Consider the following 86840-nt stretch of genomic DNA (forward strand, 5'->3'; position numbering starts at 1 on the left):
GGTGATGAAAGGTTATCCCAGAAGTGATATGCCCCCTACTATGGTAAGCGGATGAAGTAATAAAATCTGGCTGCTGTAGGGGGCTATCATTTTCCCGGTATATTCAGAAATTATTCAATTTTGTACGTTAATTCGTAGCTTCCCTTGGTATTATTGCCCGTAATTTCAAGCCTGTAAATCCCATCCTTGTCTACTCCAATCTTCTCATTTCCTGACTTGTTGGTACTCAGATCCTTGAGCAGTTGATTGTCGGGATCATAAAGCTTTATCGTCAATTCCCCCTTTTCCACCTTGGACTGATAGTCAATAGCAAGCGTTTGGCCGTTCTTCAGGCTAACCTTTTTCTCATCTGTGCCGGTAAACAGCTTATATGAAGCCTCAATCTTGTTTTTAGTGCTGGAGCTGAAGCCCATAAACACTACTCTTTCATTGCAAGCAGCCAGCAACGTTACAATTATCAGCACCAAAATCCCCAGAAAGATCCATTTCCTCTTCATCTTTTTTAACACTCCTTAGATTGGATTAACTTACTGCAATAAGGACATTAAGAGCAGAATAGACAAACCTCATGTATTGATCATACTCTTATCATGGGGATTTTTTCGCTTTTTGCTTCCAATCGAATACAGTATAAATAATAGAACAAACCATAGAGGAGTAAACAATAAAGCCGGACGAGTCTCAGCAGCGATCAGCATGATGATGAGAATCACCGCAAATAAAATTAAGACCGCATAATTAATAGCCGGCGTGAACGGTGCTTTAAATTTGGATTTAGCCTGTAATTCCGGCCGGGTCTTCTTATACTTGATATGGCATACGAGAATAACGCCCCAAACCCAAATAAAACAAATGGCACTTATGGTTGTGACAATTCCAAAAGCCTGTCCCGGAATGAGCTTACTCAAAAGAGCCCCCACGGATATGACCAGCGTAGAAATGAATAGCGAGTTTCCTGGTACATGGTTTTTATTCAATTTTCCAAAATGAGAGGACGCCTGTCTGTTCTTGCTCAAATTATAAAGAATGCGGCTTGTTGAGAACATCCCGCTGTTGCAAGCGGAAGCAGCTGAAGTTAATACGACGAAATTAATAATCCCTGCGGCAATCGGAATCCCTACTAAAGTAAATGTTTTTACAAAAGGACTTTCCGACGGATTGAGCTGAGTCCATGGATTAATGCATAACAGTACAAAAAGCGCTCCAACATAAAAGAATAGAATTCGTAGTGGAATTTTATTGATAGCTGATGGAATATTTTTTTCCGGATTGGATGTTTCCGCTGCCGATACGCCCACTAATTCCACACCGACATAAGCGAATACAACCATTTGAAAAGAAAATAAAAAACCTGAAAAACCGTTCGGAAATATTCCCCCATGCTCCCAAAGGTTTCGTATCGTCACCGATCCTGCATCTGTCTTAAATCCAATGACCAGCAAAATGAGTCCAATACCAATTAAAGCGAGAATCGTGATTACTTTGATTAAAGCAAACCAGAATTCCAGTTCTCCAAAATTTTTTACAGTTAATAGATTGAGTCCTAACAAAATGATCAGACAAATGATGGCCGGTACCCACTGCGGGATATCAAACCAATATTGTACATATACGCCAACAGCAATAACATCAGCCATAGCCGTCATGATCCAGCAAAACCAATACGTCCAACCGGTGATGAACGCGGCCCGAGACCCGAGATAGTCTTCGGCAATATCCGTAAACGATTGATAACCCGCCTTAGACAACAGCAGTTCTCCCAGCGCTCTCATCACGAAAAATACGGCGATACCCACGATTAGATACGTAATCATGATGGATGGACCTGCCTGCTGGATCGCTTTGCCCGAACCTAAAAATAATCCTGTACCAATAGTGCCGCCAATAGCGATAAGCTGAACATGCCGATTGGCCAGCCCCCTCTTTAATTCTGGTTGTGCCATACCTAGTTCCCCCTTAATGTATACATTACTTTGATGCAAAAACAAAAAGGAGATTGGATGTCATCCAATCTCCCGGTTCATAAGAATATTAAATAATCTTTGCCCTGCTAATGACGATCAGCACGACAAATACATATTCAGTACTCTTCTGTCCTTTTGCCTGAGATTGTGAACCCTTCGGCGCCGCGGAATTCCCGCGGTCTCTCCAGAAGCTGCTCCTGCTATAGTGTGATCCATAGCAATCATAGCTTTTTAACATATTACTTGCGATGTGATAATTTAATCAGTGATAAAAGTCTCTATGCCAAAAAATCTCTTGTATGGCTACCCATAATCCACAATCATGATGTTTTCACCATTTTCCTTATTTCCTGAAATCAATGAACAAGATAAAATATATTTCAAAGCTTCCACGACGCTAAGGTCGAATACGCTACGCATATAGCTTTTATCCAATTTGCAAAAAGGAAGGATTTACTCAATGATCTTTGTTATTCTCCTGTTTATCAGTGCTGTCATCTATTTCCTTTTGATCTTTCCGACTCAATGGCTAAAGGTGGAACGTGTCCGCTGCTCTTGTGGGATTGGAGCCCGAGTTCTTCAAATTAGCGACCTACATGTGGAGAAACTCCGTATCAGTCCGAAAAGATTGACCTGTTTGATTAAAAAGGAAGCTCCAGATTATATTTTTCTCACTGGAGACTTTACTCAAAAATCCCGACATTTATCCAAGGTGCAGCGATATGCTCACGCGATTGTCAAGCCCGGCATTCCTGTTTTTGCCGTATTGGGGAATCATGATCATCGCCTAAACCTCACTGATTTTAATCAGCTTATCCGAATCCTTGAAAGCGCGGGTATAAAAGTCCTTATCAATCAGTCTACATTTGTTGATAACTTTCAAATTGTTGGCATCGATGATTTTGGCAGCAAAAAAAGCAGGGTTGATAACGCCTTCGCAAACATCGATCCAAGCAAACCGATCCTTGTTCTCACTCATAACCCCAATCTTGTGTTTTATATTAAACACAAGTATACCTACCTGATGGCCGGCCATTTCCACGGTATGCAGTTCAACGTGCCGTTTTTGTTCCAATTCATAAATAAAGGCAAGCTGGCAGCCGAGGGTATTTATAAGGGAATGCATTCAGGAACCTATGGCAAATTCTACATCTCTAAAGGGATCGGACAGTCCGGTATAAATGCGCGATTCCTTATTCGCAGTGAAGTTACTTTGCATGAACTCTATTGATTGGTCAAAATTCTGCTGGTATTAGGATACGTCATTTTATTTCCTTCCCGTCTACAGATACCGACTGCCCTATTAACATGAATCGGATCGGATTACTTTGCCGGCATTTTGAGCGGCAATGCGACAATGACGGTCGTTCCCCGCCCTGGCTCGCTTTCCACCCGGATGTCGCCTTGATGAAGAGATACGATCTGTTTAACGATGGCGAGCCCCATACCGCTGCCGCCATATTTTCGACTGTGGGAACGATCGGCTTTAAAAAATCGCTCGAAGATACGCTTCTGGTCCTCGGGGGAAATACCGATGCCAGTATCGGATATTCGGACTATCACGCTTTTAATATCTTGTTTAATGGCGACGTTAACCACGCCGCCGTCCGGGGAAAATTTGATGCTGTTGCCGATGATGTTCGTCCATACCTGATTCAACAGATCATGATCGGCCATTACGCGAATTGCATTCAAATGGAGTTCGAAAGTGATGTTGCGGGCCGACCATTGCGGCTGGATCGCAACGATGACCCGTCTGATCTGCTCATCAAGATTGAACGCAACCAACTGCAACTGCTGCGACTGCGATTCAAGCAAACTCAGCTTTAACAGGCTATCGCTCATCTTGGACATCCGGCCCGCTTCAGCTATGATAATATCGAGATAACGGCTTCGTTCGTTATCCGCGATATTGACTTGCTTGAGCGCTAGCGCATAACCGGATATCGAGGTGAGCGGCGACTGAATTTCGTGAGATACATTTGATACAAAATCCCTGCGCATTTGCTCAAGCTGCTGCAAATCGTGCATCATATCTTCGAAGCTTCGAGCCAAAGTCCCTAGCTCGCCTTTTTGCCTAATATTTAGTTTGACGTTGAAATCTCCGCCTGCTACACGCCTGGTCGCTCTTGTCAGTTTTTTAATCGGCTTGACCAGGAATATGGCGGCAATCAGAGTGAATAGACTCCCCGTCACCAATGCAACGATCGCGAAATTCAAAATCCACGTAGTGATAAAAGGGGCTGACGGCGGGCTGACCGGTTCTACAAACATGGCTCTTGTACCCGTTTCCGTTGTAAACGGCAATCCCAAGAGGGTAGTGGAAACGCCGCTCGGATTGACTTGAACAATTTCTCCATCCAGTACTTTGTTCACCTGTTCCATAGTGACAACAGCCGGATCGTGCCCTTTAATCACGCCGTAAGACTGAACCTGTCCGGTTTCGTCATAAATATGCACATGATAAGAATTGAGCTGATTCATGCCGCTTACGAATGCCTCCGCCTCATCCAACGGAAGCGTTTCGTAAATCCGTGCGATGTCCTGGCCGAAGGAAAGCAAAGGAATTCGCAAATTTTCGTTCAATTGATCTTTAAATACCCAAGTTGCCGCGAAAAAGGAAATGGCCGTTCCCCCGATTACGGAGACTAGAAAGATCAGGACGACTCGCGTATATAAGGATCTGATCATTCGCCAACCTCAAGCCGGTAACCAAGCCCGCGCACCGTCTCGATACGAAAATCGGGCGTAGCCGCGAACCGTTCGCGAAGGCGCTTAATATGCACGTCTATCGTCCGGTTATCTCCGGCATAATCCATTCCCCAAATCTGATCGATCAACTGCTCGCGCGTATAGACTTGTCCGGGTGTTCCGGCAAGCTTATACAGCAATTCAAACTCCTTGAGCGGCAAAGTGAGTGACTCCGCCCCTCTCGTCACCTTGTAGGTCTGCCGGTCAAGGATGACATTGCCGAATTGAATCGTTTGCGTGGAGCCGATCCGGTATCGTTTCAGCAATGACTTGACACGGGCCGTCAACTCCAACGGATCGAACGGTTTCGTCAAATAATCGTCGGTCCCGAGTTCGAACCCCTTCACTTTCTCCCATGTTTCGCCTCTGGCAGTCAGCATAAGCAACGGAAGATCGGGATTGGCTCTCCTGAGCTCCTTGCATAACGTCCAGCCATCCATCACCGGCATCATGATATCGAGCACGACCAGATCGACTTGCGTTGAAGCGAAGACGGCGAGCGCTTCCTTGCCGTCAGCGGCTTCCGCTGTCGTGAATCCGTCGTTGCGGAGAAATAAACAGACAAGTTCGCGAATGTTCGCATCGTCGTCAGCAACCAGTATAGTAGGCATCTCTACCCTCTTTTCCATATAAAATAGTAGCCATCCAACGTTGCCATTCAAGCATGCACCTCATTTGTATGGTCTAAGGATCGTAACCAAAAATACATTCCCATGCCTAGTAAGGTCACCAACCCACCTATGAATTGAAATATGGAGATCGTTTCTCCCAATAATAGATAGGCAAGAATGATTGCCAAAACAGGCTCTCCGATAATACCTACGGAAACAGTAGTCGCGCCTATAGATTTTAACAGCAGATTAAAAATATATTGCCCGAAAATAGTCGGGATTACTGCAAGCAAAAAGAAATACGTCCAGTCCGAAGAGTCATATCCTATTAAAGGGATATTATTTAGCAAACTATAAGCTAACATGACGCTCCCGCCAATAAAAAAGACGATAATGCTGTATACATTTGCATCGATTTTGCGACTTGCTTTCTGTCCCGCTAACATATAGGCCGAAACCAAGATCGTTCCTGATAAAGATAATCCATCTCCTATTAACGCTTCTCTCGAAACCCCGATGTCTCCCCAAGCTATAATAATTGAACCTAGAAGAGCAGCAAGCAAACAAAGAACGGTTAATATGCTGGTTCGTTCTCTAAACATAAAGTATGAACCAACCATTACAAATAAAGGCTGTATCGATAAGATGACCATGGAGCTCGCAACTGAAGTATATACTAAAGATTCCATCCAACATAAGAAGTGTAACCCGAGAAATAGGCCGGCTAAAAAAACGGTACTCCAATCCTTTTTGTTCATCTCTGAGGTCCGGAGCGTCTTCCAGGGTACAAAAGGAAGCATAAGGATTACTGATATATACAATCTGTACATCCCTGCCACAGAGGTTGGTGTATCTGATGATTTTATCATGATGGATGAGACGGAAACAGACAATATGCTGACAAAAAGCAAAATATACGGATGAAACCGTAACGACGATGGATTTATTTTCACGTGTATGCCTCCAAGAGTTCTTATCCAATCGTCTGTGCACAGGATTGTAATGATAAGCCGAAAAGTCTGATATAATAATATCACCATTTTTGTTTCGTTTGTGTAACTATATCCTTCATTTATATTGAAATATCGTCATCAGAAAGGACATCGCTAAAATGGAAAAACAATTGCACGAGACCATTTTATATCCCGATGTTTCATTTCCATACATCATGTACACCCATACTATTCATAGAAGTATTCCTGAGGGCAGAGGATTTAACGATTTGCATTGGCACGAAGAACTACAAATCACTTTGGTTACTAAAGGAAAACTGGTTATACAAGTTAACGGGATTGATCATGAATTAGAAACAGGTCAGGCTATTTTAATTAACAAGGGCGTCCTTCATGTTACTACGGACCTGACACATAACGGTCAATATGTCAGTTTTAATTTTCCCGAGAAGCTGCTGGCCTTCTATGCAGATAGTGCCATGGAAAAAAATTATGTACTGCCTTATACAAACTCTTCCTTAGTGTCACTAGTAATCAAGGGAGAAATTGAATGGGAAAGTCAAGTACTGGAAATGCTCCGGGATATGAAGAAGAAATTTGACATGAAAAAGAACTGGGGATGGGAATATGAGGCTTCTATCAAAACCGTGCAATTATGGTTCATCATAATTTCCAACATTCCGCTTTCGTCCGAGGAAGCACCTAAATATTTAAAGTTGCAGCAAGAAAGACTTCAATTAATGCTCAGCTTCATCCATCAGAACTACTTAAATCATATTACACTCCAAGAGATTGCCAATGTAGCGCATCTAAGTGTTTCGGAATGCACTCGGAGTTTTAAGAAAACCATTCATATGACCCCTTACGATTACTTGATTAAGTACCGGATCAAGAAAAGCAGCGAGTTATTAATTTCAACGGATTATACCATAACCGAAATAGCCCACAGAGTGGGCTTCAATCATGTGAATCACTTTATTCAATCTTTTAAAAAACATCATGAAAAAACACCTAAAGATTTCCGGAAATTTCGACACGAAATACAGGAATAAATATTCCAGTAAATAGAACGGAGACGATTTTTTGAAGCAGAATTTTAAAATTACCGACAACAAATCCCGTTATCCTGTCTAGCTTAAAATGTCTCAATCTTCCTTCTTCAGAAAACGAAGTGTGAGTTCGTTCACGATGTCCGCATGCTCCATTGTTAAGGAATGGCTCGCTCCAGCGATTAAATGGGTCTCCAGATCGGGGATCATGTTTTGGGCGTTTGCTATCGCCTTCCTGGCTGGGTATATGACCTCTTTGTCTCCGATAAGGAGCAATGTAGGAGCCTGAAAGCTGCTGAATTCCTCTCTGGAGAATACGGAGGGCATCACCTGCAAAAGAGGTTTGGCATAGCGATAACCTGCAATGACCTGAGAACGGAATACAGGATGTAATGACTCTCCTTTGCCTGAGAACCATCTAAACGCTTTGTCGATCCATTTCTCTGTATGAAACAATAATGCAGGGTAAATCTTTGTAAAAAATTTTAAACTTATTTTATGAAAAGTACCTGCAGGCGCATAAAGCATCAGCTTCGACAATCGCTCCGGATAGGCAAGTGCAAAATTTAAAGATAGGAATCCGCCCATTGAGTGACCTGCCAGATCCACCTTGTTGAATTGTAGTGCATTCACAACCTCAAGAATCCACTGCCCCGCGTCCTTCCTGTTTTTTATAGCAATTAAAGGCTTGCTTTTACCAAAATCACCCATTATATCAATAGCATACACACAGCGTTCTTGTATCAATTGTTTCATATTGGGATACCACATCGTACTGCTCATTGTCATTCCATGAAGAAGCAATAACGGTTTCTTATTCTTGTCACCAAAACAAAGTATGTGCGTTTCTCCAAATGTTGTCGGGATATTAAGTGACATAAAATCCATTTCAAACATAGCTAAACTTCTGTCATAGCAAAGATAGTATTCCTTTTCGACTGCATCGTTCTTGAAAATGGATACCACTTAACCACCCCTGCCCTTACTATTTTCTTATTATAATATCATAAAAAAACATGCCGCTCCGAAGTCAACACGGAGTCCACGCTTCGCTTCAACATTGTCAGTGCAGGATGAATCGAGCGTTCGCTCGTATTCGTCCCGATCAAAATTTTGGCCACCTGAATACTGGCCTCAACATCCTGCGCATCCAATAAGCGATGACCGTCCCTGCGCCCCATGAACTGGGATTCTGCAAGTACTCCATGTATTGATCGTTGATCATATAAGTCCGGGTGGAAGCAGGGCTCTTCAGCCCGAACTTTTCCCACTCCGCCGGATCATTTGAACCTCCGAGCCTTTCGAGCATATTTGCCGTCTCCCTATTTATTTTAGCCGGAATTTGCTCATAAGCTTGAATAATTTGCTCATGAAATTCGTTGATCGGATAGCGGTTAACAAGGCTCGTCAAATGGATGCTTTCGCGGATGTAAGAAACGTATGCCAGATGGTCCGCCCAGAATTTGTCGATATAATATAGCCGTACCCGTTGTTCCACAGGGCTCATCGACGTCTCGCCTTTCAAAATGCCGAGCCGCTCCTCATATAGGATACGTCTCTGTTTCTCCACCGTATCCGAATAACGGTTCAACTCCAGGCGGATATCGAAGTTTTGGCCCATCATAACGCGCTGAATATGTGCGATTTTGCTGTGGAGCACCGACTCCCCCAGAGCATCATCCTGCCTGAGATCGCGATAGGCGGACGGGATCGCTTTATCCATACCGAACCTATGCATCAACTCGTCCTCCAGGCTTACGAAAAATACGGAAGCTCCCGGGTCGCCTTGGCGGCCGGAGCGCCCGCGCAGTTGGTCGTCGATCCGCACGCTTTCGTGCATATGCGTACCAATTACGTACAACCCGCCCAGCTTGGCGACAACTTCTGCTTGCGTGGGGTTGCCGCCGCCGAGCCGAATGTCGACCCCGCGTCCCGCCATATTTGTAGACACCGTCACGGCGCCGATCTCTCCCGCTTTGGCGATGATTTCGGCTTCTTTTGCGTCGTTTTTCGCATTCAGCACATGGCAAGGTACACCTGCAACTGCAAGCGCCTCCGCAAGCATGTCAGACTCCTCGACGCTTGACGTACCAATGAGAATCGGACGTCCCGCTCTATGGACGGACGAGACTTCTTGTACAAGCGCCTTAAGTTTGGCTTCTTTATGGGTATAAATCCGGTGCGGATGGTCGATCCGTATGTTTGGCCGGTTCGGCGGAATTTGCACGACCTGCAGCACATATATATCTTCGAATTCCACGGCAGAAACGTGCGCGGTAGCCGTCATTCCGCAAATCTTCGGATATAGGCTAAGGAAATGTTGAAGGGTGATCGTACCGAGAATTCTCCCGCCGGCCGAGTGCTGCAGCCCTTCTTTGGCCTCAAGCGCGGCTTGCAGCCCGTCCGGCAAATGCCGGTTCTCCGCTACGCGGCCGGTATATTCGTCGATCAGCTCGATTTTACCTTCCCGGACGATGTAATCGACGTCTTTTTTCAATAACGATTCCGCATGCAGCGCGCAATTTAACGATGATAACAAATGACTATTATGGCTCTCGTATAAATTGCCGCATCCCAGCAGCTCTTCCGCTTTCGCAGCACCCGCTTCATTCAAATAAACATTCCGCTTGAACTCGTCGAAGTCGTAATGCTCATCTTGCTCGAGCTGTCTGGCCACTTCTGCGAAATGAATGCCTTCGCCCTCGGAAGAGCCCGGCTCGCCGGCGATGACCAGCGGCACCCGTGCTTCGTCGAGAAGCAGCGAATCCGCTTCGTCGACGATGACGTAGTGGAAAGGACGATGCACGGTCTCGGCTACGCTCAGTGCGATTGTATCGCGCAAATAATCGAATCCCGCCTCTTTGGCCGTAACATAGGTTATATCCGCGGCGTAAGCTTCCCGTTTCTCGGACAAGCTCATGCCCGCTTGCACCGATTTTACCGTTAACCCGAGGAAACGATAGATCGGGCCCATCCACTCGGCATCTCGGTTTGCCAAATAATCGTTAAAAGTCAGCACATGAACACCTTCGCCGGTTAACGCATTTAGATAAGCAGGCATAACCGCAGAGAGCGTTTTTCCTTCGCCGGTATGCTGTTCGATCAGGAATCTCTCGTGCAGAGCGATAGCAGCCATGACCTGGACCTCGTAAGGCTGTATTCCGAGCGTTCTCTTCGCTGCCTCGCAGACTAGCGCATAAGCATCGACAAGCAGCTCATCCAAAGGCGTACCCGATTTTGCTTCTTTCTTCAGCCGATGAGATTCCGATTGCAGCCGCTGATCGTCCCAAGCTTCTAAATTCCGTTCTCGAATGAGCCGCGCTTTGTCTCGATAGCCTTTCAGCCTAAGCCGGTTATCGCGGTCCTTGAATTCTTGCATCATTTTGACGGCTAAATTCATCGGAATTTGATCCCTCCTCGGTAAAAATACGCATTCTATCCTACTCATCCTTTAACCGTCGTTGATACAAAACAACAGATACAATCGTTAATACAACCGTCCAGACCAAAGTAATAAGGAGGGGTTTTAATAAATCTCCCGTTGTAAAGCCTGTATGGCTTATACCCAGCAAATGCACAAGCTGACTGCTTGGTACGTAATCCAGCACTTTGAAGATTGGATAATCATCCACCAGAAACGCTCCCCATGGCGCCCCAGAGAATACGATCGTCACAGGAATTATAGATAATGACGCATCAAGCAACGTCTTGGAGAATAAACCGCATATCGTCCCGACTGCTGTGTATAGAATAATCGAAAAAATGATTGCTGCCACAAACGCCCATATACTAGCTGGCTCATAGCCAAATAGATACGTAGCAATAGCCAGAACAACAGCAGACATGACAAAAACTAAAGTACTTTTACCGATTAAAACATCCATGGTCGTGGCCGGAGTCATCATTAATGATCGTAAAGTGTTACGCTCCTTTTCTTCCGCAATCAAGCATGCTTGTGCGAAACATGTTAGGAGCACAAACGAAAGATTAAGAACTGTAGCGAAAGATCCAGGCAAAGACGAGCCGGCGCCGGCAGCTCGAAGAAGAAGTGCTAGGATAATTGGGAAAATCAACATAATGGAGAGCGCATAATTGCGTGAAAACTCTTTATAATCCTTCACAAATATCGCCCCGGCACGTTTTAATGAGATACTCATAGTAACTCACTTCCTGTCATTTTAATAAAGATATCACCCAGACTTGGTTCTTTCGTTTCTAATCGATCAATTAACCCTCGTTTCATCCAATCGGCTATTTGATCAGCCGTTCCCTCACCGATCGGGAGCTCGTATGCTTCCCCATTGATTAAGTCAACACAAACTACGTTTTCCCGATGCTGTTTTTTTAGTTCCCTTGGTGAGCCGATGGTTTGGATTTGTCCTTGATACAAAATCGCTACACGGTTGCATATCAATTCTGCCTCAGCCATATCATGCGTAGTTAAAAAAATCGTTGTCCCATTCTCATTTAAGTAGCGTAAGCCTTTATAAATATGTGCTGAATTTACTGGATCTAAAGCCGAAGTAGGTTCATCTAAAAATAATAATTCCGGCTCATGGATAATCGCGCATGCCAACAGGACACGCTGACGCATCCCTTTCGATAAGAGATTGATTTTCTTTTTGCGCTCTCCGCTTAAGTTTACAAACTGCAGCACCTTATCGATCGAAGACTTAGGAAGATCATATAACTTACGATACAGGTTCAGGTTTTCCTCAATCGATAATCTTTCATATAGACCACTGTTATCCGTCAAAATGCCAAAGCGCATCTTCTGTGCAGACTGCAGCATCATATCCGCTGGCTGATTAAATACACTTGCCTGTCCACTTGTCGGATTTAACTGCGCAGTTAAAATCTTGATTAATGTTGTTTTTCCTGAGCCACTCGGACCTAGGAAACCAAAAATTTCACCTTTCGGAATTGAAAAGGACACATCTGCTAATGCATCCTTATTTCCAAATCTCTTTCGAATATGTTCTACTTGGATAACATCCATTAACGCCACTTCCTTAGAGTTAATGGCATAAGTATATAAAGATTGCATGCTCCCAGCCATCAAAACCTTCCGAAGTGTAGCTGTAATTGCCTGAATGGTACTATGGATGCTTGATTGGTTCGATATTACCCCGGAAATGGCACATGCTTACGAAGTTATGTTTGCTTCGCAAACATTTTAAATGTTAAGAAGTGCTTTTAATTCATGCAATTTTGAACGAGATAACGGAACCACGGCATCTTTACCTGTATTTAATCGCAAGCTGTAGCTATTCTTCGTCCATGTAATAATCTCTCTTACTTTTTGCAGATTAACGATGTAGGATCGATGACACCTAAAAAAACCGAAATTTAACAATCTCTGCTCGAGCTCGGTTAGCGTCAAAGCACAGACATAATTTTCTCCACCCACATGAACAAGGATCGAACCATCTATACTTTCTATGTAATCGACTTCAGGCGGATCAAATAAAATCACTTTGTCATTTCTTTTCGTATAAATCTTCTGCAAGGTTATATTGGCCCGATCTTGTTCCTGCACTTCCTGCTTATCCTCTTCTGAGTCCCGAATATCCAATTGATGAAATCCGAGCTTATTCAATCGATAAATGGCATCACAGGAAATTATGGCATCCTCTAAATTCGAAGTTAAAATTAAAAACTGCTTTTCTTTTGAAAGGTCATCTAAAATCCGTTTAAACTGGCGACGATCTTGTTCTTCCAAATAAAAATAGGGCTCCTCCAGTACGAGTGTAGGCTGATGCGCAAAATAGACGCGCAGCAAAGTCACATACATTCTTTTTGATGGGCTTAGATTCTTGATTTTCACCTTCCGTTCTTCTTTTAAAGCAAAATAATCCAACAACAGAGCGGCACGCTCATTCCGCTCTGTTACGTTGATTAGAAAAGTGATTAATTCTTCCACCGTTAAATGCATATACTCATTTTGCCCAGCTCGAAATATGTGATATTGGGAACGATCCAGCAATTGATTCATTAAAAGCTGCTTTCGCTTCAAGTCCGTTATAATGCCAATCGATTGGTTACATGACATATTTAATTCGATCTTCGGTAGGAATAATTCCCCATCATAATATATTGGTTGAAATTGCATGCCGTCCTCCTGGTCAGTGCCACTATAGGCCACAGCGGATAGTGTGATCCATTGCAATCATAGCTTGTAAATTTTAACCTACACAGACTCAAATCTGTGTATTAACGCCCTTGCTTCTTCATGGTCAGGCTCAAGTTTCAATAATTCTCTCATGTATTTCAATGCATCTTCTTCTAACTCTAACTCAAAACAACAAATGGCCAGACAATAATATACGGTGGATACAATCTCCTCTTGGTCTTCATAAATCGATATTTCTAAAAACCGTTTGGACTCCTCGTACATTTCCATCTCAAACAATAATAATCCAGCCTCAAGTGCGATGTCATAACGCTGCTCCATTACGTAGTACGACGACCACAAAAGCTGTATGCCCCGAAGAATATCCTGCTGTTCTTCATCATTAGCATCCTGTAACAGACTGGAGATCCGCTTCGTACTCTGAATGAAAAATTCCGCGTCATATCCACCTAAACGCCAAAAACTTAATATTTGCTGAAGCTCCATGCTATCCAGATTGCGATCCACCCATTCCTTCAGGCTGAAAAATTCGTCCGGACCAAAGCGTTCAATAAATCGACGATAAGCTAATCTGGTTTGGGAGTAGTCCATCGGCGTGTTCATATGGATTATACAACCCACATTTATATTTTTATAATGATGCGGGGGAAATAACGCGAGCGCTCCGTTCTGTTGCAAAACTTGCTGAATCGCATGGTAGTTCGCTGTTAAAGAGAAGCTCCCATGCAGGATCAACTCAGGCGGTTCTGCGAATTTAAAGTTTTCAAGCAAGTGATCACCTTTGTCTGCTGTTATTAATAGAAACCCCTCCTGCGACAACTGATTCAAACGCTCTAAACAAGTTAATGCAGTGACTGGAAATAAAATATGTGAGTCTTCCAAATGTTCCTGATAGGTGGCTATGACATCACGGTAAGGGTACGCTTCTTGCTCGTACTCCGGTGCCCGCCGATGCTCATAGTGTAAGGATATTTGATCAAGTAATTCAGATGGCTTAAGTGAATCACTACGTTCAGGATATTCAACGAATACATCTGCCTCATAAATTTGGCCTTCACTCACATAAAGAAGCTCTTGCGGAATACTATCAAAGAAATAGTTAGCCACAATGACCAAAGGCTGTTTTAAATCTCCTTTACTAAAGGTTGCTTCTGACACAATCAAATTCAAAACCGTGTCATGAACAGCATCAAATCGCGCAAAATCGAGTATTCCCCTAGCGATAAAAGGTTGAAGAGCCGGATGCTTTTTCCAAGCCAAAATATTGTTCATCGCCAAATCCGTCATGATATATCGAAACGGAGGTACCGCTATCCCCACGTAATCTATCAACTGACATAACTCGTGCAACACATGGAAAGCAAAACGCCCCGCCCCTGCTCCTAGCTCCACAATTAGAACAGGCTCAGAGTTGTCCCCCTTGTTGGCCCGATCTTGAAGAAGCGCGAATATCATTTCTGCATACGCCGCAGCGATCAATGGATTGCACGTTATATACTGAGGAACTTGGTCATTGTTCCAAGCCTTTAATCCCTCTTCTTCATAATATTTCCGCTGAATATTCCAAATGGGTGCTTCACTAAAGCGGTAACGTTGTTTATTAGTAACTGTCATCTCAATTTTATCCTGCTCTCTGTAAAAGAGCCTCCTAACGGAGGCTCTCATTTATTTTTCGTTATCGTTTATCCTATTTGTATAATACCTTATCCACATTGTATTTAGCCTTGAGCTCGTTAATAATGTATGTTTCATAAATTTCTCTATGGACGGGATTCTCGACAAGACAAACCTCGATTTTGGCAACTTCGTCCCTGTAATTTTTCATGACGGATACCGTATCTTCGAAATGTTTTTTGATTCGCGGTCTAAGCTTTCGTGCTTTACCGACGAATAGCTGGAATTTTTATTAGTATCATTTACATTCGCTCCTCTTACTGTCCGTCCGTCATTCGAACATCTTTTTAATTATAACAGCCTGTATTCATGATGTCCCGCTGAAAGTGACATGTATACTATAAAGAAAAAACAAAAATTAAATTCAATTGTAACGAACAATAAATTTATCGGATATATAGTCGAAGGGAGTGATAAAGTGGCGAAGGATATAGAAGAAATCTATAAAAATTATGCAAAAAGCGTCTACCGATATTTACTCAGCCTTACTCATGATGAAGATTTGGCCGAGGAATTAACGGAGGAAACATTTTACCGCGCTGTATACTCAATTCATACCTATAACGGCTCCTGTAAAATAAGTGTTTGGCTTTGCCAGATCGCCAAGCACGTGTGGTATCAGGAGCTTGGGAAAAGAAAAAGGCATCCAAACCAAGAGTTGCATGAGGATATCCCTTCGCCGAATATGTCGCCGGAGGAAGTCAACTTGTTCCAGAGCAACAAAATGGACTTGTACCGAGCTATTCACCAATTGAGTGAACCTATGCGAGAAATTGTACATATGCGCATATCCGGTGAATTTTCCTTCGCAGAAATAGGTGAAATACTTGGCAAAAGTGAAAACTGGGCTCGTGTCACTTTCTACCGTGCAAAACAAAAAATTATGGAGGTGTTATAAATGATCAAATGCCATATTGTCCAAGACCTTTTGCCAAGTTATATAGACGGCTTGCTCAGTGCAGAAACCGAACACGACATCCGGCAACACTTGCAGGAATGCGAAGCATGCCGTGCGCTTCATGCTAAGCTTTCCGCTTCAATAGACAACATCTCTTTACACGTAAATAAGAAGGAAATTGATTTTCTGAAAAAAGTAAGAAAAAAAACAACGAAGAAAGTGGTAACGGGATTTACAGTACTCTTGTTGATTTTTGCACTGTTAACTTACTTTTTGGCTATAGGCTCCCCTGTCCGCAAGGCAGATCTCATCTATACAACCAGCGTTGTGGGGGACACGTGGCGAATAAATATGCAGCTTACAAACGGCAAATCCTTACTTGTAAAAACAGAATCGATTTATGGTGAAAAAGACAGCAATGGTGTCAAGCCTGTTGTTGGTGTACTTGTAAAACCACACGAATTGCTGCCTTCACCGATCTTGGAAAGCGACAATACCTCCTTTATGTTTGGAAGCACGATTGACAGCTTCAACAAACGTGACTATAAAGTCATTCTCCGGTTAGGAGACGGTGACATTGTTTTTACGTCAGATAATTATGACAAGCAGCGCCCCTAGTTGCAAAGGAGACTGAAATGGAGGGCTGACGGATAATTTCCGCCAAAAGTTTATTTTTGAGAATCAAGAATAAACATAGATGCATCATGTCCCATGAATATTTTACTTCCATTATAAAAAGTTTTGGATTGAATATTCCTGTACCCTATTTTAGTCATAATGTCAGTTAGCTTTGCTTGATTAAATCCGTTATGAACTATATCTGAAACTACTTTTTCATTTTTATCAAAATCTACGATTAGTAAATGTCCTCCTTCATTTAGAACATCAAATAATTTTGATAATACTAGTTCAACATCACTAATATGGAGTAGAACCTGAGCCATAAAAATATAGTCAGCACGTAAATCCGATAGACCTTCCTTTTCAAAATCAAAGCATAGTGTATCTGCATTCTGAATATTAAAATCAGAAATTTTTTGCTTTATTTGATTAATCATGTTTTGTGAAGTATCCAGAAAAAGCATAGAATTAAAATCGTTTAACAAGTTCATTCCGACAAGACCAGTTCCACACCCAAAATCAATAGCATTCTTACTATTAGCTTCAACTAAATATTCACGAATGGCATCTGATGATGCCTTTGCAATTTGAATTCTTTCAGAAGTGTCATATATATTAGCTATCATTTCAAACTTATCCGTATTTCCCACTAGTATCGCTCCTATCTGCATCGCCCTATTTTATGATACGGCAAACCGTTACGAATTACTTCAACTGTTCATTCAAAACATTCTCTTCTAAAACCGTAAATTTATCGCCATATACTTTCGTAATATGTTGTTCTCCCCATGCGCATAATGAGTCTAAAATACCCTTCAGACTCAATCCATACTCACTAAGCTCATACTCCACTTTTGGGGGAATTTGATTATATACAATTCTATTGATGATTCCATCTTCCTCTAATTCACGTAATTGTTGAGTTAGCATCTTTTGAGTGATATTGGGCAACAGATGCTTCAATTCACTTGTCCGCTTCTTGCCGTGTGTCAGATGGCATAGAATCACGCATTTCCACTTCCCTCCAATCACTTCCAGGGTAGCTTCAACTGATATATTGTATTTCTTTTTCTTCATCTAACTCCTCCTTAATCAATAGGCACTAAAAAGTACCTATATTACTTTAAAGTACGTACTTCTCAATGGTTACGATATATTCCATAATAACATCTGCCGGTTGAAGTGAATTCATTCATTCATTTATATCATGACCTTTAAGGAAGTTCATGCATACAATTCCACAAAATTTAGGAGGGATCATATGTCTATCGATAAAAAACGAAGCACATTTGCACTTCTTGCCTTGGCCATAAGTGCATTCGCTATAGGAACGACAGAATTTATCAGTGTAGGATTATTACCCTTGATAGCTGGCGATTTAAAAGTGCCAATTACTACAGCTGGCCTTACTGTTTCCTTATACGCTTTAGGCGTTACATTCGGGGCGCCCGTCTTGACATCGCTCACTTCCAGGATGTCACGCAAAACTTTATTACTTTGGATTATGGTCATTTTTATTATCGGCAATAGTTTGGCAGCAAGTGCTGCAAGTATTGGTGTATTACTAATCGCTCGTGTGATTTCTGCTTTTTCACATGGTGTCTTCATGTCTATCGCTTCAACGATTGCTGCTGATTTAGTACCTGAAAACCGCCGGGCCAGTGCCATATCCATCATGTTTTCCGGTCTTACGGTAGCGACTGTTACAGGTGTTCCATTAGGGACGTTCATTGGACAGAATTTCGGTTGGAGAGTTGCGTTTATTCTTATTGTAGCCGTAGGTGTCATTGCTCTGATTGCAAACAGCCTCCTCGTTCCATCGGACTTAAAAAAAGGGACTCGCATGGCATTACGCGATCAGTTTAAATTGGTGAAGAATGGGCGTTTGTTGCTTTTATTCATCATTACCGCCTTAGGATATGGAGGAACATTTGTCGTCTTCACTTATTTATCCCCCATCCTGCAGGATATAACAGGCTTTAAAGAAGGTACAGTGGCCGTGATTCTGCTTCTTTATGGACTAGCGATTGCTATTGGAAATATGATCGGCGGAAAGTTATCCAATCATAATCCGCTTAAAGCATTATTTTATATGTTTATTGTTCAGGCAGTTGTTCTTTTTGTTTTCTTTTTCACAGCACCATTTAAACTTGTTGGCCTGATCACCGTTTTCCTTATGGGCCTTCTTGCTTTTATGAATGTTCCGGGATTACAAGTATATGTCGTCATGTTAGCAGAGCGGTTTGTTCCGACTGCGGTTGATGTAGCTTCCGCAATCAATATTGCTGCTTTTAACATCGGCATTGCCTTTGGATCCTACATGGGAGGAGTTATTACAGATTCAGTCGGACTGATTCATACAACTTGGATCGGCGCATTAATGGTGTTAGCAGCTGTTTTCTTGAGTGGCTGGAGCCGGAATCTTGAAAAAAAAGACCAAAAAGCGGTTAGTACGCCAGGATAAAAGTTCTCTAATTTCATTGTGCTCACAACAAAACATTACGGAGGGTTATATTATGATAAACAATTTACAATCTACAACAACACTGAATAACGGAGTCAAAATGCCTTGGTTTGGAATTGGGGTATTTAAAGTGGAGGAAGGTCCTGAATTAGTTGATGCCGTTAAATTTGCCATTAAACATGGTTATCGGAGTATTGATACAGCCGCCATTTATGAAAATGAAGAAAGTGTTGGCCAAGCCATCCTTGCTGGCATGAAAGAAACAGGGGTTTCCAGACAAGACCTTTTTATCACTTCAAAAGTATGGAATGCCGACCTAGGCTACGAATCTACCATCGCCGCATACGAAACAAGCTTAAAGAAGCTTGGACTTGATTACTTGGATTTATATCTGATTCACTGGCCGGTAGAAGGCAAATACAAAGAAGCATGGCGCGCATTAGAAACACTTTATAAAGAAGGAAAAGTAAAAGCGATTGGAGTAAGCAACTTCCAAATCCATCATCTGGAACAATTAATGAAAGAAGCAGAAATCAAACCGATGGTGAACCAAGTAGAATATCATCCACGATTAACACAAAAAAAACTACAGTCTTTTTGTCAAAAACAAGGAATACAGCTGGAAGCTTGGTCGCCGTTAATGCAAGGTCAGCTATTGGATAACCCGGAGCTCTTGAAAATTGCTAATAAATATAACAAGTCGATTGCACAAATCATATTACGCTGGGATTTGCAAAACGGCGTGGTAACCATACCAAAGTCCACGAAGGAACATCGTATTGTTGAAAACTCAGACGTATTTGATTTCGAACTTTCAAAAGAAGTCATGGAACAAATTGACCGGCTTAATCAAGACCATCGAGTTGGACCTGATCCTGATAACTTTGACTTCTAATAAAAGTAAAAAAATAATAGACCAAAAAGGCGCTTCCTAAAATCAGGCAGCGTCTTTTTGGTCTATTTCGTCCAGCCGTTCATGTTCATTAGATTTCTTTCACATAACAAGTATAAGCGATGGAAATAAAGGCCAATTTAAGACTATCTGTTATGCAAGGAGTTCGGCACATGACGTATGGAGAAATTCTATTTCGTACGGCAACATCTTTCGTTGCTCTACTCGTTTTGACGCGTCTGCTCGGTAAAAAACAAGTCGGACATCTAACGTTTTTCAATTATGTTACAGGGATCACCTTCGGCTCCACCACTGCCGAGATTATCGTCAACAGACAAATCACGCTGCTGCAAGGAATATCTAGCTTGGTCTTGTGGTCGCTCTTGGCGTTTATCATCGCATTGACCGGATTGCGCTCCGTCAAAGCACGCGAGATTCTTGACGGCCAGCCTACGATTCTCGTCAAACAAGGAGAGATTCTGGAAAAGGCATTGGCTAAGCAGCACCTCAACATCGACGATTTAAGCATGTTGCTTCGGAACAAGGATGTTTTCTCACCCGAAGAAGTCGAATTTGCAATTCTGGAACCTGACGGTCAACTCAGCGTGTTGAAAAAAGAAGAACTACTGCCTGCAACAAAAAAAGATATCAAGGCAACCCTTACGCCTATTCACAGAATCCCGACTGAGCTTATCATTGATGGTAAAATCGTAGGAAAAAATCTTATAAAAATGGATGTCTCTGTTGTCTGGCTCAACCAACAATTAAAGAAAGCCAACATTCATTCTTTAGATCAAGTATTTTACGCAGAGCTCCAATTGGACGGGACGCTGTATATCGACAAATACCAGGATTCGATCCCATAAATAGACCCGGTAGCGACCACTTGAGTTCGACCCAATCTTTAACAATCATAGAATTAGCCCCATCCACCCAAAAAAACGGAGGAGCCTTTTACCTCTGAAAGCAAAAGCCCCTTCTAGAGAAGGAACTATAAAATACCCAATTTATATTCATATATATCATTATGCAGGCACTAAAATAGACATAGCCATATTTATATCGAAATAACCGGACTAGCTTTTCCGTCCGACGGAACGATCGAGCTGTTCGGCGCCAGCGACGAGCAGGCGTTGACCCAAATTCTTAGACAATTGATTCGTCTACAATACATATTCACTCATTGTAGTCTTGGCCTCCCTCATGTGATAGACCAAGTATAGAAACGAAAACTTAAGAGGAGCAAAAGCTGGACATGCTAGTGTGAACTCTTGATAACTAAGTCCGAATACCTGCTTTATGTCGCGACAATGTGGTAATTCCTGACCATTGATTTTGGAAACGATCATTGTCACAATAGGATACACAGCCAGATATTACGGAGTTGTTACTTTTTGAGGCAGGCAAAGACCTGAGAAGAGTCATGTTGGGCCCATTCTTGAATTGAAGGGACGATGCTTGATTCTATAAAGGTCTATTTTATATGTTTGGCGGTGTGTCGCGCAAAATGATAGCCGCTATATGCACCACGGTTGGGAGGAGCTACAATGCCCCGGGAAAATATTACCCCGAAACAGAATGAACAGACCGAAAGGGAGAACCGCGAGTCAGCAAAAGCATCAGCTATACGTCTGATTGTGCTGGCGGGTGGCGCCGGCAATATATCAGAAGCTATTCACTGCACAACCCGGCTTCGCCTTAGACTCCGGGACAGCTCCCTGGTGGATGAAGCCGGCCTGTCTGGCTTGCCGGAGGTTCAGGGTATATTCTTCCAGCCCGAACAGCTGCAAATCATACTCGGACCGGCCTACGTCTTCAAGGTTCACCGGCAGGTTGTCCGTATCCTTCAAGACAGTGGGCCTGTCCAGCAGCAGGAAGTGGAACTCCCGCCGATACCGTCATTGGAACAACCAAGTCAAAATTACACCGCCGGTTCCGTTAGGACGCCTTTTTCTTTGTTGAGAAAGGCTGTAGATACGCTCAGCTTCTTCTCCGATATTGTAGTGCCCATGATTCCGCTTTTTGTAGGCGTCGGCCTCCTGCTCGGTTTGCTCGGTATGATAGAGGTCTTCGGGTGGGCACCGCAGGATAGTATCTGGTTCAGGACCTTGTCATTGCTGACCCGATCGGCATTTCAGCTGATGGCCGTGATGTTCGGCTACCACACCGCCAAGCGGTTTGGAGGGACCCCACCGCTCGGGGCTGCAATCGGCATTATCATGACCCAACCCGATCTGCTACGGGTTACCGGATTCGGAGGAACGCAGGTAAGCTCGGCTGATCTATTGCTCGCACCACAGTTCGGGTATCAAGGTGTAGTGATTCCTACAATTCTTGCCGTATTGCTGATGACTCTAACCGAGAAGGGGCTTCGCCGGATTCTCCCGTCGTCGACTTCAGTGATGCTAATCCCCTTCCTAAGCCTTGCCACTGGAGGGACCTTTGCTATCCTGATCATTGGACCGCTCACTTCTCAGCTTGGCGGCGCTCTAAGCAGCATGCTGGAACTTGCGTTCAGACAAGGCGGTACCGTTTTCGGGCTGCTGCTTGGCGGAATCTACAGCGCAATCGTCGTGAGCGGGCTGCACCATGGGATTCAGGCTGTTGAAATCGGACTGATTACCAATCCGGATATCAGCGTCAATTTCCTGCTCCCTATCTGGTCTATGGCCAATATCGCACAAGGTGCAGCCGGACTGGCCGTGTATGCCAGAACCCGGGACAAGGCATTGCGGAAAATAGCGTTGCCCGCCTCGATCACTGCCTTTTTCGGGATCACCGAACCGGTTACCTTTGGAGTTAACCTGAAGCTTGGTCGCCCTTTCTTGGGCGCTGCTGCAGGAGGTGCTGCAGGAGGCGCTTATGTAGCTTTTCATCAGGTGGCAGCTGATTCATTCGGTTTGACCGGAATTCCAATGATCGCGTTTATCGTCCAGCTTGGACAGATGAATCTTATCCATTACATGATCGGATTTCTGCTGGCAGCAGTAACAGCTTTTATGGTTACCTGGATTCTTAGTGTTGACGAGCCGTCTGACTTAAGGAACGAAAGAGCATAGGAGAACAACATGAAAATCAAAAAAATTCTGAACAACAATGCGGTTGTGGTGAACGACCTTGGAGAGGAAAAGATTGTCATGGGCTCCGGGATTGCTTTTCAAAAACGGAAAAACGATATTATTGATCCATCCCTGATCGAGAAAGTGTTCATTATGGACGACCCGGAGCAATACGGCCATTTGCAGGAGATGCTGCGAACATTACCTGAAGAGGAGATTGCGGCATCAGAGCTAATTATTTCATTCGCGGAGCATGAGCTGGAAGTGACGTTTAATGAGCGTGTCCATATTGCACTGACGGATCATCTCTCCTTTGCTTTGGATCGGATTAACAAGGGGACGATGATCCAGAACACGCTGCTGGATGAAATTCGCATTTTATATCCGAGAGAGTTCCAGATTGGACTTCATGCCAAGAGCATCATTCGCAAAGCATTGCAGGTCGATATCCCCGAAGATGAGGTGGGATACATCGCCATGCATATCCATACCGCCTGGAAAAACGCTGGTGCTCGCGGGACTGCCGCCGAAATAGCGGCAATGCTGCGGGATATGGCCGAAGCTGTGGAGCGAGCCGCTGGCATTATTCTGGAACGAGGTTCTGCCAACTATGAGCGTCTGGTCACCCAGCTTGAAAATATTCTGCGGTCCGACGAAACCGGCAAGCTGCTTAGCGAGCTGAATCCGGAAATTGTACGAATTGCAAAGGAGCGCTATTCCCAGGAGTACGCCCAAGCCAAAGAGGTTGGGGAGCAGGTGGAAGAAGATTATGACTATGTGCTCATCGACAGCCAGCTGGTATTTATCGCCATGGAAATCAACCGGATCAGCATCCGGTCGAAGGATGGTAATATATTGTAACCGAACATTCCGGGTCCATAGACCCTTGATAATGCTATGAACTAATGAAAAACGTCTCTTTCATCCTAAAAAAACAGGAATTTCAGTCTATAGCAATTATCCGTCATTAAATATTAGAATTAACGCGATAGCAAAATATAGTCGGGATTGTTACTGTTAAGCAGGCAAGACCTAAAAATCCATTTGGGAATCGATACTTTTTTATGTGTCTCCCAATGGTATTTTTAGGTCTTTTTTCTGTTTAAGAGGACATAGCCGAAACAGAACAGGAGACAGGGAATATGAAGATCAAAAAGATTGTAAGACAAACAGCAGCAGTAACCTTTGCAGCAGCATTACTTGCAGGTGGAGGGGCTTCAGCTTTTGCAAAAGGTAGCGACAATAAAGACTACAAAGACAGCTACGGCTTCTCCCATATTACCCGTACTGACATGCTGAAAATACCGCAGCAACAACTGAGCAAGCAATTTCAAGTGCCCCCATTCAATGCTTCCACAATCAAAAACATCTCTTCTGCACAGGGTGCAGACCAGTGGGGCAACCCGATCGACCTTGATGTCTGGGACAGCTGGCCACTCCAAAACGCTGATGGAACGGTTGCTGAGTACAACGGGTACCATATCGTTTTTGCTTTGGCAGGAGATCCGAAAAGAGGATGGGACACATTCATTTACATGTTCTATCAAAAGGTGGGCGACACCTCGCTGGATAGCTGGAAAAATGCCGGCAGAGTATTTAAGGACAGCGATAAATATGTTCCAAATGATCCGATTCTGAACAATCAGGCAGAAGAATGGTCCGGTTCTGCAACCTTGACGAAGGATGGCAAAGTCCGCTTGTTCTATACCAACCGCCAAGGCTGGGATCCGGCGAACGGATTTTTTGGCAAGCAAACCTTGACGACCGCTCAGGTGAATGTATCGAAGCCGGATGCGGATACACTGAAGGTGGATGGTGTGGAAGATCTCAAATCGATCTTTGACGGAGACGGAAAGACCTATCAGAATGTGGATCAAGCCTTCGGTGGAGACGATTATGCGGATAACCATACATTAAGAGATCCTCACTACGTTGAAGATAACGGTCATAAATACCTTGTTTTCGAATCCAATACCGGAACGGAAACGGGTTACCAGGGAGAAGTATCGTTGTATAACAGAACTTACTACGAAGGAAACAAACCCTTCTTCGAAGCTGAAAAAAATAAATTGTTGTTCGGTCCCAAAAAATCTCTGGCGACATTAGCGAACGGCTCACTGGGTATTATTGAGTTGAATGATGATTACACACTGAAAAAGGTTATGAAGCCGCTCATCGCCTCCAATACCGTAACGGATGAAATTGAACGCGCGAACGTCTTTAAAATGAATAACAAATGGTATTTGTTCACGGACTCCCGAGGCGCCAAAATGACTATTGATGGAATTGGCGACAACGATGTATACATGCTGGGCTATGTATCAAGTTCATTGACAGGTCCTTACAAGCCACTGAACGACAGCGGACTTGTTCTGCACATGGACCTTGATCCGAATGATCTTACCTGGACTTACTCTCACTTCGCAATCCCGCAAGCGAAAGGAAATAATGTAGTCATCACCAGTTATATGACTAACCGGGGCTTGTATGCTGACCAGCATTCCACCTTCGCGCCAAGCTTCCTGGTGAACATCAACGGCTCGAAAACCTCGGTTGTCCAAGACGGCATCCTTGAACAAGGACAATTGACGGTGAACTGATCCCTTGAACAAAGATAAGCGTGCTTTTAAGCGCCACTCTCTGATCTGTCACATTTGCTTGGCCTTTATACTCACTATTGGAATAGCGGCTAATTATTCCGGAAGTAACGCGACACCGGAGGAATCCTCCTCTTCCCAACCACATCAGACCTATCGGGCCAATTATCATTTTACAACACCCGACAAATGGAAAAATGATCCGCAAAGGCCGGTCTATCTCGATGGAGTATACCACTACTATTATCTGTATAATCGAGACTATCCCACCGGGAACGGCACCGAATGGCGGCATGCGACCTCCACAGATCTGGTTCACTGGAAAGACGAGGGGATCGCGATCCCCAAGTATACCAATCCAAATGGCGATCCCTGGTCAGGGTCGGTCGTTGTAGATGAGGCAGGTACGGCTGGATTTGGAAAAGGGGCTCTCATCGCGATTGTAACGGAGCCGTCCGCTGATGGCGGACAGCAGGAGCAATATTTATGGTATAGTACCGACCATGGATACACATTTAGCGCTTACGGTAATGCCCCCGTTCTGCAGAACCCGGGAACAACCGATTTTAGAGATCCCAAAATCATACGGGATGACTTGTCCAGCAAATGGGTCATGGTCTTGGCTGAAGGCACAAAAGTAGGCTTTTATGAGTCTAGGGATCTGAAAACCTGGCACTATGCCAGCAGCTTCGCAACGGATAAAATCGGAATTGTAGAATGTCCTGATCTTTACCTGATGCAAGCGGAAGACGGGATCTATAAATGGGTGCTTGGCGTCAGCGCCAATGGCACCGCATCCGGTAAACCTAACACCTATGCCTATTGGATAGGAGCCTTTGACGGCAAGACATTTTCCGCCGATCAGAAGAAACCGCAGTGGCTGGATTACGGTTATGACTGGTACGGCGCCGTAACCTTTGAAGATGGTACAAGCAGCGACAAAGCACATCACCGTTATGCTTTAGCCTGGATGAATAATTGGGAGTATCCCCATAATACACCCACGCTGCGGGAAGGGTTCAACGGAATGGACTCGATTGTTCGCCGAATTGAGCTGAAACAGGCGGGCGAGGGTAGCTACCAGCTTGTTTCGGAACCGCTGGAGGCCTTAAGTCAAGCATCAAATGCTGCTGCCGCCTATGGGCCAATCGTTGTGAATGGTTCCAAAACGCTGCCCTTCACGGGAGATGCATATGAGCTTACCGCCGATATCACTTGGTCAGCACTCAGCAATGTTGGGCTCAGGCTTCGGGAATCAGCCGATAAAAGTCGTCATGTGGACATCGGAGTTTATGCAGATGGCGGGTACAGCTATGTCAATCGGGCTTACACAGGGAACCCTGACAAGAGCGGCAAATATTTGGAGAGCAAGGCTCTCTTCGATGTAAGCAACAAGAAGGTTCACCTGAGGGTTTTTGTCGATAAAACAAGCGTGGAGGTATTTATAGATGAGGGGGACATTGTTTTTTCCAATGTCGTTTTCCCTGAATTATATGATCAGGGAATTACCCTGTTTTCGGACGGCGGCACAGCGGTTTTTAGTAATATTATGATCAAGCCGTTCAAATAAATTTCCTTGCCATTCACCCGATTCCACATCAATTTGGAATCGGGTGTTTTCTGCGGCTCATCTTTAATTCTACTCCCTGCTTTACCAGCACTTATGATACGGTTCACCGTATCATAAATAGGGCGAATATCAAAGAATCCCTTTGGGAGCCAGACTTTTGGCGAAGCCCCGTTTTTTTCAGAGCTTTCCCGTGTGAAAAGAAGAAGATCGCTCCTCATCCAGCCCTCTTGGCCAGGATATTGGCGACCTTCTTTATATTTTGGCAGGAAGCGGTCATCAATGTTTGTTGCTCCACCTTTTGGCGTCCGCGGAAACGACAATAGCGAAGCCCGTGGAGTTCTTTGGCAGCCTCTATGGTCTGGCACCTCATTCGGTACAGGTACTTGCCGGATTTACTTCTGCCGCCCGCCATAACCCCATTCCTTGCTCTTGTGCTAAACATGCCTTGTTAACACTTTCGTTTTGTTCTGCGACTTAGTGCATTCCTCTCGAGTTAATCAACCGCATCAATGGATTCCACGATACTGCTGCTCCTGGCGATCTGACGCAGCGGGAGGCATGTGGCCACTATACATGCGATGACAGAGGCAAGCGCCGCTATCGAAACGGACTCGATGGGGAACGCCGAGAACGCCAGTTGGTCCGTTGCGACCGCCTGGACAAAGATGGTGCATACATACCCGGCCACGCCGCCGACTGCAGCCGCAATGATGCCGTAATAAGCACCCTCCCAAAGGAATGTCCGGTACAGGCTCGCCCTACTCATCCCAATGGCTCGCTGCATCCCGATTTCACCTTTGCGCGTATGAATGTTGGTATACGTCGTGTTCACGATGTTGAGTAGCCCGATCCCTCCAATGAATACAATCAATCCCCATGCCAGCAGCTTGATTTGCTGATAGCTTTCCTCCAGCTGCTTGTCCGTATGGCGATAGGAAATGATTCGGCTGTCGGCGATTTGGTCGGAGGCTGACTCCAGATATTGCTCGAACGCTTGGACATCCGCCCCTTCGGTAAGCTTCGGGTACACTTCCGTGTATGAACTTCCTCCGATAATTTCGTCGTAAACCTTATCGTATACGATCACCTGAACGCCGTTAATGAACTCGGCATTCGACGATGTTACAGCAGGACTGTTGCCCAGTACATCGAAGGAACGGTCGCCTATGGATAGACGATCCCCCGGTGCGAAAGAGGTCCCTTCCAAGGTCTTGCCTTCAAACGTCATCGGAATCGTGTTCTTGATCAAGGTGGATTTGCCGTCCAGAAACGATTTTCGTTGCTTCTCGGTCATTCCGGGAAACAAGGCGTTCAACCGCTCGGCATCGATTCCGACGATTTGCAATGTTTCGAATGGCTGCTTCAAGATGATATCGGTACGAAGATCCAACTTGCCCTGCTCGTCTTGACTGTATAACTTATACTTCAGCGTGAATAGTTCCGCCACGTCTTCCCGGTTCCGCAGCTCCTCCATAACGGAAGACGGAATGCCTATCTTCTCGCTGGCAAACGCATAATCGCCCAAATGGAGCTTTTCCACGTCTTTCGAAGCATCCAGCAAGCCCGAGAACGATTGCACCGCTACGAAGACCGTGATGCTCATCACGAGAGAGAGAATCGTAATGACCGTTCGGCCTATGTTTCTTCTCAAGTTAAGTCTTGCGTAGTAAGCTTCAAAATGGCGAATGCGCTTGGATTTGCGGTTGTTCCGCTTGATTCTGACGGCAGCCGCGGTCATCGCGACGGTCGGAGACACCTTCGCAGCATATCGAGCGGCCGGCATCGCGGCAATGAGAGCGAATAGCAGCGTAATCGAGGCGCTGACCAGCAGCGGCAGCCATTTCAACCCGCTATTGTGCGATATTAACGAGCTCAACTCCTCCGTGCTTTGGGCCATGAACAAATCGGGCGAGAACAGGCGAGTGGCCGCATCCGTAATCCCGCCCGCAAACAGCACGCCCAATGCCGCGCCTGCCGGGATGCCAATGCCGCACAGCAGCAGAAGCTGCTCCGTCACCAACAGATAGAGCTGTCCCCGCTTCGCACCGGTCGCCCGCAAGGTGCCGTATTCCCGGATGCGTTTGCTTACTGCGATCCTAAGAATATTGTAGATGACCAATCCGGCAGCGAGCAGCACCAACAAACCGATAATCCCGCTCGTTACGGCCATCATCGAGAAGCCGCCACTCTTGCCTTCTGGAGAATTATTCTCCTCGTCGAACGGAATGCCAAGCGCGTTCAAATAGAGCCAATTGTATTGGATTTGATATTCTTCTAGCCCCAGCTTGTTGGCGAGATCGTCCACCGTATGCTGGAAGCCCGACTTATGCGCCGTCCGGAAATCGCTCGAGTAAACCCCATATTTGTCCGGAAGCAGCCGCTTCCCGCTTCCTTGGCCCGCAATACCGACGACGACACCGGAGCTATAGCCGAGATAGTTGTTCTCCAATATGCCGCTCAAGACAAAATCGCCTTTGTATTCGTAAGCCGTCTCTTCGTCCCGAAGCAGCGACACGCTTAAATCGAGCGTGATCGGATCGCCGATACCGCCTGGATGACCAAGAAGTTTGAGCGTTTCCTCCGACAACGCGATTTCATTCGCGGTCTGGGGAAGCTTGCCCTCCTTCAGTCTAGATATGGCCGGATAGGCGGTCAGCGCATCGCCTTCATATTCCGTAAGCCCCAAGGAGATGCCACTGTCACGCAAATCTGTGCTGCCAAGAGCCTGTGTATCGCCCGTCCATGAGATCCGCGTGTCGCTAGCTAACAATTGCGTCTGACTCTCGGTAAGATTATGGAAAGTAGCGTAACGATAACCGTTCAGCATACCGGCCTGCTGCTCGCGCAGCGATTGAAGGATACCGAGCGACTGACCGACGACGGTCGTCATCATCGTAGACATGACGACTGCGATCAAGATCAGCAAGGACGTCAGTTTCTGCCCCTTCAGTTGTTTCCAGGCAAGCGCGTGATAAGATTTCATCCTGCCTGCACCTCCGATAGAGCCCCATCCACGATTACGAATCGTCGGTCCGCCATTTGCGCAATACGGGAGTCATGGGTAATGACGACCAGCGCTTTGCCGAGCTCTTTCCATATGCTGCTCAACAATGCCATCACTTCGCCGCCGCTCTTGCTATCCAAGTTCCCCGTCGGCTCATCGGCAAATATAATATCTGGCTTGGCAATGAGCGCCCGGGCGATCGCAACGCGTTGCTGCTGTCCGCCCGACAGCTCGCCGGGCAGATGAGACAGCCGATGGGTGATGCCTAACAGGTCCGTGATATGCTTCAAATAAGCTTCATCCGGCTGACGCTTGTCCAGCAGCAGGGGCATGATGATATTCTCCTTTGCGGTCAGGACCGGCAACAGGTTAAACTGCTGAAAGATAAAGCCAATCTTGCGTCGGCGGAATGCGGCAAGCTCCCGGTCTCCTGTCTCATAGATGTTCACTCCGTCAAAGGTGACGGCTCCCGACGTCGGCGTATCCAATCCGCTGATGAGATGGAGCAGCGTGCTTTTTCCGCTGCCGGATGGCCCCATAATGGAAATAAAATCGGCTTGCGTGATTTCGAGATTGGCCTTATTCAAGGCGATAATGCTGTTCTCGCCGCTCCCGTAAGCTTTGGACAGATCTTTCGCTGTAATCAACATAAAAACACTCTCCCTCTAATCAATAAGGAGAGTGTAATCTTCAAATCTCAAGATTCGCTCAAGGCTTGGATATGCGAAATCGCGCTTCGGCGAAAGCCCCCGCTTCTTCATTCCACAACGTCAGCGATCCGCCATGCTTCTCGCACAGCAGCTTGCATACATAAAGCCCCATCCCGAAATGGACGGACGGCTCCGCGCCCCCCTCACCCCTCAGGAACGGCTGCGCCCCCTTGTCCAGAATTGCTTGCGAATAACCGCCTCCGTCGTCGCGCACTGAAAAAATCAATTCATCCTGCCATACCGTCGCCTCCACTTCAATCCTCTTCTTCGCGTATCTGCCTGCGTTGGCTATCAGATTTTCCGCTACGTTGAAAAGATAGGACTTGTCGATCCACACCGATTGCCGATGATGTTCGAACCGGCTCTCTACAATGTATCCGGCATCCTGCGTAAGCAATCGGATGCTCTCCTTCATTTCCTTGGCCACTTCCCCCCAGTCCGTAAGCCGCGGCGCGCACGACAACTGCTCCAACCGCTGCACGCTGCTCATCGCTTCGACATAGGATTCGATCCTTCCCGCGTATTCCTCGATCAAGGAAATGGCGTCCTGCGCTTGATGCGAAGACAACGCTCCTGTGGATAGCCCCTTCTTTAGCATTTTCGCAGAGCCTTTTACGACTGTAACCGGATTGCGAAGATTATGGGAGAAAGCAGCGTTCAGCCTCTTACGTTGCTCCATCTGCCGCCACAGCTTCTTGTTGTTGTTCGCAAGCTCTTGTCGCATCGCCTCGAACGCATCACATAGTTGTCCCAGTTCATCTTTGCTGCCGGAAGGCATCGTAAAATCCAGATCATGACGCATGATCCGTTCCGCCCCGGATTGCAGAATGGCGAGCGGCCGCTTCAGCTTCAGGCGGTAGAACAACAAATCAGCCGCCAGAATCGCCGTCAGAACGAACAGGGTGGGAAACAGCAGCTGCAGCAGACTTAAGACTCGATACCAGGAAGGGGGAACTGCCGGCTCCAAGGCCGGCGCTACGGTTACACCGGTCCCGTCCTCGATCCTAATAGAAGTGCCGTATGTCCCCATCAGTTCGCCGATTCCCCAGACAGACAGCGCACTAAGGAAAAAAGCGATGAGCAGAAACGGCAGCGTTAAGCTGAAGAACGCTTTTTTCAGACTCATCTGCCTGATCCGTTCCATCTGTAGCCCACCCCCCACACCGTATCGATATAGCCGTGAAGTGTATGAGCCGCCAGCTTGGCCCGGATTTTGCGAATATGCTCAATCACCGTATTGTCGCTTCCCTCGCTATCCAGTCCCCATATCGTCTCATAAATGCGTTCCCGGTCGAACACTTGTCCCGCATTCATCGATAATAGTTCCACGATGTCGAACTCTCGCTTGGATAGTTGAATAGGAACGCCGTCATAGGTCGCTTCCCGCTTCGTGTAATCGAGAACTAGCGGTCCAAAAATACGGATAGCCGACTGTCGGTCCAGCGCCCGCTGGTCCCGGCGCAAATGCGCTTCTACCCGGGCGGCCAGCTCATCCAGATCGAACGGCTTCACAATATAATCGTCAGCTCCGGCTCGAAACCCTCTGATTTTGTCCTGGCTCTCGACCCGCGCCGTCAAAAACAGAATCGGAACGGAAATATGCCCGCGAATACGCTCGCAGACGGCGAGCCCGTCCATCTCCGGCATATTGATATCCAGCACGATGAGATCCGGGTTACAATCGATTCGTTCAAGCGCTTCTTTGCCGTTACTTGCCGTGTACACCACGTAGCCGGCCATTTCAAAATAATTTTTCATCATCGCAACGATGCCTCTCTCATCGTCGACAAGCAATAACCTCACGCTCATTGCGACACCTCCTCCTACCATTTCTCCTATCTATTATGTTGCGCAATCCTCAACTTTATCTCAAGATGGCGGTTTATCGTTATAAGCAACCTAGGTAAGTTCGCTGCCCTACTTATAAACCAAACTAAATCATTTGGAATTTTAGTTTCTAAGAACGGCATTACTGGATCCAATTGGTCTGGTGCTTATAGATTTACAAAAAAGTTGTTTCTAAGATGTAATATTCTTATTACCAGCTTTACAATAAATGATTTTAGAGAGCTTATCAGTAATAAATCTTTCTTCGAAATTATAGAACAAAAAAAGATGGATATCATAAACGATACAGATATTAAGGAACATCTAAAAAACATCCAGCAATGAAATAATCCCCTTTACAATGCATTACATCCTATTGTGAAGGGGATTATTCTATTTCCAAATATCATAAAATATAGTCTACTAATTCAATTGTCCCAATGGGAATTCTCTAACCACTCTTAAATAATTCGCCCTACTTGTGATAAGGTTCACCCCGATTAATCTTCACCGCACGATAAATCTGCTCGGTGAGCACAAGGCGCATGAGCTGATGGGGCAGCGTCATGCGCCCGAACGACAGCCGCTGCTGCGCGCGGCTGATTACACTATCGGCGAGCCCATGGCTCCCGCCGATCACAAACACGACATGGCTCGTCCCATAAGTGCCGAGCTTGTCCAATGCGGCAGCGAGCTCCTCCGAGCTCCATAGCTCGCCGCCCACCTCCAGGGCGATGACATGGGCATCGCCCTTCACATGCGCCAGAACTCGCTCACCTTCGCGCGCCCGCACCTGTGCTACCTCCGCCTCACTCATCGTCTCCGGCGCTTTCTCGTCGGGTACCTCCACGACTTGAAATTTCACGTATGGCGTAAGCCGCTTCGCATACTCAGCGATTCCCTGTACCAAATATTTTTCCTTCAGCTTGCCAACGGCAATAATTTGAACAAACATCTCTGCACATCCTTTTCATTGCAACTAATCATGATATAGATGAACGGCCAAACATCCAACACCATGCTTGCTTCTTTGTTCCTATCCAGTGGACAAACCACAAAAATGTCCATCTAAAAGTGGACACAAGGATAATATCTACCCGCACATTAAATTATCAATATATTGCGCCATAATAAACTAACTCATACAATATGTAGGCACTTAGTAATTTGATAAAGTCCACCCCCGACACTGTATTGTGTCCACTATTTGAAAGACATTATTTTAATTTTTCCACCACACAAGGACAATCACAACCTATAATCTACAATCACTCTTCAATCCATGTATAATTAGTCCTACTCCCATCCCTATTCAACGCAAAAGAGCTGCACTCCCCCCATAAGGTTGAAGGCGCAGCCCTAACTCACATAGACCCATCACATCACAATCACACAATCAAAAATTTCGCCTCACACTTGCACTCCTCGCAGGTAATCGGCGGCTCCCAGTCGATAAACTTCGTATGCTCCAAATCTACAATATCCGGCGCTTCTTCAAATTCATCCACGAATTTATCAATCGCCAGTTCAACATGATCCTTACATACTACGTACATTGCTCCAAGCATCCTTTCTCTACCGCTCCTGTGACGGCGCGACTATGACACCACATGATGTTCTCAATGGTCTTGTTATGATCATTGTGTTCATAATCAGTTCTACCATACTCTTGAACAAAAATAAATCCATTGCATTATTTCTTTATTACATTATAGTTCTATTTATTTAGACCAGATTCAATTTCACTGTCTGAGGGCTTATCAGTCAAAGTAACAGTCACCGTCTCTAGATTACCATTTCGGTAAAGGGTGACTTCCATGCTATCGCCAATTTTCTTATGTCCATATAAATACCTGCGTAATTCCTTAGTCGAGTCGACAGGTTGTTTATCTAATTGCGTGATAACATCATTCAGACGCAGTCCTGCTTTCTTCGCCGGACCATGAGCTTCAAGCACAATCAAGCCTTCTTGCACATGATTCGGTAAATTCAGTTCCTTGCGTTGGTCATCATCAATTTCAGCATAAGGATTATTCAGATCCAGCGTATACACACCTAGATATGGGCGAACAACTTTGCCATGAAGCATCAGATCATCCACCGTCTTCATAACATCATTGACAGGGATAGCAAAGCCGAGTCCCTCAACTCCTGTATCTGAAATTTTCATCGTATTAATCCCGATTAAATCCCCGTTAAGATCAACAAGTGCACCGCCGCTATTCCCTTCGTTAATAGCTGCATCGAATTGTATGACCTCTTGCTCCCAATCGTACACTCCGTCCTGATTCAGTGAGATAGGGATCAAGCGATTGATATAGCTTACGATTCCTGAAGTCAACGTCCCGCCAAGGCCAAGCGGATTGCCCACCGCAATCACAGTCTGCCCAGCCCGCAGCTTCGTAGAATCGCCCATATTGATCACAGAACTTATACCATTGTCATCCACTTCAAGTACAGCTATATCATTAATTGAATCCTGGCCCACTATATTAGCTTTGCGGGATTCACCATCATTCGTAACAACTTGCAAACTATCAGTACCGCTAATTACATGGGAGTTCGTAATAATGTATGCCTTACCTTTATCTTTCTTGAAAACGACGCCCGATCCTAACGCTTCACCCTGCTCCGATTCACTCTCAGATGCAGAGCTTTGATTCAAGATACTAACGACCGATGGCGCTACTTTATCAGCTGCAAGACTAATTCGTTCAAAAGGATTGCCACTAGCTGAAAGGTCTGATGATCCCGAACCATTCCGACTAGATGAAGCCGGCAGACCTGTAATCAAACTGAACAAGAGAACGGCTACTACTGCACTTAATATGGAGGAAAACATCGAAATTTGAAGAGTAGACCACCCCTTCTTACCTCTGCGTTCCTTCCACTCTGGATTGTTTACTGAAGACATTCGTACGTGTCTTCTTGATAGCTTTGTTGAATAAAAATCGTCGTCAAACAATCCCATCCGAACTCTCTCCCTCCATGGCTCTGCCTCGGGTTTTCTATATGATTATCTACCTCTGTCCCTCAACACCCGCAAGCACGGTTTCCCTTCACTCTATGCCGATAAGGCAAAGCCATATTCCCGTTCGTATTTCACTATAATTTTAACGTAAGGAATGGGCTCAATGTTGCCTTACCGTGGAGTTTTTTGATGTTTTTCATTCAATTAGGAATGTTTGGCAAATTTACGGACTACACTAATCTTAACAAGCGATAGATTGATAGATTTATTTTACCATATGCAGGCGAAATTGGAGCATTTCTAAAGAGGGAAATTGCGGTAAATTTCCATTCCAATTATTTCCCTTTTCATTACAAAATACAGGAGGATTACTCATGAATTCCTTTTTCTCTACACCGCAAAACGAAGTCAACATTCTTGCCAAACTTGCAGATATAAAAGAAGAGCATTACCATCAGTTGGTAACACTCAGCGCTATGATGGAGCTATGCATTGAAAAAGGTATCCTCACCCGGGAGGAGATCCAGAAAAAGGTCGAAGAACTTGATGCTATTATAGATCTGCCACCCTATCCCATGGCGTAGGTCGATCGTAATACGTATCGCACAGCTTAAATTCACTATCCTTGTAGAAGCAACCGCGATCTTCCATCGCACTGCGGACCGACATTCTCGCGAGATCAGGCATATTGTGCTCACGACTGAGATGCGCTAAATACGTCCGTTTCATTCGTCCGTTCATTAGCTCGCTCATCAGATCACCAGTCGCTTCGTTGGACAAATGCCCTAAATCTCCGAGAATTCGGCGTTTGATATTCCATGGATATCTTCCCATGCGAAGCATCTCAATATCATGATTGGCTTCGAGCACAAGTACGTCTGAATCGGCAATCGCCATCTTCACCTTGTCACTTGCATACCCCAGGTCAGTGCAGACGCTAAGCTTGTCCTTTCCGTCATAGAAGGAATACGCGACCGGTTCAGCAGCATCGTGGGAAATTGCAAAAGACTCTACCCTCATTGAACCGAAATCTCGCGTCTCGCCTGTACCGAGCAGGCAACGATTCTCTTCCGATATTTTCCCGATGGATTTCTCCATTGCGCTCCATGTTTTCTCGTTGGCGTATATCGGAAGATTGTATTTTCTCGCCACTGCTCCCAAACCCTTAATATGATCCGAATGCTCGTGCGTGATTAGAATACCATTAATGTCATTTCCGGTGACGCCCCGTTCCTGCAGCAGCTCGTCAATACGGCGGGCGCTAAAGCCTGCGTCGATCATTAACGTCACTTCACCGTTTGCAACAAGCGTCGCATTCCCCGTAGACCCACTCGACAGCACCGTAAATCGTAATCCCATTTCCCCATTACTCCTTTGTTTTCTCTGTGTTAGGACTAATTACGTCCCCACTGATGCCTTGTACATAATACTCTTTGCCGCTCTCCAGAAGAAATCTCCAAGCCGGTGCCGCTGGCAAATGTGCATCCGAATTAAATACTTCGCCATAGTAGCCAAGCTCTATTTGTGTTACCACAGCGCCTTCAGGCAAGAAATTTTCTATCAGATTCCCTAGTGCCTTTGAGGCGGACAATACGCGCTGCGCTTTATCTTCATCACCACTACTTATTTCAATCATCTGACGCTGATAGGACACAATTTTTTGATTGCTAGAATAAAGTTTCAGCTCGATTTTGAATAGAGGCCACTCCCCATTCACCAGCGGATGCAGTATGAATTCTTCCGCCCGGCTCGCTGGTTCATCATATCTGTAATCCCCGATTTCAGGAATGCTTGTTTTAAGTGCATTGGCTAGATCCCGTGGAGTGTAGATTAGCTTGCTGTCTATAGGCTGTTCCAGCTCAATCACCTTGTTATCCTGCTCGTCTTCTACTAAACGATATGAAATTTTCGAAAGCTGCGGCGTTTCCGTCGGGATTTTGGCAAGCACCTTAATCCGTTTATCGTCCATCGTCTGCTGAATATTACTCTCCAAAGAGGTGAAGTCCAAATTGGAGTCAGCCTGTTCCTGCAAATCATTCCACAGCTGATATCCAAGCACCATATTTAGTAACAAAAAAGCATAGATCAGCACATTTTTGGCTCGGCCCCAATCCATCCTTCGGCCCCCTTTCTTATAGCGTAATCCTGACTATTTATTGGAGAACTCGAGCAGCTCCATTTTCAAGCTCGGCCACCCACATCGGCTTCAATAATAATCCTTCCTTCGTCAGCGAAGGAACATATGCCGGATATAGTTGCACGATTCGAGACTCCTGCTTGAGCCCGGCAATCTGCTCTCTAAGCTTATCGCCGCCCTCCAGTTGAACGACCCTTTTCTTAAAAGCTTCGCCCTTCGGATAGATTAACGAACGCTCATATCCAGTAATCGTACCCTGCCGCATCTCTAGTGTAATTTCACCATAATGGAAAGTTGAGAGATCAATAATCGGAAAAGCTCCATACTGTCCAAGTCCATAATACTGTTTAAAAACAACAGTATGCCTTTCAGTATCCACGCCCTCTGTTCGCTCCAAACGATACTGCCCGTTCCAGCCGCCATGCTGATTTACGAAATCAACAGCGGACAGTGCATTTTTGCCTGGATTGTTCTCACCTGTTGCAGGGGCTGCCGGATCGGTATAATTGATCCAATTGCGATCCTGCTTCACCTGTAAGCTCCGTTTACTGTCGGTGTATATTTCAGAACCATCTTTTTCTCGAATATATCTTGTGATACTTGCATCAAAGAACAGGCTTCGCTGCATTTGCTCTGTCGTATACAAACCGATAGTCATGCCTGTCTCGATCATATCAATCGGCTTTTCCGGAATATAGTATCCATTCTCAAGCGTATACGGGATCCAGTCCTTGCCGAAATCAACCTGCTGCCTAACGTCCTGAATCGTCAAATCCGCCTTTGTTGCCTCATAAACTACATCACCTTGGGAACTGAAGAAAAAGACGCGCACCTGATCTTCATTCTCCGTATTATAGATAAGCAATCGGCTAATGCTCTCGCCTTCAAACAACGGGTCAGAAGCGATCTGCATTACCTTCTGCAGCAGCGCAACAGGTATTCCACGTCCAAAATCCAGCTCTACACCTATACGGCTGCGTATATCCTTCCAATCGACATTCTCTACCGCATAACGTTGGAATCCGTCAAACTGACGTCCTTTCAGACGCGAATATATCAAATTATAGAACGTGGATTCCGGATAAAATACCGTATGGCGATTGTCACCCAAATGAAGGGCAATTTGCGAAGGATAAAGCATTCCTTCAACCTGCAGCTCTTCACCCATATCCTCCGTCCGAATATAGTCATTCTCGGTTTTGACAACAGGGTCACTGCCCGGCAGCCGATAAATCATAAAATAACTCTGTATTAGACTGCACACAACCAGCAGAGCGAGCAACAGTGATTTTAAATTCTCTTTCACGGCGACTCGCCTCCTTGTCTCTGCTGAGGCAGTGTAAAGGTAACCTTCGTTCCCTTGCCCAGCTCCGATTGCAACGAAATCGTACCGCCATGCGCCTTCACAATTTCCCGGGCAATGGACAAACCAAGCCCCGTACCTCCCATATTTCGTGATCGCGCCTTATCAACACGATAGAATCGCTCAAAAATCCGGTCCAAATCCCTCTTTGGAATACCAATTCCGTTATCCTGTACTGAAATGGCGAGCAGCCCATCCTCCATACTGCGGGCTTCAATGGCAATCGTCCCGCCTTCAGGCGTATATTTCATCGCATTGGAAATCAAATTATCCAGCACCTGGTCAATCTGATCACGATCAATCCAGGCTGTACTTACTCCGCTGCTGATAAATAACGTGGGCTTGATTCCTTTTTCCTGCATTTGAAAAGAAAACCGATCCGTCACTTCCTCCAGCATCTCCATCACACCGGTTGGCTGCTTGCGAAGCATAGCCTCCTTGGAATCCAGCCGCGACAAATGCAGTAGATCCGTAACTAGACGGATCATCCGCTCGGTCTGGATCTGAATCACAGAGGTGAACTTCGGCCCAAGCTCCGGATCGCTAAGCGCTCCATCCTCCAGAGCCTCCGTATAGCTCTTGATCGTCGTCAGTGGTGTACGCAGCTCATGGGATACATTCGCTACAAATTCCCGCCGCGATTCTTCCAGCTTCTCCTGTTCAGTGACATCCTGGAGTACCGCAATCGTTCCGATGATGCCAAATTCCCGCCGATGAATCGGTGTAAAGGTGACTCGAATAACAAACGAATCACCCTCTTCGACCTCATCCTCCAGAAGCGTAGAATGCATCGTGCCCTGCTGAAGAATGTCCTGTTCCTCAGGTGTCAGATGAAGCAACTCCGCGATATTCATATCGCCTACCTGATCCTCACCCACCTTGAGCATTTCACTAGCGCGACGATTCATCAAAATGACCGTGCCTGTCCCATCCGTCGCAATTACACCGTCGCTCATATTCGTCAAAATCGAAGCCAGCTTCTCTTTCTCTTCCTCGTTCTGTGCCAGTGCATTGCGAAGCCGACTAGTCATATAGTTAAATGCTTTGCTGAGCTGTCCGATCTCGTCATTTCCGCGCACAGGCATCTTCTGATGGAACTCTCCTTCCGCTACAGCCGTTGCCCTGCGGGTCAATTCCTTAATCGGGGAAGTGATCGTATGGGCGAGAATCACGCCCAGCACTGCGGTTAAACCAAGCGCCAGCAAAATACCGGAAATAAAAATATTGTTAATCCGTTCCATCGTATCGTACAGATCATTCATTGAGGCCGCGATGTAGATTGCACCCACAATTTTACCCTCGCTCATGACAGGCTTCGCCACTACTTTTTTGCGGATATTATCATCATCGATAATGTATTCCTCGTTGTCGCGAATGCCTTGTAACGCCCTATTCACTACGGTTTGCGTATTTTTAGTGCCTACATAATCCGCATGAGAAGGCTTGGAGGTAGTCAGAACCTTTCCGCTTGCATCAAGTACTTGAATTTCTGCGCCGTTGATATTGAACAGATTGTTCACCAGTACACGCAGATTTTCCAGCGACTCCTCCGCCGCTTCCCCGGTCACTCCCAGGTTTTGCGCTGCTAGTACAGAGAGCAATTCTGCACGTTCTTGCAATTCTTTAGTAAAATTGCTCGTCAGCGATGTCTTCATAGCACTCACAAAATAAACCCCGATGAGCTGCATCGCAATCAGAATCAGCAACACATAGACGATAATTAACTTAGCCTGGAGAGTGCGGAAGAAAGAGGGCAGATTCATGCTAGAATCCACCCGCCTTGGAGCTGCGCATCATATAACCGAGTCCTCGACGCGTCAAAATATACTCCGGCTTGCTCGGGTCTTTCTCAATCTTCTCCCGAAGGCGCCGAATGGTCACATCCACCGTACGCACATCACCGAAATATTCAAATCCCCATACCGCTTGCAGCAGGTGCTCCCGAGTCATAACCTTTCCGGAGTTCTTCACCATATAATGTACAAGCTCAAACTCCCGATGAGTCAGATCGAGCGGCTCCTCATTCTTATACACGGTATATGTATCCGTATCGATGAATAGCTCAAACAGACTAATTCCTTGTCTGTCCTCAGCGTCCTCCAGCGTAGAGGCTGGCTTCTGCTGCCTCCGCATTTGCGCCTTCACTCTGGCAAGAAGCTCTCTGGTACTGAACGGCTTGGTCACATAATCATCAGCGCCAAGCTCCAGCCCCAACACCTTATCTATTTCTCCGTCTTTTGCCGTCAGCATAATAATCGGCGTCTGCAGCTTAGCACGTACTTCCCTGCATACGTCCATACCATCTTTTCCTGGCAGCATTAAATCAAGCAGAATCAAATCCGGCTGCTCCGAAAAAGCAAGCTCCACCGCTTCAATTCCATCAAAGGCGAGAACTACCTCATACCCCTCTTTTTCCAAATTAAACTTTAATATATCTGCAATCGGTCTTTCGTCATCTACCACTAATATTTTACCTTGCATCGTGCGACTTCACCCCAGACATTCAGGCCTTGGCCAATCTTACTCTATTTTAACATACCTGAAGCGTCCCTTTCATTACAACCAATTGTTATAGATAAACTTCTGAAATCACAGTAAAATAAATCAATTCGAGCGCGGACATAAAAATCAACTTATTATGAGCTATGGAGGATATCATGGGATTTTCGATAATAGGAACTATAATAGCCGTAGTTATTCTATTGCCCAGCATTATTTTCTTTATAAAATTCCCGCCCAGGCATGCTGCAGAAGAAAAGAGTAAACTTCCAAAAATCTTCGAACTCCTGGAAAAAATAGGACAGATGGGTTGCATAGTATCTCTGGTTATTTCTAAAGACTTCTTCCTCATTGAAAAAGCAAACTACTTTACAATGTTAATGGTCATATGCATTGCCTTGTATTATGCCTTATGGATTGCTTATGCGATAAAAGATGGAGAGTTCTCAGTTATGCTCAAGCCACTTCTATTCATCCCGATTCCGGGCGCAGTGCTGCCTGTATGTGCATTTGTTTTTGCCGCCTTGTGGGGCCAATGTATATGGTTGGGGGCATCAGCTATTATATTGGCTGTTGGGCATTGTACAATTAGCTGGGAAAGCTATAGACGCATAAAGTAAAGCAACCATCAAAAAAACCTGGCAGTTAGCCAGGTTTTTTGGGTTTAGATCCTACTCTTCTATTTCTATATTTTTATCTCTACAGAATCTTATAAATATTTCATTGGATTTTGGATTGAACCGTTCTTATGAATTTCAAAATGAAGATGAGTGCCTGTGGACCGACCCGTATTACCCATAACTCCGATCTTCGAACCCTTTTCTATGATTTCTCCCTCTTTCACGCTAATCTTGCTCAAATGTCCATACAGTGTTTGGTATCCATTATTATGATCAATAATAATACAATTACCATAACCGGATTTCGTACCAGCAAAAGTAACTACGCCATCATCAGAAGCAAGGATACTGCGGTTAGAAGAGACAAGGTCGATACCTTTATGCGTTCTTCCCCAACGTTGCCCATAGCTGCTCGACATCGCAGCTCCCGATACCGGCCAAGCAAAATCACCTGAACCCTCACCAAGTACTACTTTTGTACCCTTAAGAACAATTTTCGGCCGCGATGCCTTCGTTACTTCCTGACCAAGCCATTCCTCGGCAACAACCTCACCGTTCTCTTTAGTTAAGCGATATTCCATCGTTTTAAGACCGCTTTGTCCTTGAGCAATAACTTTAGCCTCTCCGGCACGCATGGATTCACTTTTACGAATAATCACCTGCGGCTCTGTAACAATCTCTTCGGTTACACGTTCTACCGTTCTTACCGTAATTGACGGCTGCACTGCCTTAACACTGATTAAGGTTCCGATCTGCAGCGTCAGTTCCTTAACTTCGGGATTGTTCGCGTACAGCTCTTTCTGTGTAATGCTAAACCGCTTCGCAATCGAGGAGATCGTATCTCCTTCTCTAACCTCGTAAGTGATGGCCGCTTCATCTCCAGCCAAAATCCGTTCTACAGCAGCGTCAACATCCATCACCTTATTAGGATCCGTATCTACTCCAACCTTTGCAATCTCCTCGTTAAACTTTACAGATTCCAGTTCAACGTTATTTCCTGTTCCTGAGGTGCCTGAAGAATTTTTACCCAGGCCTCCGGTTCGCTTGATTTTGGATACAATGCCTTTTGATGCCGTAGTGGCAGGCGTATATTTGTTTTTTAATTGCTCCAAAACAGCATCTGCAGTAGCCTGATCCTTCACAATTCCGATCACTTTGCCGTCTACATGCAGCTCAACGCCTTTGGCGTAACCCGTAAGCATGCTATATACCTTATCCAAAGTTTCCTCAGAATTAATCTCTGCCTTGTATTTCTTTTCTTGAACAGTAGTAACGCCCTCAGTGTGTACTGCCATTTCTACGTCAGGATATTTTTGTTTATATTCCTGCTCTTTCTTGGTGTACAAGGCATTAAGATCATTTAAGTTCTTAATACTGCCTATTTCCTGATCACCTATGAACACCCGATAATAGGGCATCGTATTCGCATCCACATAATGACGCCCTGTCAAATACGCCGACCCCACAATAAATAGGCCTGCTATTGAACCGATTACGATTCTTTTCGTTCTAGTCAAGCTAGACCTGCTTATGCTCTCTCTAACCTTTTTCATTATGTTAAGCTTGGACACCTGTTGATCGTTCTCCGGACGGTCGTGGTTTTCCTGTGCTCGGTAGTACCCGCCCCTGCGCAACAGATTCCATCTCTCCTTGAAACCCTTCATGCTGATCTCCTTCACCATACATCAATTCGACAAAAGGTTTCAAAATTTTAACCTTTTTCCGCTATTGATTACTTTACCATAGCCTATCCATAGATTTCAACTTACGCAAAAAACGGCATAAACCCAGTTGTGATGCGGGTTTATGCCGTTTAGAAAACCTTTCTTGCACTAGTATTTTGTTTACAAATATGTGAATGTTACCGCTATCATGCCTGCCATTTCAACAGATATCATCATTCTTTTAACAATTTTATCATTTTAGCATACTCTGATTTATCGAGATATTTCGACAATATCTGTTCAATTTCTATCATTTCTGTCTCCGTTAACCCATCCTCCATCGCCTCGGTTAGCTTCTGCATCTCCTCCTGAGGCAATTTAGACATAAGGATCTTGAATACCTCTTCTTTATCCGTATCCGCCAATTCATCCTTTTTCGCAACCAACTCGTCTGGTGTGACCAGTACCTGATCCTGCTGCCCTATCTGACCCTGCTGCTGATTCTGCTCATTTCCTGTCCCCGCCGCCCCTAAAGATGACCCTGAAGATATACCTCCCATCACTGGAAGAGCATCCTCCCCAGCGTTCTGCTCAGTCACACTCTGCCCCTGCTTCCCCTTGTCGGATTTCGTCTGATCTGCATCTGAAAATCCGAGCATACCTTTTACCATTCCACCAAGGCTTGGAGCCTGTCCACTTATGGGCAAATTATAACTGCTAAGCAATGACTGAATATACGAGTTTACTACGTAGCCCGTAGTCATAATTGTAAGTACGCTAACCATAACGATCGTTAATGACAGTCTCAGTAACCATCCAATCCATTTCATCTGTAAAATCCTCCTCTGCCTCCTACTCTTCTATTTTCAGTATGGACGGCAAAGGGACAATTCAACCTTACCCACTCTAACAAGATACTTGTTTTTTGAAACTAGGGGGACTAGGTGGCTTATTTCGTTTTTTATTTGACTATTTCAATTCTAGTAGCAGCCGTACGTATTATTCTGCTTTCTTCATATTTTCCGTTTGTCCATACATTAACACAGTCGCCAATCTTGGGGTTTTCTGTAATTTCCCCTGTGTTAACTTCAAATACTTTCGTTTGGTACTGAGAAATAATTTCTCTTGTTGTTTTATCTTTTACCTCTTCTTCTGTTAAGTCAGTTGCGATAATGATACTTGTACTATTCTTTTCAATTACAATTCCTTGAATGTCCATTTCTTCACCTACTTGTTGGGTTTGTTCAATTGTTGAGTTATTTATAAAAAATTTATCGTTAACATTACAGCCAATTAAGTTAGCTGCGAAAAGTAAGGTAAAAAAATTTTTTTTCATATGCTTCCTCCATATCGTTTCTTTAACGAGAAGACGTATGCAACTCTGGAAATGTTTCAAGTAGTATGGAAAAAAAGACCTTTCCGAGAGTAAATGATCAGGAAAGGTCTTACTATATTAATTATTTAACCATGTTACAGGCGTTATGCCTAGTCGACTCTGCACATGAGTTACATGACTATATACCCGATAGGTTACCCCACTTGATGTGTAGCTGCCTTTGTGTACACCTTTGAGCTCCCCATTATTATTATTCCAAATCGTACCGCCACTGTCACCTCCTGCAGAAATATAATTGGCAACCCGCATTGAGTTATGCCAAACACTTCCATATACTGGATCATTCCAATACTGGCTATTATTCTTACTAAGTAGTGTGCCACAACTATTTCCATTCATTCCAGATTTACAGCATTATTGAGGTATCGATAAAAATCGGGATTCTTTTGACATTTATATATTCGAACAGAAGAGGAAAAAAACGCCATCTAGTGGGAGAAAACGAGGTACCTGACGAACAGGATATGTATATAATTCCTATATGTTAAGACATGAAAAAAAAATTTATAAGTTACTAGTCTTAATTTATATCGAGGTGGAAATTTATTTACTAATTATCCACCTCGAATACTCATCACTGAAGTTTCTATGCAATACGTTATTTTAATAGATCGGCAATACTTGATTTGTTTGGCTGCGGTTACGACCTACGGAGAAGATCGCAATCGGAATACCTGTCAGCTCGGATACGCGTTTTACATAATTGCGAGTTGTCTCAGGCAAGTCTTCGAGTGTCTTTGCACCGCTAATATCCTCACTCCAGCCTGGGAGCTCTTCATACACTGCTTCACATTCTGCCAGCATTTTGAGACTAGCTGGGTAGTAAGTAATAATTTCACCGCGATATTTGTAGCCAGTACAAATTTTAACTGTCTCAAGTCCAGTAAGTACATCCAATGAGTTCAATGAAAGACCGGTCAAGCCGCTAACACGACGAGCATGACGGACAACAACACTATCGAACCAGCCCACCCGGCGAGGGCGACCTGTTACTGTACCGTACTCATGACCAGTTTCACGGATGAAATCACCGATTTCATCTTTAAGTTCCGTAGGGAATGGGCCATCACCGACACGAGTAGTGTAGGATTTAGCTACCCCAATCACTTGACTGATCTTGGAAGGACCCACGCCAGAGCCGATGCAGACACCGCCTGCAGACGGATTCGAGGACGTTACAAACGGATATGTTCCTTGGTCAATGTCCAGCATAACGCCTTGAGCGCCTTCAAACAGTACCTTTCTATTATCATCAATCGCATCGTTCAATACGACTGAAGTATCTGTAACATAAGGACGAATCAATTCTGCATATTCCAGATATTGTTTCAATATTTCTTCAACATCAAGCGGCTCAGCACCGTATACCTGCTCAATGATATGATTCTTCTCTTTCATCATATGGCGCAGCTTGAGCTCGAACTCCTCAGCATCAAGCAGGTCTGCAATCCGAATACCATTACGAGCTGCTTTATCCATATAAGCCGGGCCGATCCCTTTACGAGTCGTACCGATCTTGTTATCACCTTTACGGTCTTCTTCAAGTCCATCAAGAACTAAATGATATGGCATAATGACATGCGCACGATCACTAATAACCAGATTCTTCGTGCTGAAGCCATTCTCATGAATATAACCAATTTCCTCAAGCAAGGCTGCAGGGTTCACGACCATACCATTACCGATTACACACTTCTTATCTTCATAGAACACACCCGACGGAATCAGACTAAGTTTGTATTTCTTACCGTCGATGAGGATGGTATGACCGGCGTTGTTGCCACCTTGATAACGGGCCACCACATCTGCGCTCTCTGCGAGATAATCCGTGATTTTACCTTTACCTTCGTCCCCCCATTGGGTCCCTACAACGACTACTGTTGACATGTTCATTCCTCCGCCTGGTGCCACCGCACCTGTATTTGCATTGTTAAATATAAGAACTCAATTAATAACATTACACGTCATTTTACTGCCTTAGGCAGCAATATTAGTTTAACAGTCTCCATTTTCAAAGTCAAATCAAAGACGAACAATTAAGGGCTCAATTCCTCAATTGTTCGTAAAAGGATCAAGTATAGGTCTTTATATGTACACTATCTTTTCTCATCCGCCCAGTTCGACGACGGTGGTCGCTAAACAATGCTAGAGGCCGCCCTAACATCAACAACTTCAGAGAATACAAAACGCACCTCATACAAAAAACGGGCTGACTTATTTCGTCAGCCCGCAAATGCATCTGTATGCGCTCGTTCATAATTTGCAAATTTATTAAAATTTTTCAAGAATACGAGCTCAACTGTTCCTACCGGACCATTCCGCTGTTTAGCAATAATAATCTCGATAATATTCTTCTTCTCCGTCTCTTGATTATAGTAATCATCACGATAGAGGAACGCTACAATATCAGCATCCTGCTCTATAGAACCAGACTCCCGTAAGTCAGACATCATCGGTCGCTTATCCTGCCGTTGCTCTACACCCCGGCTAAGCTGCGATAACGCAATTACAGGCACTTCTAATTCCCGAGCAATCTGCTTGAGTGTACGGGAAATTTCCGACACTTCCTGTTGACGGTTCTCGCCCGGCTTGCCGCGGCCGTGAATAAGCTGCAAATAGTCAATGAGGATCATGCCGAGCCCCTTCTCCTTCTTCAGCCGCCGGCATTTCGCCCGAATATCGGCCACAGTAATACCTGGTGTATCATCGATATAAATCTCCGCTTCCGACAGGGCTGCAATTCCCATTGTCAGCTTGGACCAATCATCATCGCCCTTAAAATCACCTGTACGCATCACACCTGCATCAAGGTTCGCCTCCGCACAAATCATACGCTGAACAAGCTGAGGAGCTGACATTTCCAGACTAAAGATCGCAACCGTCTCTCTGGCCCGCACTGCCACATTCTGCGCAATATTAAGTGCAAATGCAGTTTTACCTACGGAAGGCCGCGCCGCTACAATAATAAGATCGTTGCGCTGAAAACCGGAGGTCATCTTGTCCAAATCAACAAAACCTGACGGTATCCCCGTCGTATTTCCCCGGTTTTGATGCAATACTTCAACCCGCTCGAACACATCCATCAGGACATCGCGTATCGCAATAAATCCGCTGCCTGAACGGCGATTGGAAATTTCCAGTATATTACGCTCGGCCTCGCTGAGCATTCCAGCAACATCTTCTCCACCTGTATAGCCGTCGCTGACTATTTGTGTCGCTGTACGGATCAATCTACGCAGCATCGATTTTTCTTCGATAATACGTGCGTAATAATCCACATTAGCTGCCGTTGGTACAGCATGAGCCAGCTTGGCCAAATAGCTTACACCGCCGACATCATCCAGCTCACCCCGGTCCTGAAGACGTGCTGTCAATGTAACGAGGTCGATCGGCTGACCTTCCTCGCCAAGCTGCACCATCGCCTCGTAGATCAGCTGATGAGGCTTGTCATAGAAATCTTCCGTTCTTACCCGCTCCATCGCGGTAATGAGCGCCTCGGACTGGAGCAATATGGCTCCAAGCACCGCCTGTTCCGCCTCCAGATTTTGCGGGGGAATCCGGTCGTAAAACAGATCTCCGCTCATCCTGCTACTCCTCCGTAACTTGAACCTTCAGTGTTGCTTTCACTTCGTGGTGAAGCTTCACTGGCACCTGGGTTACACCCAAAGTACGAATTGGATCATGCATTTCTATTTTACGTTTATCAATTTTCACGCCGGCTTTCTCCAGTGCTTCAGCCACTTGCTTGCTCGTAATTGCACCGAACAGTCGTCCACCTTCACCAGCCTTAGCTTTCAGACTAATCGTCATTTCCTCCAGCTTCTTGCCCAGGTTAATAGCTTCTTGCTTCTCATTTTCCTTACGTTTTACCTCAGCGGCTGTCTGATTCTCCAATGTTTTTACATTACCATCTGTAGCCAGACGTACAAGACCACGCGGAATCAGAAAATTTTGTGCATACCCTTCAGATACTTCTTTAATTTCACCTTTTTTACCTTGTCCTTTTACATCTTTCAAAAAGATTACCTTCATTCGAATAACCCCTCTTCCTTCTCTATTTGCTCCAGCACGGCCAGCAGCTTCTTCTCCGCTTCCGCCTGGGTTCCTTCAAGCTGTACTGCAGCATTGGTCAAATGACCGCCACCGCCCAAACGTTCCATCACAACCTGTACATTCATGCTGCCTAAAGAACGAGCACTAATTCCAATCAATCCGTCAGGCCGTTCACTAATTACAAACGAAGCTCTTACGTTGGTCATATTCAACAGCGTATCTGCCACCTGAGCAATCAATAGCTGCGGAATTTTACGATTAGGCTCCGTTACCGCGAGAGCAATATGTCCATGAATCATACGGGCATGCTTGATAATATCCGCCTTGGCGATGTACTCCTGCAGGTCTTCCTTCAGCAAGCGTTGTACCAGCACCGTATCCGCTCCAATTCGGCGGAGGAATGCCGCCGCTTCAAAGGTACGAGAGCCGGTATGCAGTGCAAAATGCTTCGTGTCAATCGTAATACCCGCAAGCAGTGTAGTTGCCTCTAACGAGCTAAGCTCTACCTTCTCATGAATGTACTGCAATAGCTCAGTCACGAGCTCGCATGCCGATGACGCATATGGCTCAAGGTAGACGAGTACCGCATCATTGACAAATTCCTCACCTCTACGGTGATGATCAACCACCACAACCCTGCTGGCCGCCTCAACCAGCCTAGGCTCCATCGTGATTGAGGCTTTATGCGTATCTACAAGGACAAGCAGCGTATGAGGCGTCATCATGGCCATCGCCTGATCCGGCGATACAAATCTCTTCACCAATGCCTCATCCTTCTCAACCCGCTCCATCAGTCTCTGGATACCCGGATTCGGACCATCCAGCACGATATGGGCTTCTACCTTATACATATCTGCCGCCTTCAGCACACCGATGGAAGCACCTATTACATCAAGGTCAGGCATGCGGTGCCCCATAATGATCACCCGGTCGCTCTCCTGCATCAAATCGCGCAGAGCATGTGCGATAACCCGGGCGCGGACTCGCGTCCGCTTCTCTACGGCGCCTGTCTTACCGCCGTAGAATGAAAGTCGCTGACCGGCCTTCACAGCGGCTTGGTCACCGCCCCGCCCGAGCGCCATATCCAGACTCGACTGGGCCAATTCGCCCAGCTCGCTGAAGCGCTCGGTGCCAAACGCCAAGCCGATGCTCAGCGTCATCGGCACCTTGAGGTCCGCGGTCATCTCGCGGACCTCGTCCAGAATCACGAACCGGCTGTGCTCCAGTTCGTTCAGTGACTTCTGATTCAGCATCATCAGATACCGTTCCGACGACAAGCGTCTCAAGTATACCTGATATTGCTTAGCCCACTCCGTAATAGCTGAAGCAACCCGGGCAATCAGAGCTGTACGCTGCTGATCATCCATTCCCTGTGATGCTTCATCCAAATTATCCAGCATTATAATTCCAAGCGCTGCCTTCTCATCCTCATACCGCTCACGCAGCACAGCCAGCTCTGTAATATCATGAGCATAAATGAGGCGCTCGTTGTTATCGACAATAAGCTCATAGTGACGCCCGCCCACAATAGCCTCTGTTGTTATTCTTGCGTTGGCTCCATCCTTGCCCGCAGCAGCATCCTTCTTATTATCCTTGACTGGCTGTGGCAAAGGAGGCAGTAGTTCGGACAGCGGTATACCTACAACAGTCTCCCGATTGAACATCCCACTAACAAATTGATTGTGCCATTCTACAACCCGATCCTCACTATATAGCAAAATGCCAAAAGGCAGGCGACTAACCGCCTCTCCTTCTACTCGCTTAATCCGGTACGTTAAATCGGATACATAATTAACCAGTTCCTTACGGAAACGCCGCTCCGACTGAAGCATGAAGTAAGTCAAAATAGCGACCAAACAGAGACTTACAAGCCCCAGAATCCAGTTGAAATACGAAACGAAAATAACGAGCACCAGCTCAAGCATAAATACCCATACAGTCTGGTATCCATGCCAACGTTTTTGCAGTAAATTAGGCATGCCTTCTCACCCTATCGTCCTGATCTTGTAATTCTCTCGCGCAGCGGATAGGCAATATCCATGATTCCGATGATCCACAATGGCAATATTGGAATCAATACGACTGGAATCACAAGTAATATCGGAATAACCGGGTTCCATTTCCGGTGATAAGCTGCGAAGAAGAAAAAGCTGACCGTCTGAATCATAAAGAAAAACTGCAAAAGCGGGATCATGTTCAGCAGTATCGTACCCAGAAAACCTTCCTGAGCAGACGGGCCTACAAACAATTGAATCAGAATGCCGATCAGGTAATACCAGATCAAGGAGCGCGGCAAGCGCCAATCTCGAAATGGCGGCAGCTTTGGAACAGCTTGCCCCATGCTCGCCAATGTAGGCCGAACAATCGCATGTGCAATCAATGCAATAGTCAACGAGCTGACAATGATGGTGTATGGAATCAACTGTACCATGACAGAGAATTGCTGACTTAATTCCGGAGATAATATAGCTCCTTCAGACATAGATGTGTCCGACACATTCTGCAACAATGCAACTACTAAATTGGCTAAATCCTCAATACTTTCTGCCAGGTTAAAGTTAAAAAAGACGGTGCTAATCAATAAAATCAGCAGGAACTCTACTAAAATTGCCCCCGCTCCCGACATCACCGTTCGAAGTGCAGATACCCTTTTCTTGTACATATGCCCCATCACGATCGCGGGGATCAAAAAATACACGGCTTGCAAAAGAATCAACGGACCATACACCCATGCAGCTATTACCCAGACCGGTAAGATATGCAAACTAAATGATTTAGTCGATAAGGTTGCGTACAGTAATACGCCTGGTACGATGAGGAAAAAGGCCGTGACGACGGTAAGCGGAGTAGCAAGTGACAGCAGGAGCAGCAAATAGACGACGCTCCAAGCCACCGATGTCCAGCGCAATTTCAAATGAATTCACCTCTTACGCATATGTTCTTCAAGTGTTGAAATATCCTGATACCAATCCTCAAGCTGGTGACCTTCCTGTCTATGTTTTTTTAATTTGTCCAAAATAGTATCGTCCAGTTCCTGATATGAAACCCCTAGCCTTCTGCCCAAAATATAACTGCTTACGATCAAGCTGGCTAAGCTATCCGTTACCCTTGTCGTGCTGCCTTCCCATAATGCTTTGAATAAACGGGATATGTGATCGACTACTTCCGTTTTGAGCCATTCAATCACCTTGGCGCGTTTGGCCACATCCAATTCCCTTTGCATGGCAGACAGCTTCCATCCTCTCCATAAAAGCATTATTCTCCATTATAGCATAAAGTAATTGAGGCAAGGGATGCAAACCTATGGACAGGTTGTTATCCGTTATCTCTTTGGAACTGATGCATCCCGCGTAACGAATTTCTCACAATATTCAATAATTTGGCTACGACGAACGATGCCAATAAATCTTCCTATATCATCTACCACGGGAACGAAGTTTTGAACCTTCGCCAAATTAATCAAATCTGCCATATCGGCGTCAATGGATACCGGCTTTATATTCATTTTAAGTGGAACATCGCTAAGTGGAAATTTTGAAGCGGTCTCAAAAGTTACCTTGCCTCCGGAATTTTTCATATACCATAACAAGTCACCCTCAGTTACCGTTCCTACATACTCGCCATCTTCACCGATTATCGGCACTGCCGTATACCTATGAAACTCCATTCTTTCTAGTGTCTGCCGCAAAGTTGAATCCAGCGTAACCGCCACTACATCATTCTTCGGCAGTAAAAAAAACGCAATATTCATATAAATGAATCCTCCTTCTAACTAAATAAACCAAATCAACACCTTGTTGCAGTTGTTTAATTACGTTCCATAAATATTTGTTCCGCCACTTGAGTGAAATCGGCAGCCGGATCACCGGACTGCCGAACTATCTACTTATCTCTTATCCTTAAGTTATGACGACTAATGAGTACTCATTCTTTGCTTACTGCTTGATTATTTGATGACTCGGTCGTTGATGCCTTGGCATCCCGAGATTCCGGCATTAACAATTGGCTTGATTCCGTCTCAGCATCAGACCAGCTTTTGATCATTTCCTTAGCGTACTGGACATCCTCTTCATTTGCGGCATCATAAAATATTCCGTTTTTACGGAAGCCTTCACCCATAATGGTAAATCCACTAATAGATGGACTATCTCCTAATAACACTTGCTTAGACAAATCAATAATATAGCTTGGCAGCATATCTGTCTTGAAGTTCTCACCCAGCATATCCATTAATTCAGGAATTTTAGAGACCTGATCCAGCTTCAGCATTCGATCCACAATCGCATTCAAAAATATTTGATGTCGTTTGGTTCGATTAAAGTCACTATCCTCACGATAACGTACAAAGTTCAACGCTTCCTGGCCATCGTAAAGAGGCTTACCTGCCTTAATCGTAAATTTCTCATGATCCTTCTGCTTGTTCACAATATCTTTGGTGATCGGAAGCTCAACACCACCGAGCGCATCAACCACTTGCTTTAAGCCCTCAAAGTTAATGGCAGCATAATAATCAACCGGACTGCTTAAGAAGTTCTCTACAGTATCCTTAGCCATCTTCTCCCCGCCAAAAACATAAGCATGGTTAATCTTGTCGTCCTTGTCTCTGCCAACAATCTCGGTATACGTATCCCGTGGAATGGATATAAGTAGAACCTTAGATTCCTCTGGCCGAACTACTGCGTAAATCATCGTGTCAGAACGGGCTGGTTCGCTCTTCCTCTGGTCCACCCCTAATAAAAGTATACTAAATGGCTTCATTTTTTGCTCGGGTGCCACACTCTTCTGTTCCTCGCCCTCAAGCGGGGAATATGATTTCTCCAACTTCTGTTCTACCTGACCTGAGAGAAATAGATCAAACGCCATGACTGCGAGAGATTTGCGAAAGGTATAAGCACCTGCACCAACGATTACTATAATTAAAAGCGTTATGAGCGCTACTTTACCGCGATTTCGTTTGTTTTTCTTGCTTTTATTTCGTTCTATCATTACATACCTCCATCTTATTTTATTTCTTTTGTAACTCTAGTTATTCTCTAATCATTAAGTGTAAACGTAAACTTTCGGAGAAAAGATACAATATCTTCATGTTTCTCTATCGATTCGTACTATAACATATAGGATAATTTCCATTCAACTCAAAGAAGCCCCCACTAATGTGGACTTCCAGAAAAATGACTATTTTTTTACAAATTTACTACGAAAATTTGAATTTATTTGTATTTATTCCCCCATTTTCGAATATAACAAAAAATCCCCTTGTTTCAACAAGAGGATAATCTCTTGTCTACTACAAGGGGATTTATACCGAAATCGGTTAGATTACTCAGTAGTGTACGGAAGCAATGCGATTTGACGGGAGCGTTTGATTGCAATCGTCAAAAGGCGTTGATACTTCGCACTTGTACCAGTTACACGACGTGGCAAAATTTTACCGCGTTCGCTAATGAATTTCTTAAGGAGTTCAGTATCTTTATAATCAATGTGAGTAATTTTGTTCACAGTGAAGAAACATACTTTACGACGTTTGTTACGTCCGCCACGGCGAGCCGGTCTTTTGTCGTCTCCGCCTTCTCTTTGCTTGAAGCTCATACTGTTCAGTCCTTTCCCTTATTAAAATGGCAAATCGTCATCCGAAATATCGATCGGTTTCCCGTCATCGGAGAATGGATCATTCTGATTGCTACGAGGAGAATTGCTGCGACTAGCATTGCCAGCGCCGCCTCCAAATGGAGCCTCTTCTCGTTGTCCGCCGCCACCTGATCCGCCTTCGCGGTTGGATTCCAAGAAACGAACATTATCAGCAATAACTTCAGTTACGTATACACGCTTACCTTCGTTATTCTCGTAATTCCGCACTTGAATTCGTCCTTCCACAGCCGTTAGACGACCTTTACGCAAATAATTTGCACAAGTCTCAGCAAGCTGTCTCCAGGTTACTACTGGAATAAAATCCGCTTCACGTTCTCCACCCTGCGATGTAAACGGTCTGTCCACAGCAATTGTGAACTGAGTAACTGCAACACCAGACGGCGTATAACGTAATTCCGGATCTTTGGTAAGACGTCCTATAAGAATGACACGGTTCAACAATCAAATCCCCTCCTTCGGGCTAATGCATACTAAACTTAATCTTAGGCAACGTCTTTAGTAATGAGATAACGGATAACCTCGTCGGAAATCTTCAGAATCCGCTCAAGCTCAGCAACAACTTCTGGAGTTGCAGTGAAGTTCACAAGTACGTAAACTCCATCACGGATTTTGTTAATCTCATACGCAAGCCGGCGTTTGCCCATCACGTCATGCTTAGTAATTTCACCGCCGTTTTGGATGATGCCTTGGAATTTTTCGACTACAGCTTGAACAGCTTCTTGCTCAAGATCAGGACGAACAATGTACATCACTTCATATTTGCGCATATATTTCACCTCCTCTTGGACTATGGCCCCCAATTTGTTAGCCTTGGGAGCAAGGAACGAGCATCAACTCGCACCATAATAATATACCAAATTGGCTTCATCACTGCAAGTACGACTATTCCAGTTTTACATGAAATATCGCCTGACAACACACAATATATATGTTTCCCGGACATATATGTCCGCGATCTTCCAATAGATCGTCATCACGAAAGGAGAATCATTATGGGTGAAAAGACAGAATTTGAACCAGGCGACAAGGCGCCAAATCCCGGTGTATATACTGAGGTTGGAGAGGCGCGAAGCTTCCACACTCAAATTAAAGATCCCAAGCGCATAACCATGGAACGCGGCGAAACATTTCCTGATACATCTAATAAGGACCGCAAATGGAAAAAGGCCGAAAAAGCCCGTGTACACTAATTTAAATTTTTTTGAATAAAAAGATCCGGCCTGAGCATAATACACTTAGACGGCGATGCATTAGAGAGGTGTGGTTCCGTTGGAGCATTCCGCGAAACAAACCGTTCGGAGTTCTTATTCACTACCCTGTAGAAGCCAAGATCATGAATTAACGAAGACCCCTCTTCTTTAGTTCATGTGCTGATGCACAAATCGAAAGTTTCTTAAAGTAGTAAGAAAAAATTCCAAATTTGCACGCCGTCAACCAAGGAAGAACCCTTTTGGGGTTCTTCCTTTTTCGTAATACACATCTAACATAAAAAACCTCCTACGCAACAAACGCAGAAGGTTATACATTTCAACTTATTATGGATTAATTTAATGTGGCGGAGAGGGTGGGATTCGAACCCACGCACGCCTTGCGACGCCTAATTGATTTCGAGTCAACCCCCTTGGGCCTCTTGGGTACCTCTCCACAGTAAGATTAATTGTATCATGATTTTCATTGATTTGCAATAGTCTTGAAAATCGGAAACAATATCCTGCTGTACACTACTATTGAGTACGATTCTTCCGTTTACTCCTCTATATTACTAGGTCCACCTTCACTATCTAACGCACTCATGTTATTTGCTGAACGCAATACTTTTCTCATGTTTTTCTCAAACTTTGCCCTGGGTACAAGCACACTATGTTTGCAGCCTACACATTTTATTCGAATATCCATACCCATCCGGATAATTTCCATTTCATTGCTCCCACATGGATGATTCTTCTTCATTAATACAACATCACCCAATTGGAATACCTTTCGTTCCATGTTCTTCCCCCTCTTTCCTCTTAATTCTTCGTTACAGATGTCAGCCGTAAAGTTTCCATTTCCTCCAGAGCTTCCTTTGCATACATCTGTATTTGACGTTCTACGCTCGTTCTTACACTTGGGGAACACTCCACAGCAATCCGTATCACATATTCACTCGTTGTAAGCGATTGAACACCGAGTACATTAGGCGCCTGAGCAACTTCCTCACTATTCTCATTAAGCCTCATCATAGCCTTCTTTAACAGATCAAGACTATCCTCAAGCTTTTCTGTATTACTAAATGGCAAATCTACAACCGCCAATGCAGTGCCTATTGAAAAGTTGGTTACATTCGTGATCATTCCATTCGGAATGATATGCACCTCTCCTGTCCAGCTTACAAGCCGCGTGGAGCGCAGTCCGATAATTTCTACTGTACCCTTCAGATTTCCTGTCTGGATGACGTCACCAACTGCAAATTGATCCTCTAAAATAATGAAAAACCCTGTTATAACATCCTTTACTAAGCTCTGGGCGCCAAAACCAATCGCTAGACCTAGTACACCAGCCCCTGCCAGCAGTGGTGCAAGCTCAAATCCAACCTCACCCAAAATCAGCATCCCCATAATCAAATTACTTGCGATCCACGTTATATTTTTAAGTAACTCACCAACAGTAACTAATCTGCGAGGATTCATTTGAAGACGACTTTTTTCTCTCCGATCTAGAGATCGATCTATAACTTTATAAATCACTCGCACAAAAATACGTGTTATCAAAAAGATCAGAATAATTTTTATACTTGCAAATAAAACATGCTGCCACATTTCTGCATCCGTAAACCAATTCCAGATTCGATCCTTCCAGGTTATAGCCTCTTCCAATACTTCACCTACTTTCTCAGTAACTTGCTCAGTAACCTGCTCCGTAAGTAATAATCCTGTTATCATTAAATCCCCTCATTTATATCGTGATGTTATCGTATCCTGTGTCGGTTAGGATGAATATCCCCCTAATTTCTACAGACTCGTTCTTGATGATCTCTTTCACGAGGGACAGAGAACTCTCCGCAAATTGTATAGACAATGCACATCCCGCAGTGATCTCCTTCGGTGTTGGAAATAAATCAATATCTACCTCTGCAAATTCAAGCAGCATTTCAGCACGTAAAGCCTGCTGAGTAGAATCAAACGCCATTACAAGCATCTCATGCATATTGTTCCCTCTTTCCCCTGAACGCTACTTCACCTTTCCTTAAACACAACTTTAGTCGGAGTATACAATTCACTTATTTTCCATATACTATCTACTAATCTTTAAAGCACCTTCTGAAACTTTCAATGTATCCGTAAACATATCTAAGCTTACAACATTTCTAATTATAAAGGAAAGGAAGATAATATGTCACAGATGCAGCCGTCGACGTCAGGACAAGAAATTCCTTATTTAAAAATACCACATACCGAGCCAGGCATTCACTCTGCACTCATTCATCGTCTGCTCCTGCATTTTGCACAAGTCGTTCCCGGACAGGAAATGGTTATTGTATGTATCGGTACAGATCGATCAACTGGTGATTGTCTAGGCCCTCTTGTAGGTACTGCGCTTTCCAAATTCGGACTAGAACATTTCCATCTTTTCGGAACCTTGGAAGAGCCTGTACATGCCATGAATTTAAAAGACACTCTTCTTCACATCAATCAGACATTCCAAAATCCCTATGTTATAGGCATTGACGCCTGTCTAGGTCAAACATCAAGTGTAGGCTCTATTCAAGTCGTTCAAGGTCCTCTACGTCCCGGTGCAGGCGTAAATAAAGAATTACCGCCGGTTGGCGATATCCATGTTACAGGAATCGTCAATGTCGGCGGCTTTATGGAATACTTCGTATTGCAAAATACACGTCTCAGTCTAGTTGTGCGACTATCCGAAATTATAGCCAGCAGTATTTATTCTGCAATTAAAGAATGGAATAGGAATATCATTCCTCTTGCCCGGCGAGATCAATAGCTTCTCTCTCTTCTGGGGAGAGCACATGCGACGACTCTCCCTTGGTTAACGGTTTGGCATATACGTAGGAACCATCCCGGTTGTATAGTCCTGTAAGAACAACCCCATCTCTCTCATCATTTATAAAAGCGATTGAGAAGCTGAGGTCGTTCCCACGTTCTCCAAAGGCATTATATCTCGTTATCCCAATTTTTGCCTTTTTCTTCGGCAACAGTTTATTTAACTTGTTAAGCTGCTGTTTCTGCTCTTCTTGAACTACCTCAATTTTTTCTTGCTGTATTTTTAAATCAATGAGTAAACTTTCCAAATCCTCAATACCTGTATCTTTCATCATCATTTGATACTTCTTACGCATCTTCCGCAGCTTACTACCTTGTGCTATATTCCAAATCAGCAGCCATAAACAAATTATGATTAGTCCACCCACGATCCAGACCAACTGATCCAGAATTAGCTCATTCCATTCCCGCATGTTATTTCTCCCCTATGTTGAATATCACTTTACAATCAACCGTACTGCTGTAATTAATGCTTCAATTTCCTCTTCTGTCGTAGTATGCCCCACACTTGCTCGAACTGCTCCACCCGATGATGTACCCGCAGTCTTATGTCCTAGAGGAGTACAATGATACCCTGCTCTTACTGCAATTCCAAAATCCCTGTCTAGATTAAATGCCATTTCAGCCGCGTCATGCCCTTGAGCATTAAAGGAAACAAGTCCCGTTCTTGGTTGTCCAATATTGGGACCTAACAATGATATGCCTGGTATCCCTTTCAATTCTCTCATTATCGTTTGAGTTAAATTCCATTCATGCTCATAAATCCGTTCAACACCTTGCTCCATCACATATTTTACTGCCGCCCCTAATCCTGCGACACCTACCGTATTCGATGTTCCTGCTTCATAACGATCAGGTCTAACTAACGGCTGTTCCGGTTCTTCTGACTGACTTCCAGTTCCCCCATGCAATAGCGGCTCCAAATCAAGCTTAGGACTAATATATAATCCCCCTGTTCCTTGAGGACCAAGTAAACCTTTATGTCCAGGAAAGGCTAACATATCAATGCCCATACTTCCTACATCAATAGGATATATCCCTGCTGTTTGTGCTGCGTCCAACAACACAACTACTCCATGATCATGTGCCAGCTTACTTATTTCAGCTATCGGAAGTATACTTCCCAATAAATTAGAGCTATGGCTGCAAACCACCAATTTGGTTTGTGGACGAAACGTCTTTTCCAGTTCCTCCAGATTTATATCACCCTGTTCACTTATGGGTAAATAATCGACGGATATTCCATTTGTTCGTTTCAGAAACTCTAACGGTCTTCTAACAGAATTATGCTCCACCATCGTCGCTATCACATGATCGCCAGGCTTCACATATCCTTTAATCGCCAAATTTAGAGCTTCTGTCGTATTCGAAGTGAACGCAATATCGTTTGGATTTGAAATCTGAAATAGTTTAGCTAGCCTTGTTCGAGTAGTAAACATGGTTCTACCTGCCTGCAAGGCCATCCCATGATTTCCTCTCCCCGCACTAGCTGAAGGTCCATTTAGTATTTTCACCATAGCGTCTGCTACTCCAGGAGCTTTGGGCCACGACGTTGCTGCATGATCCAAATAAATCACGTCACGTTTCTCCAAACGACCACCCCACTTCAAGAAAATCTTACCATTTACACCAACAATGACATACTCTTCCCTCTTGCTGATCAATACTCGCAAAAGGGGGAATATGTCATCGTGTCGTCAACTTAACAAATCCAAAAGCCGTTGCAAGTCTTGCTGACTGTAATAATTAATTTCGATTTTTCCTTTATCTTTACTAGCTTTAATTTTGACAGTAGTTTTATAGCGCTCACGCAAACTTTCTTCTACTTCATCTATATATGGGTCCCGTTTTTTATTTGTTGGTTTCGCCTTCTCCAGCTTTTTACGATCGAGCTGTTGAACTGCATTTTCTAAATCACGTACACTCCATTCGTGATCTATACATTGTTTTGCTAACTGCTTGATTGTATCAGCATTTTTCAACCCAACAAGTGCTCTCGCATGTCCCATAGATAATGTTCCACGTGAAACATATTCCTTAACTTCTTCAGGTAATGATAATAGTCGTAAAAAGTTAGCAATATGAGAACGAGACTTGCCAACCTTTAATGACAGTTCTTCTTGTGTTAATTTGAATTGATCCATTAAACCTTGGTATGCAACAGCTACTTCCATCGCATTCAAATTTTCCCGTTGCAGATTCTCAATAAGAGCAATTTCCATTACTTGTTGATCCGAGAAAGATCTTACCACCGCGGGAATAGATGAATTCCCACAATATTGAGATGCACGGAAACGCCGTTCACCAGCAATAATCTCATAACCTTTAAGAACACTACGTACAATGATTGGTTGAATAACACCATGCTGACGGATTGATTCAGCTAATTCTTTTATAGCTTCTTCATCAAAAGTTTTCCGTGGCTGATATGGATTCGCACGCAGCTGACTAAGTGGAATTTCAACCACTTTATCATCTTCCTGTACATCAAGTGATGTAAAAAGTGCATCCAATCCTTTGCCCAAGCGTTTACTCATAAGAGACCACTTCCTTCGCCAACTCTAAGTATACTTCCGCACCTTTAGATTTAGGATCATACGTAATAATAGATTGACCATGTGAAGGAGCTTCACTCAGTCGCACATTACGCGGAATAACTGTCTTGTATACTTTTTGTTGGAAATATTTCTTGACCTCTTCAATGACTTGAATACCTAAGTTCGTTCTTGCATCAAACATCGTTAACAACACACCTTCAATTTGAAGTGTTGTGTTTAAATGCTTCTGAACCAGTCGAACTGTATTTAGTAACTGACTCAATCCTTCCAGTGCGTAATACTCACACTGAATCGGTATAAGCACGGAATCTGCAGCAGTTAATGAGTTGATTGTCAATAATCCCAAGGATGGTGGACAATCAATGAGAATGTAATCATATAAGTGTTTAACTTGTTGAAGAGACTTTTTAAGACGCACCTCACGAGAAATTGTTGATACTAGTTCAATTTCTGCACCGGCCAATTGAATCGTAGCTGGAATAATATCCAAGCCTTCAATCTCGGTATGTGCAATAGCTTCACTTGGATGAACTTCATTTATAAGCACATCATAAATACAGTTCGGCACATCCGCTTTGTTTATACCTACACCACTTGTTGTATTCCCTTGCGGATCAATGTCAATGAGAAGTACTTTTTTACCAATAGAAGCCAGTCCTGCTCCCAAATTCACCGAAGTCGTCGTCTTTCCGACGCCACCTTTTTGGTTGGCAATTGCAATAATCTTAGACAATCCATTCACCTCATAATATAGAAGAATCTTTTTGTAGAATTGAACAATGTGAGTATGACGAAGCTGCAGCTACAAAAAGACCAAACACTGCTGGTGATTTTTAACGCTACGGCTTATCTTCTCCCCAAGTGCAGCGTAAAAGGATTGGATAGGGATCAGTATCATTTCATGCCGAAAATTAGCTGACCTCTCTTACCTCGCGGTTATGGTCAACGGGTAGTAGCCGTACTTTCAGTTATCTCTTAGGAATCTGAATCACGATTTCATAATGATCATCAAGATCTTTCTCAGCTGTCTTAATATTAAGACCTGACCCTGAAACCATATCAATAGATTGGCGTATCGTATTCAGAGCTAATCGAACGTCCTTTGTAAACGAAATTCTTTTCGTTTTACTCTTGTTTTTGGATACTTCTTTGTAGAAAGCAATTCTAGCTTCCGTCTGTTTAACATTTAATTCCTTACTAATAATCTCTTCCAACACTTTATGCTGCAATTCTTCTGAATCAAGAGATAATAATGCACGAGCGTGTCGTTCAGTTATTTTACGCTCCATTAATGCATTTTTGGCTTTCTCTGGAAGATTAAGCAATCTGATTTTGTTGGCAATAGTCGATTGACTCTTTCCTAATCTTTGAGCGAGACTTTCTTGAGTTAATTCATGAAGCTCAATTAAATTTTGATAAGCTATTGCTTCTTCAATAGCCGTTAAGCCTTCCCTTTGAAGGTTTTCAATTAGAGCGATAGAAGCAGCCTGGGAATCATTGAATTCGCGCAAAATGGCTGGAATTGTCTCCATACCAAGTTTTTTAACCGCACGCCAACGTCTTTCACCAGCAATGATTTCATACTTATCATTACGGTAACGCACAACAATCGGTTGAATTACACCATGAGTACGAATCGTTTGGCATAATTCATCAATTTTTTCATCGTCAAAAATGGTCCGGGGCTGATATGGACTGCCGACGATTTCCCCTACCGGAATTTGTTTTACTTCGTCACCGCTGCTTCGCTCAGTTAAACCAAACAATTTGGAAAATTGTTCTCTCATCCCGTAGATTACCACCTAATTTCATAGTGACATAAGGACATACCTATGTATCAAATATAGGCTGATCCCCTATGTAAAAAATCGTTCCTGTGCATCCCATAATGGATGACGGACGAATAAGGTACAAACGCACGCCCCGTCAGTGATTAGCGATAACTCTATTCTACCACTTTTTTCACTATAATCCTATTCTCTTATTTAATGTATTTTAAAAGAATATCCCCCTTAACAACATGTTCCACGTGGAACAAATTGTTAAGAGGGATACTATAGAGTTGTTATTATAAGGAAATTAAACTAATGGAGACTTAAGAGGTGTTCCCGCTTTACGAGGATACTTCTTAGGAGTATTTCCTGTTTTACTAACAATAACGATATGCCGATCCGAATTTTCCAAAGGAAGAGAAAAATGATGAGTATCACGAAGTTTACCCTTAAGCTCATTCATACTTCGAACAGACTCTTTAATTTCTTCCCCAGGGTCGCTCCCCTTCATTGCAGCAAATAACCCGCCATTTTTCACAAAAGGAAGACAAAATTCATTTAATACCGCCATACGTGCTACTGCTCTAGCTGTTACAAGGTCAAAAGCATCGCGTAAATGCTCTTTACGAGCCATATCTTCAGCACGACCATGAAGCAGCTCTACATCACACAAACCAAGCTTATCCACTACATTTTGCAAAAAACCTATTCTTTTGTTTAAAGAATCAATGATCGTTAATTTGAGCTCAGGAAAGCAAATTTTTAATGGTATGCCTGGAAATCCTGCACCCGAACCTATATCTGCGACATTCGATACATTAGATATATCAAGATAGAAAGAGAGAGACACGGAATCGTAAAAATGCTTAATATACACTTGCTCACGTTCCGTAATCCCTGTTAAATTCATTTTCTCATTCCAGGTGACCAGCTCTTCATAATAAGTTTCAAACTGCTCAAGTTGTGTAGAGGTCAGGTCGATTCCATGTTCCAATAACAATGCATGAAATTTAGATTGTATAGGGTCCAAACCATTATCCTCCCGCAGCCGTAACCCGATTATAGTGTTCCAAATAAACCAATAAAATGGAAATGTCAGCAGGCGTTACACCGGAAATACGAGAAGCTTGACCAATCGACAACGGACGTATTTTATCCAGCTTTTGTCGTGCTTCAATCGCCAATCCATGAATATCATCATAGGTGATGCTCTCAGGTATTTTCTTCTTTTCCATTTTTTGTAATCTTTCAACATGCAGCAGCTGTTTTTCTATATATCCAGCATACTTAATTTGAATTTCCACTTGCTCCTTCATTTCAGCATCCAGTTCTATTTCTGATGGATATAAAGATTCAATATGGGCATATTCTACTTCAGGACGACGCAAAATAGTTAACAGATTGCTTCCATCCTGAATTACCGTTGAACCAATGGATTCCAACAAAGGGTTTATGACAGACGGTTTTACCTTTGTTTCGCGAAGGCGTTCGATTTCTGCCTCCACCTTGCTCTTCTTATCGAGGAACATTTCATATCGCTCTGGAGTGATCAAGCCGATCTCATACCCAATCGGAGTAAGACGCAAATCTGCATTATCATGACGCAAAAGAAGACGATACTCAGCACGCGAAGTAAGCAAACGATAAGGCTCATTTGTTCCTTTAGTCACCAAATCATCAATCAATACTCCAATGTAGCCTTGGGAACGATCCAAAATGACCGGATCTTTACCTTGAACTTTGCGAGCAGCGTTAATGCCGGCCATAATACCTTGTCCCGCTGCTTCCTCATAACCTGAAGTACCATTGATTTGTCCTGCTGTAAAAAGACCGGGAACTGCTTTTGTTTCCAGTGATGGCCACAATTGAGTTGGAACCATCGCATCGTATTCAATAGCGTAACCATTGCGCATCATTTTTACATTTTGCAATCCTGGAACCGAACGCAGCATTTGTAGCTGTACGTCCTCTGGCATACTTGTAGAGAAGCCTTGGACATAATACTCCGAAGTATTTTTCCCCTCCGGCTCCAAAAAGATTTGATGCTTCGGCTTATCGCTAAAACGAACAATTTTATCCTCAATAGAAGGACAATAACGCGGACCAGTTCCTTCAATAATGCCTGAGAACATTGGCGCACGATCCAGGTTAGCATTAATAATCTCATGTGTCTCTGCAGACGTATAAGTTAACCAGCAGGGAAGCTGTTCATTGTCCGAGCTCTTTGTCTCATAAGAAAAAAACTTCGGATTCTCATCACCCGGTTGGATTTCCGTTTGTGAGAAATCAATCGTATCCTTATGCACACGCGGAGGTGTACCGGTCTTAAAACGAACCAAATCAAACCCGAGATCCTTCAGGTTTTGAGACAATTTAACGGCAGGCTGCTGATTGTTTGGTCCACTCTCATAAGTCAGCTCACCCATAATAATTTTCCCGCGCAAATACGTTCCTGTCGTCAAAACAACCGCTTTGGCACGATATTCCGCTCCGGTCATCGTTACGACACCAACACATTGCCCATCTTCCACGATCAGCTCTTCAACCAAGCCTTGACGCATCGTCAAGTTAGATTCTAGTTCCATCGTTTCTTTCATTGTATGTTGGTACAAGAACTTATCTGCTTGTGCACGAAGTGCATGAACTGCAGGGCCTTTACCTGTGTTCAGCATCCGCATTTGAATGAACGTCTTATCAATGTTTCGGCCCATTTCACCGCCAAGCGCATCGATTTCACGTACCACGTGACCTTTTGCTGGACCACCGATTGACGGATTACATGGCATAAAAGCGACCATATCCAAATTGATCGTAATCATCAATGTACTGCATCCCATACGCGCTGCTGCCAAAGCCGATTCACAGCCCGCATGACCTGCACCGACGACAATAACATCGTAATTTCCGGCTGCAAAACCCATTCTGCTCTACCTCCTTATAAATAAATATCTATAGATAAATCTTAAATTCAAGTTAATTTAATAACTAATACATCATACCACGAACTAGACATCATGATATCATTCACCTTTATTTACCGAGACAAAATTGTGAAAAAATTTGATCAATCAATGCATCCGGCGCTGAATCACCGATCACTTCACCTAACTGTTCCCAAGCCAGACGTACATCAATTTGTAAAATATCGATCGGAATGCCGCTATCTGCCGCTTCATAAGCATCTGCTAACGATTGCTGTGCCTTCTTAAGAAGTGCAATATGCCGCACATTACTTACATATGTCAAATCCCCCGACTCCAGCTTCCCGCCAAAAAATAACGAGGAGATCGCATCTTCCAGATGATCCAGTCCTTCTTCCGTTTTAGCCGACAGCTCTACAATCGCACTTTCCGGAAAATATTGCGTTACCTTCTCCCTCTTTAATTGCTGAGGCAAATCAATCTTGTTAAGCAGCACGAGTACAGATCTCCCTTGTAACTGCTCCATCAAAATTATCTCATCCTCATGCAATTCCTCGGCGCTGTTAAGCACAAGCAGAATCAAATCTGCTTCATTTACTGCTGCCTTGGAGCGCTCTACCCCCATTTTCTCTACGATATCCATCGTTTCACGAATACCCGCCGTATCGAGCAGCTTAAGCGGTATATTGTTAATTGTCACATATTCCTCAATCACATCACGTGTTGTCCCTGGAATATCAGTAACAATTGCTTTGTTCTCCCTCGCTAATGTATTCATCAACGATGATTTCCCTACATTCGGACGTCCAACAATCGCTGTCGTAATCCCTTCGCGCAAAATTTTCCCTTGACTCGCGTGCTTCAACAGCTCATCAATCCCACTCGACACTTCCGTACATTTACGCTTAATAAAGTCCATCGTCATCGATTCCACATCATGCTCTGGATAATCAATATTAACCTCGATATGCGCCAGCGTCTCGACCAACGAATGTCTCAGCTCATTGATCTTACGAGACAGCTTCCCCTCCACCTGCTTCAATGCAAGCGAAAAAGCACGGTCCGATTTTGACCGAATCAAATCAATTACCGCCTCTGCTTGAGACAAGTCGATCCGTCCATTCAGAAAAGCTCGCTTTGTGAACTCTCCCGGCTCCGCAAGACGAATGTTCGGCTGCAGCAGCAGCAGATCCATTACCCGTTTAACCGAGATAATCCCCCCGTGAGTACTGATCTCTACCACATCCTCCGTAGTAAATGAACGTGGAGCACGGAATAGTGACACTAGAACCTCTTCTAATTTTTCGTCATTTTTGGGATCAATAATAAACCCGTAATGAACTGTATGACTATCGGCTTCCGTCAGCGTCGTCTTGGAGCGAAACATTCGCTCAACCTCTGCGATTGCATCCGGTCCGCTCACGCGGATCACCGCAATCCCGCTCTCCCCGACCGCTGTCGAAATAGCCGCTATTGTATCACTAAGCATTGTATCTTTCACCTCTTTAAGTTTACTGTTGTGTTGTGAGTGTGAAATCGAAGAAGTTTGTTTGTGAAGCTAGGACGCTCCGCATTCCATTTGATCTTCCGATCGCTGTTGCCATTGAATTGTCTTCATTCATAACACCTGATTAGGTTACAATTCAATGGCAAAGGCGACCACTACCGTTTCTCCAGATTCAAATGGACTGCCTCCGCTACCGCTTCACAAAAAAAACTACAGTTCGTTCCACCTTCCCGAACTAACTTTCACTCCTTACTCCTGACTGACGTAAGCGAATCCCGTAGGGACAGCGTCCTCCTTGCACACAATACAGATCGATCCACGCGTTTCCTCATTAGGCAATTCTTCCTCGAATTAGCCTCCAACTCTCTGCTCATAAGCTAACGTATCCCGTCAGGGACAGCGCTCTCCTTGCACAATATCCTGCAAAACCCGTGCCAAAGCATCTCCATCCCCTCAATCGCAGGAGCTCGAAAAGTAGAGCGTACCCCGCAGGGGTGACAAGCGCCTCTCATCGCAAGTAGTACCTCAGGTGCGTCGAAAGCAGAGACGAATCCAGCCTGTTTTATCAGGTTGCCCGGGAGCACCAAAAGTAAGACGTACCCGAAGGGGGAAAAGCGTTCAATTGCACGCAGCCAAAGCGCATTCCCGAAGGGAACAGCGAGCAGGAGCGCCTCTATATCTCCCACGTTAGTTCAGTTTGCGGGAGTCCCGAGGGCAGCGGGCCCTCGGGGGCCCTCCCTTACGGTAAGGGAGGGTTTGGGAGGGTTGAGACACAAAAAAGAACGCAACAACATCGCCATAATTCCATAGCAACGTCATTGCGTCTCATTCATTTGCTTTGCTTCAGTGTAATAACGACCCGCCGGTTAGGTTCTTCACCCTTACTATAAGTTTTAACCTCCGAATGATCCTGAAGTTTGGAATGAATCACTTTGCGCTCCTGCGGCGACATCGGTTCAAGAGCCACTTCCTTACGTGTACGAATGACACGACCAGCCAATCTCTCTGCCAAATCCTCCAGCGTTTTTCTCCGACGTTCACGGAAGTTCTCCGCATCAAGAACAATACGGATAAAGCTGTCTGAGTACCGGTTGGCAATAATGTTCGTCAAATATTGAAGCGCGTCGAGAGTTTGTCCTCTTCTTCCAATCAATAGGCCCAGATCGCTACCCGAAATGTTGAGCACGGTGTTATCCTTCTTATGGACAATATCCACTTCAACTTGAAGTCCCATATTAACACTGACGTCTCTAATAAATGACGCCGCCTCTTCATAAGGGTCTCGTTCATCATCTCCCTCGTTTTTCAAACGAGAAACGAGCATTTCTTCAGAACGATTCCCGATCGGCAGGGTTGAAGACGTATCTGTAGATAAAGCCAATTCAACCTTGGCTTCCTTAACGCCTATCAATCCCAGGAATCCTTTTGATGGCTGCTCTAACACTTTTATGGTGACTTGATCCTCGGTAGCGCCGAGCTTAGCCAATCCTTGTTTTACAGCTTCTTCAATGGTTTTTCCTGACGTCACAATTTTGTTCATTTCGACTTTTTGGCCTCCTTGGCACCCTTACCGGGATGACCAGCTTTTAAATTCGAACCGCCCCGCTTTTTGTTTGAAGAAGAACTGGAACTACTTCCTGTTCCTGCGTTAACTACTGCTGCAGCGGGTTGTCCGTCTTTGTTGCGATATATAAAGAAGTTTTGAGCAATAGTGTAGAGATTACTAAATATCCAGTAAAGCGGAAGTGCAGCTGCAAAATTATAAGCCATGATGAAGATCAATACAGGATAAATAAACATCATGAACTTCATCGGCCCTTGCATACCACTTGGATTTATATTCGACATCATCTTAGTCTGAATAAAAGTTGTTAGAGCTGCAAGCAACGGTAAAATAAATAATTTATCCGGTTCTCCAAGCTGCAACCACAAGAAAGAGTGATCCCGAATCGCTGAGTTGTAGTAAATCGAATTATACAAAGCGATGAACACTGGCATTTGAATGATCAATGGAAAACAGCCAGCCATCGGATTAACCTTATTTTCCTGAAACAGCTTCATTGTCTCCTGCTGCTGCTGCTCAGGGTTGTCCTTATACATTTCACGAATTTTTTGTATTTCAGGCTGAATCGCCTGCATGGCTTTTGAGCTCTTGACCTGCTTCAAAGTAAGCGGCAAAATCAACGTACGTACAATCAACACCATAATCAGAATTGCGATTCCGTAGGCTCCGTCGAACCACTTCGCAAACGTATCCAAAGCTAACGAGAAATAGTAAACAACATTTGCTGTCCACCATGATCCACTTTCACGCATACTTTCAGTGGTAGTTGCTAAATTGACATTTTGTGTTCCACAACCCGCCAAGATAGCAATGAGTCCGATTGCAAGGATGAGAAGAACCCATTTCCTCTTGTTAGTCATCATTCGTGACACTTCAAAACCCCTCTCTTAACCTGTCCATTCATCGTAAATCATACCATATTTAAAAGGACAAAGAAACAAGCATGCTTAACGTCTGGAAGGCTTGAGCAGCGTGGCTTTGCGCAGCACATGCAGCACACTTTTTTCGAGTTCCTTATACTCCAATCCAACGGCGCCATTACGGACAATAATAATGATGTCCACGTGATCACGAATTTCCGCTTCATGCAGTCTGACAATTTCCTTTAACATTCTACGCATACGATTGCGTACTACAGCATTGCCTATTTTTTTACTTGCGGATACACCAAGACGAAAACGATCAATATCGTATTTGTTTGACCAATAGACGACGAGTTGACGGTTGGCGAAAGACTTTCCATGCCGGTAGATCCGGCTAAAATCCGCCCGATTTCTTAATCTAAGCTTCCTATGCACGAGCTATCTCCTCATGGTCAATTCCAATTTCAATTGAAATTAATACTCATAAATCATACATACAAAAAAAGACCACCGCAGTGGTCTTCATGCACGCATTACGCACTCAATACTTTTCTGCCTTTTTGACGACGAGCAGCGAGAACCTTGCGGCCGTTTTTCGTGCTCATTCTTTTACGGAAACCATGAACCTTACTACGTTTGCTCACATTCGGTTTAAAAGTCGGTTTCATTTATTGCACCCCCTTAAAGAGATCAATCACTGTCATATTCACCATTTTCGTTACTCATACCCACAGAAAATGCCTTTTTCCATTTAATCATAAGCATTCTGAAAAGTCAACCGAGCCCCGCATTTCTTTTTTTTCAATTTTTATATAAGTTGTCCACAATTCTATAATTATTTGTCGTTGAATAAAAGTTATACACATGTGGAAAAGTATTTTTACACAAAAAAAGTTATTCTAATGTAATTTACAGAACAAAAAAGAGCGAGTATTATGTTATTGTTTAGAGTTGTATACAAGTATACCCTATTTGAAAGGTGTGGAATTTTATGAAACTTGGCATGATCGGACTTGGTAAAATGGGTTACAATCTTGCGCTAAATCTGCTGAAGCATAATCATGAAGTAGTTGCCTACGATATGGATCATCGTTCAATAGAAAAGGCAGCGGAAAAAGGAGCTCTCCCCGCTCCCAGCTTGGAAGAACTAGTGTCCTCTCTCAGCACGCCACGTATCATATGGATTATGGTACCAGCAGGCCGTGCTCTTCATTCGGTGATTGATACTTTATCTCCATTATTAGATGAGGGCGATATCATTATTGATGGTGGTAATTCTCACTATAAAGATTCGCTTTCTCTTGCTGATCAATTGAACAAGCAGGGAGTTTATTTCTTTGATATTGGAACTTCAGGAGGCATAGAAGGTGCTGGTCATGGAGGCTGCTTCATGATTGGCGGCGATGAAACTGTGTTTCGCAGCATTGAACCCCTCTTTAAAGATATCGCGGTGGACAAAGGCTATCTATATGCCGGTAAAAATGGTAGCGGACATTTTCTGAAGATGGTCCATAACGGTATTGAATACGGGATGATGCAGGCTATTGCCGAAGGATTTGAAATTTTAGATAAAAGTCCATTTAATTTTGACTATGAAGAGGTTGCCAGGGTATGGTCCAATGGTTCAGTTATTCGTGGCTGGTTAATGGAACTGACTGAAAGTGCTTTTTCCAAAGATGCAAAATTAAATAACATTCGTGGTGTTATGAATTCATCAGGTGAGGGCAAATGGACAGTTGAAACAGCTCTTGATTTGCAGGCTAATGCTCCCATCATCGCAATGTCACTGTTTATGCGTTATCGCTCACTTGATACCGATACATTCCATGGGAAAGTCGTTGCAGCACTACGCAATGAATTTGGTGGGCATGCTGTAGAATCCACTAAATAAGCTTAGCTGGCTTACTAAGTTGAATGGATCATGTTATGATTTGATTAATTGTTATAATATGAAATCAAACTACCTTTTCTTTTAAAATAGGAGTCATTAATATGAAGTATCCAACAACTTGGTTACAGGGAAGTTCTCTTGGCGAGGCCATCGCCTGTGAGCTTCGTCTTCAAATTATCGATGGCAGCATTAAGCCTGGAGAGGTTCTGTCCGAGAATAGCATCGCTGCTAAATTCGGAACTAGCCGCTCCCCTGTACGTGAGGCATTAAAAACGTTATCCAGCGAAGGGCTAATTTCATTAAAACGGATGGGTGTCGAAGTTATAGGACTAAAGCTTAAAGATGTAGATGAATTGTACGATGTAAGATATCTTATCGAGAGCTTTGCCTGGAGACATCTGGCCCAGAATGACCCAGCGAAAATAATCTCCCAGCTTCATCAAATCGTCGACAAAATGCAGCTTGCTGCAAAACATCACGATGTTGTGGAGTTTGCATTTCAGGATATAGCCTTCCATGAACTGATTATTGCCGAAGCTAAACATTCGAGAATTTGGCACTTGTGGAGCAGCATTCGCCAGATTGTCATGACGGTCTTGCTAATTACGACGAAAAAAATATTTTCCCAAGGGGAAGATAAAATCAATCTCGTTATAAACAAGCATCGAACATTGCTACACGGACTGGAGAGCCGCGATCCTGCTGTAATTTCTGCACGAATTGAGGAATATTTTGCGGACTCACATCAAACGATTCATTCAAGTATTCACTAAAAGGTCAATAATGAAAGGAAATTTATTTTCCTTCTTCTTTAATTGTAGTTGTCGACAAGTATACACTAATGATTTTTGGACTCTTGCTTCATACTAAAGATCAAAACTGGTTAAAGATATTTAAAAAGGAATACTTAACTACTTAATTTAGAAAAAAGGTGAGCTCGGATGGATAAACTATCGTACATGATCGGTATAGATATAGGAACAACAAGTACTAAAGCTGTATTATTTGAGGAAAATGGTAAAGTTACAGCTACTGCCAACGAAGGATATCCACTCTATACACCTACCGCAGATGTTGCTGAACAGGATCCGGAAGAAATTTTTGCTGCTGTTATCAGTTGTGTTAGACAAGTCATGAATAAAAGTCAGGTTTCACCAAAAAATATTATTCTCGTCTCCTTCAGTACAGCTATGCATAGTGTTATTCCGGTTGATGTAGATGGCAAACCTTTAATGCGCTGCCTGACTTGGGCTGATAATCGCAGTGTTGAATGGTCTGAACGATTAAAGAATGATATGGGCGGACATGCTATTTATCTACGCACCGGAACACCAATTCATCCAATGTCCCCATTAACCAAAATGCTATGGCTCCGCCATGATCAACCGGACATTTTCAGTAAAACAAACAAGTTTATTTCTATTAAAGAATATGTATTTGCCAAGTTATTCGGTAAATATGTTATCGACTACTCCATCGCTTCCTGCACAGGATTAATGAATCTGGAGAAACTGGATTGGGATCAAGAAGCTCTGCAAATAGCTGGCTTATCCCCCGATCAATTGTCTACTCTTGTGCCAACAACCCATGTAATGAAAGGTTTATCGCAAGAGTATGCAGAGCAAATGGGGCTGGACACCTCTACCCCATTTGTAATCGGAGCAAGTGACGGCGTTTTATCTAATCTGGGTGTAGACGCTATAAAACCAGGTGTTGTTGCCGTAACCATTGGAACAAGCGGTGCAATTCGAACGGTTGTTGATCGTCCAAAAACGGATCCAAAGGGGCGAATTTTTTGTTATGCTCTGACAGATAAACATTGGGTGATCGGAGGTCCGGTCAATAATGGCGGCGGTATATTCAGGTGGGTACGTGATGAAATCGCTGCTTCTGAGGTGGAAACTGCCAACCGACTCGGAATCAGTCCGTATGACGTACTTACGAAAATCGGCTCAAGAGTACGACCAGGCTCTGATGGATTGTTATTCCATCCTTATTTGGCTGGCGAACGTGCACCTCTTTGGAATCCAAATGCCAGAGGCTCCTTTTTTGGCCTTACATTGCAACATAAGAAAGAGCATATGATTCGAGCTGTTCTTGAAGGCGTAATTTTTAACCTATACACTGTATTACTCGCTATGGAGGAGCAGATAGGACAGCCGCACAAAATTCAGGCTACCGGCGGCTTTGCCCGTTCCCCATTATGGCGTCAAATGATGGCTGACATTTTTAATCAAAAGGTCGTTATTCCCGAGGATTTCGAGAGCTCTTGTCTTGGAGCGGTAGTATTAGGATTGTTAGCACTAGGAAAAATAGATTCCTTCGACGTTGTATCCAGCATGGTTGGCAGTACGATCGAACATAATCCAATCAAAGAACATTCGGCGATTTATAATGAATTACTACCTATATACATTCGTATCTCCCGCCAACTGACAGAAGAGTACGACGCAATTGCCAAATTTCAGCGCAACATGAATAAAATCGATCACAAATAAAAAAAGATAATTTGTACATAATAAGGGCTGCTTTCCAAATGAGGAAGGCAGCTCTTATTTTTGTTCTAAAAATTATGCACAGGCCTTGCTAACATATTTTTTTTAGAATCGGAACAACCTGTGAATAATTAAAATTGGACTTTCACGTATTCTGTCGAATTTTAAACATGTTATAAACAATATCTAGTGGTGTTGATGAAAATTATGCACAAGTTATTGAATTTGTGGATAAAAGCCATCATTTCATTGAAAAATAAGGTCTCTTTTGCTATGATTATATTGCTTTTGTTGTGAATATCTATTTTTTACTACAATTTTATCAACAGCCTGTGGATAAAATTGTGAACAATTTTAAATTGTGCTTGTTTATAATCATTCCATTTTTCTGACTAATGGGGATACCTTTCCCCTTTATTTATGTTTTTCGACTCTTTTTGCATGGCTCATGCCACAATTGGAAGATTTAAAAGGAGTGACCGCCTGTGGATAGCCATACCTCCGATATATGGCAGCATATTTTATCCATCATCAATACAAAACTAAGTAAACCCAGCTTTGACACCTGGTTTAAAGCGACCAAAGTAGTCTCACTCTCTGATCGCTCTATTGTTATTTCTGCGCCGACTACATTTGCTGTGGAATGGCTGGAAAGCCGATACACCAAACTCGTTGCCACTACTGTTCTCGAGTATCTTGGCAAACAGGTTGATGTATCCTTTGTTATCGAGGAATCGGCTGTTCCTGAGCAGACGCAGGTATTTAAAGAGCCCCCTGTAACCATCCAAGCGGAGGAAAGCGTTTCCAATATGCTTAATCCTAAATATACATTTGACACCTTCGTCATTGGATCCGGGAATCGTTTTGCTCATGCTGCGTCTTTGGCTGTAGCTGAAGCCCCTGCTCGTGCCTATAACCCGCTATTTTTGTATGGTGGCGTAGGACTAGGCAAGACACATTTAATGCATGCGATTGGACACTATATTCTGGAACATAGTCCAAGCAGCAAAGTCGTTTATATTTCCTCCGAGAAATTTACTAACGAATTTATTAACTCCATCCGTGACAATCGGGCTGAGAGTTTCCGTAACAAATACAGAAATATCGATATTCTGTTGATTGACGATATCCAGTTTATCGCTGGTAAAGAATCTACGCAGGAGGAATTTTTCCATACCTTCAATGCATTGCATGAAGAGCGTAAACAAATCATCATTTCAAGTGACCGGCCGCCAAAAGAAATTCCTACTCTGGAAGAACGGCTTAGATCCAGGTTTGAATGGGGTCTGATTACCGATATCCAACCTCCCGATCTGGAGACGCGGATTGCAATTCTTCGCAAAAAGGCCCGGGCCGAGAACCTTGATATACCAAACGAGGCCATGATGTATATTGCCAATCAAATCGATACGAACATTCGGGAACTTGAGGGAGCTCTTATCCGGGTCGTTGCCTATTCATCCTTGATCAATCAAGACATTACAACACATCTCGCAGCTGAGGCACTAAAGGACATTATCCCTTCCAGCAGACCGAAGATGATCACGATTCAGGACATTCAGCAAAGAGTTGGCGAATATTACAATCTCAAGCTGGAGGATTTCAAGGCACGCAAACGAACCAAGGCTATCGCTTTTCCTCGGCAAATCGCTATGTATTTATCAAGAGAGCTAACCGATTTCTCACTGCCTAAGATCGGGGATGCTTTTGGAGGGCGAGATCATACGACAGTCATACATGCCCATGAGAAAATATCGCAGCAGTTAAAAACCGATCAGGATCTATTCAAAGTTATCAACAACATCACAGAAAAAATAAAAAATTCTACCTGAATAAGGCACAAGCCTATGCACATGATATTCACATGTGGATAGGCTTCATTTCATATAGTCTAGGTTAGTTATCCACATATTCAGGGCCCCTACTACTTCTTCTATTAATTAAAAGATATACTTCATCATATTTGGCGATGGTGTTAAATTACACCACACGTCATAACGTTGTAGCTTACAATGAATCTAATTGCTAACTAATGAACAAAATGAATTTTAGGAGTTGAATTTATGAAAATCCGTGTTTTAAAGCATGAATTAAATGAATCTATCCAGCATGTAGCCAAGGCTATTTCTAGTCGAACTACTATTCCTATTTTGACTGGGATTAAACTTGAGGTTAATTTCCAAGGGATGACGTTAACTGCTAGCGACACGGATATTTCCATCCAGGCATTTATTCCTGCTGAGGACAATGAGAAGAAGATCGTGCAGGTAGAGCGTCCTGGTAGCGTCGTATTGCCAGCTAAATTTTTTGTAGAGATTATTAAAAAGCTGCCTTCACAAGAGGTAGAGATGGAAGTGAAAGAAAGCTTCCAGACGATGATTCGTTCGGGATCTACAGATATCCAAATGGTAGGTATGGACCCAGAGGAATTCCCTGTATTGCCTAATATCGAAGAGAATCAAGTCATCTCCATTCCAGGTGATCTACTTAAAAATATGGTTAAACAAACGGTATTTTCTATTTCCTCAAATGAAACTTCGCCTATTTTAACTGGGGTATTATGGAACTTAAGCGATGATCAATTCAAATTTGTAGCGACAGACCGTCATCGTCTCGCATGTCGCACTGCGAAGCTAGATGATGCTGATGGCGTGCGCTTTAGCAATATCGTCATTTCAGGTAAAACGCTGAACGAGCTCAGCAAAATTATTCCTGAACAAAATACGCGTGTCGATATCGTCGTAGCAGACAATCAGGTGCTGTTCAAAATCGACAGAGTATTGTTCTATACCCGTATTCTGGATGGAACCTATCCTGATACTTCTAAGATTATTCCAACAAACTACAAAACAGAACTTGTATTGGATACAAAAAAATTAAGCGACTCTATCGACCGTGCATATTTGTTGTCTCGCGAAGAAAAAACAAATATCGTACGCTTGCAGACTCTTGAGGACGGAACGATTGAAATCTCTTCTAGTTCATCCGAACTCGGAAAGGTTACCGAACAGCTTGAAGTGTCTCAATTTACCGGGGATGCGCTTCGGATTTCTTTTAACTCCAAATATATGCTCGATGTGTTGAAAGTAGTAGAGAGCGAGCAACTGCGTATCTGTTTTACAGGCGCTATGAGCCCGATTATTATTAAACCGATGGATGACAGCCAAAGCTTGTATCTGATTTTGCCATACCGGACTACGAATTAATCAGATCTGTAAGTGATGAAAGGAAGAACTAGGCAATGAAAACGATTAGTATTTCCAGTGAATATATTAAGCTTGATCAATTCTTGAAGCTTGCCGATTGTGTTTCGACTGGAGGCATGGCCAAGGCGCTGTTACAAGAAGGCGATGTAAAGGTGAATGGCGAGGTTGAAGAGCGCCGGGGACGGAAATTATATCCGAATGACATCGTTGAAGTGACGGATTGTGGTTCCTTCAAGGTAACTGGAGGCAATCAAGAGTAAGGCTCCCTGAACCTGAATGAGCGGAGGGGAAGTAAGGAGGGCCTGAGTAATCGTGTTTGTTAAAACATTATCTCTGCAGCATTATCGTAATTACGAGACACTGTCTCTTGATTCATTCGGGAATGTAAACTTAATGATTGGGCGCAATGCACAGGGCAAGACCAATCTGCTGGAAGCATTGCTCGTTCTGGCATTAACCAAATCGCATCGTACAGCAAAGGATAAGGAACTGATTTCTTTTGGCAGCAATAATGCTGCCGTTTCTGCTGAAATAGAGAAGAAATACGGGACCGTAAATTTGGAGCTGCAATTTTCGAACCAAGGTAAGAAGGCTAAGCTGAACGGTCTTGAGCAGCGGAAATTGAGTGATTTTGTAGGGGCGCTTAATGCGGTTATGTTTGCACCAGAGGATTTGGAAATTGTAAAGGGAACTCCTGGAATAAGGCGGCGTTTTCTTGATATGGAGATTGGGCAGGTTCAGCCTAGCTATCTGTTCCATTTACAGCAGTATCAGAAGGTGCTGTTGCAGCGTAACAATTTACTTAAGCAAGCTTTCGGAAAAGGCCCGGAAATAACAGTAATGCTGGATGTCTGGAATGAACAGCTCGTAGAGCATGGTGTTAAAATCATTAAGAAAAGGAAACAATTTATAAGAAAACTGCAGAAATGGGCTCAGGGCATTCACGAAGGCATAACTGGAGGCGGAGAAAAGCTCCAATTATCTTACATTCCATCCTTTGGAGAAGCTGATGAGGAAGATGAAGCTGTCTTATTGCAGCAATTTATGATAAAGTTATCACAAATGAGAGATCAGGAAATTCGCCGCGGGATGACTCTCTGCGGACCACATCGAGACGATCTGGCTTTTCATATTAACGGTAATGAAGCCCAGGTGTATGGATCTCAGGGACAGCAGCGAACGACGGCGTTATCACTTAAATTGGCGGAAATCGAGCTCATTCACGAAGAGATTGGAGAGTATCCAATTCTACTGCTTGATGACGTATTGTCCGAGCTGGACCCATACCGACAAACTCAATTGATTGAGACATTTCAGAGCAAAGTGCAGACGTTCATAACGGCTACGGGAATCGAAAGCATTAACGCAAGCCGTCTTCAGGACGCCAGCATTTTTCATGTCCAAGAGGGACAAGTCATTAGGTAGTATGGAGGAGGCAGGCGATTGTACATTCATTTGGGTGGAGAAAAAGTAATCCAATCTTCAGAATTGATAGCGATTTTTGATATATCGATCGAGAAATCATCCAAGATTTCCAAGCAATTCGTAAGTCATGCTATTAAGGACAAGAACGTATTGAGGATCGGTGAGGAAGAAGCCAAGTCTATTGTTGTGACCAAAAACATGGTGTATTTTTCGCCAATTTCCTCTGCTACGCTCAAGAAGAAGACCAGCATTAATTTTCTATCATAATTCCATTGGCATATAAGTTGAATTTAGAGAAGTAGGTGAAGGCATGTCTATGAACGAACAACAATCGTATGATGAGAGTCAGATACAGGTACTGGAAGGGCTTGAGGCCGTTCGTAAGCGTCCTGGTATGTATATTGGATCTACCAGTGGACGCGGCTTGCACCATTTGGTCTGGGAAGTTGTCGACAATAGTATTGACGAAGCTTTAGCCGGTTTTGCGAATAAAATTGATGTCATTGTTCACCAGGATAACAGCGTAACGGTCGTTGATAACGGACGGGGTATCCCGGTAGGTGAACATCCGAAGCTCAAAAAATCAACACTTGAAGTCGTTATGACGGTTCTCCATGCCGGTGGTAAATTTGGTGGAGGCGGATATAAAGTTTCAGGCGGTCTTCATGGTGTAGGTGTATCCGTTGTGAATGCCCTATCTGAGAAGGTAGTTGTACAAGTAAGCCGTGACGGGGAAATATATCAGCAAGAATACCGCCGCGGTGTGCCCCAATATGATGTGAAGGTAGTTGGTAAATCAGATATTACTGGAACAAGAACTACGTTCCATCCGGATCCGGAAGTGTTTACTGAGACTACTGTTTATGATTACAATATTTTGCTGTCACGGATTCGTGAGCTAGCCTTTTTGAATAAGGGCATTAACATTTCTATAACTGATGAGCGCACAGGTGATTCTGATTCATTTCACTATGAAGGCGGCATCATGGAATATGTTAAATTCCTGAATGGGAACAAGGAAGTTCTGCATGAACAGCCGATCTATGTTGAAGGCGCTCGTGATATGATTCAGGTTGAAGTTGCTCTGCAATACAATGAGAGCTATACAGAAAATATCCTTTCTTTTGCGAACAATATCCATACCCATGAAGGAGGGACTCATGAGTCTGGTTTCAAGAGTGCGCTGACCCGGATCATTAATGATTATGCTCGCAAGAACAATATCATTAAGGATAACAGCTCCAACTTGACCGGTGATGATGTACGTGAGGGATTGACGGCAATTATTTCTGTTAAAATCCCGGAGCCGCAATTCGAGGGTCAAACAAAGACAAAACTTGGAAATAGTGAAGTTCGCGGTATTGTTGAATCTCTGTTTGCTGAGAAGCTGCAGGAATTTATGGAAGAGAACCCTGCGGTATCACGAAAGGTTCTTGAAAAATCACTTCAAGCTTCCCGTGCTCGTGAAGCAGCTCGTAAGGCGCGTGAACTGACACGTCGCAAGAGTGCGCTTGAGGTTAGTGCTCTTCCTGGCAAACTGGCGGACTGTTCTTCCAAAGATGCATCTATTTGTGAGCTGTATATCGTCGAAGGTGACTCTGCAGGTGGATCTGCTAAGCAAGGCCGGGATCGTCACTTTCAAGCGATTTTGCCTCTGCGTGGTAAAATTCTGAACGTTGAAAAAGCTCGCTTGGATCGTATTCTCGGAAATGCGGAAATTCGTACGATCATTACGGCCCTCGGTACTGGTATTGGTGATGAATTTGATATTGAAAAAGCTCGTTATCATAAAGTCATTATCATGACGGATGCCGATGTCGATGGAGCGCATATTCGTACTTTGCTGTTGACGTTCTTCTTTCGTTACATGCGTAAAATTATTGATGCTGGATATGTATATATCGCTCAACCACCACTCTTCAAAATTGAGCGTAACAAAGTAATACGTTACGCAGGCTCTGAGAAGGAACGCGATGAGATCATTGCTGAATTTGGTGATAACGCGAAATTTAATATTCAGCGATATAAAGGTCTCGGAGAGATGAATGCAGCACAGCTCTGGGAGACAACGATGGACCCTGAGAGCCGTACGATGCAGCAGGTATCTATCTCTGATGCAATCAAGGCAGATGCTATTTTTGATACGTTGATGGGTGATGACGTAGAACCACGCCGTGACTTTATTCACGAACATGCAAAATATGTTAAGAACCTTGATATTTAATTTATTAAGTGACATAACATGTAGATAAACCATTTCAAAAAATACCGTCATTCGCTGACGGTATTTTTTGATACTTTTGAATATAGACTAGGCTTTCAAACGTCCATAAGCAACGGCGTAGCGACGTATTTTTTTATAAATATCCTTGTTCTGCAAGGTTTTGAAAGGGAATAAGGCAGGGAGGGTATTTACTTCGAGAATCCAGATTTTGAATCCTTGATCGATTGCTATATCAAGTCCGATTTCTTTTAAATTGCGATACTTACGGGCCAGAGTTGCTGCAGTATGGACACCTACGTTTTTCATTTCTTTGTACAGAGAGGCAAATTCTTTTGGTGTAAGGTAGGGACCCAGCAAATCCTCTATCGTCATAATTGAGCCACCGCCATGATGGTTGGTAATTATTTTTTGAGGTGCGGCAAGACGTCCAATAAATCCTGTGGTTTCCCAGGTACGTTGTGGAGTCAGTTGGACAAGTGCACGAAGATCAAATTTACGGCGCCTATAGGTAAGCATGTCGATTCCTTGTTGGATGAGGTTTAGCTTCTGTCCTATTTTTGCAGATATAGATGCATGAAGCTCTTCAAGGGTTGGAAATAGTTCACTCTCGATTCCATATCTAAGCTTATATTGTCTGATAGGTGCGGGATCTAGTTCATCAGTCCAGTATTCCGCACTCATTACTCCTATACCATAAGTCCCGAGATCCGGTTTAACATAAACGGTCCCATATAGTTCAAGCATCTCCTTTAGATGTTCTAAACTATATTTTCGAGTGTCGGGAATGTAGGGACGAAGGTATTCTCTATGCTTAAGGATTATTGTCTTTTTCCATTTGCTCGCAACTCTTTGAATTGGCAACTAAAGCTCCTTCCTTTCTGAACCCCCGGGTGCTTTCATATGATGCTGAAAAACATAGGACAGAAGAGATAAACAATGGTATAATAAAAAGATATGGGGATTTTATAAGTTTTTTGAGAATTTCATACACAATTTTGTTTCTATTCAAGTTCAAGAACTCCAAAACGACTATAAAAATGCCTATATGGTAGTGTATGAAGGAATGCATGAATGTGAATGGACACATCCCCATTTTGTAAATGCTTTGGGATTAAAGTAGGATAACGTCACGTTTAATTACACTAGTTTTGTGAAAGTAATATAATGACAAGTGGCGGTTTTCCTGCCCAAACAAGGGTTCATGGATAGATATTGAAGGAGGTCCAGCATGGCGGAAGAAAATTTCTCGCAAATTGTAGATCGGGACATTAATGTGGAAATGCGCGAGTCCTTTATGGATTATGCGATGAGCATTATTGTCAGCCGTGCTTTGCCGGATGTTAGGGATGGTCTGAAACCGGTACATCGACGCATTCTTTATGCAATGTCCGAGCTCGGTATGTATCCCGATAAGCCGTACAAAAAATCGGCTAGAATCGTCGGTGAAGTTATTGGTAAATATCATCCTCATGGGGATTCCGCGGTTTATGAAACAATGGTGCGGATGGCTCAGGATTTCTCTATGCGGTACATGCTTGTTGACGGTCACGGTAACTTTGGTTCAGTAGACGGTGACGGCGCAGCGGCAATGCGTTATACAGAGGCACGTCTTTCCAAGATAGCAATGGAAATGTTGCGTGATATTAATAAAGAGACGATCGACTTTATGCCGAACTATGACGGGGAAGAGCGAGAGCCGGTTGTACTTCCTGCTAGATACCCTAACCTGCTTGTTAATGGTGTGTCAGGGATAGCTGTTGGTATGGCGACTAACATTCCACCTCATAATTTGGGTGAAGTTATTGATGGTGTACAGGCCATCATTGAAAATCCTGAGATTGATTCACTTGATTTGATGGATTATATCAAAGGTCCTGATTTTCCTACTGGCGGTTATATTATTGGCAGAACAGGTGTCCGTCAAGCATATACAACTGGTCGCGGCTCGATTACAATGCGTGCGAAGACAACGATTGAAGAGAATAATAACAAAGCCCGCATTATAGTAGACGAGCTTCCTTATCAAGTTAACAAGGCACGACTCGTTGAGAAAATTGCCGAGTTGGTTAGAGAGAAAAAAATCGATGGTATTACCGATTTGCGCGACGAGTCAGACCGTAATGGTATGCGCGTTGTTATCGAACTGCGTAGAGATGTAAATCCAAATGTTGTCTTAAACAACCTGTACAAGCATACAGCGTTGCAAAGCACATTCGGAATTAACATGCTTGCTATCGTGAGCAATGAGCCGAGGATCCTTACGCTGAAGGAAGTTCTACAACATTATTTAGACCATCAAATGGTAGTTATTCGTCGCCGGACGGAATTTGAGCTGAAGAAAGCAGAAGCACGCGCTCATATTCTGGAAGGCTTGCGTATTGCTCTGGATCATTTGGATGAAGTGATCGCACTCATTCGTGGTTCACAGACCACAGAAATCGCCCGTAACGGGTTGATGGAACGTTTTGGACTTAGCCTTGAGCAAGCTCAGGCGATTCTGGATATGCGTCTGCAACGTCTGACAGGACTCGAACGTGAGAAGATCGAGAGCGAGTATCAAGAACTGCTTCAAAAAATAGCAGAATACCGTGAAATTTTGGCTAATGAATCACTCATTCTTCAAATTATTAGCGATGAGTTAAATGAGATTCGTGAAAAATTCTCAGATGATCGCCTTACTGAAATTACAGTGGGTGAAGAGAGTATTCTGGACGAAGACTTGATTCCACAAGAAGAAGTTGTTATTACGATTACTCATACTGGTTATATCAAACGTCTGCCAGTTACTACTTACCGTAGTCAAAAGCGTGGTGGCCGTGGTGTAGTTGGTATGGATACCAAGGATAATGACTTTGTGGAGCATCTATTCGTGACGAACTCTCACCATTACCTGATGTTCTTTACGGATCGAGGCAAGGCTTATCGCCTGAAAGCATATGAGATCCCAGAACTCGGCAGAACGGCTAGGGGGACTCCGATTATTAATCTGATTCAAATCGAGCAAGGGGAAACCGTAAATGCGGTAATTCCAGTAGAACGGTTTGATGAAGATAAATACCTCTTCTTTGCAACACGTCATGGTATCGTGAAAAAGACACCTATCGAGGATTATATTAACATCCGTAAAGGCGGTCTTATCGCTGTAAATCTGCGTGAGGATGATACACTGATTGATGTGAAGCTCACAGATGGCCAGCAAGAGGTTATTATGGGTACATCTCAAGGGATGTCGATCCGATTCTCTGAGAGCGATGTACGCTCCATGGGAAGAGCAGCAACAGGAGTAAAAGGTATTACTTTAGATAAAAATGACCAGCTGATTGGAATGGATGTAGTCGTTCCTGAGCAGGATATTCTAATTGTAACTACTAAAGGTTACGGTAAACGGACGCCAGTATCTGATTACCGGATTCAAAGCCGTGGTGGTAAAGGGATCAAGACGATTAATGTAACAGATAAGAATGGTCCTGTTATTGGCCTTAAAGTTGTTAAAGACGATGAGGATCTGATGATTATTACAAGCAGCGGAACCTTGATTAGAACGAGCATGGAAGGTATTTCGACTATGGGTCGTTATACGCAGGGTGTGAAGCTGATTAATATTCGTGAGGACGATTCAGTTGCTACAGTGTGTCGGTCCGACAAGAGTGAAGAGGAGCCAGAGGATCAGGAATTAACAGATTTAACTGGTGAAGAAAAACTGTCAACTGATTCACTAAATAACGGAAATACGGATGAAGAGGACTCTGCAGAGGGTTCTGAAGGTACAGAAGAGTAATTTATGTGTTATAGTGATTGCGGGCTTCCTATACGGAAGTCCGTTTTACTATTTTTATACATAGGGTTTAAAAAGAAGGATTGTTGGTCAATGGGTCTCGTAATATAATGGAAATAGTTAGTAGTGCTTTATCACTATTAGGGAGCTTACCCTAAAGTTGGACGATTGAGGAGAGAGTGAATATGGCAAGTATCTCAGTAATCGATGTGAAACCTGGAGTAACTATTGCAAACAATGTATATACCCTGATGGGTGGACTTTTGCTTAGAAAAGGAAAGGTACTGTTACCCAGAGATCTGGATATTTTGCGTGCCTTCATGGTTGAAGAAGTGGAAATAGAGGATTACCAGATACATAGTGAGAGTGAAGCGGCAGCCTCTCAGGAATCGGTTAATTCTTCTGCCACGGCTACAGCTGATCTTTCTCGAACGGGTCAATTTCAAAAAGAATATGACCGCATGCTCCATTTGATAAAGAGCGCTTTTCAATCTGTGCTTGCATCTGATTTGCCTATTTATGAATTACGGCATCAGTTGGAGAATCTAATCAAGCAATTGAAGCATTATAATGTCCTGACATTTGTACCACGCAATATGAATGAATACGATTATTTGTATCATCATGCCATTTTATCGTCATTAACCTCATATATCCTTGCTCAGTGGCATGGACTTCCTAAGCGGGACTGGATGCAGGTAGCCTTTGCCGGGTTGCTGCATGATATCGGAAATACAAAAATAGATCCACAAATATTATACACACCAAGACCGTTAACTGAATCAGAAGTAGAAGAAATGCGTATGCATACTACTTACGGTTACCAGCAATTACGCAAGACTGCAGCGATTAACGAAGGAGTGCGTTTAGCGGCATTGCAGCATCATGAAAAAATGGATGGCTCGGGTTATCCTTTTCGTCTCACAGGTGAAAAAATACATATCTATGCAAGGATCGTTGCTATTGCAGATATCTTCCATGCAATGACTTTAAACCGTAGATATCGTAAAGCGCAATCTCCTTATTTGGTATTAGAACAAATAAAGCTTGAAGCATTCGGTAAGCTCGATCCAAACGTTGTACAGACATTCGTCGATAAAGTTACTCAGTTCCATAATGGTATGAGAGTGCGTCTCAGCAATGATAAGATAGGAGAGATTGTATTCTCAGATCGCAATCACCCGACTCGGCCTATGGTGTCGATTCAAGGTGAGATTATCAACTTAATGCAGGAAACCCAGTTGCATATTGAGGAAGTTATTTCCTAAGGGTTGTATTATAAAGAGTATTGGGGTATAATATTAATCACTGCTGCGGAGGCAAGTAAAGTGAAACAAAAGAGTTTTAAAAATATTTTTAAAAAACTCTTGCATTATACCGCAGTACGTGATATATTATAAGAGTTGCTGCTGAACACGGTGGTCAACAAAAACGAAGTTGATCTTTGAAAACTGAACAACGAGTGAGTAT

The 86840-nt window shown here is 43.9% G+C and carries 82 protein-coding genes, 1 tRNA gene, 2 pseudogenes and 1 riboswitch; of the genes and pseudogenes, 26 read left to right on the top strand and 59 right to left on the bottom strand.

Annotated features, from left to right (window positions below; genetic code table 11):
• Window positions 1–110: 110 nt before the first annotated feature.
• Together BLS49_RS11090 and BLS49_RS11095 are read right to left on the bottom strand one after the other, a co-directional pair.
• Entirely contained in the window at window positions 111–497 is a 387-nt protein-coding gene (locus tag BLS49_RS11090; RefSeq protein ID WP_091229854.1) for a hypothetical protein, read from the bottom strand.
• Between the two features lie 69 nt (window positions 498–566).
• Window positions 567–1943, bottom strand: coding sequence for an amino acid permease (locus BLS49_RS11095; protein ID WP_091229857.1), 1377 nt, complete (start codon window positions 1941–1943; stop codon window positions 567–569).
• Window positions 1944–2081: 138 nt separating this feature from the next.
• Window positions 2082–2162: riboswitch (glycine riboswitch) on the bottom strand.
• A 262-nt stretch (window positions 2163–2424) separates the two neighbouring features.
• Here BLS49_RS11095 and BLS49_RS11100 point away from each other — a divergent pair.
• Window positions 2425–3195 (top strand): metallophosphoesterase, encoded by a 771-nt coding sequence (locus BLS49_RS11100; RefSeq protein ID WP_091229860.1) that lies wholly within the window; start codon window positions 2425–2427, stop codon window positions 3193–3195.
• A gap of 92 nt (window positions 3196–3287) precedes the next feature.
• Here BLS49_RS11100 and BLS49_RS11105 read toward each other — a convergent pair whose 3' ends face one another.
• Genes BLS49_RS11105 through BLS49_RS11115 form a run of 3 tightly spaced genes read right to left on the bottom strand, consistent with a single transcriptional unit; the run spans window position 3288 to window position 6279 of the window.
• Window positions 3288–4655, bottom strand: coding sequence for a sensor histidine kinase (locus tag BLS49_RS11105; RefSeq protein WP_091229862.1), 1368 nt, complete (start codon window positions 4653–4655; stop codon window positions 3288–3290).
• Window positions 4652–5326 (bottom strand): response regulator transcription factor, encoded by a 675-nt coding sequence (locus BLS49_RS11110; protein ID WP_091230068.1) that lies wholly within the window; start codon window positions 5324–5326, stop codon window positions 4652–4654. Before BLS49_RS11110 ends, BLS49_RS11105 begins: the two co-directional genes overlap by 4 nt.
• Window positions 5327–5373: 47 nt before the next feature.
• The gene (locus BLS49_RS11115) at window positions 5374–6279 is read right to left on the bottom strand and encodes a DMT family transporter (RefSeq protein ID WP_091229865.1); all 906 of its coding nucleotides are present in this window, start codon (window positions 6277–6279) and stop codon (window positions 5374–5376) included.
• A gap of 158 nt (window positions 6280–6437) precedes the next feature.
• On the opposite strand from BLS49_RS11115, the gene BLS49_RS11120 reads away from it, so the two are divergent.
• Window positions 6438–7331: an AraC family transcriptional regulator gene (locus tag BLS49_RS11120; RefSeq protein ID WP_091229868.1), complete on the top strand. Its 894-nt coding sequence runs from the start codon at window positions 6438–6440 to the stop codon at window positions 7329–7331.
• A gap of 93 nt (window positions 7332–7424) precedes the next feature.
• Here the strand turns inward: BLS49_RS11120 and BLS49_RS11125 are convergent, their stop codons facing one another.
• The 7 genes and pseudogenes from BLS49_RS11125 to BLS49_RS11155 form a co-directional block, all read right to left on the bottom strand.
• Window positions 7425–8294, bottom strand: coding sequence for an alpha/beta fold hydrolase (locus BLS49_RS11125; protein ID WP_091229871.1), 870 nt, complete (start codon window positions 8292–8294; stop codon window positions 7425–7427).
• A gap of 139 nt (window positions 8295–8433) precedes the next feature.
• A complete protein-coding gene (locus tag BLS49_RS11130) occupies window positions 8434–10728 on the bottom strand; it encodes a preprotein translocase subunit SecA (protein ID WP_091229874.1) in 2295 nt (764 codons plus the stop codon).
• Between the two features lie 40 nt (window positions 10729–10768).
• Entirely contained in the window at window positions 10769–11485 is a 717-nt protein-coding gene (locus BLS49_RS11135; RefSeq protein ID WP_091229876.1) for an ABC transporter permease, read from the bottom strand.
• Entirely contained in the window at window positions 11482–12327 is an 846-nt protein-coding gene (locus BLS49_RS11140) for an ABC transporter ATP-binding protein (protein ID WP_091230071.1), read from the bottom strand. The genes BLS49_RS11135 and BLS49_RS11140 overlap by 4 nt, the downstream gene beginning before the upstream one ends.
• Window positions 12328–12504: 177 nt before the next feature.
• Window positions 12505–13440 (bottom strand): LytTR family transcriptional regulator DNA-binding domain-containing protein, encoded by a 936-nt coding sequence (locus BLS49_RS11145; protein WP_091229879.1) that lies wholly within the window; start codon window positions 13438–13440, stop codon window positions 12505–12507.
• A 78-nt stretch (window positions 13441–13518) separates the two neighbouring features.
• Window positions 13519–15075, bottom strand: a complete 1557-nt coding sequence (locus BLS49_RS11150) for an SAM-dependent methyltransferase (protein ID WP_091229881.1) — start codon at window positions 15073–15075, stop codon at window positions 13519–13521.
• Window positions 15076–15148: 73 nt separating this feature from the next.
• A pseudogene (locus BLS49_RS11155) lies at window positions 15149–15355 on the bottom strand (GIY-YIG nuclease family protein); the annotation flags it as partial.
• 198 nt (window positions 15356–15553) lie between these two features.
• Here BLS49_RS11155 and BLS49_RS11160 point away from each other — a divergent pair.
• Both BLS49_RS11160 and BLS49_RS11165 read left to right on the top strand, forming a co-directional pair.
• Entirely contained in the window at window positions 15554–16033 is a 480-nt protein-coding gene (locus tag BLS49_RS11160) for an RNA polymerase sigma factor (RefSeq protein ID WP_091229883.1), read from the top strand.
• Entirely contained in the window at window positions 16034–16651 is a 618-nt protein-coding gene (locus BLS49_RS11165; RefSeq protein ID WP_091229885.1) for a zf-HC2 domain-containing protein, read from the top strand.
• Window positions 16652–16701: 50 nt separating this feature from the next.
• Here BLS49_RS11165 and BLS49_RS11170 read toward each other — a convergent pair whose 3' ends face one another.
• Both BLS49_RS11170 and BLS49_RS11175 read right to left on the bottom strand, forming a co-directional pair.
• Window positions 16702–17304, bottom strand: coding sequence for a class I SAM-dependent methyltransferase (locus tag BLS49_RS11170; RefSeq protein WP_091229887.1), 603 nt, complete (start codon window positions 17302–17304; stop codon window positions 16702–16704).
• 55 nt (window positions 17305–17359) lie between these two features.
• Window positions 17360–17731: a winged helix-turn-helix transcriptional regulator gene (locus tag BLS49_RS11175; RefSeq protein ID WP_091229889.1), complete on the bottom strand. Its 372-nt coding sequence runs from the start codon at window positions 17729–17731 to the stop codon at window positions 17360–17362.
• Between the two features lie 184 nt (window positions 17732–17915).
• Between BLS49_RS11175 and BLS49_RS11180 the strand changes: the two genes are divergently transcribed.
• From BLS49_RS11180 to BLS49_RS11210, 7 genes are all read left to right on the top strand, one after another.
• Complete coding sequence (locus BLS49_RS11180; protein ID WP_091229891.1) at window positions 17916–19118, top strand: MFS transporter; 1203 nt, start codon at window positions 17916–17918, stop codon at window positions 19116–19118.
• 52 nt (window positions 19119–19170) lie between these two features.
• Window positions 19171–20013 carry an aldo/keto reductase gene (locus BLS49_RS11185; RefSeq protein WP_091229893.1) on the top strand — a complete coding sequence of 281 codons (843 nt, stop codon included), beginning with the start codon at window positions 19171–19173 and terminating at the stop codon, window positions 20011–20013.
• Between the two features lie 170 nt (window positions 20014–20183).
• Complete coding sequence (locus BLS49_RS11190; RefSeq protein WP_091229895.1) at window positions 20184–20876, top strand: DUF421 domain-containing protein; 693 nt, start codon at window positions 20184–20186, stop codon at window positions 20874–20876.
• 681 nt (window positions 20877–21557) lie between these two features.
• Complete coding sequence (locus tag BLS49_RS11195; protein WP_091229898.1) at window positions 21558–23069, top strand: PTS transporter subunit EIIC; 1512 nt, start codon at window positions 21558–21560, stop codon at window positions 23067–23069.
• 9 nt (window positions 23070–23078) lie between these two features.
• Window positions 23079–23930 (top strand): PRD domain-containing protein, encoded by an 852-nt coding sequence (locus BLS49_RS11200; RefSeq protein ID WP_091229901.1) that lies wholly within the window; start codon window positions 23079–23081, stop codon window positions 23928–23930.
• A 281-nt stretch (window positions 23931–24211) separates the two neighbouring features.
• Window positions 24212–25669: a glycoside hydrolase family 68 protein gene (locus tag BLS49_RS11205; protein ID WP_091229904.1), complete on the top strand. Its 1458-nt coding sequence runs from the start codon at window positions 24212–24214 to the stop codon at window positions 25667–25669.
• Window positions 25670–25673: 4 nt separating this feature from the next.
• Window positions 25674–27236: a glycoside hydrolase family 32 protein gene (locus BLS49_RS11210; RefSeq protein ID WP_425432143.1), complete on the top strand. Its 1563-nt coding sequence runs from the start codon at window positions 25674–25676 to the stop codon at window positions 27234–27236.
• A gap of 214 nt (window positions 27237–27450) precedes the next feature.
• Here BLS49_RS11210 and BLS49_RS11215 read toward each other — a convergent pair.
• From BLS49_RS11215 to BLS49_RS11250, 8 genes and pseudogenes are all read right to left on the bottom strand, one after another.
• Window positions 27451–27721, bottom strand: a pseudogene (locus BLS49_RS11215) (transposase); the annotation flags it as partial.
• A gap of 8 nt (window positions 27722–27729) precedes the next feature.
• On the bottom strand, window positions 27730–30219 hold the full coding sequence (locus BLS49_RS11220; RefSeq protein ID WP_091229909.1) for an ABC transporter permease: 2490 nt from the start codon (window positions 30217–30219) through the stop codon (window positions 27730–27732).
• Window positions 30216–30890 carry an ABC transporter ATP-binding protein gene (locus BLS49_RS11225; RefSeq protein ID WP_091229911.1) on the bottom strand — a complete coding sequence of 225 codons (675 nt, stop codon included), beginning with the start codon at window positions 30888–30890 and terminating at the stop codon, window positions 30216–30218. Before BLS49_RS11225 ends, BLS49_RS11220 begins: the two co-directional genes overlap by 4 nt.
• Before the next feature lie 58 nt (window positions 30891–30948).
• Entirely contained in the window at window positions 30949–32094 is a 1146-nt protein-coding gene (locus BLS49_RS11230) for a HAMP domain-containing sensor histidine kinase (protein ID WP_091229913.1), read from the bottom strand.
• On the bottom strand, window positions 32073–32759 hold the full coding sequence (locus BLS49_RS11235; RefSeq protein ID WP_091229915.1) for a response regulator transcription factor: 687 nt from the start codon (window positions 32757–32759) through the stop codon (window positions 32073–32075). The genes BLS49_RS11230 and BLS49_RS11235 overlap by 22 nt, the downstream gene beginning before the upstream one ends.
• A gap of 493 nt (window positions 32760–33252) precedes the next feature.
• Complete coding sequence (gene rlmH / locus BLS49_RS11240; RefSeq protein ID WP_091229917.1) at window positions 33253–33732, bottom strand: 23S rRNA (pseudouridine(1915)-N(3))-methyltransferase RlmH; 480 nt, start codon at window positions 33730–33732, stop codon at window positions 33253–33255.
• A gap of 433 nt (window positions 33733–34165) precedes the next feature.
• Window positions 34166–34333, bottom strand: coding sequence for a CxxH/CxxC protein (locus tag BLS49_RS11245; protein ID WP_091230078.1), 168 nt, complete (start codon window positions 34331–34333; stop codon window positions 34166–34168).
• Between the two features lie 161 nt (window positions 34334–34494).
• Complete coding sequence (locus BLS49_RS11250; protein WP_091229920.1) at window positions 34495–35748, bottom strand: S1C family serine protease; 1254 nt, start codon at window positions 35746–35748, stop codon at window positions 34495–34497.
• A 374-nt stretch (window positions 35749–36122) separates the two neighbouring features.
• On the opposite strand from BLS49_RS11250, the gene BLS49_RS11255 reads away from it, so the two are divergent.
• On the top strand, window positions 36123–36332 hold the full coding sequence (locus BLS49_RS11255) for a hypothetical protein (RefSeq protein WP_091229924.1): 210 nt from the start codon (window positions 36123–36125) through the stop codon (window positions 36330–36332).
• Here the strand turns inward: BLS49_RS11255 and BLS49_RS11260 are convergent.
• From BLS49_RS11260 to yycF, 5 genes are read right to left on the bottom strand one after another with little or no spacing between them, the layout of a single operon-like run.
• Window positions 36301–37107 (bottom strand): MBL fold metallo-hydrolase, encoded by an 807-nt coding sequence (locus tag BLS49_RS11260; RefSeq protein ID WP_091229928.1) that lies wholly within the window; start codon window positions 37105–37107, stop codon window positions 36301–36303. The two genes, BLS49_RS11255 and BLS49_RS11260, sit on opposite strands and share 32 nt — an antisense overlap.
• A gap of 7 nt (window positions 37108–37114) precedes the next feature.
• On the bottom strand, window positions 37115–37864 hold the full coding sequence (gene yycI / locus BLS49_RS11265; RefSeq protein WP_091229932.1) for a two-component system regulatory protein YycI: 750 nt from the start codon (window positions 37862–37864) through the stop codon (window positions 37115–37117).
• A gap of 37 nt (window positions 37865–37901) precedes the next feature.
• Complete coding sequence (locus tag BLS49_RS11270) at window positions 37902–39191, bottom strand: YycH family regulatory protein (protein WP_091229937.1); 1290 nt, start codon at window positions 39189–39191, stop codon at window positions 37902–37904.
• Window positions 39188–41011 (bottom strand): cell wall metabolism sensor histidine kinase WalK, encoded by a 1824-nt coding sequence (walK, locus tag BLS49_RS11275; RefSeq protein ID WP_091229940.1) that lies wholly within the window; start codon window positions 41009–41011, stop codon window positions 39188–39190. Before walK ends, BLS49_RS11270 begins: the two co-directional genes overlap by 4 nt.
• A 1-nt stretch (window position 41012) precedes the next feature.
• Entirely contained in the window at window positions 41013–41729 is a 717-nt protein-coding gene (gene yycF / locus BLS49_RS11280; protein WP_091229944.1) for a response regulator YycF, read from the bottom strand.
• A gap of 176 nt (window positions 41730–41905) precedes the next feature.
• Here yycF and BLS49_RS11285 point away from each other — a divergent pair, with 176 nt between their 5' ends.
• On the top strand, window positions 41906–42367 hold the full coding sequence (locus tag BLS49_RS11285; protein WP_091229947.1) for a hypothetical protein: 462 nt from the start codon (window positions 41906–41908) through the stop codon (window positions 42365–42367).
• Between the two features lie 89 nt (window positions 42368–42456).
• Here the strand turns inward: BLS49_RS11285 and BLS49_RS11290 are convergent, their stop codons facing one another.
• The 15 genes from BLS49_RS11290 to rpsF all read right to left on the bottom strand — a co-directional run bounded on the left by BLS49_RS11290 (window position 42457) and on the right by rpsF (window position 55896).
• Window positions 42457–44031, bottom strand: coding sequence for a peptidoglycan DD-metalloendopeptidase family protein (locus BLS49_RS11290; RefSeq protein WP_091229951.1), 1575 nt, complete (start codon window positions 44029–44031; stop codon window positions 42457–42459).
• Window positions 44032–44264: 233 nt separating this feature from the next.
• Window positions 44265–44861: a hypothetical protein gene (locus BLS49_RS11295; RefSeq protein ID WP_091229954.1), complete on the bottom strand. Its 597-nt coding sequence runs from the start codon at window positions 44859–44861 to the stop codon at window positions 44265–44267.
• Window positions 44862–44992: 131 nt separating this feature from the next.
• Window positions 44993–45367 carry a DUF3221 domain-containing protein gene (locus BLS49_RS11300; protein WP_091229956.1) on the bottom strand — a complete coding sequence of 125 codons (375 nt, stop codon included), beginning with the start codon at window positions 45365–45367 and terminating at the stop codon, window positions 44993–44995.
• 117 nt (window positions 45368–45484) lie between these two features.
• Complete coding sequence (locus BLS49_RS24550) at window positions 45485–45766, bottom strand: chymotrypsin family serine protease (RefSeq protein WP_139173130.1); 282 nt, start codon at window positions 45764–45766, stop codon at window positions 45485–45487.
• Window positions 45767–46030: 264 nt separating this feature from the next.
• Window positions 46031–47314 (bottom strand): adenylosuccinate synthase, encoded by a 1284-nt coding sequence (locus tag BLS49_RS11305; protein WP_091229958.1) that lies wholly within the window; start codon window positions 47312–47314, stop codon window positions 46031–46033.
• Between the two features lie 335 nt (window positions 47315–47649).
• On the bottom strand, window positions 47650–49011 hold the full coding sequence (dnaB, locus tag BLS49_RS11310; RefSeq protein WP_091229960.1) for a replicative DNA helicase: 1362 nt from the start codon (window positions 49009–49011) through the stop codon (window positions 47650–47652).
• Window positions 49012–49015: 4 nt separating this feature from the next.
• Window positions 49016–49459, bottom strand: a complete 444-nt coding sequence (gene rplI / locus BLS49_RS11315; protein WP_091229963.1) for a 50S ribosomal protein L9 — start codon at window positions 49457–49459, stop codon at window positions 49016–49018.
• Complete coding sequence (locus BLS49_RS11320; protein WP_091229967.1) at window positions 49456–51459, bottom strand: DHH family phosphoesterase; 2004 nt, start codon at window positions 51457–51459, stop codon at window positions 49456–49458. The genes rplI and BLS49_RS11320 overlap by 4 nt, the downstream gene beginning before the upstream one ends.
• A gap of 11 nt (window positions 51460–51470) precedes the next feature.
• Entirely contained in the window at window positions 51471–52394 is a 924-nt protein-coding gene (locus tag BLS49_RS11325) for a DUF2232 domain-containing protein (RefSeq protein ID WP_091229970.1), read from the bottom strand.
• A 6-nt stretch (window positions 52395–52400) separates the two neighbouring features.
• On the bottom strand, window positions 52401–52703 hold the full coding sequence (locus BLS49_RS11330) for a MazG-like family protein (RefSeq protein ID WP_175471382.1): 303 nt from the start codon (window positions 52701–52703) through the stop codon (window positions 52401–52403).
• A 99-nt stretch (window positions 52704–52802) separates the two neighbouring features.
• Entirely contained in the window at window positions 52803–53231 is a 429-nt protein-coding gene (locus BLS49_RS11335; RefSeq protein ID WP_091229973.1) for a CBS domain-containing protein, read from the bottom strand.
• Window positions 53232–53404: 173 nt separating this feature from the next.
• Window positions 53405–54466, bottom strand: a complete 1062-nt coding sequence (locus BLS49_RS11340) for an LCP family protein (protein WP_091229974.1) — start codon at window positions 54464–54466, stop codon at window positions 53405–53407.
• Window positions 54467–54799: 333 nt separating this feature from the next.
• Window positions 54800–55069: a 30S ribosomal protein S18 gene (gene rpsR, locus BLS49_RS11345; protein WP_018750422.1), complete on the bottom strand. Its 270-nt coding sequence runs from the start codon at window positions 55067–55069 to the stop codon at window positions 54800–54802.
• 21 nt (window positions 55070–55090) lie between these two features.
• The gene (ssb, locus tag BLS49_RS11350; protein ID WP_091229980.1) at window positions 55091–55570 is read right to left on the bottom strand and encodes a single-stranded DNA-binding protein; all 480 of its coding nucleotides are present in this window, start codon (window positions 55568–55570) and stop codon (window positions 55091–55093) included.
• A gap of 41 nt (window positions 55571–55611) precedes the next feature.
• Window positions 55612–55896: a 30S ribosomal protein S6 gene (gene rpsF / locus BLS49_RS11355; protein WP_091229983.1), complete on the bottom strand. Its 285-nt coding sequence runs from the start codon at window positions 55894–55896 to the stop codon at window positions 55612–55614.
• Window positions 55897–56121: 225 nt separating this feature from the next.
• On the opposite strand from rpsF, the gene BLS49_RS11360 reads away from it, so the two are divergent.
• Entirely contained in the window at window positions 56122–56319 is a 198-nt protein-coding gene (locus tag BLS49_RS11360) for a YjzC family protein (RefSeq protein WP_091229986.1), read from the top strand.
• Between the two features lie 363 nt (window positions 56320–56682).
• Here the strand turns inward: BLS49_RS11360 and BLS49_RS11365 are convergent.
• The 4 genes from BLS49_RS11365 to BLS49_RS11380 form a co-directional block, all read right to left on the bottom strand.
• Window positions 56683–56773, bottom strand: a tRNA-Ser gene (locus BLS49_RS11365).
• A gap of 102 nt (window positions 56774–56875) precedes the next feature.
• Entirely contained in the window at window positions 56876–57118 is a 243-nt protein-coding gene (locus BLS49_RS11370; RefSeq protein WP_091229989.1) for a DUF951 domain-containing protein, read from the bottom strand.
• Window positions 57119–57138: 20 nt separating this feature from the next.
• Window positions 57139–57927, bottom strand: a complete 789-nt coding sequence (locus BLS49_RS11375) for a mechanosensitive ion channel family protein (protein WP_483864554.1) — start codon at window positions 57925–57927, stop codon at window positions 57139–57141.
• Window positions 57928–58063: 136 nt separating this feature from the next.
• Window positions 58064–58315: a putative Se/S carrier protein gene (locus tag BLS49_RS11380; protein WP_091229995.1), complete on the bottom strand. Its 252-nt coding sequence runs from the start codon at window positions 58313–58315 to the stop codon at window positions 58064–58066.
• A gap of 186 nt (window positions 58316–58501) precedes the next feature.
• Here BLS49_RS11380 and yyaC point away from each other — a divergent pair, with 186 nt between their 5' ends.
• Entirely contained in the window at window positions 58502–59110 is a 609-nt protein-coding gene (gene yyaC, locus BLS49_RS11385; protein WP_091229999.1) for a spore protease YyaC, read from the top strand.
• Here the strand turns inward: yyaC and BLS49_RS11390 are convergent.
• The 12 genes from BLS49_RS11390 to rpmH all read right to left on the bottom strand — a co-directional run bounded on the left by BLS49_RS11390 (window position 59082) and on the right by rpmH (window position 71022).
• A complete protein-coding gene (locus tag BLS49_RS11390) occupies window positions 59082–59582 on the bottom strand; it encodes a DUF4446 family protein (protein WP_091230002.1) in 501 nt (166 codons plus the stop codon). The genes yyaC and BLS49_RS11390 overlap by 29 nt on opposite strands.
• A 24-nt stretch (window positions 59583–59606) precedes the next feature.
• A complete protein-coding gene (locus BLS49_RS11395; RefSeq protein WP_281243733.1) occupies window positions 59607–60761 on the bottom strand; it encodes an aminotransferase class V-fold PLP-dependent enzyme in 1155 nt (384 codons plus the stop codon).
• Window positions 60762–60866: 105 nt separating this feature from the next.
• The gene (locus BLS49_RS11400; RefSeq protein WP_091230007.1) at window positions 60867–61706 is read right to left on the bottom strand and encodes a ParB/RepB/Spo0J family partition protein; all 840 of its coding nucleotides are present in this window, start codon (window positions 61704–61706) and stop codon (window positions 60867–60869) included.
• Window positions 61699–62460, bottom strand: a complete 762-nt coding sequence (locus BLS49_RS11405; protein ID WP_091230010.1) for a ParA family protein — start codon at window positions 62458–62460, stop codon at window positions 61699–61701. The genes BLS49_RS11400 and BLS49_RS11405 overlap by 8 nt, the downstream gene beginning before the upstream one ends.
• Before the next feature lie 235 nt (window positions 62461–62695).
• The gene (gene noc / locus BLS49_RS11410; RefSeq protein WP_091230013.1) at window positions 62696–63514 is read right to left on the bottom strand and encodes a nucleoid occlusion protein; all 819 of its coding nucleotides are present in this window, start codon (window positions 63512–63514) and stop codon (window positions 62696–62698) included.
• Between the two features lie 292 nt (window positions 63515–63806).
• Complete coding sequence (gene rsmG / locus BLS49_RS11415; RefSeq protein ID WP_091230016.1) at window positions 63807–64529, bottom strand: 16S rRNA (guanine(527)-N(7))-methyltransferase RsmG; 723 nt, start codon at window positions 64527–64529, stop codon at window positions 63807–63809.
• 4 nt (window positions 64530–64533) lie between these two features.
• Window positions 64534–66420: a tRNA uridine-5-carboxymethylaminomethyl(34) synthesis enzyme MnmG gene (gene mnmG, locus BLS49_RS11420; RefSeq protein WP_091230019.1), complete on the bottom strand. Its 1887-nt coding sequence runs from the start codon at window positions 66418–66420 to the stop codon at window positions 64534–64536.
• A gap of 109 nt (window positions 66421–66529) precedes the next feature.
• Entirely contained in the window at window positions 66530–67909 is a 1380-nt protein-coding gene (gene mnmE, locus BLS49_RS11425) for a tRNA uridine-5-carboxymethylaminomethyl(34) synthesis GTPase MnmE (RefSeq protein ID WP_091230021.1), read from the bottom strand.
• Between the two features lie 847 nt (window positions 67910–68756).
• Window positions 68757–69467, bottom strand: coding sequence for an RNA-binding cell elongation regulator Jag/EloR (jag, locus tag BLS49_RS11430; protein WP_091230024.1), 711 nt, complete (start codon window positions 69465–69467; stop codon window positions 68757–68759).
• Window positions 69464–70363: a YidC/Oxa1 family membrane protein insertase gene (locus BLS49_RS11435; protein WP_091230027.1), complete on the bottom strand. Its 900-nt coding sequence runs from the start codon at window positions 70361–70363 to the stop codon at window positions 69464–69466. The genes jag and BLS49_RS11435 overlap by 4 nt, the downstream gene beginning before the upstream one ends.
• A 75-nt stretch (window positions 70364–70438) precedes the next feature.
• A complete protein-coding gene (gene rnpA / locus BLS49_RS11440) occupies window positions 70439–70789 on the bottom strand; it encodes a ribonuclease P protein component (RefSeq protein WP_091230030.1) in 351 nt (116 codons plus the stop codon).
• Between the two features lie 98 nt (window positions 70790–70887).
• A complete protein-coding gene (rpmH, locus tag BLS49_RS11445) occupies window positions 70888–71022 on the bottom strand; it encodes a 50S ribosomal protein L34 (protein ID WP_044481584.1) in 135 nt (44 codons plus the stop codon).
• 323 nt (window positions 71023–71345) lie between these two features.
• Here rpmH and gnd point away from each other — a divergent pair, with 323 nt between their 5' ends.
• The 9 genes from gnd (at window position 71346) to gyrB (ending at window position 81595) form a co-directional block, all read left to right on the top strand.
• On the top strand, window positions 71346–72245 hold the full coding sequence (gnd, locus tag BLS49_RS11450) for a phosphogluconate dehydrogenase (NAD(+)-dependent, decarboxylating) (protein ID WP_091230034.1): 900 nt from the start codon (window positions 71346–71348) through the stop codon (window positions 72243–72245).
• A 101-nt stretch (window positions 72246–72346) separates the two neighbouring features.
• On the top strand, window positions 72347–73018 hold the full coding sequence (locus tag BLS49_RS11455) for a GntR family transcriptional regulator (RefSeq protein WP_091230037.1): 672 nt from the start codon (window positions 72347–72349) through the stop codon (window positions 73016–73018).
• Between the two features lie 168 nt (window positions 73019–73186).
• Window positions 73187–74743, top strand: a complete 1557-nt coding sequence (gntK, locus tag BLS49_RS11460) for a gluconokinase (RefSeq protein ID WP_091230038.1) — start codon at window positions 73187–73189, stop codon at window positions 74741–74743.
• A gap of 482 nt (window positions 74744–75225) precedes the next feature.
• Window positions 75226–76572, top strand: coding sequence for a chromosomal replication initiator protein DnaA (dnaA, locus tag BLS49_RS11465; RefSeq protein ID WP_091230041.1), 1347 nt, complete (start codon window positions 75226–75228; stop codon window positions 76570–76572).
• A gap of 231 nt (window positions 76573–76803) precedes the next feature.
• Window positions 76804–77946 carry a DNA polymerase III subunit beta gene (gene dnaN / locus BLS49_RS11470; protein WP_091230043.1) on the top strand — a complete coding sequence of 381 codons (1143 nt, stop codon included), beginning with the start codon at window positions 76804–76806 and terminating at the stop codon, window positions 77944–77946.
• A 35-nt stretch (window positions 77947–77981) separates the two neighbouring features.
• Window positions 77982–78206, top strand: coding sequence for a S4 domain-containing protein YaaA (yaaA, locus tag BLS49_RS11475; RefSeq protein ID WP_091230045.1), 225 nt, complete (start codon window positions 77982–77984; stop codon window positions 78204–78206).
• A 52-nt stretch (window positions 78207–78258) separates the two neighbouring features.
• A complete protein-coding gene (gene recF / locus BLS49_RS11480) occupies window positions 78259–79371 on the top strand; it encodes a DNA replication/repair protein RecF (RefSeq protein WP_091230048.1) in 1113 nt (370 codons plus the stop codon).
• A gap of 18 nt (window positions 79372–79389) precedes the next feature.
• Window positions 79390–79638, top strand: coding sequence for an extracellular matrix regulator RemB (gene remB, locus BLS49_RS11485; protein WP_091230050.1), 249 nt, complete (start codon window positions 79390–79392; stop codon window positions 79636–79638).
• A gap of 43 nt (window positions 79639–79681) precedes the next feature.
• Window positions 79682–81595 (top strand): DNA topoisomerase (ATP-hydrolyzing) subunit B, encoded by a 1914-nt coding sequence (gene gyrB, locus BLS49_RS11490; RefSeq protein ID WP_091230053.1) that lies wholly within the window; start codon window positions 79682–79684, stop codon window positions 81593–81595.
• Window positions 81596–81682: 87 nt separating this feature from the next.
• Here gyrB and BLS49_RS11495 read toward each other — a convergent pair whose 3' ends face one another.
• Complete coding sequence (locus BLS49_RS11495; RefSeq protein WP_091230055.1) at window positions 81683–82456, bottom strand: YheC/YheD family protein; 774 nt, start codon at window positions 82454–82456, stop codon at window positions 81683–81685.
• Between the two features lie 367 nt (window positions 82457–82823).
• Here BLS49_RS11495 and gyrA point away from each other — a divergent pair, with 367 nt between their 5' ends.
• Complete coding sequence (gyrA, locus tag BLS49_RS11500) at window positions 82824–85373, top strand: DNA gyrase subunit A (protein WP_091230058.1); 2550 nt, start codon at window positions 82824–82826, stop codon at window positions 85371–85373.
• A 182-nt stretch (window positions 85374–85555) separates the two neighbouring features.
• A complete protein-coding gene (locus BLS49_RS11505) occupies window positions 85556–86638 on the top strand; it encodes an HD-GYP domain-containing protein (RefSeq protein WP_091230062.1) in 1083 nt (360 codons plus the stop codon).
• Window positions 86639–86840: the final 202 nt, after the last annotated feature.

Origin of the sequence: Fontibacillus panacisegetis, from assembly GCF_900102215.1 — a bacterium.
Taxonomy (GTDB): Bacteria; Bacillota; Bacilli; order Paenibacillales; family Paenibacillaceae; genus Fontibacillus; species Fontibacillus panacisegetis.

Coding starts and splice junctions, on each gene's coding strand:
- BLS49_RS11090 (WP_091229854.1), bottom strand. CDS start 497: ATGAAGAGGAAATGGATCTTTCTGGGGATTTTGGTGCTGATAATTGTA.
- BLS49_RS11095 (WP_091229857.1), bottom strand. CDS start 1,943: ATGGCACAACCAGAATTAAAGAGGGGGCTGGCCAATCGGCATGTTCAG.
- BLS49_RS11100 (WP_091229860.1), top strand. CDS start 2,425: ATGATCTTTGTTATTCTCCTGTTTATCAGTGCTGTCATCTATTTCCTT.
- BLS49_RS11105 (WP_091229862.1), bottom strand. CDS start 4,655: ATGATCAGATCCTTATATACGCGAGTCGTCCTGATCTTTCTAGTCTCC.
- BLS49_RS11110 (WP_091230068.1), bottom strand. CDS start 5,326: ATGCCTACTATACTGGTTGCTGACGACGATGCGAACATTCGCGAACTT.
- BLS49_RS11120 (WP_091229868.1), top strand. CDS start 6,438: ATGGAAAAACAATTGCACGAGACCATTTTATATCCCGATGTTTCATTT.
- BLS49_RS11130 (WP_091229874.1), bottom strand. CDS start 10,728: ATGAATTTAGCCGTCAAAATGATGCAAGAATTCAAGGACCGCGATAAC.
- BLS49_RS11135 (WP_091229876.1), bottom strand. CDS start 11,485: ATGAGTATCTCATTAAAACGTGCCGGGGCGATATTTGTGAAGGATTAT.
- BLS49_RS11140 (WP_091230071.1), bottom strand. CDS start 12,327: ATGGATGTTATCCAAGTAGAACATATTCGAAAGAGATTTGGAAATAAG.
- BLS49_RS11145 (WP_091229879.1), bottom strand. CDS start 13,440: ATGCAATTTCAACCAATATATTATGATGGGGAATTATTCCTACCGAAG.
- BLS49_RS11150 (WP_091229881.1), bottom strand. CDS start 15,075: ATGACAGTTACTAATAAACAACGTTACCGCTTTAGTGAAGCACCCATT.
- BLS49_RS11165 (WP_091229885.1), top strand. CDS start 16,034: ATGATCAAATGCCATATTGTCCAAGACCTTTTGCCAAGTTATATAGAC.
- BLS49_RS11175 (WP_091229889.1), bottom strand. CDS start 17,731: ATGAAGAAAAAGAAATACAATATATCAGTTGAAGCTACCCTGGAAGTG.
- BLS49_RS11180 (WP_091229891.1), top strand. CDS start 17,916: ATGTCTATCGATAAAAAACGAAGCACATTTGCACTTCTTGCCTTGGCC.
- BLS49_RS11185 (WP_091229893.1), top strand. CDS start 19,171: ATGATAAACAATTTACAATCTACAACAACACTGAATAACGGAGTCAAA.
- BLS49_RS11190 (WP_091229895.1), top strand. CDS start 20,184: ATGACGTATGGAGAAATTCTATTTCGTACGGCAACATCTTTCGTTGCT.
- BLS49_RS11195 (WP_091229898.1), top strand. CDS start 21,558: ATGCCCCGGGAAAATATTACCCCGAAACAGAATGAACAGACCGAAAGG.
- BLS49_RS11200 (WP_091229901.1), top strand. CDS start 23,079: ATGAAAATCAAAAAAATTCTGAACAACAATGCGGTTGTGGTGAACGAC.
- BLS49_RS11205 (WP_091229904.1), top strand. CDS start 24,212: ATGAAGATCAAAAAGATTGTAAGACAAACAGCAGCAGTAACCTTTGCA.
- BLS49_RS11220 (WP_091229909.1), bottom strand. CDS start 30,219: ATGAAATCTTATCACGCGCTTGCCTGGAAACAACTGAAGGGGCAGAAA.
- BLS49_RS11225 (WP_091229911.1), bottom strand. CDS start 30,890: ATGTTGATTACAGCGAAAGATCTGTCCAAAGCTTACGGGAGCGGCGAG.
- BLS49_RS11230 (WP_091229913.1), bottom strand. CDS start 32,094: ATGGAACGGATCAGGCAGATGAGTCTGAAAAAAGCGTTCTTCAGCTTA.
- BLS49_RS11235 (WP_091229915.1), bottom strand. CDS start 32,759: ATGAGCGTGAGGTTATTGCTTGTCGACGATGAGAGAGGCATCGTTGCG.
- rlmH (WP_091229917.1), bottom strand. CDS start 33,732: ATGTTTGTTCAAATTATTGCCGTTGGCAAGCTGAAGGAAAAATATTTG.
- BLS49_RS11245 (WP_091230078.1), bottom strand. CDS start 34,333: ATGTACGTAGTATGTAAGGATCATGTTGAACTGGCGATTGATAAATTC.
- BLS49_RS11250 (WP_091229920.1), bottom strand. CDS start 35,748: ATGGGATTGTTTGACGACGATTTTTATTCAACAAAGCTATCAAGAAGA.
- BLS49_RS11255 (WP_091229924.1), top strand. CDS start 36,123: ATGAATTCCTTTTTCTCTACACCGCAAAACGAAGTCAACATTCTTGCC.
- BLS49_RS11260 (WP_091229928.1), bottom strand. CDS start 37,107: ATGGGATTACGATTTACGGTGCTGTCGAGTGGGTCTACGGGGAATGCG.
- yycI (WP_091229932.1), bottom strand. CDS start 37,864: ATGGATTGGGGCCGAGCCAAAAATGTGCTGATCTATGCTTTTTTGTTA.
- walK (WP_091229940.1), bottom strand. CDS start 41,011: ATGAATCTGCCCTCTTTCTTCCGCACTCTCCAGGCTAAGTTAATTATC.
- yycF (WP_091229944.1), bottom strand. CDS start 41,729: ATGCAAGGTAAAATATTAGTGGTAGATGACGAAAGACCGATTGCAGAT.
- BLS49_RS11285 (WP_091229947.1), top strand. CDS start 41,906: ATGGGATTTTCGATAATAGGAACTATAATAGCCGTAGTTATTCTATTG.
- BLS49_RS11290 (WP_091229951.1), bottom strand. CDS start 44,031: ATGAAGGGTTTCAAGGAGAGATGGAATCTGTTGCGCAGGGGCGGGTAC.
- BLS49_RS11295 (WP_091229954.1), bottom strand. CDS start 44,861: ATGAAATGGATTGGATGGTTACTGAGACTGTCATTAACGATCGTTATG.
- BLS49_RS11300 (WP_091229956.1), bottom strand. CDS start 45,367: ATGAAAAAAAATTTTTTTACCTTACTTTTCGCAGCTAACTTAATTGGC.
- BLS49_RS24550 (WP_139173130.1), bottom strand. CDS start 45,766: ATGAATGGAAATAGTTGTGGCACACTACTTAGTAAGAATAATAGCCAG.
- BLS49_RS11305 (WP_091229958.1), bottom strand. CDS start 47,314: ATGTCAACAGTAGTCGTTGTAGGGACCCAATGGGGGGACGAAGGTAAA.
- dnaB (WP_091229960.1), bottom strand. CDS start 49,011: ATGAGCGGAGATCTGTTTTACGACCGGATTCCCCCGCAAAATCTGGAG.
- rplI (WP_091229963.1), bottom strand. CDS start 49,459: ATGAAGGTAATCTTTTTGAAAGATGTAAAAGGACAAGGTAAAAAAGGT.
- BLS49_RS11320 (WP_091229967.1), bottom strand. CDS start 51,459: ATGCCTAATTTACTGCAAAAACGTTGGCATGGATACCAGACTGTATGG.
- BLS49_RS11330 (WP_175471382.1), bottom strand. CDS start 52,703: ATGCAAAGGGAATTGGATGTGGCCAAACGCGCCAAGGTGATTGAATGG.
- BLS49_RS11335 (WP_091229973.1), bottom strand. CDS start 53,231: ATGAATATTGCGTTTTTTTTACTGCCGAAGAATGATGTAGTGGCGGTT.
- BLS49_RS11340 (WP_091229974.1), bottom strand. CDS start 54,466: ATGATAGAACGAAATAAAAGCAAGAAAAACAAACGAAATCGCGGTAAA.
- rpsR (WP_018750422.1), bottom strand. CDS start 55,069: ATGAGCTTCAAGCAAAGAGAAGGCGGAGACGACAAAAGACCGGCTCGC.
- rpsF (WP_091229983.1), bottom strand. CDS start 55,896: ATGCGCAAATATGAAGTGATGTACATTGTTCGTCCTGATCTTGAGCAA.
- BLS49_RS11360 (WP_091229986.1), top strand. CDS start 56,122: ATGGGTGAAAAGACAGAATTTGAACCAGGCGACAAGGCGCCAAATCCC.
- BLS49_RS11370 (WP_091229989.1), bottom strand. CDS start 57,118: ATGGAACGAAAGGTATTCCAATTGGGTGATGTTGTATTAATGAAGAAG.
- BLS49_RS11375 (WP_483864554.1), bottom strand. CDS start 57,927: ATGTGGCAGCATGTTTTATTTGCAAGTATAAAAATTATTCTGATCTTT.
- BLS49_RS11380 (WP_091229995.1), bottom strand. CDS start 58,315: ATGCATGAGATGCTTGTAATGGCGTTTGATTCTACTCAGCAGGCTTTA.
- yyaC (WP_091229999.1), top strand. CDS start 58,502: ATGTCACAGATGCAGCCGTCGACGTCAGGACAAGAAATTCCTTATTTA.
- BLS49_RS11390 (WP_091230002.1), bottom strand. CDS start 59,582: ATGCGGGAATGGAATGAGCTAATTCTGGATCAGTTGGTCTGGATCGTG.
- BLS49_RS11400 (WP_091230007.1), bottom strand. CDS start 61,706: ATGAGTAAACGCTTGGGCAAAGGATTGGATGCACTTTTTACATCACTT.
- noc (WP_091230013.1), bottom strand. CDS start 63,514: ATGAGAGAACAATTTTCCAAATTGTTTGGTTTAACTGAGCGAAGCAGC.
- mnmG (WP_091230019.1), bottom strand. CDS start 66,420: ATGGGTTTTGCAGCCGGAAATTACGATGTTATTGTCGTCGGTGCAGGT.
- mnmE (WP_091230021.1), bottom strand. CDS start 67,909: ATGCTTAGTGATACAATAGCGGCTATTTCGACAGCGGTCGGGGAGAGC.
- jag (WP_091230024.1), bottom strand. CDS start 69,467: ATGAACAAAATTGTGACGTCAGGAAAAACCATTGAAGAAGCTGTAAAA.
- rpmH (WP_044481584.1), bottom strand. CDS start 71,022: ATGAAACCGACTTTTAAACCGAATGTGAGCAAACGTAGTAAGGTTCAT.
- gnd (WP_091230034.1), top strand. CDS start 71,346: ATGAAACTTGGCATGATCGGACTTGGTAAAATGGGTTACAATCTTGCG.
- BLS49_RS11455 (WP_091230037.1), top strand. CDS start 72,347: ATGAAGTATCCAACAACTTGGTTACAGGGAAGTTCTCTTGGCGAGGCC.
- gntK (WP_091230038.1), top strand. CDS start 73,187: ATGGATAAACTATCGTACATGATCGGTATAGATATAGGAACAACAAGT.
- dnaN (WP_091230043.1), top strand. CDS start 76,804: ATGAAAATCCGTGTTTTAAAGCATGAATTAAATGAATCTATCCAGCAT.
- yaaA (WP_091230045.1), top strand. CDS start 77,982: ATGAAAACGATTAGTATTTCCAGTGAATATATTAAGCTTGATCAATTC.
- gyrB (WP_091230053.1), top strand. CDS start 79,682: ATGTCTATGAACGAACAACAATCGTATGATGAGAGTCAGATACAGGTA.
- gyrA (WP_091230058.1), top strand. CDS start 82,824: ATGGCGGAAGAAAATTTCTCGCAAATTGTAGATCGGGACATTAATGTG.
- BLS49_RS11505 (WP_091230062.1), top strand. CDS start 85,556: ATGGCAAGTATCTCAGTAATCGATGTGAAACCTGGAGTAACTATTGCA.